The sequence below is a fragment of the Lysinibacillus fusiformis genome (assembly GCF_003049525.1).
GTDB lineage: Bacteria > Bacillota > Bacilli > Bacillales_A > Planococcaceae > Lysinibacillus > Lysinibacillus fusiformis.
Genome location: NZ_PYWL01000002.1, coordinates 632,394 through 747,736, shown reverse-complemented (window position 1 = coordinate 747,736; position 115,343 = coordinate 632,394). Strand labels below are relative to the sequence as shown.

Below are 115,343 nucleotides of genomic sequence, written 5' to 3'. Positions count from 1 at the left end.
AATATTGAATTTATTAATTAAAACGATTGAATTAGGGTAACAATATTTAGATTGATTGAACTTTTCCATTGTCCAATATCTCCATTGCCATTTCATGCATCTGAGGAGTTGTAATCTCTCCTTTAGCCTCCATTAGAATTAATTGTTCAAACTCTGGCGTTAATTCTAAACCTTCGAACGCTAGAACAGCTTTTACTTCTTCCATATTTTCTTCATGCGTTTTTTTTCTCATAATTTTGGCTACTTAGACTTGTGAGTTCAGTCACAAGAGGACACAGCCTGCCTCCCTTCAAAATGTATTCTTCATTTTTTCTGTAGACTATTTTCCACTACTTCTTTAAACCACTTATCAATAGTTTCCCTTTTCCAACCTTTTGTACTACCGATACGAACATCATGTGGGGGAAATTGATTTCTTTTGATTAGAACAGCGATTTTACGTTGATCGCCCCATCCAACTTTTTCAGTCATTCTTCCAATATCAGTTTGACTCAAATATACCTTCTCCAAATAACATCCCTTCCTTAACTTTCTAAATCTGAATACCAAGTTAACAAGAAGGACTATTGAAGCTATTGTTACATGCCTTTAAATGCTTCTATAACCTCTTTACGTGTAATTTGGGAATTACCATACTTAGAATTATGATTTTCCCACTTGCTAGTATAATTATAACACATTTTGTTGTTAATCACAACAATTTAGAGATGGTTATTCCTGACATCCTTCCTTTCTGTAATTACATTGCTCTACAAATTTAACGATCTGATGACATTGAAAAATAACCAAACTTAACAAAAACAAAAAGCCAATAACAGCTGCAACTATTGTTCCCTTCTGATAATAAGTCAAACTTAGATACAACAAAGCTGCATGTGCTAAATTTATGATCACATTAAATAGTACTAAGGATGTTTTTTCTGGAACGCTCATTTTGTCACCTCATATAGGAGCTACTATTAGTAGCCCTTCTTTTTACAAAAAGGACTCACCATTTTTGGCGAATCCTCTAATATGATGAACACTCTAATAACGAATCGATATATCCATGCTTCTTTTTTGTAAAAAGTAGAGGTTCAAGTAAGCAAACAATTGTGTTAGTAGTAACACACCTATACCAGCAAAGCCAACGTTTAAAAACGTGTCCCATAGTTCCCCAACGATAAAACGCAGCATTAATGAAATACCCATCACCATGCCCAATAACATGTATACAGCCATCGCAAAACCTTTACGTTTACGGTATAATTCGTCACGTTTCTTTAGCTCAAATATCATGTTTTTATGTATTTGGCTAAATAAGTCATCCGGATTACCACCATGTTCATATTTAATTTTTAAATTTTGATGAAACTGATCTAAGGTTGGAAAATCATATTTTTCAAACTGATTTGTATTCAACTTGGCCTCTTTTTCTAGTTGCTGAATACTGACTTCAATAGCTTTTTGTATGTCCGGATGAACTGTTGCTTTTGTTTCTTTAAATGCATGGGGCACATTTTCACCTGTTTGAAGAAAGAAGATCATGTTCGTTACATACTTTAGGAGCTCGCTTAAATGCATTTGATATTTCTTTAATTGACGATTTTGTAAGGTAAAGGCAAAAAAGAAAAAGAGAGCACCTATACAACCAACAATAATACTAACGGTGCGATCTTTTGAAATGAGATAGAAAAACTGATAATTTGCCAAGAACCATATAAGTAAATAAAGCACGATTTCCCAACCAAAGAATAGGGCACGTGCTTCTTTTAAAACTTGTCTCATTTATTTCCCTCCTTTTTCTTCATAAACATGATTACCTACCGCACCCTCCTGAGTAAACATGGGAATAAGGCGAGGAAGGATATTCATGGCTCCTTTCCCGTGAACTGTTGTAATAATCACATGATTTGTTTTGGCACTATCTAAAACATCAGCTGATACCTCTCCACGTGTCTCTGCAATAATTGGCCAATCCGGATTATTACACAAAGCTGCTTTAGCCTCATCAGCGCCATGGAATAGGGCCTGAGCTTCTTTTAAACCTTGTCTCATTCATTTTACTCCTTTTCTTTCTTTACCTTGAAAATATCCGGCACTAAATGAATTAATCCTTTATCCTCTAATTCTGCTAATGTTTTATCTGATAAAGGATGGTAACGTTTTTCAATACGATAATTCCCTGTTTCCGCATCTCTTATCTTCACTTCCCTGTAGACATAGTTTCCTACTGCACCCTTCTGAGTAAAATCCGTATACTCAACTAATTCCTTTAGTCGTCTTTCAGTTTTGCCTTGTATACGTTCAGCCTGTAGATAGACACCCCATCTCAAAAACTCGACAAGTTCATTTCCAATTAATTGATCGTCAATAATCGCATAGGCTGGTGATTGACGAATCATGGGAATAAAACGAGAAGGGATATTCATGGCTCCTTTCGCGTGGAGAGTTGTAATAATCGCATGATCTGTTTTCGCACTATCTAAAACATCAGCTGATACTTCTCCGCGTGTCTCTGCAATGATTGTCCAATCTGGATTGTTACGTAAAGCTGCTTTAACCCCATCAGCCATTTCAAATAAACCAGGTACAGTTTTCCAACTAGTAATATCTTTCTCTGGATAGAGTGTTTTAATATGACTATCACGCGTATCTTCAATAAGCGTAATGTTGGCATCATCTGCTGTATAGCCTACCAATAATTTTTGAAATTCTGTTTTACCAGACCCTGTTCGTCCTGCAATGACAATATTGCTTTCGGCTAACATAAGCACCTTAAATAATTGCTCGATGTCTTCATGATCACCTGTAATGACATTAGCTATTGATTCAATCGCTAGACGTGGACGAGAAATACGAACAGCTAATGTCGTTCCTTCTGGACTAATTCTTCGATGTGTTGCACTAATACGCAAAATGCCAATCTCTGTATCAAGTTGTGGCTCTGTATGAGTAAATGTGTATTTTTGAACATCTGCGATCTGCTTAACTAACGTTTTCACTTCATCTTCAGATGGCTGATCTTCTGCTAAATAACGTCCCTCCTCGTTGTCCTGGATGCGTAATTGTGTACCATTAAATTTAATATCTGTAATACTGCTGATTTGTAGATATGGCCCTAGAAAACTATTCTCTAATATTTCATTTATCCTTTTTTCTTGAAGTTCAAGATCATTCATGCTAATTTACCTCCTCTTTTTCAATACCTGCTAAATAATTGTGACTTTCTGTTATGCATGATTCATTTTCAAGACATTTTTGTAAACCTTTAAGCAATAATTGCGCTTCTTCTATTGAGAGTGAAACACCTTTACCTGCTTTTTCTTTAAAAGGGGACCACCAACGAATATCGATAGTCGTTGGTTTGTGAAACCAACTTACTTTTGTTAATTCCCTGGTCCAACCTGTATCAGCAGTCCGTAAAAGTGCTACATCTTCAATAATTTCAAATGTTTCTTTAGCCAATTCACCATCCTCCTTTGCCGTATATTTTTATAATTTTTTATTTAGGCATGGTATTTAATGCATCTGTCACATTCGTCATGTAATGCATGAAAATGACACCAGCAAATCCAATCACTAAAAAAAGCGATATAAGGATCGGAAGTAAACCAAACTTATCGCTTGCATTCATCTTATGTTGAATCAATTCATCGACCTTATTTTCCTGAAGGTTTTGGATATATCGCTCTAATTCCTGTATGGACTCCTTTTCTACGCCTTGTTCACTAAATTGGTAAATCATGTTCATAACCATGTAAGCCTCACTAGAACCTATATAATTTGCAAATGCTAAATAAGCATTTCGATCATTACCTTTCTCGATTTTTTGTATAAGTTTGATCAATTCTTTATCTAATGGATCAGGCGTATAATTTAATGTTGTTTTCAATGTTTGATAGACATTTCCTGAACTAGGCAATAATGCTATGAAACTTTGCAGGAACTGCGGAAACAAAAAGGAATTCTTTACATCAATATTGTTTTTGGTTGATAGCAATTTTAAATAGGCAAATTTCCACCCTAGATAAAAGGCAGCAGGCAAACCAATTAACCATATTGGCATTTTAATGATCATTATGACCATTGCATAAAGCATGGTTACAACCACAGCATATAAAATCCGATGGATTAGAAATTTCTTCTTGTCTTTTCTAAAGAACTCCAAATGAGCGTCAAGTAACCGTTCTTTTAACAACTCGTTGAACATCTTCTAATACCTCCTATAAAAGATTTTTCTATTTTAATGCTAAGATAGACTTGTTTTTATCAAAGTCCTTTGCTAAATACTCATGACGAAATTTGGCTGCAGTAATACCTCTATTAAAAATCGGTTTAAGCCCTTTGTTGGTCCGAACAACCACTGACTCACCATCTTTTAAGTACATTAAATCTTCAGGTATTAATAAGGATTGTTCTTTTTTACCACTTTGACTTCCTATAATTGTTTTCATCCCAATGAAAGCTGAAAGTTGATCTGCTGTCGTTTTATCCTTAATTCCTATATAAATTTGGTTGGAACAGTTACCAATAATCGTATCTGCAGCATCTCTATACAAACCCTTTAATTGAGAAATTATTTGAAAGATCAAATGGAATCTGAATCCTTTACTTGCACTCACCGCGATCATCTCAGCCATACCTTCAATTGGTGGCATATTACCTAAATCATCTAATAAAAAATGGACTAGGCGTTTCGTTTTACCACCAGGGCTCATTATTGCTTTCTCCACATTGACACGATATAGATGACTCAAAAACTTACTCGCTAACATACGACTTGACCAATCAGATGAAACCACAAAAATAGCAATTGGTTTATCTCCAAATCCTATATCAGTTAAATCTAAAGCCATTTCTGTACATTGTTGACTCACATTAAAAACATAAACATCATAACCCCGAGCAACTAAAGTTTCATAACTGGCAGCCGCAAGTTCTCCTCTCGCATCATTGATGACTAAGGATGGCTTATTTTTAGCACGACTTTGTACATCAATCATTGGAAATAAAAAGGTTTCCCCTTTGCCTGAGCGTTCCGATCCAATAACTAACGTATGAACTGGCCTAGTATCAATCAGTAGTCGGTAAGAACGAAATTTTTCTTGCAAGGCAGAAATAATTACACCACCATCGCCATCAAATTCTTTGGAGGTAGCCGGAATGATTTGATATTGTTTTTTTAATTCTTGTACCTGTTCAAACATGCTTTTATTCGCTTCCTTCCATAATCAATTTTTGCATTGTAGTTAACTTTTCATCCTGAGTTCCTACCTTTTCAATCTGCATAGTTTTTTCACGTTGTTCTTGAAGAATATCTGTCCATTCTCTCAAAATTTTATTAGGTAAATATTTTTTTAAATCTGGAAAAATTCTCCGTTCAACAACAACCGAATCAATACTTGATCCATAGGTAAGGTAACTAAAGAACTGTAAAAATGACCATGTTGGAATTTCATCTACATAATCATCATTTGTTCGTAAAACTTGATACAAGGTACTTGTCAATTTAGAAAATTCAGCTGCACTCATTGCTAAAGACATGCATACATAAAGATCCCTTTCACTTTTAGAAGTAAAGACCATATCTGACATTTTTAAATTGTGGTACTGATTAGACATGATTGGCAGTGATAATATGGATTTACTATTATCAAAATCCTCTGCTAGATACTCCCAACGGAACTTAGCAGCTGTAACTCCCGTATTAAAAATTGGCTTAGGCACAATTTTCTTTCGCTCATTATCTTGACGTTTATTGGCGCGAACAACTACTGATTCTCCCTCTTTTAACTGCATTAATTCATCAGGCATGAGTAAGGCGCGTTCTTTCACAGATTCGCTATGCGATTTATCTGTAGACAATAGTTTCCCACTACGACTTACATCTGTAATAGTTTTTGTCCCAATGAGTGCGGAGAACTGTTCTGCTGTCGCTTTATCTTTCGTTAAAATATATATTTGGTTAGAGCAGTTACCAATGATTGTATCTGCGTCATCACCATATAAGGATTTCATTTGAGAATAGGCTTGTATAATTAAATGGAACCTAAACCCTCGGCCAGCTCCTACAGTAACCATGCCGTCCATACCATCCACGACTGGCATATTCCCGAATTCATCCAGTAAAGCATGGACATGGCGTTTCATTTTTCCACTAGGGCTCATCGTAGCCTTTTCAGCATTTACTCGATACAATTGGCTCACAAAAATACTGGCTAAAACGTGGTTTGATTTATCATAGTCAGGCGTTACCATAAAGACAGCAATAGGTTTGTCACCAAATCCGATTTCTGTTAAATCTAAACTGTTGTAACTTGTTAATTTCGCATTAGGCTCTAATGTGAAAATTTGCAATTTATCCATCGCTGAAGAGAAAATTCCTGCACGTGTATTTCCAGCAGCAAAGTTACTTGTGGCATACATCATTCGAGCCGGATTGATTTCATCTCTTGCTTGGAAAAATTGGTCTAATGCGTTATCCCCTTCCTCACTGTTATCACTTCCAAGTGTCGAAAGGAAATTGGCCACAGAATATAAATTAATGGTATCCTCTTTACCTGTAAGGAGGGCATCTTCGGTCAAGGCTAAAATGATTGCAGTAACCAAAGATTGAGCTGAGTTGGACCAAAACTTATCTTTTGCTGATGGATCATTGTACAACATGAACCCTACGCTATTTGCATACTGTTGGGCCAAACTCGTATTTCCTGATTTCCACGCATCGATAACAACTTGCAATGGATTAAATCCCATTCCCATATATTGTTGAATTAAGTTAAATACATGTACTTCATAACCACGAGCTATTAGCGTGTCATAACTAGCTGCAGCAAGCTCCCCCTTTGGATCGTTGACAACTAATGAAGGCTTATTTTTGGCTCTGCTTAGTACATCTATTTCAGGAAAAACAAAAGTTTCCCCTTTACCTGATCTCGTAATCCCAATAACCATCGTATGAATAGGTCCCTCATCGATTAATAGACGGTACGGACGCCCTTTTTCCTGTAACGCTGAAATAATTACGCCACCATCACCGTCATATTCTTTTTCTGCTGCAGGGATAATTTTGTATTGCTTCTTTAATTCGCGTGGTTGTTCGAATTCACTTGTGCCATGCTGGCCTTTATTCAAATCAACAAAATTCAACCGAATTCTATAGATAAATTTCACAAATCCTATAGTGCTTAGAATCGCAAATCCAATATAAAAAGGAATCCAGTTCGATTGAAATTCTAAAAAACTTCGCCAATCGATTGAAAAGGATACACTCTTTGGATCTGCCAGGAATTGCTGAAACGATGCTAGTAATGATTGAAGGAATGCCAGCACAAAATTTGAAACAAAAAACATGATTGACCAAAAAACAATTGAGAAAACAAGAAGCCCTCTAGGTTGCGCTAAGCGTTGTAAATATTTTGTTTCATTCATAGACCTAACTCCTTTCTTTAAATTTCCAACAAAAAACACGTCCTGGATGTAGTAATTACATCTGAACGTGTTTGGTTTCATGTTCCACTCTTTGAGGGACAATATCTTCATAATTCGTATTTGTATAAGCCAGAGCAGCCACACATACAAAAAACAATAACCACAGTACATTTTTGAGATACTTTTTCATAGGCCTCACCTTACTTGTATTAGAAATTCAATTTTTTCCTGTAGAACGCTTCATAATCACGACTTTATCCTGACCCTGTAACGTTTTCTTACCACGCACATTTTGATAATCGTAATTATATTCTATGACAATTTCTTCTCCAAACTTGACAAGCCCTGGCTTGGAGAAAGTCACCGTTAAATCCTTTTTCTTTAAGCGTTTAGTTACTTGTGTAACATGCTCAGACACACCGCCCTCTTCTTTAACAAGCTCTGTGACCTCTTCAGTCATCTTCAAAAAAGCATGTTGTTGGAAAGCATCGATAGACATCATGAGAAGAAAAGGAAAAACCACAGCTGCAAACAACGCTGTGGCCAGAATGGCACCTTTTAAATTTGACATATAATATTTCTCACTCCCTTCTTGTGAATTGCTAACCACTTGGCCAAAGCTTATGGTCCTAGCACTTAAAGGTAGAAATTTTTTGTCCTTAATTACTCATATACTCAAAGTCTAGTTGATATTGATAGTAGTTATTGTAAGTACGTGTGTCTTTTTCTGGTCTTGTTACATTGCCCTGGTAAAGAGATACTTCTGGACGCTGAACAGTACCACTATATAACAATTTTCCAACAACAAAATATTCCGTTCCCGAAGCTTGCAAATACATCCAATCTTCTTCTAGATATATTCCTTCTTCTGGATACATTTCTTTACTACATGGTGATTTAAGATTTACCTTTTGACCTGTGTTGTCTAATAAACCATACTCATCAACATAGTCTGGGTTATTCATAACGGTATTGTAGTCCATTTCTATCTTCTCAAAAGTACCACCATATTTTTCTCCTATATAGCCCTCATACCCTTCTGAATCAGAATACTTTGTATAACGATTTAAGCTAGCTGAATAACCTTCTTTTTCCCACTGCCCATTATGACAAGCGTATCCCATTCTTCCATATAAAGGTTGTTCATAATCAACAATTTTCTTTGATGAAGCTGGTATTTTATCATAAAGTTGTAATGTTCCTCGGTAACCATCTTTATTGTAATCAAGAGCTTTTTGTTCAGTAACAAACTTCGTATCAGCAGGAATATATTCCCCACCTGTTTGAACTTTTTTTGAAACGTTTCCTTTAGAAACCTTCACTGTAACTTCCTCACCGTTAACACGAACAATTTCAGTATCTCCAGTATTTGAAGTAACACGTAGTAAATTATTTAACCCAGGTATCCTAATCGTGTATTCTCCATTAGCATTCAACGATTCAGGTGTTGTCGCAGTGTATGTTTGAGGTAACTTCGGTGGGGTAGTACTTCCACCGCCTGCTACTATACGTTTGGCAATCACTACTTTATTTTGTGTATCTAACTTTTGTTTCCCACGTACATTTTCGTATTCATATTGATAACGAATAACAATCTCTTCCCCAAATTGAACTAAACTAGGTTTTGAAAAGGTCACTATGTAGCCTTTGCCTTTTAGGTTATTCGCTACCTGTTGTACTCGATCAGAAACTCCGCCTTCTTGTCTAAGAAGCTCTGCCATTTTTTCGGTTGTACTCAAATAAGCACGCTGTTGCAAGGAATCGATTCCAAAGCTTAATAAGAAAGGAAACACTACACCAACCCAAAGTGCCATCGCTAAAATTGCACCTTTAAGATTTGACATGCTTGTGTTTCACCACCCTTTCCTTAAAATAAAAGGCACTCACCAAATTTGGCGAGTACCTACTCTAATTCATTCAGTGTTAAGTGTCGTTCAGCAGTTCCCTTTACTTTACCTTTTTGATCAATATATCGAATTCGATACTGGATACCACGAATATCTTTATCAATGGTTGTTGCTTTTCCTCCAGCGTCTACAAATACATAACTCACTTGAAGCTTGTAGGTAAGATTCTTTTGAGTTGCCGCGATTTCAGCAAGTAAATTTTCTACTAATTCCTTTTTGTCCACATACAAAGCATCCTTTTCTGATTGTCCCCGTTCATTTAGGTCCGTACGAATAGCACCTATATGAGCCGTTTCCAATAACACTTCTGTTTCAGCCATTGTACGTGTCGTTATGTTCTGTATTGATGCCCCGTAAGCAATGTAACCTACGAATGCTACAAACGCTAATAGTGGTACAAACCATTTCAAAAAAGTCGTCATTAAAACAAAATCTCCTTTCTTGTGTCTTATCGTTCATATGGAACTTTCCGCATTTGATTTTCTTTTTTGAAAAGTTGCTGATTAACAGATTTCTCAAAAGACTTGTGATCATCCAGAGAAAAACTTATTGGCGATAAGGCATCATCAGGATATTCAAAAACTTTGTACTCTAAATTCATTTTTTCTAAAAATACGATCATTTTATTTGTTTCTTCGTGGCCAGCTAATGTATGTGGCATAGCCAAAACAAATGTTTTGTCTCGGAGTTCCCTGTTTAACATTAATTTCTGAATAGGCTCTTTAAAATCAGCTTTGTCCTCTCCCTGTAAAACCATTACACCACATTCTGAATTAACACTTCGGAACGATAAGGCATCTAATCTGGAATCGCATATTACCACATGTTGCATGGACTTTTTAATATCAATATAATTTCTGCTGTTTGTATCAAATTTTTTATCGAAAAACTGAAAATAACGATGGAATTTCTCTTTCTCCTTTACTAAAAAATCATTACCGTCTTTACATGTTTCAGGGTATATAAAAATTTGATAATCAGCTTGAATTTCTTCGAGACAACCGACTATTTCCTTTGAAGCTTTATAGCCAGCTATATCATCATCCATAGCAACAAGAAATCGTTTATTTTGAAACTTATCCGAATGTTCTTTGATATAGTTGCAAAGAGTCCTGTATTTTCGAGAACCTGTTAAGGCCATAACTCCAACCGTTTCATCGATTTCGCGGAAAGATAAACTATCCAAAATAGCTTCTCCAATAACAATCGTCTTTGCCTCTTCAGGAATGTCCACAAAAAAATCCCTCGCATCATTTGAGGGATTCACAACTAATTGTATTTCTTTTGGTTCGATACTGGTGTTTATGGATGAGCGTAATAAAATACGATCTATACGGCCATCCTCACCAAATAACGGAAGCACTAGGTTTCTTTGACACATCCAATGATTATTTGCATAATCTTTCGGCAATAATCCATTCGCATATTCAAACATAAATTTTACGCCTTCTGGATTGGAAAAATCGGCAATAAACGGGGTAGTAGTTGACCGAGAAAGACCACGATAGCCGTTGTCTAATGTACCACTTTCCATATTGTGAATAACATGATTCATTAGTTTTGTAAATTCGTCCAGCTGTTTAACTTGTTTAACACTAAGTCCCTTACTTTTTTCTTGTTCAGTAGAATAACAGACTTCAGCCTCTTTTTCCTCATAAGTTAAAATAAAACGCTCACCACAACTATTTTCTCGATTGCATTGAATAAAATTCATATTGTTTTTATAAATAAACGCTTCCTGGTGCTCGCACTCAGGACACGTACAAATGAAATATCTGCCTCGATCCTTTGCATTTAACTCGGCCAACATCTCATTTATATCTTGATAAAGTAACTTATTGTGGCTCATCCTCCTTCACCTCATCCCCCTGTAATTGCTTTTCAATATCCAACTTATATTGTTGTAGAATCGGACTTAGAACAAGAAACTCAATCATTTCATCATTAGCAAGTGAGAAACCTTGTGATAAAATAGCATCATATTTATCTTTTAAAGCCTTTACCAGTGTCAAATGGATTTCATAAGCTTCAGCAAAACTATTTTGTTCTACAAAAGTTGAAAAAAGAACCAGCTGTACGGTCTGGTACAGTTTAAAATTGGGACATAAAGCCTCAATACGGTGCTTACCTACAGACTGAAAACTTGCACCAGCATATTGAGTAAATTGTTTGAAGGTTATTTCATCTTGTAATAACAAATTTACTTTTTCCTCTAACAATTTTTGCTGTTGAAGAAAGTCTGTTTGTTCACCTTCCAGAGTATTTTGAGCATCCAGGATTAATTTTTCTAATGCAGTTTTTATAGCTGCCATCATTTGCTCTAATTCAGCATAAAAACCTGTTTTAACAAGTGGCTGCATCGTTCCATATACTTGATTTAGTTGTGAACCATCCAAATAAATAGGGAAAGGTTCAAAAGCAGAAACACCAAATAGTTGGTCGTATCGAATCGCAAATGTCGCATATTCTTTATTGATAAAAAACTGCTTTTCTTCTTCAACATACTCCTTCAGCGTGTTGACATACTTATGACGCATATCTTCTTCCCAACTATCAAACGTTAGAATAGTATGCTCCAGCTGTTTTTGAAGGCTTTCTTTTTTATCGAAATGAACTTGGCTTATGACTAAACATTGGCCATCAATCCAAAACTCAAAAGATTTAGTAGAGTCAGTTCTTTTTTCTTTTGCAAGCCTGTCACGAATCCTATTTATAATTTCTTCTGCTTCAGTAAAAAAATAGTTTCGCTCTTCATCTATTTCTCTAAAGTAATCACCGTCATCCTTGAAACGAATTAATAATTTACGCAACACATTGTTTTCTCCTTTCTCTTCCTTTCCCTATGAAAAAATCCAATTAGAATCCTGCTACTTTTCCTGTCATCCAAGCCACGAAAGATGCAGCAAGATAAACAATGCCGAATCCGATAAATACGTTCATCATCCAGGATTGTGCGCTTTCTTTCTTTTGTGGATCTTTTGCAAACATCCAGACAAGCCCAATGATAATTAAAATCAAACCAGCTACTGCAGGAGCAAACTTTTGTACATCAGTTGCAATCTCATTAATCAGCGTAATGGCATTATCCATACGTTATACCTCCCTTTCTTTAGCTAGAGAAGCTATAATTCCTTTGTTTTCTAAATTAAATTTGATTATTTGAGCTTGATGCTGCTGATGAAGCCAATCAAAATAAGACTGTTCTTGTGCTTCAAATATTTGTTTTACCAGGGCCTCCATATCAGCAAATCCTTCTGGTTTAGCCTTGCTCTGACGCCTTTTTTCTGCTTGTGACAATTTTCCATTCTCCTTTCGGTAAAATAAAAAAGCAGAAGATGATTATCTTCTGCTCTACACGGCTAAAACTAGGGTTCTATTAAACTCCAATTCCTCTAAATACGTTGTCTACCATCTTTGTCCAACCAGCTCCGATTTTCGCCATTAACGGATCGATTACGCCAGTTGCAAATGCGATCATTCCACCGAATAAAACTAGTACAATGATAGCTAGAGTGATCTCTGCTTTGTAGTTATTCAAATACTATACCTCCCTTCATTTAGAACAAAAAAAGAAGAGTCCCAAACGTTCTCTTCATAAAAAGCAATTATTTTTAAACGCCAATTCCGCTAAATACGTTGTCTACCATCTTCGTCCAACCAGCACCGATTTTCGCCATTAACGGATCGATTACGCCAGTTGCAAATGCGATCATTCCACCGAATAAAACTAGAACGATGATAGCTAGTGTGATCTCTGCTTTGTAGTTATTCAAAATTCTTCACCCCCTTTTAAGACAATAAAAAAAGAGTGGCCAACGCCCTCTTATAAATTCATCAATATTTAGTTCCGGCCCCAAGCTGCCTGTCGAACATTATTAAAACAATAAAAGGCTTTATTTTTTAAATGGATTAGAACCGTCTTTAAAGATCCCTTTTTCCATCACATCAGCATGATTATATTTACTGTCAAAAATAAAAAGGACTCACCTAATTTGGCGAATCCTTATCGTTCATGTGCTTGTGCAGCCATAGCTTTGTTTTGCTTCCTATCAAGTTGTACCGGCTCATGCTCATATAATTTCTGATCGATGGCATTTGTAAAGTCCTTTAAGCGTTCATTCATGTAAAGAATGGTCTGTTTCACCGTTGACTTAGCTGTGTCTTTTACTTCTACGATATTATCTCGAACATCATTGCGTAGCCCAGTTACTTTGTCATCCAGTTTTTGTTTGGAGGTTACAGTCCGTTCAATAATGGAGTCTTTAAAATGCTGGCGACATTCCTTTAAAAGATTCTTCATTTCATCACAATAGTCAGCGAATGTCCTTTTCTTTGATTGCTGTTCCATAGATTCGGCCAAATGTCCAAGACCTTTTTCAATTCGATTAAAATGAACGCTTATTAATTGTTCCACTTCTTTCTTAGTTAAGAAAGATTGATCATTTTCATCACCAACTAACTGCGTTTCAATGACTTCCTGTAATTCTGTACTGTGTTGAGTCATTTCAATTTTCAAGTCGTTTGTGAATGTATCCTTCGCCTGTTGTCGTTTTTGATACTGTAGGTACATGTCTTCATTAGTTAAATTAGGGTTAAGTCCTTCATATGAAAAACCGTGTTCTTCAGCAAGATCCTTCACATATTTTTCAGCGCGCCAAAGCTGTTTATATGACTTTAATAAGAAAGGTTGATGCTCGTCCCTTCCTTCACGCCCTTTATAGCTTACAGCTGCATCTACATGCCATTTTCCAGCATCACCGTACATGCTCAAATTAACTTTGGGTTTATTTCCATATACTTCTTGCCTACTTTCCACAAAAGACAACACATCTGAAATGTCCACGGGTTCAAGATCATACCCATAATTTTGTTGTTTGGAACGTTCTGTCATCCCCATTTCCTCCCATCTACTTAAAATATTTCAAAAGTAAAAGGACCCTTCCTATTTAATAGGAAAGATCCCTTATGTATCCTGAGAAAAGTTTTTTTCTCCTGGACATAATCTTCTGATACTAATACTTTACCACGGATTTTCACAAAAAAAGTCTCAAAAAAGTATCGAAAAAGTCTCAAAAAAGTATCGAAAAAGTATCGCTTGCTGTAGGCATCTGTAGCTTTTGAATAAAGTTCGATTAAAAGTAAGTTGCAAACGCTGATTTTATACAGAAAGAATCCAACTGTTTTGAAACAAAGTTTAATCAAAACAGTTGGTTCTTTATTTATCTAGTTTGGTTTTTATAATAAAGATTGATTATTTCTGGTTGCGAATCTTCAATTACAGCAACCGATTGTGGAAGATAATAAGCACATGTCACACGAATCCCTTTTGGGGCATATTCTAAAGCTAATGTTTCAGTCATTAACTTAATGCCCCCTTTACATGAACACTGGACATATTGATCACGGTCCCTTTAATATCATGTTCGACGAAGTATTTAATCGCTTCTCTACTCCCTAAAAATGCACCTGTTATATTGGTATTGATTACTTTATTATATCATCGATCGGCATTTCATGTGAGGGTACTGAATTTTCAATACCAGCGTTATTAATCATCACATCAAGGGTTCCAAATTTTTCACAGCAGTCTGTATTAGGTTGATGACATCCTCTTCAACTCACACATCTCCTTTTACAGCTATGTCCCCCACCCGCTTTGGATCATTTCTCATATCACTGTTGCATGATTTCAGCGAATGAGGTAGCATAATTTAGACATTCTTCGCTCTTGCACAACCGAAGAATTATTCTTTTTTAGGAGAGTGGAAACGATGCCTACGATATTGGTTGCTGACGACGATGCGAACATTCGCAAACTCGTTGGTTTATTTTTGCGTAACAACGGATTTACTACCATCAACGCTGCAGACGGAAAGGAAGCCCTGGCTATCTATACCTCCACGTCAGTCGATTTGGTCATTCTTGATATTATGATGCCAGTCATGGACGGTTGGACATTATGCGAGGAACTTCGAAGAGCCAATCCGGATCTTCCGTTACTAATCCTGACGGCAAGAAGCGAAACCTGGGAGAAAGTACGAGCTTTTCAGCTCGGAACAGATGACTATATGACGAAGCCATTCGATCCGCTTGAGTTGATGGCTCGCGTCAAGGCACTGTTGAAACGATACCGTATAGGTTTAACGCAGACCATCCAGTTAGGAAACGTTATTCTGAACCGGCAGACTTATAAGGTCCAGTGGGGTAAAGAGTCGTTCACCTTGCCGCTTAAGGAGTTCGAATTATTGTATAAACTTGCTGGATTACCGGGACAAGTCTATACGCGGGAGCAATTAATCGATCAAGTCTGGGGAATTAATTATACTGGCGATGATCGAACGATAGACGTGCATATTAAACGTCTACGCGAACGTTTCGCCGACTTCTCCGATTTTCGAATCGAAACGGTGCGGGGACTGGGCTACCGGCTAGAGGTGCAGGAGTGACCGGCTCCCTATATGCACGTGTAGTCCTGACCTTTCTGCTCTCCGTGATCGGGGGCACAATCCTTTCTTTTCTTGCTACAACCTGGATATTTCAAGATAAATTAAACGAAAACTTGCAAAGCAACTTGCTTGACTTTGGCCAAGATATCGTCCGTATCTACGAGACCTTGCCGTTACGCGAAGCAGAAATATTTATAAGTGAAATGGAACAACTCAACTCCTACTACATTCGAATCTATGAAGCAACGGATCAGTTTCAATCCTATGGAGAACTTAAAGGACAACATCCTTTCCTAGTGACTACAGAACAAGTGAAGAAAGTGCTGGATGGAGGAAGGGTCCAAGTTAATGGAATCGATACGATCTTCTTGGGATTGCCAATAAAAACTGAAATGGGGAGCAAGGCAATGTTTGTAGAGCCCCTCACTTCCTCTTCCACCTCATTTCTCATCAAGTTTGTTGTAACCTTTTTGATTTGTTCGTTGTTAGCAGGAAGCCTATTGATACTAATTGCGGCTATTTTTCTGGTGAGACCGATCAAAAAGTTGACAGAAGCGACCCGCCTTATAGCTGCTGGAGATTTCAACGTAAAGCTTAATATTAAACAAAAGGGTGAGATAGGTACTTTGGCTCGCAGCTTCGAAGAAATGATGCACGATCTACAGCAGCTTGAGCAGATGCGCAGGGAATTCGTAGCAAACGTGTCCCATGAAGTTCAGTCTCCACTTACTTCCATTTCAGGTTTTGCTATAGCGCTCAAGCAGGTAGACATATCGGATGACGAACGAAGCTCATATCTCGACATTATCATCACTGAAACTGCACGAATGTCCAAAATAAGTGATAGTCTGCTAAAGCTGAGTTTGCTTGAATCTCAGTCATTGCAAATGCGACTTGCCACGCTAAGTCTGGATGAACAGATTAGACGAGTAATCGTCGCTATTCAACCCCAATGGTCAGCCCGCAACATTCAGTTCCATCTAGATTTGCAACCCACCAAAATAATGGCCGATCATGACCAGTTAAATCAGGTGTGGATCAATATCCTCGGCAATGCCATCAAATTTTCCAAAGATGGTGCCCGAATTAACGTCAAGATTAAACAGAATATAAAGAACGTGACGATCCGTATATCGGATTCGGGTATCGGTATCCTGCCGGAAGACCAAAAGCGTATATTTGACCGATTCTTTAAAGCTGATCGTTCCCACAGCCAGATATATGAAGGCAGCGGTATGGGACTGGCTATTGTAAAGCAGATTGTCTCACTTCATCAAGGGGACATCTTGGTTGAGAGCGAATACGGGCGAGGAACGACCTTCATCGTCATCTTGCCAATCACAACACGAACAGGGTGATTGGAGTCCATGCCTTCTCTAGGCTATGCAACCATGTATAAACCTTCTTGAGCGTGATAATGTAAACTTTTTTGGCCTGTTCATCCTCCGTTCATACTCTAGTAATTAGGGGGACATCTTGGTTGTTTATACTGTCTTTAGTGCCCCTGTTAAGGTGGCCAAGCACAATAATGAAGACAGGAGTAGATGCAACAGTGAAACCAAGAGAGGTAACAAAAATGAAGATGAGTGTGAGGACAGCAATAAAAAAAAATACTATAGCTGCTGTGACTGTCATGCTGACGATACTTGCTCCAATGTCTGCAATGGCTGCACCGGCTGCCATAGATAACAACAGTAGCCTTACGTATGAGACAACAAAGAAAACCGTAATCGAAAAAGCCAAATTACTGACCGAGACGTATGATACGACGAGTCTGCAATATGCGCTCATTGATGGTGGCGAGATTGTGGTGTCCGGTCAAACGGGGAAGAACGATCTAAACGACAAGGTACCTCTTACTACGAACACGATCTATGGCATTGGTTCAACCAGTAAAATGATGCTTACAGCCTCTGTAATGAAGCTGGTTGACGAAGGTAAGATCGATTTGGATGTGCCTATAGTGAACTATATGCCAGATTTTACAATGAAAGATAACCGATACAAACAGATTACACCCCGTATGTTGCTGAATCATTCGGCCGGGCTTCTCGGAACCTCTGTTGGTAGTGCTATCCTGTATAGGGATAATGATACCTATGCACATGATACCTTTTTGGATCAATTGGCGACCCAGAATCTGATGGCAGAGCCAGGTGCGTATTCGGTGTACTCTAATGATGGATTTACATTAGCTGAAATTCTGGTTGAGAGAGTCACTGATATGAGCTTTACAGCATTTATACACAAATATTTTACAGAGCCTTTGGATATGAACCATACCAAAACACCACAGGATCTTGTTAATCCGGCAGAAATGGCGGGAATCTATTCCCCTTTTTATGAGGGACAACTTCCAAAAGAGAATTATAATATCATTGCATCAGGAGGCATCTATTCCACGGCTCAAGATCTGGTGAAATTTTCGCAAATTTTCACAGGAGAGGTCAAAGGGATTCTTTCCAACAAGTCGGTAGAAGCCATGGAGCAAAAAGAATACCGAAGAGGCATGTGGCCAGAGGATAGTGATTCTTCTATGTCTTACGGATTAGGGTGGGATAGTGTGGACTTGTTCCCATTCAGTGACTACGGCATCAAGGCTGTTACGAAAGGTGGAGATACGTTATCTTATCATTCTTCACTCGTCGTACTTCCGGAATACAACATGGCTGCAGCTGTGATCTCTTCAGGCGGAGCAAGCATAACCAATCAATTCATTGCGTGTGAGTTATTACTTAGTGCACTTGAAGAAAAGGGCATGATTAAAGAACGGAAACCGGAAAAATCATTTGGTGTTCCTATGAAGGCTGATATGCCTAAAGAAATCTCCAAGTTTGCAGGGAATTATGGTGGCAATAATTCAGTTACGAAGATCAAAATAAATAAAACAGGACAAATGACGCTCTCCTCTCTCACGGCTCCAAGTAATCCGGTTCAAGAATTCACCTATACATCAGATGGTACTTTTGTGAGTGATGATGGTACAGAAAAGTTGAAATTCGTTGTGGAGAAAAATGGGAATACCTACCTGTGGTCTCGATCTTATATCTCCGTTCCAGGACTCGGACAGGTGGCTCTCTCAGAATATAATGCGGAGAAGCTCAAAGCCAATACATTACCCAAGGAGATTAACGCTGCATGGGCAAAGCGTGATGGTGAAAAATATTATCTGGTGAATGTGAAATACACATCAATGTTTTATCTTAATGCTACATCGATCCTACCTATTCAGTTGAATAAAGAGAATCCAGGGTATATGTTCAATAATAAAATTATTGGAGCAGGCGAAGCAGCCAATCAATTGCAGATTCCGGGCACTGCCGGACGAGAACCGATGGACATTCATTTCTCCAAAAAGAACGGAGGAGAGTATCTTACATTTTCAGGTTATGTATTCGCCAGTGAGGAATTGGTAAAACCAATCTATTCCGGTAAACAATCCGCAACAACCATTCAAGCAGATGGACATGCCAAATGGTTTTCGGTACCCGCTACTGCGAAAGGAAAAGTCATGACAGTGAAGTTACCTGCAAATGGAGCCTTTGCTGTCTATGACCAGACCGGAATTTGTATTAATCACAGCGTGGTCAGCGGTAAGAATGATGTTGTTTTACCAGAAAACGGCCGTATTGTATTTGCAGGTGAGGCTGGTTCCTCATTTGAAATTTCATTAAAAAAGTAAAATGAATAGAGTTTCAAACGGCTGTACAACAAACGAACTCAACAGGAGAGAACCATCATGATGAAAAAAATATTAATCATTTTGCTCAAAATATTCGGAGCCATAGTTGTCGCTTTTGCATTATTTATTGCTACTGTCTTTATTGTAAATGTATTTAGCAGCAAATCGGAGGAAGGGAAAATAAAACCTTATGGTCAGTTTGTAGCGGTTGACGGGAAAAACATGAATGTGTTAATTCAAGGAAAAGGCGAAGAAACGGTCGTATTACTTCCCGGATATGGAACACCAGCTCCAGCCCTTGATTTTAAACCGCTAATCGATGAGCTATCACCATTTTACAAAGTCGTCGTCATTGAGCCTTTCGGTTATGGACTAAGTGACGTAACTGAAAAAGAGCGTACCACTGAAAATATGGTTAGTGAAGTTCATGAAGCGTTACAGCAGCTTAATATTCATCGTTACACGCTCATGGGTCACTCCATTTCAGGAATTTACGGACTGGACTATGTGAACAAATATCCAAACGAAGTAAGTGCCTTTGTCGGGATTGATAGCAGCGTTCCAACGCAGGGAGGTAATGATGATCCATTTCCAACTGAAACGTACAAATTGCTTAATAAATCAGGATTCTACCGATTGTTAATGAAACTGGCCCCTGATCAACTGATTGCACCCGACGTTGATGATGAAACCAGAGAACAAATTAGAATACTTTCACTCAAAAATACGTTTAATCCGAACAACCTGAATGAAGGCGAAAACTTCGGTCCTAATTTCAAAGCAGCTGAAAACTTGTCCTTCCCCAAAGATCTTCCTGTGATTTTCTTCTTACAAGCGAATGATACCGAAACGAAAGACTGGATACCCTTGCATGAAGAGCAAGTTAAAGATTCAGTGCATGGAAAAGTGATGACTTTAGAGGGAGAACATTATTTGCACCATACCCGATCCAAAGAAATCGCTGAAAATTTCAGGAGATTTATGAAAGAAGTAAAATAAAAGTTATCAATCACTATCAAAAGAGACACGTCGTCCATAGATTTGGATGAGGTGTTCTTTTTTTATTTAGATTACAGGACACTAGGTAAGACAGCACCAGTAACAAAGCAGCCAGTAAAGATATTGCGTTAAAGTCGATTTTCGCTCAACTAACTTGTATAATAAAGTATTTAGTTCATTGTTCGTGTTATTCCTCCTATTTTGCAAAATGGAAAATGCATTCTCAGCTTGCTGAACAACAGGATAGTCAATCGTTGTCAAATCAAGCAAGTGAGCGACTTCCGTATTATCAAAACCAATAATCCCCAAATCTCCCGGAATGGAAAAACCTAACCGACGCAAACTATCATGAATAAAATTTAGTAACATACTATATTTTCACCCGTAAATTGTATAATTAATGATAATAAAGTTATTGAATTTTGATTAATAAAAGCTAAGAGATTACTACATCCCCTACGCAGCAAGGCTCTTTATAGTTGTTTCAAATTACATCCATCTGTTTATGTAATACTAAAAAATGAATAATAAAGTTGTTTACTTCTTATTTAACTAACGCATCTGTTAGTGTTCTACTTTTATTCAGGGTATGCAGACCGTGAAAAGGGATTGTCTGCAAGTGAAAATACACTCTATGAGTTAGCCTCGGTCAGTAAAGCGTCGTAAATCCCCTTGTTTCATACCGAGCCAAAAGCTCTAGTTTACGAAAAACCAAAACAGATGCCATAGATGCTTATCATTTAGGTGAACTATATTATAATGAGGATTTAGAACCTCAGAAAAAGCGCGGTATTCAGCTGTTAAATCTTCGACATCTCACAAGACAACATGAAAATATGACAGGAATTATGGTTCAAACAAAGCTACAGTTTCAAGCTGTATTAGATCAAGTTTTCCCTGAGTATAGAGGAGTTTTTGGTGATTTGTACGCTGAGATTTCATTAAGGACTTTACAGTCCTTCCCTACATCTGAATCAGTACTAGAGGCAGGTTTTGAAGAAATCGCACAATTCATTGATACACATTGCAAAGCACGTTCGTTTAATTGGGCGCTCGAAAGATTGGAAAAATTAATCGGAGCTGCAGAACTCAATCCATTTCAATCAACTCTTTATCAAAGTCTTTTAGTCAGTTTGAATATGTATAATGATTTACTTCAAGTGTACCACCAACAACTTTCTACGTTGGAGCGTGAGATTGATCAATTGGCAGCACTACTCGAAGAAGAATATGAATTAATCCAATCACTTCCCGGTGTAGGTGAAAAAATCGCGGCCACGATACTTTCAGAAATTGGAGAAATTGAGCGGTTTAATTATCCCACAAAGTTAGTAGCCTTTGCGGGTCTAGAGCCCAGTGTGTTTGAATCAGGTCGCTTCAAAGGAACGAAAAATCACATTACCAAACGCGGTTCAGCTAGGCTTCTCCATATGCTTTATACAGCCGTTCGCTGTTCCATTCGAGATAGCCGTAAAAAGAAAACAACAGATGAAACTATTGCCCGAAATAAACGATTACGAGCTTTCTACGATTTAAAACGTGAGGAAGGAAAGCCGTATAAAGTAGCCATTATTGCTTGTGCTAATAAGCTTTTACACTGGATTTATGCGATTTTAAAAACGAAAACACCATTCCAAGAAACTATGATCAACCTTTGTAGCGATGTAGTAAAACAATTAGAAAAAATACTAAAAACTAATGGTATTGGTTTACCTCTTGCTTCACTTGAAAGACCTGTACCAGATATCCCTCCATGAGCAACGTTTAAGGATCCAAAAATCAGCGCTGCGCTTAACCGCCAACCTAGTTACTGGATTAGTTGCATGTAGTCAAGCAAGAGGGACTTCTACTCGATAAGATATCGCATTAATGTATGGTCAATTTCATGTAGCAAAAACTCAAATCGGCGCTAAACTACTACGTTTGAACAAAAATAAAGATTGGTTAGTTTCCGAATTAATTTACATTATTAAACCTGACAAACCGGATCCAGAAGCAGCCCGAACTCAACCAGTAAGCACATCCCTTGTTTTGCGTAGCTTTTTCCTTGCCCTTGCATTATAGTAAGTAATGACTATCGTTCCTTCTGCGATTGCTAGAATGACAGAAGTACAGTTAATAGCTGAAACTCCCCCTCCTATACTTGATCCCAGAAACAAACAAAAGGTATATCCCGCCATAGCGTATGCTTGATTTTCTTGATTTCGATAACCAATTTCTTGAATGAGAAACGGTAAAAGATATGAAATAGCAAAAGAGATTAAAAAAATCGATATATATAATGCTGTAGAGCTAGAAAACAAGATAAGTAAAAATCCAAATTGAATTAAAGCTGTAACGAAATAGATTTTATTTTTAAATACCTTCGGGCAAAGAGATGACCATACAAATGGTAGTAACATTCCCACTAAGCTAATAACTTGAAGGCTTAAACGTGAAACTTGCAGTTCCCTTTCCATCAACAACTCATTCGTTACATGCGTACCCACCACAAAGTAGAAAAAAGGCAGAAAGGTTATGCCAAATAACATTCGGTTATCGGTTTTTAACAAAATATTCAATAGAAACTTAGCCTCAAAGGTCACTTTCACATGAACATTTTCCCCCTCATCAGAAGGCAGCATACCCATAAAACATACGACTAAACCTCCCATCACTACACCAAAAACGATGAATAATTGAGAGAGTGTAACATATTGAATCGCTATGTGAGCTATTAGTTGCCCAAGAATCGCACTTGATGTAAAGATCGCACTCAAAAAAGTGAGCTTTTTTACACGAAACAGCTTTAGACTATAATTCAGTGCAATGGGCGTAAAGGTTGCACAGACAAGTCCTTGTAAACCTCTTAAAAGACAAAACCAAGAGTAACTTTCGACCCATCCAATTCCTAAAGTAAGTACAGACGCTAAAGATAGGCCAATGAGTAATATTTTCCGTTTACCGAATTTCTTAATCATCATTGCCCATATGAGAAAGCCTAGTGCATAAAATAACGAAAAGATACTACTTCCTAAAAACAAGATTCTACTCTGTATATGAAACGTTTGCTGGATCGGACTTGATAAAGGAATGAGCAAAAAATTTTGCGAGATGATGATGATTCCTGTGACTGAAAATAATAAAAGCAAAATAGAAAGTCGCCCTTTATTTAGCTCCTTTGGATTTTCTCTTTCTCGTATAAATGCTCTTATCATTCAGATAGAAATCCTTCTTGCCAAGATGGATAGACTAAAGTCCACCCTCCTTCTAGCTTTGCCTTCCTATTTGAAGCCCCCCTTTCCCATCCTGCTTTTCCACTTTGATAGATTGGTATTGGCGCTTGTAAGTGATGAGCGTATTTCGTTCCCCAATCTCTACCTGTTGCTGGAGTATCATCGACAATATTGTAAATACCCTCTTTCCAATCCAATGCTTGGACGGTTGCATGAACAGCATCTTCAATATGAATAAAAGAGGTCACCCCGTCATTTACAATGGCTTTCCCACTAATAAATTGCTGTGCCATCATTCCATCTGGTGCATACCAAGTACCTGGCCCATATAAGACACCATATCTTAATATAATGGCATTAGACATTTCTTGAACCGCATTCTCTAGAGCAACAATTCCATCAATGGTCATTTTCCTCTTCCCTATTGCTTGGACATCTAGAGAATCCTTTTCCGTTGCGATTGTTGTACCTGGTTCATAAGCCCATGCAATGCTTTGAGCAATGAACCTTCTCACATTTACTTCTTTTGCTGCCTCTGCCACATGACGTGTTCCAATCGTTCGTGCCATTGCATTTTCTTCTACACTTAAATTACTAAGTGCCGTTACTTGATGAATGATTGCATCCGGCTGAAATTGTTGAAACACTTTTTGAACCTGTTCTTTTTCAAAAATATTTGCCACAAATGGGATTGCCCCCAGTTGTTGTAATAGACTAGCTTTTTCCTGACTTTTCGTCATACCTCCAACCTCATATCCTTTAGCAACTAGCACTGGAATAAGGATTCTCCCAATGACACCTGATGCACCTGTAATTAAGATTCTCATCTTGATTTCTCCTTTTTTCATAGACATTGACTTCCCACTATTTCCCGCAGGAGTCAAGTGTCCTCAGCTCCAATCAACTCAGATGTTAAAGTGAAATTACACTAAAAAAACAACAATATGCTTTAACAGAGCCTTTTCATAATTAAATGCAACTTAATTGTATGGAAAACTGTTTCCATGTACAATATCTATAATTCCTATCTGTACCGGTAAAGGAGAATATCTATGCAAAAATATCAACAAATTATGTCAGATTTAATTTCTCAAATGGAAAATGAGTTCATAACAGTTGGGACAAAATTACCCTCCATTCGAGAATTGAAAAATCAATATGGATGTAGTACAGAAACGGTCTTGAAAGCACTTCATGAACTGAAATACCAACACCGTATTTTTTCTGTTCCAAAAAAAGGTTTCTATGTACTTTCCGCACCCAATCATCTCTCATCAACGGGAACAACGATGATTGATTTAGCTACTGCCACCCCCGAACACTCTATGTTCCCATACACAGAATTTCAGCATTGTTTAAATCAAGCAATCGAAATCCAACAAAGTGGGCTTTTCTCATACGGAATGACAGTAAATGGGCTTCCCTCATTAGTCCAAGAAATCAAAAAAAAACTTGAGGATTATCAAATTTTCGCAAATGAAAGTGAAATTGTTATCACTACAGGAACTCAACAAGCACTCTATATTTTGGCTCAAATCTCGTTTCCCAATCAAAGTGATACCATACTAATTGAACAACCAACCTACCATTTATTTAATCAATTAGTTGAAACAACAGGATTGAAGTGCATGGGTATTAGACGTGACAAAAATGGAATCGATTTAAACGATTTAGAGCAGATTTTTGCAAAATACCAAATTAAATTTTTCTACACCATCCCTAGATTCCATAACCCTCTAGGGACTTCCTATACGAAAAAGGAGAAGCTAGCCATTTTGGACTTAGCCCAAAAATACAATGTATATATTGTAGAAGATGATTATTTAGCAGATTTCGAGGTGGATAAAAAAGTGGATCCCATGTTTGCTTATGATATTAATGAGAGGGTCATATATGTCAAAAGCTTTTCAAAAATTATTTTTCCTGGCTTACGTATAGGGGTTATTGTGCTTCCTTCGAAAATTCTCCATCCTTTTAAATCGTTAAAAAGGGTGATTGATTACGATACAAACCTTGTCACACAAGGGGCTTTAGAACTTTATTTAAAGAGTGGGATGTTTGATAGTCATAGCGCAAAACTGTCATTGAGATATGCTGAAAAATCAAATATCCTTCATCAAGAAATCGACCTTCAACTTAAAATTTGTCCAGTATCGATTGACTATGTGAAACCCACTTCGCTCGATACAAAAACACATCTTTCTTTACCACGAAGGATAAATGCAATGGAATTAATCAGACATATGAAAATTGAAAAGGTTTTATTAAGGGAAATCGGTGAGAATTATTTATCGAATTTTCCAAAAGAAAATATTCTAAAAATTGATGTAAGAAATACAAATAAACAAGATATTCAAACAGGAATTCAAAAATTATTTCAAATGATTGGTCGAATGGGGTAATACTACCCCTGTTCTTTTCTATATACAATGATGGTTTTTTCATAAAAAATCTTTAATAATTAAAAATAACCCTAAAAGTAGTATTAAGAAATACCAGAAACCCATTTTCCCAGGCCTTTTTATAACAAGACATAAACGTTTATTGGAAGATTCTTACTGACTTTTATCTTACCTAAGGCAGCTTATTAATTTTTGTTATGAAAAGGTTGATCAAAATGGGTTTTATTTCTTAACGAATGCTCTCTCCTCTACTTTGTTACTTTTCTCATGATTATCTCGATGGGACCTCTATTATATTTTCGTCTCCATAACACAGAGAATAGCATACTGCCGACAAAAAAAAGACACGAGAATAGTAGGGAAAAAGCTATCGTTTGATGCTCAAGCCGGTTTAACACAATTAAAATACCAATTCCAATAAAGACGTGGCTTACATAATGAGTCAATGTCAATTGACCTGTATGTATCATGGCGCGGATTAGTCCATTTTCAGCAAATCTTTCCGTAATATAAATGGAACCAACAATAACAATAAGTGCCGTTGCTGTATTGGAAACGATGTAAAAGACATTCGGAGGGATTGGTCCTGTTTCAAAGAGAAACCACGCGCTATCTGCATCCAGAACGGACTTGGTTGTTACATTCATCAATATTTCAGACATGATTTCTGTTAAAACCGTTATAGAAAAGCCAGCAATTAGCAATTTTTTTCTTACGGTATCATTTGTTAAATCTAATCTACCTAAAATTAGCCCTATGAAAAAGAAACCAACCCAAGGAAGTACAGGATGATAACCATTGAAAAACAAGTTTCTCAGAAACCCTTCAACTGTCCAAAAATCAAGATATGTCAATAAGAATTGTTCAGGGTCCCATCCTGCCATATAATTAAAGATTATTTGAAACGTTTGTGCTGTAACTAACACAACACTTGTTAATAGGATGATTGTTTTGTTTGATGACACGAAAAAAAATGAGGCGATGAGCATATATACACCATAATAATGTAATATGTCTCCTGACCAGCCTACAGCATACAAAATCATGCCTAACACAAACAGAAAAAGGGATCGTTTCCGTAAATTCCTATTATTTTGTTTTATCAGTATTTGGGATTCCGTGGTTCTTGCCTTGGCTGTCATTAAAGAGATTCCTATCCCAGCCAATATTACAAATATGGCGGAAGCGCGTCCTTGAAAGAGGCTTTGAACCCATATCAACCATGTAGGGCCATTCCCATCTGCGCCCGTAATGACGCCAAAATTTACGACTAACATACCAAACATGGCTACAGCTCGAGCAAAATCAAGTCCTTCTATACGTTTACTAACATGCCTCTTCGTCATAGCGGTTGTTCTCTCAATACACTTTCTACAGCTTCTTTCCATATTCCTTTGTAATCTAATTTGCTGCCAGTTAACATGAAATTCCCTATATTATCGATGACCATTGTAAGCATATGGGCTTTTAATTCAATATCCGTATCACTTATCGCTTCAATTTCTACAGCATAGATAAATAAATCGTGATAGCTCTTTAAATAACCTGCTTGAACATCCAGAAGCCTCGTCATATATTTCTCATCCCGTGAAGCTAACAACATGTATTGATTAAAAATTTTATTGAAATGCGTATCCGATTTTTGCTCGTCAATCGATTGGTAACCAATTTCCAAAAGCTTTTGTTTGAGATTTATTTTTGTAATATCACTGTAATCAAAAGTGTTTCCTAACTCAATCTCCTTGCAAATTTCATCAAATAAATACTCAATTAATTCATCCTTGGATTTAAAGTAATAGTAGATAGCAGGTTTAGATATTCCAACCTCCGTCGCAATCATTGACAAACTCGTTTTATCAAAGCCTGTTTCAGAAAACATAACATATGCTGTTTCTAAAATTTTTTTAAATGTTTCTTCGCGATTACGCATAGTATACCTCCAGAAATTTTTATTTACCTACCGGTAAGTAGATAATATCGTAAATTATTTTTTAAATCAAGTACTATTTAGGTTATTCCTAAAAACCTGTGTGAACGCAAAAAAACTGTACAGACTCACCTTCAGTTTGCACTGGTTTTTTGGAGAAAATGACATCGTCGACGGAAACTTCTAATAATTGGAATTATTCTTCTTGTTGAACTAAACTGCATCGTTAGCTCAATAAGAAAAAAGAGCTGCCTATGCAACTCAATGATCTTCAAGCAAAGGACCCATTAGTTGAACAAGCACCTTCACTTCTATTACAAATTATGTTCGAAATGCGCAACTAACTTTAATAAATTATTTCCATAATCTATTTAATAATATATAGTTAGGTTGTATTAATATAAGGTTTAGGTTTTTTAAAATATCGCTAAACCCAACAATTAAATACCTCACTATTACAATTTGGAGGGAGATTACCAAATGGAAAAGATAAAGAACGAACAAATTGAAATTGAAATAGCGCCCCTCAAAGCTGAAGATCGCAGTCGATGGAATGTCTTGGCACGGAGCTATAAAGCATTTTACGAAACGGAGCTCCCAGACAAGAGTTACGATGAAGTCTGGGAGTGCTTGCTAAACGACCAAAAAATTTTCGGTTTAGGAGCATACCTTCAAGGAAACTTGGTCGGCTTCACTCACTTCCTATTCCATCGCACAATCTGGATGGAAAAAGCATGTTACTTACAAGACCTCTTCGTAGATGAAACTGCTCGCGGGCATGGTGTTGCTCGCGCACTCATTGAGCAGGTAGCTCAAATTGCTCGTGAACATGACTCTACTAAACTTTACTGGCAAACTCGTTATGACAATACTACCGCTCGAGCTCTTTACGATAAGATTGCGCATCACAAAGGTTTCATACGTTACGATTATCCGCTAAATTAGAACAAGCTTGGTATCCGGCTTCCATAGGTAAGCGGATACCTTTAACAATGCTTCGCTTTTCGTGTCAAATTCGACATAAAACCACCCCGTAAATGTTAGTTTGGTGTCTAACATTTACGGGGCAGTTCATTTATTAAGATAAGGTATTTAGGTTTATCTTTTTATTAAACTGGGCATTTTGGAAATTTTACATATAGCGCGATTCAATCTCCTATTTCTTCTATTTTCATATCCTCTACATTCTTATATCTTGGTATATTCATGTTAAAATTCATTTGCACAGTACACCTTTCTATTACTTGTTTCTCGACAATTCAAGTAATATATTAAACGGTGATACTGTGCTTTTTTATGCATGAAATTGTGTGAATACCACAACAAAAAAATAGAACCTCTCTAAAAATGTCACAAATGATGTGGCTATTTCGTTTTAAGGTAAAGGAGGAATAAAAGATGAAACATATTGTCGTATTGGGTGGAGGATTCGCAGGAATCAATTTGGTAAATGGACTAATAAAAGAGTTTGGTCATTCAATTGGAAAAGATGTGAAAATAACGTTAGTAGATAAAAACTCGTTTCATTTTCGAAAAGTGTTATTGTTTAAAATGATTATTGAGGACGCCAATTTAAAAGTTCCTTTAACAAGGTATTGTACAAATGGTGTGGAATATTTAAAGGGAGAAGTTACTGCATTTCATCACACCAAGAAAACAATTACGCTTAAAATGGAGAATGAACAAAACAACACCCTACAATATGACTATCTTGTGGTAGCACTGGGTAGTGTTGTTCAGGAGGTCTCTAGTAAACTAGGCGGGATCACATTAAGTAGTATAAAGGCCTCTCTAGATATCAGACAAAAATTACAATCACTCATACTACAAGCTAAAGCTGAAGAAAATAAAGAAGTGAGGAAAGGTTTATTGTGCGTTGCTATTATCGGTGGAGGCATTACAGGTATTGAAACAGCTGCAGAACTAACTGCTTGGTTAAAAAAAGAAGTGCAAGAAGCAGGGCTCCATTCTAATGAGGTAGAGGTCACCTTGTTTGATTCAAAGGAGCATTTATTGAGAGGGGTTCCAGTAAAGGTAAGTGAAAAACTAGTAAAAGAACTGAATAGACTAGGGATTACTATTCGTGCTAAAACGAAAGTGAAGCAGTTTGAAGATGGTCAAATCCTGTGCGCTGATGGCACTAATAAAGTAGGAGAGTGTATTTGGACGCCAGGTGTTAAAGTAAATCCATTCATTCAAACACTCCAATTTCCTTTGACTAAAGAGCATCAAATACTCTTCTCAATTTCTTCAGGGTCTGAATTCGGTTTAGGTATCTCAAATATTATTTCTGTACAAATGAATTTATTTCTTCTTCCAAAGACATCATTGCGTTTTTGTGGTGAAGAAGGTTCTAATAGTACTTTCTTTCCTGAATTCTTTTAACGAAAAATGTTTTAACAATTATTTCTTCAATTTCTTTATTCATTTAACCCCCCACAATTTTTATTTAACGTTAAATACCCACCCATTGTGAGTACAACCTCTTCAACTAAACTGCACCGTTAGCTTAAGTACATTGTTTCACAAACTCACATCTAGATTAACATAAAATCCTATTTTTAATTTAGAAGTGTTATTCAACTAAATGACGCTTTAATGAAAACGAGCGCTGATCCTTATTACAGAATCGCACCCGATTGTTGAAGAACTTTACACCTTAATCCCTCGTTACTTGATAAGGTTTTACTATTAAAGCAACTTCTCTCGGTTTAACATCAATAGACGATAACCTTTTTATATCTATCCACAACTTTTATTTATTTTCCATTTCCCTGAAATGGCAGATAACATTAACCATGGCTCTATTACCATATTGATTAAAACATGAGCTATAATTGGTGCAAGGGTGCTCCTTCCAGTATAAATATAGAGCATAGCAAGAAGACAACCTAAGATCGTAGTTGAAAGAATTGCTGGAAGTGCAATTTTTATATCGCCTCGCAATAATACCCATGCACCATGAACAATCCCAAACGTAATTCCTGAGATTAACACTTGTGAAAGATATGGAAATCTAATAGATAATAGATAATCCATGAGCAAATGTCTAAATACAATCTCTTCTACTATTCCACTTACAATAGCAGCCCATATACCAATTAATTTAAGCCAAGAAAATGTTAATAAATTTCTTTTCACATAAGGTATTGCAATCATTGTATAGGAAATATACCCTATAACAATTAATAAAGTGAAAACCCACATAGGTAAATTCAGTAACATTTCCGGTGAAAATCCCAATCCATTCTCAATAAACCTCTTAGGATTATTTATATACCAATAAATAACACTTATTGTAAGCATACTTGATATGCTTACTAATATCCCTCCCGTCTTAATTCGGTCTTTTAGCGTTGTAATCTCGTTCATACTAGCTGCCTCCTTGAGTTATATTTTTAAATTACTTTTGTTAAAGCCAAATATAACGACATCAAAGTTTAGCAACAATACTTTACGAGTAACATGTCTTTATTGTTAGGTGAAATGCTTTTTATTACATATAACCTGCATTATTCGAATCGTAATTTATGCTATATTTTAGGGAGAGGTGATAGAGATGAAGATAGAAATAAAAATTGATACACAAATCGATGAACCATATATAACAATCTGCGTGTCCAAATTAACACCAGCTATTCAGGCTGCAATCTCACTCTTACAACAAGAAAATAAACAAATTTTAACAGGGACTGCAAACAATAAAGTACATATTATCGAACCTCATACTGTAATTGTTATTAGAACAGAAGGAAAAGAATTAGTACTATATAGCGACGATGGTAATCGTGTTATTATGAGTAAACCTTTATATGAGTTAGAACAGCAGCTAGGTGATGATTTTATCCGGATTTCTAAATCAGCAATAATTAATCCTAGAAAAATCAGAAATATTGAAGCATCCTTTAATGGAACAATGGAAATTGAGCTTATTTTAGGAATAAAAGAAGTGATTTCTCGTAATTATAAAAAAACTTTTAAAGAGCGTTTGGGGGTATAGTTACATGAACATTTACAAGAGTTTAGGATACGGTATAAGTATTGGATGTACAGTGTTTGTTATTGTTAATCTTATTGGATATTGGTTTAAAGGAGATTTATTTTTAGATGCTGTTATGGCTACTTTTCCTCAACAAGTATTAGGATCAATTATTGTTGGAATTGCATGTATACTCCCTTCTTACATCTATAGAATAGATCGTTTAACATTCTTACAACAAAGTGCTTGTCATTTTTTTATAGCTATAGGTACCTTTATAGTTGTTGCCTTTTCTTTAAAATGGATTCCTACATTTTCGATAACACTAACTATCCTGTTGTTGCTATTCAATGTATTAATTTTTGCATTTGTTTGGCTGTTATTTTATTTTTATAGTCAAACAGAAGTAAAAAAAATGAAGAAAAAAATTATAGAGCATACAGACAGTAGTAATAATCAATAGATTCTTTGATAGAATTTCAATAATTCAAGAGGCTAGTCAACCAAAATAAGCCTCTTTTACAATTATCACTGCCGTATGAACAAAGATTCTTCAACTAAATTGCTCCGTTAATTTAAGTACTTCTCTTCACAATCGCCATGTCCAATTTAATTATCGTATTTTATTCAATTAATTGGCATTTTCCACGAATAAAGACGCTTTCCTTATTACAGAAAAGCGTCCGATTGTGGAACAAAAAGTAATTCTGCCTTTTGCTTATTAAACTAAAGCCCCCTTTAATTTCAAACTGACTTAATTTATCATGAAATTTTTAAGAATTTACCTATCACCATTATCATCAGGTGGTGATGGGGGCAATACTAATGGAGGATGCCATCTTTCAGCTGCCTCTTCAAACGGATTTCTAAGCCTATTTGAATACTCTGTTCCATTCGCTCTAGTCAGTATTTCTAATAATTCTCTTGAAATAGTGAAACTATAATTGCTTCGGCTTATTGGCACGTTGATCAGCTGCCTTCCTTTAATTAAAATTTAGATAAAAAGAAATTTATTCCAATTCAGCAATTACAGTATACTCAATATCCCCATAGAATTTTTCATCATCATTTGCACCGTTAGCAATTATTTGAACTTCCACCCAAGATTTATCTTGTTGCATTGGTCCTCCTAATGCTCTAATATTTAATTCTTTCATAGGTGAATCACTTCTAAACGAAAACCCGCACAAAGATACATATGCAGCTTTTACATTTCCAGAAAACTGTATTGTATCTTTGTATAAATATCTCCCAGGCTGCTGTGCATGATTAATTTTATTCCTTTGAAGCGCACCTATAAACCTAAACTCTATAGCCATTTATATACCAACTCCTTCTTTGTACATATTGAATTTAGGTTGTGAATATTCCAAGATTTAATGCAATATTATTGGGACTTTAAAGAATTCTAAATTTCAGATTGCATATGTTCTTTCTTAATTAATCTCTATAAAAATTTCAATTTGAGTAAGTATTCAATTTTCCATGATATTCTTATTCAATTAAATGGCCCGATTGCTGAATAAGGAAAAGTCCTGCATATAAAAGGATTTTTGATCAAACTTTTATAAATTATCATTCTAAGATCTAAAAAACAGTTCATCTTTTTTATAAACGGTATAACTTTTTTATAAATGGTACAACTTTCTTACAAACGGTATAACTTTTTTATAAATGGTACAACTTTCTTACAAACGGTTAAACTTTGTTTTAAAGATACACCCGTCCTACCCTATATACTTCCGGGACCGTTTATCGTTGCACAAAAAAAACACACTCCTGGCATTAGCCTGACTTGGTTCAGCTGATGCTCGGGGCGTGATTGATTTAAAAGACTTCACAAAAAAGTGAAAAAGTTTGTTGTAACTCTTCAGCTTTCTTACTTCTATTTTGCTCATAATAAGGATTCACATAGAAAATACAATTTTCTATATTTGATGATTCATATTCATCCATGACCAAAATACCTTTATCTTCCTTTTTCTTTAAAGCCAATAATACATCAATATAAATAAACCGTCCTTTGCATTGTAGCTTCGGACAGACGTTTATCAAACCCAAAATCATTGGCAATAATAAGACTGATGGCTATGGCACTATGTTGTCAGTTTAATACAAGTGAATATGCTACTTCATCGAAGGTCGGATCATAGCCGAGCTGCGCTTTTACTGACTCAATTTGGCATCAATTGTTCTATTGTCTCAAAATATACTTGATTTTAGTGTTATGTTTAATTAATTTATATTACTTATAAGAAAAGATATGCATTGATTATAACTTAATTTTTTCATTCTTTCTTTGATAGAAAGAAAAACATAACCAATCCATGCATCATCATAATGATGAGGAAAATATAATAGAAAAAAAACCTAGAGAAAAAACAATACATAGTAATCAATATAGTACTCATATATTAATAGAGAGCAACTAATAAGCCGACGAAGCGAGTGTTTGCAAGGTTTTCACGACTTATTAGATTCCGCAAATGGTTTATCCGCTAAAAATGACGAAAAGAAATGGTTCATACACACAACCATTTCAACTATCCTCAATATAGGTAACCCACGAAAAAAGTCATCCACATAATTAAATGGATTTAGTTTTCAAAATCCCACTATTCCACAGCTTGAATTAGATTAAAAATCCATAAATAAGGCAGCACCCAAACTTTTTCCTGGTGCTACCAACAAATTATTCTATTTTTTTAATTATTTAAGCTGGACATTGTACATGTGCATGTATTTCCTCATGACAAATAGCCCTTTCTGAATGATTTTTTCAGAAAAGGCACTTATTGAAACTGCTCAGGAACATCCCAATTTGCGTCTTTGTATGAACTAGCAATGAGATAGCGTAATGGCTGCTCTTCTTGCAAAATACGTTTTGTCTGAAGCCTTAAAGTTTTACGGAAAAATGCCCCAAGCACTTTAACATTGCTAGTTTGGCGTTCAAGCTCTCGTACACTAACGCTTAAAATATCGGCCATGACAGCTTTCACCGTTGACATAGCTTTTTCATTCGCCTCAACAGCATAATACATTGGTGTAATGACTTCTTGCTTGCAAGCAAACTGGATGTCTTGCAATTCATCTTTTGTATAGCGAACACTACTCGATCTCAATAGTGAAGACAATGTATTGTGAGCTGATGCCTGGAATTGGTCAAACTCCGGATCTTGTTTTCTTTCTCTGAAAGCTGTTTCTGTAAATTTCAATTCATACAAATCATCTAGTTCCTGTTTAACTTGAATCAAACTATTCTGGTCATAGAATACACGTTGCAACCATTTGTTAAATATCTTCTTAGACTGCTGGAATTTTTTAAACAACGTGGTTTTCTTGCGTTTTAACCATGTACTACGCTTACGCGAATACTCCCTATAAAGACCATTTATAAGGTCGAGTAACCCTAATAAACCGCGTACATCGCGCGCTTTAATGAAACCTCTTAAAAAGTTACTACTAAAAATAACTTTTGGTACATAGAAGTAACCAGGTATCTTAGGATCTTTTGCAGTAGGCACATAAGCAGCCACTATTGGAAGTTGAATATATGTACGACCATTTATTCGGTCAATGTTTATTAAACCAATGTCAAAAAGACGATGATAACCATTATGTATCGAACTATAGGGAAGATTACGTTTTTCGCATTCTTCCTTTAAATTTAAATCTTGCTCCAGAATAAGGCCCACTTCATCACAAAGTGAGCGTAATAATAAGTATGTAACTAAAGAAGAAGCAGTCATTTTTTTCTTCGGATCATGCACATATTCAAACTCGTACTTGTTTAAACACTCTAATTCTTTGTCAAAAAATTGAATACCATCAACTACTTTTACATTCATCTTCCTGCTCCTCCTTTCGTTGTTCTTAGTCATTAAGCATGGTTATTTTGTTTTTGCATAATTATTAATCTCACGTAGTTTAGTCCATTCATCCATAAACAGAACTTCCTTAAAATTTCCATTCCCTTTAGTTTGCAATTTTATTTTTTCATTGCTATTTAAGTTAACATGGTCATAATCCCAACCACTTACCTTAATGCCGTAGTATTTCTCGTCCACAATACTTTCGAACATTAAGTACAGGCGTCCATGTTGGCTATATTTCTCTATATATACTAAGTCTTTCTCGATAAAAGGCTCATTTTTTAAGTAATCATACTCGAATAGCAAGAAAGCCATATACACTACTAAAGGTATAAAAATTATTAAAATTATATATTTAGAAAGTCTATCTCTATGATTTACAGGGCATTATATACAAATCCTCCTACTGTATAAAATCTCAAAAATGATGCTTTTCACGCATTAATTAACTTAGCTTAGATACCACAAATGTTTCTATTGAATCAAAGTAGTATATTGTAATTACTCCACCTATAAATACTATCCAAGTCATAATTGAAAAAGTAATTATCTCTGATTATCTTTTTTGAGGCATTGGCAATCTAAATATAAAAAATATTATCGTTACAATTAGCATAATAAAAATCACGATAGGAAAGAAAATTGCATACAATTCAGCTTGGCACCTTTCATCGTATTAACTGAAAATTATCCTCAAATTGTTCAGTAATTATTTGAATCGTCAATTAATAAAATCCTTGTTGTAAAAAGACCTTTCAGTTCCATCACTTATACGAAAAATTCGTTTTCCTCCGTTAGTGGTTGATTCAATATCGATTTCTAATACATTTTCTATTACTTCTTGCTTTTGCATTGAGCGTCTACCGTTCCCTACTAAGTTCGTTACTATTACACCTACTAATTCCATTCAGTCTACTTCCCTTCTGCACATTTTTTATCTATAATTTTAAAAAACCCTTTTTTAAATATACATATTAAAGAAAGAGAGGATGTTTCTTCTTGCAGTTTCCATATCGTAATGATCTTAGAAAAATTTTAATACCCTACCTAAACAATCTTGATGAGGAATTTTGGTTTAAGAAATCAGCTTACTATCCAAATAATCTAGCTTGGATTATTTCTCATATATCAAGTAGCGAAGACTATTGGGTTAATGAAATCGGACTAAAAAAGAGTTGTATTTTAAATCTAAATAATGATAGTTCACCTAAAGAAATATTAGATAGCTATATTCAAATCAGAAATTATTCAGATGACATCCTACACACATTAGAAGATTCACAACTTAATAAATTAGTTGAAGTTCCTAAATTTTCTGATGGATGGACGCCTCCTTCAATACCTACACTTAATTGGTTGTTTAATCATGTTTACACGCATGAAGCATACCATGTTGGACAAATCTCCGTTATAGCAAGTATTAATGGATTTCAAAAGCCATTATTTTAGTTAAGCCACCAGGGGGAAATTCTCCCCCTCTTTACTGCACACTTTCTTTCTATTGTGCTGTTATTCTTCTTTATGTTCCGCCTCATACACCTCTATCGAGATAGGTTGTATATGACATTCAGATGTCATTGCTTGTTCAGCTACAAAAGGTACTAGTCTAAGTTGTGCTTCATTATATTTTGTCGTTGCATATTCTTCAGTAACGCCTATCTTGATTTTCACAAATGCAGGTGCAGCATTCCCTTCTGCATCATGAGCTAATTTGGCTGCTGGTGATACTTTATAAGCAAATTCTGTATTCATCAGTATTCCTCCTTTTGAACCTTCTAAAGGGTTATAATAGGATGTAGTGGCAGAGGAAAGATCAATAGTGGCCACTTTGTTAAAAGAATTGATAAAAATTTGTTTGTATGTTTCTATTTTTTTGTCGTTTTCTTCTTTAAATTCTTGCCACTCAGAATATTCCCCAACAGCATCTGTGACAGATTCAGCCACCATATATTCATCTGTACCAAATAAAAACTCATATGCTGCTATGAACCCTATTTTTTTAATGTTTCTTCACTTAACATCATTAGAACCTCCTTTAAATTCATTAGTTAAAAACTCAATGAGGAACACTAAATAATCTAATGTTCCCTGTTCAGCTTTTAATCTTTTAAATAAACTTCAGTCCATTCCTGAGCAATTTCTGCTTCTCTTGTTTTAATGGCATGGATACGGGCATCTTCATCCCTTTCTATGCTCTCAGCTATTTCCTTCGCTATTTCTTTTGCTCTTAAAGCTGCATGTTCAACCATTGCTAATTCAACTTTTTTTTGATTTTTGATGATTTCACAGATATGCTCAATTTCTATTTCGTAATGCTTAACGGTCTTTTCCGTAATTGGATAATTATGTTCCTCTAGAAAAGAACCCTCTATTTTATCTAGATCTTGTTCTCTCAAAATGAAATCTCTGTTTTCTAAAAACTCTTTAATTGTATTTAATTTTTTAAGTACCGGTATTTTTTTAAAAGAATGATGTTTAGCTATAAGTTCTAACCTATAAGGAAATACAACACCTATAAATAAAAGTGATACATCAAGAATAAATAAACCCATTACATAATTACGGATACTGATAGGTGCTTCACCTTTTATCACTTCTATTAAGGTTATAAATAAGGTACCCACCCCACCTATAAGTAAGAATAAGTGAAAACAAACTGGTATTAATATAGTTGAAACTATCTCTCCCAAACGACTATTGTATTGGTATAGCCACCTTTTAGTACCCCATTTCAACGTTTTCCCCTCCTTGATGAAATAATTTTTTTGATTTTTTTATTCAATCATTTCTCGTCCACTTTCAAACTTTTTCCCATCGTTGTAGCCATTCCGCCAAGCTACATCATCACCAGCTTTCTTTGGTGAAGGTATATTAAGAGAAGTTAAAGAAAGCAAATTATAATATTGAATTACTAATGGATCTTGGACAACTATAAGCTCCAATGATTCTGATTTGTTTTGTTCTAAGAATTTTCGATTTAATCCTGCAAGATAGCCCTCAATATAATCATTTTTGAATTGATGTTTTCTTTTCCATTTTCTTTTGATTTCTGGCCTTAGTAAAAAAGCTTTAGAATGGTAATGAATAGATGCCCTAGCAAAGTTGTAAATCATTACAGCAATCTGTACATCTTCTTCTAAACCAACAAAACGAATTTCTGCTTGATAAGAATCTATTGTATTTCTGTAGTAGCTGCATCTAAAATGCCGGCCAATAATTTGGGCCAATCTTCTATGCCACCAAATTAATTTATTTCTGTAAACTCTTTCATTAACTACAGTTTTATTATTTACATGACTAGAAATAAGTTCTGATTCCTGAATATTGTGTTTCAACATAAGCTTTCTTGCCTGTAACATAGCCGTTTGTGACTCTTCATCCGTAGCATCTTTTGCTAAAGTGAGTAGTTTTTGAATTTTGATTTTAATAGATTCGCTCAACTTCATTAGAACCTCCTTTTATATTTAAAAACCTAATGAGGAACACTAAATAATTTAATGTCCCCTGTTCAGCTTTTAATCTTTCAAATTGTTAATTCATGCGCTCGCATAATTTGCACCTGTCCAGCAAAGTTGACCCTATATTGATTTTTAGGTAAAATCTCCTCAATCTCCCCTGGCTTCTTTAAAACAATTGGGCAGTAAGCTTCTAAATACGTATATGCCTCATAATCACTTTCTGGTGTAATGGCAACATGTACCTTGTCACCGACAATAAATGTTGGTTGATCTTTTTCATCTTTTTCTAATACATCGTATATTGTGACTTGTCCTAATGCTTCCATTGCTTCAAAATGTGTCATTACGTCACCTCACCTCATTAATCCAAAGATATTTCGATAAAGTTCTCTTTGTGCTAAATAGTGATTGTGTCGTAATTTTTTTTGATGATTTTGTAGTATCGATACCATTTCTTCTTGGAAGGTTAATACTCTAGGAAACAGGTTATTTTGATTCTTTGGAGCAGGGAGAAATAGTTGTAATTCTCTACAGCCTGTCCCCATTTCTCCACTGACACAAAGATTGAATGGAATTGGCACAATATTTAAAGAGTCAAAAAACGTTTTTCTCAAATGAAAGGCTGCACCTTTCCCCACTTTTCCAATGACAAGGGCATTGGAAGTTCTATCAAAAGCATCCACAAAAAGTATCTGTCCGTTTTCATCTACTGAGTTCATTTGTTTTCCCCCTTTGCTTTTATGTCATAAAGTGTTATTTAAAATGCAGTTCACAAAAATATAAAGTATATGAATTTCCATAAAGTCCAAAGGATCTTCTTCTTTCTTATGAAGAAGTAGGTAGTCTGATAAATAAGCAAGTGACTGATAGTAATTACGGTCTGTCATAGCACTTAGAGATCGTTGCAAATCGTCAGACCGTTCAAAGTCTTTGAATACATTAAGAGATGGCAAAACAGCCGACTCAAATTGAATAATCGATATTTCAATTTATTGCGTCATAATAGAAAAAATATGGGTAAAGACCTCCTGATTGGTAGAAACCCCTGTCAAATTTCCCATTAATAAATCGCTGTACTCGCTACGAGTAATAAGATAAATTTTTTGTGACCTTTCTAAGTACGATTTTATGTACGTTACATCAGCTATTGAGGGGTGGTAGATTCTCTCATCACCTAAACACTGATACGTCATAATAGGATTTTCTGGTATTGGACTACGAAAAAATCGTTGAAACATTGCTACTCTCCTTTTGATACTGCATTACTGAAGTATTTGAGGTACCTCACTTCTACATATTTTCTTCCTCAAAATAATCAAATTCATCAATTGTATACCATTTATTATCGATTTTTATTTTTTAAAATGGTATTTTAGATAAAGGAAAAGATATGGTTGAATCTTCTTTTACAGCAAGATCTTCTAACAGCGTATTTTCTTCTATGTTCCAATGGTTATACTCATAGGAGTTAATCATCATTTTGTAATAAACCTTATTGGTATCGTCTGCAAGAATTGATGCTTCATCATCCTGTTTTGCTACTTGAAGAAAAGTTACTGATATTTTTTCTTCTTTATCTTCTTTCTCTTCACATCCACTAAGGAAAAATAGAGATGATAACCCCAAAATTATTAGGCTTGCTTTTATTTTCATATACTCCACCCTTTATAAATGTGTACTTGTCATCAATACTCACTTCGGATAATCGAATCATCAGCAAGTTGAAGTCCTAACCAATAAAGTGCATCTTTTTTTAAACGATAATAGACAGAGCGACTTAAGCTCAGTTCTGCGTAGACAAAGTCATCATTTAGATATTTACCATCAGAGCTTTTTGATAAATATTTAATCTGAATAAGCTTACGATGTAATTCTGGCAGACACTCTAAGTTCGAATGAAAAGCTTCAATCCATTCAGTTGCTGAAGCTCTTTTGATTGCTGCCGATTCGGTAGAGCTATGAAAACCTCCAGAATCACCCGGTGTATCGCTCCAGCGACTAGTCATGCTAGGTAAATGGCTAGCATTAGCTTGTAACGCCATTTCAAAATACTTCTGAAAACATTTATCAAGTACCCATTTAATTAACTCTTCTTTATCTTCTCGATTAGCCATTTCAGCAGTTACAACCCTCCTTAAAAATTAGTAGTAAGTGGAATACTTAAAACTAAGCTTTATAGTTCCTCACTCGTTTATGATGTGTCTAGCACACTACCAATCTTTAAAACATGCATCAAATAAGGATTGTCCATACCTTGATAAACTACTATGCTTAATAGCTGCTGTTTGCTGTATGACTTTTGTCAAATCCCCATGTCTTCTACGTTTGGAAACGACAAAACCCACCTTATGGACCATTCCATCTGAAAATGTCATTGTCACTAATGAAACGAGCGTACCTTTTTTTGATTCGGGCATATATTTAACTCTCCCAACTTTTTACTTTTTATATTAAATATAAATAAAAACAACAGATTAAAATTATGAGAAAACACAATACATCTAACAATTCCTCACACCTTCCCATTGTTAAGGCGCAGTAATAACCTGTGCTCTACCAGAACTACGTTCGACTATTACCCATTCAACATTCGTTTTTTTGCTGAGTAGCCAATCATTCGGATCTAACCCCAATGATTGAAGATGCTGACGTTGCGAGACTGTTAATTTTTTACCATTCTTCATTGGACACCCCCCTTTTATTCGGTATATTCAATATCCTGAATCTCTTTAATTTTTTGGGGACTCCCCAATTTTGGTGGTTCCCAATTATGAATAATTGCCAATGCTTCAGCAAATGAGCTCCTTGGAATATCTTTATAGGACAACACTTGAAATTGTTCCCTCAGAGTCTTATATAAAGTAGAAAAATATTTTCTCTTAGCAAGTGGTGATAGATTTGGATAAAGAATAGATATTCTCTCTTTTACAGCACTACTTATAGCTTGCTGTTCAATAAAGAGCAAAGTATTTTGTCGATTAGCTAGTAATTGATGTGTGTGATTAAATGCGGCTATGTAAAGTTCTTTGAATTGCATTGCCTTTTCACCTGTATAACCCATAGCCAAAATAACAAATCCATCAAATGTTAAGACATACATAGGCATTTTTCGCCCTTGACCATTTAGATAATCCGCCTCACCAATATTGGTGAGGCGAAAGGCTTCTGAACACTTTAAGTTACGAATATCGCGTAAAACCTTGTCATGCCCTTTTTGAAAAACATCTGCAATGATCCGACTATCTGTAAAAGCTTTATTATCACTCACATAAACAATCCCTTGTTGCCCTTCCAGCAATTGTTGTAAAGTCAAAATCAACGCTCCTTTCTATGGACAAGTTTGTTCTATTTGTCTGCAATCTACATTCCACATTTCGATTCCATCGATTGTGACTTTATAATGTTCAGTAACCCAATTTTTAGTATCTACAAACCACGGCTGTTGCTGGTCCTTTGTTGTAATGGCATTAAAAGCCTCTTTTGTGAGCAAAACATTGCCAATTGTATTATGTTGATCTTTAGAAATACTGATAATGCCTACTTTTAGTGCTTCCGTCTGTAGATCCTGTTGCAACCTCACAAAACGTGGATTGAGATTGAAATAATAGACGTCTTGATTGGTCCTAAAATGATCCTCGAAATCCTGCTGTACATGTAAAACTCCTTGGATGAAGGCTTTAATTTCTACTAACCTCGTATTCATTTCTTCACCTACTTTCAAAATTTTTGTTATGTGAGACTCGCATCATTGAACTCACAAGAACACTCCTTATGAGTTCTGAGATGGGAATGATACAAAAAAACAGTAAGGCACTTTTATTTGTTACAGAAATCAGTTTCATAAATGCTAATAATTACTTCAAACAATTCCTCTTCCAAGTTTCTGTACGCCACCAAGCTGTATATTTGAATTTTTATTACCAACCATTTGTAATTTCTCGAACAACTTCAAATGCCTCTTGATACGGCCACCAACGTTTGCGATGCTTTTTAATCTCAATGGCTCGCATACGCGCATCACGTACAATCTCATTTTCTAAAAATCTTGGTGACATATTCGTTAGCTCTGACATCTTTTGCAAATCTATTAACCATAATACTTCTCGTATCTCTTCATCAAGCCATTTCTCTATATATTTTCGAATGGCTTGTTTGTCAAGTGATACTTCAATACTTGTTGGTATCATATTCTCCCCCCTAATCACACAGTTAATTGTCTTCATCCCGCTAATCTTCCATGCCTTCCTGTTCTATGTATCCCACCATTGATTCCTTATTTATACTTGAAACTCTTGTGTTTCAACAGCTTTGCCTACTTGAATACCAGCCTGAATGCCTGCTTCATAACCCTTAATATAATTTTCAATTGAACGCTGTTGTTCTTCTGTTAAATTGCCTAATAAACGCACCATACGTTCAAAAGAAGGTTTAGCTTCAACATTTAAAATCAAATCGACCATCAATCTCACCACCCATTTTTATGACTTTGTATTTTTATATTATTACAAAGTGTTTATTTAATCAATATATTAACTTATAAATTATTGCATTGTCATAAAATAAAAGTTATTCTTTATTTTAAAGGAGGGTGTATACCGTGAATGAAAGGTTAAAATTTTTAAGAAAAACACTAAAATTAAATCAACAAGAATTTAGTGACAAAATTGGTGTTTCTCAATCTGCTCTAACATTGATGGAAAATGGTAAACGAACAATTAGAGATATTTATGTTACACAAATGTGTCATATATTTAATGTGAACGAAACCTGGTTACGAACTGGTCAAGGTGAAATGTTCATGGCATCAAATACATTTTCATTAGATGAACAGGCAAAAAAAAGTAATCTCACTGACTTAGAAATCAGAATTATGCAAAGTTATATGAATTTAGATCGTAATATACGTGAAAAATTAATGGCAGAACTTGAAGCTATTTTTAAACCTAATCATGATGAAACTGTAGCTACTATTGAAGATAATATTGATCCTGAAATTGAAACTGAAGTGGCAGCCTTTCGTAAAGAACTAGAGGCTGAGAAAAGGGGGGAAACATTATTAGCATCACAAAAGCCAGAAAGAAGAGAATCCAGTTAGAAATCAATAAAAAATAAAGGGACTCGCCATTTTTGGCGAATCCCTACATTTTTAACATATCTGAGGTATTTTGACTTACTGACAGAAAAGAAACAAGAAGAAGTTCGTAATGAATTAAATTTGTAAAACAAATTGATTATTTATTACGTTTATTTTTATAACGACACCTTTGTATTGTTAATAATTATTAACTAAATACATGGCCCCCAAAATAAACGAAAAAAATTGACGACATTCAAAATATTATAGACAAAGCAAACGAAATAGTAGATGATTTTGAATACCAAGATTGATTAACTTACCTATTCCTGTACACACGCCGCCAAGCCATGAAAGGAATGGTTAAAGTGAAGTTATATAAATCTGCAAAAGAACCAGAAATATATCACTACATCAATGCAAAAGAAGAAAAGCTGTGGATGTTTCGGCATAAGTATTATGATTCTAATGGGAAACGAAAAGAGAAGAAAAAAAGTGGTTTTACATCAGAAAAAGCAGCATTGAAAGCCCTATTGGAAGTAAAGGCTTCAACCCTGCGTGGTGAAACAAAACTTATAGAAAATGATAACCTAACTGTAACTCAATGGCTAGATATTTGGTTTGAATCCAATAAACAAAAATGGAAACTTGCAACGATAACACAACGTGAAATCATTTTAAGGCTTAATATAAAACCGTTAATTGGTCATTATAAATTACAAAAGCTAGACAGATTAACATACCAAAAAAGTTTAATTAATGCCTTAGAAGAGAAATATGAACCTAGCTCAATTCGACTAATTCACTCAATCTTTTTAATCGCTATTAATGCTGCAGTTGATGAAGAGATAGTTCTTCGAAACAAATTTAGAGGGGTAAGCTTGCCCTCTACTCGAAACAAAGAGAAAGAGATAACAGTTCTAACATCTGATCAACTAAGTACAATGCTAGCATACACAAAAGAGCATGAAGATGAAACTTACTATTCAATTTTACTGTTACTTTCATTTACAGGAATGCGAAAAGGTGAAGCATTAGGCCTCCAATGGGGAGATATTGACTTTGAAGCGCAAACAATTAGTATTAACCGAAATCGAACTAAATTCGGAACAGGGACCACTAAAACAAAAAATAGTGAACGCAAAATCAAAGTTGGTAAAAATGTAATTGAACAGTTAAATAGTTATCAAAAAGTAATCAAAGAAAAATTACTAACTTTCGGAAAAAAACTAGAAGACAAAATTTTTGTATTTCACTCTTTGGAAAGTATGATACCAATGCCATTAACAACGTTACACAAAGGATTTAAGAGAATTGTTCAACGTGCTGGGTTAAAAGAATGTACAATACATTCTCTTAGACACTCACATGCAACTATATTAATGAATGACGGTGTGCCCGTCAAAGCTATTGCTGAACGATTAGGTAACACACCAGAAATGATTCATACAACTTACGGTCATGTATTGAGAGAAATGGAAGATAAAATTATAGACACTTTTGACCGTGCTATAGAAATTGGGGCTAAAAATGGGGCTAATCTCTAAGAGACAGCCCCAAAACCCTTATATATCATGACAACCACTTCGGTGGTGTGTTTTTTTCCCAGTAAATATCGCCTAGATTATAGTGTGCCATGAAGTCGTCCTCGACGCTGTGATAGTGGAAGTTGTAATAATAGCCTTCCTGAGGTCTTTTTTCAGTACGTACATGGAAGCGGATGACATCTGATCCTGTATCGTTATTGATTACATTGAAAATTTTCTCACCATAATTACCACTTGGCTTTTCAGAGATGGTTAAAGATGCTAAGGATTGCTCGTCCAAACTAGCGACAGTCATGGCAATCGCCTCCTCCATTTTTGGGAAGATGATGTTGTCAAATTCATGGCTAATTTTAGGACCAATTTTAGTACCAAACTTTATGTATGATTGCTCTCTCGCTGCATCCATAAGCAAGGCATTATAATCAATTTCTTCCTCTTGGATATGAACCTGCTCGTCACTACTATAATCAGGCTCAGCAGCTAGAGCTGTGCTTGTCCCCGATGCAGGACCGATAGATGCACGATTCGAAGGATTTTGATCGAATGCTTCCCATATTTCATGCGTTGGCGTAATTAAACCAAATGTTAAAAACGCAACCATTATGACAATACTTTTTTTAACCCACGTTTTCATTTAGTATCACCTACTCTTTATGTACAAATTGGTAATTCTCCTATTATTATATACGTTCTCGCCATTAAAAGGTTTCATATTTCTATAATTCATTGTACAATATTTATGAATAATGTGTCGGTTTTTTAAAGGAGGTACAAAGCATGAGCATCGTAATGGGTATTGGACTTTTATTAATGTTAGGTTACTTATCATCTTTATGTTTCACGGACTAATTTTTTTATTTTGTAATAAGCACTTTATTAAGCCCTCAGAAGCCTGTTATATGCAGTCTTTTGGGGTTTTTCATTTTTCTTTACAATGCATATTAACGCAAAATAATGTACAAAGTTGGGGCTAATATTATTAATAATTCTTGGCGGCGTGTAAGCAAAATTTTTAATTTAGTAATACGTATTAACTCAAAGTGGATATAGAAAACATGAAAGCATTTGTTATGGTGGCGGAGTTAAGAAGCATTTCAGGAGCTGCAATTGAACTAAATCACCTTCAACCCAATATGACTGCAAAAATAAAAAAGATTGAATCACATTATCACCAAGAACTGTTTATCAGAAATTCAAAGGGAGTAAAATTAACAAGATATGGAGAAAAATTATAGCATCAATATAAAAAAACACTTTTTCTTTGGGATGAAACAGAGAATTAGATGAAAAAGAATGAGGAAAAACTTTGCTCTTTTTAACTGAAGTAATCTTACTTATAACTTAGGGTAGTAAGCTAAACTGTTTCTAAACATAAACAAACACCCCATACATGAGGTGTTTGCGTCTATCTTTTATTATTTTGAAAGCTGTTCTTTCCCATCTTCATCGATCATATAAGAGTGAGCATTCGCTGCTTCTTCAATTTCCTTGAATGCCCAATGTGTTGCTTTGACATCTGGGAAGCTTGGTTTTGTGACGCCGTGTAATGGACCTCGTTCAAACATGCGGTTCATCATCACGACAGCTTGTGCACGTGTTAAAGCTGCATTTGGTACGAAGCTTCCGTTCTCAAGACCGTTGATGATACCTGCAGCGCGGTTTGCTTCAATAATCCACTGCGCCCAGTGGCCTTTAGTATCCTTGAACGTAATCGCTACTCCTTCTTCTACAAAAAGTTTCTTATAGTTGGCTACGACTGCTGCCATTTCTGCACGTGTAATGTTCGCATTTGCATGGAAGTTACCGTGTTGATCACCATGCATAATGCCTTGTTCTTTGACAAAGGCAATCGCTCCTGCAGCACTATGATCTTTGGCTACATCTTTAAATGGTGCCTTGCTCACTGTTTGTCCTTCTTTATAGCCTAAAATACGAGCCATCATGATGGCTACTTGTGCACGTGTTACATTCTTATCAGGACCAAATGTGCCATTTGGGAATCCTTTAATATATGCCTCGTGCTTATTTACCTCTGGCTTTTCAAATTGAATAATTGTAAACGTACTGAACTTATCTACAGTGAAACGTAGGCCAAGTTCACCTTTTGCCATTGTCACGACTTCAGGGAAGACCACTTTTTTCTCGCCATCCGAGTGTTCAATAAACACTACTAGTTGCTCTAAGAATGTTTGACGTGCTGCTGCCTCTGTTGGCACCTTTACATCTCTTAGTGGTAGTGTTACTTGTACTGGACGATTTGGCATATTCGTTTCAATGGTCATTGGACGAGCTACCACACGCACATCGTTGCTTTGTAGTGTCTCACGGACAACTTTCTCCACTCTAGCGCGTTCTTCAATCGCTTGACGCTCGCTTTCCTTCTTCACTGGTACTAAACGGAAGTAGAAGTTGTCGTCAATGCCTTCCATAGAGCTATGTGGAATCGCAATTTGACCATTTTCTGTTGAAATTTCTAGTGATAAACCATTGTCACGTAACGTTTGTAGAGATTGTTTTGATACTTCTATCGTCACTTTATCCACTTCATCATTCACATCAGGAATGACGATACGTGCAATGTTATTGCCAGTTTGTTTTGCTTTTTCTACAGCTTCTAATGCTTGCATAGGTATTAAGTTCACAAAGTCTGTTACTTCACCATTCGCATGCTTAGTGCGTTCAATTTCCACTGTTGTTTTTTCAAGTGGATTGTCACCAACAATTTCTAATGCCACTTGGATTTTCGTTGTTGTCGTGCTTAGATTAGTTGTTGGAGGGCTTGTATTTGGCGTCCATGTACCACCGCCACTACTTGATTTTTCAACTGTAAAATTAATTGTATATGTTTTTGTTGTAATCCTATCTTCTGCTGTGACAACAATTGTTGTTGTACCTGGTAAACTTGTTGCATTCGTCACAACAGCACTCGCTTTATCCTTATCTGTAACAGTCGCAATTACTTTCGGAACCGTAGTAGTGTGTACCGGTAATTCTACGTTGTATATTTCCCTTTCTGATGCAAACTCTGATACAGTTGTGGCGTTAACAGTTAGATCACTTAATGTTGCATTATTACTTACAGTTGGTTTTATATTTTTAACCGTAAAATTAATTGTATATGTTTTTGTTGTAATCCCATCTTCTGCTGTGACAACAATTGTTGTTGTACCTGGTAAACTTGTTGCATTCGTCACAACAGCACTCGCTTTATCTTTATCTGTAACAGTCGCAATTACTTTCGGAACCGTAGTAGTATGTGCTGGTAATTCTACGTTGTATATTTCCCTTTCTGATGCAAACTCTGATACAGTTGTGTCGTTAACTGTTAAGTCACTTAATGTTGCATTATTGCTTACAGTTGGTGTTGAATTATTTTCAACATCCTCTAAAGTCTGTTCAATATTGCTATCTAAACTATAAAAATACTCAACTGTTTTAGATTCACCAGGTATCATCTTACCAACAGCAAAAGTTAAACCAACCCATGAATCATTTGTTGTTTCGGCTACTTTACCGCCATCATTAAATGCTGTTGGATCAAATGGGTTGGAACTATTAATAGATGCGCGTGATTTTGAATCTGTAGACATTAATATCAATGCATTCCCAGTAATAGGACCTTTCGATAATACAACAGATTTACCATCATACGGATAGTTAAATGGAACCGAATTGATAGTATCAAATATATCATTTTTATCCGCGTCAATATCAGGATCTACAGAACGCATATAACGTACATCTAAAAGTTCTCTATCTGTCATATTCGTCATTTTAACTGTGGCTTTAAAGAATTTATCATTTGCTTTAAATGAAACAGTTTGTTCTATTTTTAATGCACCATCAGACGTTACCCCACTCGTTTTTGCTACTAAATTATCTTCTGTCGATAAATCTTCATTAGTGCTCATTAGAATCTCCTTAGATCCTAAAGCATTTGCATTTAAAAATACTTTTGTGCTATCATCACTTTCTTTATAACCTACATAAAATCCTTCGTATGGACTTCCAGGTAAGAAATAATCGCCACTGCTCATTGCTTCCCCACTATCAAAGCCATCAGAATCCACTGTAAATCCTAAATTTGGACGTCCAGTAGGATGGAAGCCTATTGGGGCTGCACTTTCCGTTCCAAACGAACCACCTTTTGAAATCCCCATCTCAATATATTTTCCTCCAAGGAAGATCTCATCACCAATTTTTTCATGTCTTGCATAGGAAACATTTTGTGATGCTTTTGTTTCTTCTGGTTGTGATTCTTCTGGTGCTAAAGTCTCTTCGGTTTGTGATTCTTCCGGCGTTATCGTCTCTTCAGTTTGTGATTCTTCTGCTCCTACAGAATATACAGGAAACAAGCTAAGTAAAAGCATACAAATTGTCATTATCAATAATTCTTTTCTTTTTTTCATTTCTTTCTCTCCTTTTCGAATATAGAATAAAAATTAATAGGATAATGTCCGGTTTTGCATTTTATATAATGAGCTAACCAAAAGTATTTACATACTTTTTAAACTCTTCTAGTCCAACTACTAAACGCAGATTCATTACATAGTTATTATAAAAAAACACACTCTCAAATAACTCTCAAATAAAAATAAAAACTCTTCTTATTTAGATAGAAGAGTTTTAATAATCTTTAATAGTCAGTTGTTTTTTGAATAAGCCCATAAATAGCCCTTTGTTTCTAAAAGAACCACTTTTTCATTGGTAGCTGGCAGTCGTAAAATTGCATCATTGGCTTTCAGCTCATAGCCATTATTTATGCGTTCAATTTGGATTGATAAATTATGCTCCGTAAATAGCTGGCGCATTCGGTAGATGGTATTATATAAATTCGCGAGAGCTCTCTTTTCTACATGATTTGTCCAAATATCATCTATTATTTGATATTTTGAAACGATTTTTCCTTCATGGACTAACAAATAATAAAACAGTTCCTCTGTTACTTTTGTTGGCCATTTTAGAGATTGACCATTGATCCGAACCTCTGAGTCTCCATACAGTCGTACCTCTAGTCTTGAGAGATTTCGTTGTTTTTTTATCCCATAGTATTTAGAAAGACGTTCATCTAATCCATGTACCATATTTGGCGACATCGGTTTTAACACATAGTCTAACGCTTGAACTCTAAAAGCCTCTGCAGCATATTGGGAATATGCTGTGGAAAAAATTATTGGCACATCAATTCCCTCTTCAACCAGTTTTTTTGCAAGATCTAATCCAGTCATTTTTGGCATTTCAATATCTAGTAAAAATGCATCTGCTTGAATTTTTGTTAGCTCTAATGCCGCCTCAACTGGCGATGTAAAACTAGCAATCACATGAAAAAGATTGTCTTTTTCTAAAATCCGCTTATGCAAGTCTAAAATTGGTTGTTCGTCCTCAACCATCACAATTTTCCACATAGCTACTCTCCCTTATTCGGTAAATTTAATAGTATAGTTGTTCCTTCATTCACTTCTGAAGTCATTGTTAAGGTTGCTTGCTGTATCTCCCGAACACGGCGAAGAACATTACTAAAGCCAATCCCGCTACTGCTTACAATTTTCCCTTCCATTAGCATCTCGATCTGCACTTTCGTCATGCCAACTCCATTATCGATTACTTTAATCTGCAGCATTTGGGGTAACTTTTGAATGACAATTCCCACACGCCCCTCGCCCTGCTTTTCAAAAATGCCATGACGTATTGCATTTTCGACTAATGGCTGAATCAGTAAGCTTGGCAATTCTACTTTAGACATATCTAATTCTTCATCGATATCAATTTGGACAGTTAGTCTTTCGCCAAATCGTGCTTGTTCTATCTCAACATATGCCTTAATAATTTCTAATTCTTTTTCTAAAGTAGCCTGTACATTTTCCTTACTCGAACCAAAAATAGAACGTAGATAAGTAGAAAGCATCGTCAAGAGGTGACCTGCCTTTTCACCATCTGTATAACAAAAAGAAATAATACTGCTAAGTGCGTTATATAAAAAATGTGGTTTTATTTGAGCTTGTAAAAAGGCCATTTCGTTCGCCACTGCTTTGTTCATTGCCTCCTTTGTTAAGGCAATAGCAGATAGTCGCGCTAAAATCGTTTCCCTAGTTGCTGGTTTTCGAACATAATCATTTGCTCCTGCGTCTAAAACATGTGTAATATTTGTAGGATATTCATCTGCGACAAGCATAATAATCGGCAATTCAAAATAGCTATATTTCTCTCTAATAATTCTTGTTAATGCTAGCCCATCTGTGTGTGGCATTACTTCATCCATTAATAAGAAATCAGGCTTATAATCTTCTAATTTTGCCAGAGTTTTTTTTGCATTATGTGCCAGTTGAATCGAATAATGACTACTTAGCAAAGTTTGTAGCACCTCAGCATGAATCAAATCATCCTCTACAATGAGCAATTTCGGTAAATGCTTATCATCTATAGGACTGCTCATATGAAGAGTTGCGGCAATCTGCATCTCATGTTGCTCTTCATATTTTGAAAATGGGATTGTTATCGTGTAACGAATACCACTATTAAAAATTCCCACTTCATAAGTACCCCCCATTTGTTCAATAATGGTTTGCCCTATGGATTGTCCTGTTTCATCAGCTGCTATTAAAGTTGTCACTTCTGTCCCGTGCCCTTCTATAGTAATGCGAACATCTTTTTCAAGGTGGATTACAGAAATAATCACTTTTCCATCTATTGCTCGATCAATCACTGTCTCAAAAACTCGGTACATAATTTGGGATAATTTTTGCTCATTTGCTTTTACCTCTATTGCTCGATCAATTTGCATGAAAAGCTTAATGTTTTTCTTTTCAATTATTAAAGAATGCATTGTAATTACATGCTGAAGAATCATTTGCAAATTTACAGATGCTACAGCAATTTGAAATTCTTCAAAGCGTATTCTGGTAAAGTCCTTTAAATCACTTACTAAATAAAGTAAGCGTTCCAGCTGCTGTTCAAGTAATTGCTTTTCTGCTGATGACTGGTTCTTTGCTAATGTTCTCGTTACATTTAGTGCATGATATAGTGGCTGCTCAAGCTCATTTGTCGTCACTTCTAAGAAAGAGTCCTTTCCAATTATCGCCTTTTCAAGTCGTTCGCTAAACATTTCTGCCTCCGTCGTTCTATTCATTAAACGCATAGCAAGGAACACATTCATACCTATAATAAATAGAACAATACCCATGCGATTAAAAACATTACGTCCAGAAAAAAATAGTTGATCAAAAGTACCACTGAGACTAAACATAAAGATTGAAGATAAAATTAGAATTAACGTAGCCAACTCATTTTTCGGTGCCCTTGTTTTTTTCGAAATATAGAGAAAGAAAAAGCGAACGATTAAAATAAATGCAAGGAAATTCATATAGCTGAAGAAATAATATTGTAAACTAGATAATGCTCTTGCTGGAAATAATAAAATAGCTACACTGTAGACAATCAGTGGTAAAGACAACATAAAAACAGTCCGATGCTTAAGCACGGCATCTACTGTATAATACACAAAATAAATAAGCATAAGGCCATTAAAAAATGTTATAAAATCTTGTAATCTAAAATAAAATTCAAATGATAAATGAGGAAAATGGCGCAATAATATGCGCTCACCACGAGTCAGCACAAGAAATACTAATGATAAAAAGTAAAGCGCACTAAAAAAAAATGCCTTATCTTTTGTTCTAAGTAAAAATAAACTAAAATGAAAATTAGAAAAAATAAGTAGGATAATAATGACAGACCATTCTAAATTTATATCTTTTATAACGTCACTTTTCATAGATTCTGCTATTCCCATATCAATCGGAAAAATAATACCCTGTCTAGCATTATAAAAATCTGATACTTGAATCGTTAGAATTAACGTTTTTGTTTCAGGTGTAAAATATATTTCATAAGTAGGATTACTCGGTTTTACCTGTTCTTTCTTTGTTCCTAATGTACCATTAGCAGCTAGCTCCTCACCATTAACGTACAAACGATGAGCAGACCAAATATTTCTAACCCTTAGTCCAATCTCTTCAAAATGGGCAGGCAATTCAATCTTAAGCTGATATGTTCCAAATTGTACTTCCTCTTTCCAAGGTCCTGGTACAAATTGTATCGCTGAATCTTCTTGATAAGCTTCGGCTGGACTGAATTCACCAGGGATAAATTTCCACTCCCCAGAAAGTGCCACAATTTGCTCATCTAATGTAATCGATGTTAAATCTAGTACACCGTTCTCAGCTTTAAGCTTTGTTTTTCTTGTATCTTGATCATTAAATAACATATAGAATAAAATCGAAATTGATAGTACTATACAGATCCAACTCGTTAGCTTCTTCCACATGTGTACTCACCTCTTCACCATCATACAGTACAAAACTCTCGTAATTCTATCAAATTTGAGATGTTATAGACATTAGAAAGACAAATATCGCACCATATTAGGGCGATATGATAAAGCATATATTGCAAATTTGTCAAAGTCTGATGTAAATACAATTTCTACGCCTGGTAATAGTACTCGGTGTAAATTTGGAATAATCATTTTTCAGCTATGTTGTTCAACAAACGCGCCCGATTGTTGAATAACTATTTTTGATTATTAATAGCGTTTTCTCATGTATTTCTATATCAATTTTAGGTAGTATAAATACTAACAATTTTCTCGTTTAATAAATTTTTTTTGCTTTTTTAAACCAATTTTTATTGTGAACGGACTACATTCACGTTTAAAACATTGGATAAATCGTTTTAAAGGTGTTGATTCTAAATACTGTTTCATTGAACTCTTATACAATCCTTCACTTATTAAATAGATATGATTTGTCATTTGGACTATAGGGGTATCTACATTATATTTTGAAAAGACATGATAAAAGAGACATTTCCAAAATCGAAAATGTCTCTTTTCTAAATGTTTGATATTTATATATCACAGACGTTCTTTAGCTACACTTTTATTTTGTTTTGGTAGCTTCAATAATCCATTTAGCTAAGTTGTCTATTTGCCCTTCTACAGCAATCGGGTCTCGAAACCATGACTGACTTTCGTTCCACAAGTATACTTTTCCATCTCGAATTGCAGGTAAGTTACCCCAAATCGGATCAGCCTGCAGTTCCTCTAACGTCGATTTAGTTGTTAAAACCAAATAATCACCTGTATACTCAGGAAGCATTTCTAACGAAAACTCATAAAATGATTCTGCTAGCATGTGTTCTGGCACAGTTGAAGGTGGAGTTGCACCTAATATTTCATACATAATTCGACCGCCACGCCCAGATTTCGGTCCAAATAAGAATACTTTTCCATCGTATTCCTGCATGACAGACACTGTTTCTCCCTCATTAAGTACATGTTGAACTTCTTCACGTAATTTATTTGTGTGACGTTCAAAATTGGTAATCCATTTTTCAGCGACATCCTTTTTATCTAATAAATCACCGAAATAACGTATTTCCTCCTGAATCGTTTCAAAGCTATTGTAAGGCATAGCAACAGTTGGCGCAATCAGCGAATATTTTTCTACTGCTTCTTCTTGGTTCAGTTGGGTAATGATTAAATCTGGTTTCAATTGAACCAGTGCTTCTAGCGAATCTCCCACATCTGTCACACCGTCAAGCATCCCTTCTATGTATGGACTATCCATTAAAAAGGAAACAGAGGCAACTGGTTGGACGTCAAGTGCCAACACGGTTCCTAAATAGGCAGGTGCCGCTACACGTTGTGGTTGGGCAGGCACTTTCACATCTCCGAGTGCCGTTGTCATTGTTCGCATTTGGATGCTGGCAGGTGCTTCAGACTTACTTTGATTCGATTCAGTTGAGTCACTATTTTCGTTTGCCCCTTCTGATGATGTCCCACATCCCGATGTGACCATAGTTAGACACAATAGTGCCATTGCTAACAGATTTTTCTTTCTAATTGCCATATCATTTCCTCCATCCAGCATTAATTGATAATGAATATCACTATCAATTAAATGATACATTGCTGGATGTGGAGCAACAATGGACAATTTTGTCCAATTCATTGTATCTTTTGAACCTATATCCTGATATTGCTTGCGGTATTCCCCTGGTGTTATACCTGTTTGCTTCTTAAACATACGGTTAAAATAGATAGTGTCAGGATAACCAACATAAGCAGCAACTTCCTGTAGTGTCGCTTCGGTATCACACAGTAACCTTCGCGCTAAGTCTATACGTAAGCGTATCGTATAATCAAGTGGACTGCATCCCATCTGTTCTTTGAATTTCCTCGAAATGTATTGCGGAGTGTAATTCATTTGCTGGGCCAGCTGCTCCATGGAAATCATGCCACAATAATTTTTTGCGATATAGCGGACAACTTGTTCGGTTAGCGATGGGGCATGTACATGCTCCATCCGCTCCTGTAACGCTGCATGTACGAAACGGATGAAATCCCCTTTGGCCTTCAGTCTCATCAATTCGTGGTCATTCTTTAGATTATTCTCTTTGTCTACCTGTTTATTGTTAATTTGTTGCCAGTCTGCAAACATAGATTCTAGCATCTCCAACATAAAAAGTGGTTCGGAGGGGGACACTGCCCAGCTTTTCATAAATGGATTGTCTGTTTGCATCATCATATGAAACTCTCGCAATGCGGAAGCAGGTAAAGAAGCATTATATAAAATCATATAGAGATCAAGAAAATCAGTAGTTTGAACCGTTAGCCGCTGCCCCTTACCAATATGTAGTAAATGAAACCTTTCGGATAGCCACACTTCATCATTTACCCACAGTTCAGCATGTCCATTTGCAACAAACATAAACATGCTTGCTGGTGTTACATAATCATAAATCACATCGCCTCGCCCTATTCGTTTAATTCGAACGTCCAGTACACGAATGACAACTTGATTCCACAATTGAATTTGTTCACCTATATTCATAATAAAACCATGTAACGAATACTATCTACCCAGTCCATTAGATTGCTCCTTCCTATGCTATTACAATTTAATCAGTTATGATAATCATTTTGATTTTCGTTTCAAGATATGTCAAGAACAGTACATTAAAGTGTTGGATGTAATTTATTATGGTTTCAAAAAAACTTCTACGCCCCTTTATATTTATTTTACCGCAGCAGTAAAATACTGCTCCACCAAGTGTGCTGTCTCTATTTTTCAAAAAACGCACTTACTTATGGTACGGTTCACCACTATTAATGCGAGATTACCTCCTCCACAATCTGGCCCTTTAATTAAAACGAGCGCTAATTCTTGTTACAGAAACGCGCCCGATTGTTGAAGATCGTTATTGAACTAAGCACCCGTTAGTTGAATAAGGCTTTTATTATAGAAATATTTTGGATAAAATACTATATTTCAGGATTTTTTCTTTTGTAATTTCTTTTTTCCTTATAAAGATAACCTCTGCAAAGAAATAATTTTAATGACATCGTGAATATCCTTGATACATTTTCTGTTCAAGGGCTATTTGATATACGTATTGCTTTCAAGATCATCTTTAATGACCTCAGTAGGAATTATGAACTCCAAAGCGCCCATTGCCCCTGGTGCTACTTCGTATTTGTCAAAGCAAATGACCAACTTGCCCTCGTTATTGATGTAGAAACTTTGATTTCTATCAATTTTTACAAATGATACCTCTTCAGGCTTTTCAATAATTCCCGCTACCCAGTAGTAATTACTGCTATCTTTCTTATAATTTGCGATCATTTGATCAATGATATTGTTGCTGATGTTATAAATGTAGTTTTCATCTTTGAAAAGACTTGGTAATGAAATTAATAGTTCGTTCTTTTTATCTATCGTATCGAATTGTCTTGCGGAATAACCATTTGATGTGCTGATTTCATAACGCTCGATAGCAAGGATTTGATCGTTGTCGGTTTTCACTTCATAACCTCCTTCGACTCCAATATGCCCTCCGCCCACGCTCTCAACATATTTCATATCTTCCTTGAAGGCTTCAAATTGTGCTTGGGCTTCAACCATATATTTTTTATTCAAGCTTGCTTCAAATTCAGTGTTCTCCAATCCTTGTAAAGCCGGTACTTTGATATCTGCTTTATATGTTTTATCTTCTTCTTTAAATTCGTGGAAGGAAACAACTTTTGCTAGACTGCCAATGACAGGCACGTCTTTTAAGGAAGCCGCAAAAGGTTCACTCGTGTTCACACCTATTACAAAAAATAGTGCAGCTGCCGCTACGCCTGCAGTAAGTTTTTTAGGCATTTTTTTATGATTTTTCTTGTTCTTCATTTGCTGATTCATTCCTTGTTTTATTGCTTGCCTAACAACAAAATCTAATTCTTCTGGAATAGGAATATTGTCATATTCTTTTTTCATTTCCATTAAATTATCATCCATTATTTATTTACCTCCTCAATTATATCGATGCGCAATATTTGTAACGCTTTGTACAACCTTGTTTTAACTGTACTAACTTTTTCGTTTAAGATCTCAGCAATATCATCTAGTTTTAAGTCTTCAAAGTATCGAAGTATAACCACGCTACGGTACTGCTCGGGTAGTGCATTGATTGCTGTATTTAAATCAACATTTTCATATTTATCTACCACTCCTGTATCTAAGTTAGATAGTATCTCGTCATCTATAACAATAAGTTTTTTCCGTTTCCGAAGCAGGTCAAGGGCTGTATTCACGACAATTCTATAGAACCAGGTTCTTATATACTCAGGATTTTTTAAAGAATTCATATTAGAGAACGCTTTATTAATGGCATCATGCACCACATCAAGTGCATCGTCCCTATTTTGCACATACTGGTAAGCCAGTCTGTAGTACTTCTCTTTATTCTGCATCAGAAAATCTGCGATGTTTGTTCCTAAATCTGTTTTATTCATCTTTTACAACCTCTCCTTAAGGTAAAAAATTCATTATAAGCGCACTCTATTGATTTTGACGTACAACTAACTTAAAAAGTTTTTCTAACACAAATTAAAATATAACCATTCAAATATTCTTCTTTTACTACGTTACAGATTATTATTTATGAATCTCCAAAGAATAAAAAAGGTAGCAACATTTACTGCTGCTACCTAGATACTTAAGTATATATCAATAACAAAAAGTCGTTCTTCTTCAACTATTCTGCGCCGTTAGTTTAAGTGAGAAACTTCACAATCTTACTCTATAAATCAACAATAAAATCCAATTTTATTGAAAACGTTCCTCAACAATCTGGCCCTTACTTTATATTATTTGAATTCAAATGCCTGAACGTCCTTTTAATGATTTTTTCCAACTTCTTAATTCAGCAATTGCAATTGTTTTTTATATAACGACAGATAGAATGGCTCTCACAAATATCAATCCCAGTAGATAAATGTGGTCCCAGTTGTTCAAGTTCTCGTCTTTACATTATTTATTAACCACACAGATTGTAAGTTTTTATTTTACTGTTATTACACCTTCTTTGCTAATTAATTCTAATTTGTTTGAGGCTTCTCCAATCTTTCCTTTTTTTAATTTATCTGTATGTTTTTCTTTCTGATAACCTTCTAAATTTACGCTTATGTCGGAAGATTCACTGTTCGCTGTAAGCTCTAATGATTTGGGTGTTTCTTTGTATGCTATTGTAATATCTCCCTTAACCGAATATATTCAGTTACTGTCATGCCAATAGTGGATTGGAATATTCGATGAAAGTGATACTTTGAAAAATTTGATTGTGCTGCAATATTTTCCAAGGGTAGTGGTTCATGTAGGTTTTCTTCCACATACAAAATAATTTTCTTAATTATAATTTCATGGTTATACAACGAAGGCACCTCCTTTAAATATAGGATATCAAAGTTCTTCATTCGCTTTTTGATATATCTTGCGAAGTAATCGCTGCATCCTAAAAATCATTAAAAAGAGGTTGATGTAATGTCAGCCTCTTTTTATATCTGCAACAATAGGGTCCTTTAAAAGAAAAAGACGCGTTCTTAAATAAACGCGCCCTATTACGGAAGATTAGCTAATTATATAAATGTCCTTTCAGTAAAGTTACACAGTCCCCAATTAACTCAACTTTTTCTCCTTTTTTCTTTAGTTTTATTTCACCCCCGCGCTCTGAATCCTGATATGCTGTAAATTCTTTCTTATTTAAGAGACCACTCCAATATGAAGCTAATGCGCAGTGTGCAGAGCCTGTAACGTAATCTTCGTTAATTCCTATCTTTGGAGCAAAATACCTTGATACAAAGTCATACTTATCTGATCCACGACTAGTAATAATTATACCTGGACCCTCTAGTTCTCGAATTGCATCCAAATTAGGCATTACGTTATGAACCATATCATGGTTTTCCAGTTCTAAAATGTACCGATCTTCTGCCCAAGCAGCATTTTTTATGTGGAAATCAATAACACGTTTTAATTTCTCAGTCACTTCTGTTTGAGTTGATTCTTTTAAATTAAACTTCAGAATTATTTGTTGTTCAGATAGCTCAGTTTGAAGAAGTCCTGATTGAGTATAAAAGTTAATTGTTGACTCTGATGAAGAAAAACCCTCACTCCATAAAATATGAGCAGCTCCTAATGTACCATGCCCACATAAATCAATCTCTTTAGTCGGTGTGAACCATCTAAGTTGATAGTTATTTCCATTTTCCTTTGAAATAAAAGCTGTAATAGGTTGATTGAGTTCTTTTGCTAAGTATTTCATCCACTCTTCTGATCTTTTCTCTCTTAAGAAAACTATTGCTGCAGGATTTCCCTTAAATTTTTCTTTTGTAAAAGCATTGATAAAATAAAATTGGCTATTCATATGCCGCCCCATCCCTAAATTTAATAGCTTCATATTCTTATCTATATTTTAACATAAATATCCATTTTTCTTTAAAGGTATTGTTAAATTAAATGGCCAGTTTGTGGAACAATAAAAAATCCTGCATACCAACACAGGATTTTACTTAAAACTATTTATTAACGTCATGACTTTTTTTCAAATCTACATCCAATTCTAATTGCCTTTTAATTGAGTAAATAGTGTTTCTAGAAAGAAGCAGACTCTCATAAAAGAGCCTGCCTTCCCTGTTTTGTAAAATTAAGCAGCTGTACGTACGTTTGAAGCTTGAGGTCCACGTTGACCTTCCTCCACATCAAAAGTCACTGCTTGACCTTCTTTTAAGGTTTTGTAACCTTCGCCTTGAATCGCTGAGAAATGAACGAATACGTCGTCTCCACCTTCACGTTCGATGAATCCGAAGCCTTTTTCGCCATTAAACCATTTTACATTACCTTTTTCCATTTGTTTTGCCTCCTAGTATGTAAACACACACAATGTAATACTATCCATGCTCTCAGTGATCATCAAGATGAAAAGTTACAAATCCTTTACATCGAACAAAAATAATTCTTTTTAAGAAGAATATTTTTTAAATAAAATGTAAATACATAGAAAAATCCACTGATATGTAGATGTAAAAAATTCTTAAAGTATAGAGGTGAGATTGATTGTTTTTTCTTCTAGAAAAAATGACTTAAATAATATATTGTATACCTAAAATAATGAAACCCCTACCTCTCTTTCATCCTTATGGCTCCTTGTCCGTGCCAGTGTGAATCAGGATTGCAAAAATCAGGTGACTATTTTATAAAGTTATTTTTTAAAACTTCAAACCTTCGTAAAAGAAATTTAAATAATAAAAATTGATGAAATTGTAGAACAAAAGAGGTTAATGCTCTAAAGGTGAGTGGGAGAAGTTGAATGTCTTTAAAATGATTTACTTTTAATAATAAACATATTCCCTAAAAATTCAGAATATTTAAGCAAAACGTAATACATTATCTTAAATTAACCTTAACAGAAACTTTTTATTTGATTTACAGTAATCCCTTTAATTAATACTAGTTCACTAATCAAAAATTCATGTGCGTTATCTAACATTTTTTTTTCGCTTGAATTAAGTCCTTGTTCTTTCTTCATACGAATTAAATCACGTACAACTTCAGTACATTCTTGTATTTTACCCGTATTTATTTTGTCCGTGTTCACTTTATACCTTTGTTTCCAAGGCAGTAATCTATCTGATTCTCCATGTTGAAAAATGTTTATGATGTGTTTTAATGCAATTATGTCAGTAACAGGGCGTATACTAGAACTCAATATTTTACCTGTAGGAATCATGATTTGCATATTACCGATTAACATTTTTATGACATAATACTGTTGCTTTTCCCCTGAGATTTCCTTTTCTTCTATAGCTTTAATTATACCTACTCCGTGCATTGGATAAACAATGTTATCGCCAATTTCGAACAAATAATCCACCTCCAATATGGTAATCTTCTTAACCTTAACATATAAATTGTTTATTATCAAATTTTTTAATAATATCATAAATATATTTTATTTGTCAAATACTTTTTATTTAAAAATCAGAAAGAGGACTCTGTATCCCTTTAACTGTTAGTTCAAGAAGAATATTATTAAATTCATTTTTCAAACCAAACTACAGTACTTTTTAGCGGAAAATTATCGTATGAGAGGATAGACGACACTCAATTATACGAGGTTAAATAATATAATTACAATAGAACGTACACGTGATGATATTGGTACGCGTACCCCGAAAACTAAAAATAGTTATCGAAGAATTTTGGTGGATGATCTTGTAATTGATCAATTAAAAAAATACCAAGTATGGTGTAAACAAATTTTATTGAAACATGGCAAACAATTTGACATTCAGTTATTTGTATTTATAAATAAATTCAATAACCTATTGCATGGCCATTCATAAAATATTTAGAGATACGATTTTAAAAGCTGGTTTCCATGTAATGAAAGAGTTAGAAGAACAAGCAGTGGAAGTTTTCAGTAGAAGTTTGGAATGCGGAACTGGGGCTAGCAGTGGGGCTAATTAATGTAAAAGTCCGTGTAAACGTTGATAAATCAATATTTTTGCCATTTATTTAATGTTTCACGGACTAATTTTTTTTATTTTGTAATATGTACCCTACAATGCCCTCAAAAGCCTGTTATACGCAGTCTTTTGTTGGGGTTTTTCATTTTTCTTTACAATGTATATTAACGCAAAATACATTGGCTCGATATCTGAATGTACTCTTTCTACAAAAGCATCATCTTCAAATATTTTTTTAGAATATTAATAATTTGGAGAGCAAAGCGACAACTAATATAGCTGCATATTTTTCTAGGCTAAATATTTGTAAAGTTCGTAGAAATCACCTACCAAATCAAAAACAAAGTTTTTTGGGAGTGTGAGTACACTCCCGTTGTTTGCGCTTCTCTTTCTTTTACCTTTATCTTTTCATTGTTTTATTTACAATTCTTAAAGCCTTCATTGTAAACCATTTTTAGGAATTGTAAACGTTCTTTACTCTCCAACCTATTTAACAGTCTACGCCATTCTTTAAAGGCATCCCCAGCTGTTGTTAATGTATCAAGAAAGTCTTCATCCAATCCTTCGTTTTTCAAATTTTCTTTGATTATAATAGTCATATCTGAAAATATAAGTGTATCGCCTTCTTCAGCAAATGCAACGTAATTAGGTGTTACACGCATAGCTTGCTTGAACGTTGGTCGTTCCATTGTTGGATGGGGCTTATCAAAACTACATATTAACTGTTCACCTGTTGAGTAGACGTGCACATATATAACGTTATAATCAATTTGATGTTTTTTAGCCTCTTTCTTCTCTTCAGTCATAACTTATACCAACCTATCTTTTACGCATCTTCTAAAGATTTTTAAATAACATTAGCAAGTTCGGCGCCAATCTTTTTTGGGGATTTCTCCAGATTCTAGAGCTTTTTTCTCCAAATCCGTTTTCGGTAGAAGATTCTTTTTTTACACATTTTGTCTCACTTCTAAAGTAGTTGTTGAGATATTTACACGTTGTTTTTATATGCCACTTCAAATATTTTACATTAACTCATCTGAAATCTCTAACCTTGTATCATCATTTACAATGTAGTACCAAATACCATCTATTGTCTTTCCCTCACCCTTGATCTCTATTTGCTTTATTATTTGAGCAGCAGATTTATATGCTTTTTGAATATCAATTAGTTGTTCTAGTTTTAAGTTTGTTTGTACATTTTTTTCTAATATTTTTAATATTATCGGATATTTTACCAATGAAGAAAATTCAGTACCCTTTTCAATAATTTTACTTATCACTTCTCTTTGCCTTGTTTGCCTACCGAAATCTCCAAGAGGATCTTCTTTCCGCATTCGAACATATTTAAGAGCAACATGACCATTTATTTGTTGTTTTCCCTCAGGTATAAACACATCTTCAAGAGTGAAAGCAAATTTATTATTTACTGTCACTCCACCAACCGCATCAACAATATCCCTAAAACCTTCCATATTAACCTTAATGTAATAGTCAATAGGAATATTTAAAAATTGTTCAACAGCCTGGACTGTTCCTTCCACTCCACCATAAGCATAAGCCGCATTTATTTTACTATAAGAATTTTTCATAGGATTATAAACTCTCGTATCACGTGGAATGCTTACCATTGTTGATATTTCTGATTTAGGATTAACAGTAACTACTATCATAGAATCAGAACGACCAACATCATTTGGTCGCTCATCCACCCCTAGTAGTAAAAATGAGAGGGGTTTTAAATTTTCTATATTAGTTTTATTTTGCTGTTGTTTATCATTATCCTTGTCTTTATTCAAAGGTTTATAAATATGGTCAACTGATTGTGCTACAGTTCTATAGATCCCATAACTAACAAAACCAGCAAAAATAATAAATAGAGTTAGCACAAGTATTATTATCTTTCTGATATTCAATTTTTTCTTCTCTTTTAATTTATACATATACTTCACTGTCCTTACTATTTACTTAGTGTAAGTAATCTTTGAAAACATACATCATTAATTATTTTCATTTATTGTTTCTAGAATCAAAGAAGCATAGAATTCAGCACCTTCTGGTTTCAAATGTACTCCATCCTGATAAAAGTAATTTTCTTTTCCTTCACTAGCTGCATACCAATCAATAATAGTTGCGTTTTTAAACTCAGGAGCAACCTCTGAAATCGTATTGTTTACAGTTTCCTCCCATTCTTTAGGGACACGTGTATTTATAAGGTAAATTTGCTTATCGCTAAGTAAGGAAAGTAAATTACGTAATTGGTTTGAAGTAAAGGGGCCATTTGTCCCAAGCTCTATAACAATTTTCCCACCTAATTTCCCTTCTGTTTGTAGCTGTTTAATAGTTTCTTCCCCCTGTATCATTTGACGACCAACTTTTCCATCAACTAAGATTCCTGGAAGTAACTCTTCTAAATAAGGAGCGACACCAACAATGACCGAATCCCCAATAACAGTAACCCCTGTCACATCTTGAGTATTAACATTTTTTGAAACTTCCGTCTTCCCCTCCACTTCCACCTTGTCATGAATCTCCTCAATGTGAGTTGCTTTTACTTCTTCTATGGATTTATTTGTCGGAACGGTTTTATTCATACCATAACTAACAATGCCAATGGAAATGAGCAATAGTGCTAGTACAAGGATTAGTTTCTTTTTACCTTTTGTTTGTTTCTTCTCTTTTAATTTATACATAATACTTTCCTCTCTTAATGTGAATATAATTTAAAAACTCTCCTAAATATTTTCCTTAACTGCTTCTAGTATTATAGAAGCATAGTATTCTGCACCTTTTGGTTTCAAATGCACTCCATCCTCATAAAAATAATTTTCTTTTCCTTCACTAGCTGCATACCAATCGATAATAGTCGTGTTTTGGAACTCAATAGCAACCTCTGAAATCACTTTGTTCACATTATCCTGCCAATCTTTAGGGACACGTGTATTTACAATAAAAACTTGCTTATCATGAAGTGATGAAAGTAAATTACGTAATTGATTTGAATTAAAGGGACCATTTGTTCCCAGCTCAATAATAATCTTTTCGCCTAATCTCCCTTCTGTTTGTAGCTGTTTGATAATTTCTTCCACTTGACTCATTTGACGACTAACTTTTCCATCAATCAAGATTCCCGGAAGTAACTCTTCCAGATAAGGAGCAACACCAACAATAACCGAATCCCCTATGACTGTAATCCCAGCCCCATCCTGATAAACAAAATTTTTTGAAACATTCTTTTCTTCCTTAGTGTCAATTTTTTCCTCTACATAAAGTATTTCCTCTTCATTAGCCGTGGCTTTAGATTCAATTTGGGTGATATACACTCTAAATATAATAAGAAAAAATAAGCTATAAAGAATGCTTGCCAAGTATATCGCACGCATATAATATCTTCTTAAGCGCCATTTGCTACGTGGATTTTCTTTAGAATTTCTTCGCCTAAAGGGTTCCTCTATATACTTGTAAGATAAAGATGCCAAAATAAAGCTAAAAACTAGTTGAATTGTGATGTGTGTAATACTAAATTCTTTGTTGGTTGTATTTGATAAAATAATGATTGGAAAATGCCATAAGTATAAGCTATATGACCTAACCCCTATCCAGCGTAAAGGTTTACATCCCAACATTGTTCCAATAATGCTTGCAGGATGTGCAAGGACCGCAACTAAAATTGCAGTAATAAAACTTAAAAATACAAATCCCCATGGATAAAGTGATTCATTAAATTTGTTGGTACAAACCATTAATATGAGAGTTATTAATAAACTTACTACTCCTATTACGTCTAAAATTAGTCGTGCTTGATATGGAACTTGATCTCTTTGTTTTAATTGTTTACTTGGCCAAATAAAAGCCAGAGTTGCACCAATAAGTAAGCCAAATGCTCTAGTATCAGTACCATAGTAAACTCTACTTGGATCAGTGCCAGGTTCATAAATCCATCCCATTGATATAGCTGATAAAGCTGCAGCTATTAAAATCCATTTGATAAGATCGCTTCTTCGTTTAACTATTGTTAATCCGATAACTAGAAAAAGTGGCCAAATAAAGTAAAATTGTTCTTCTATGGAGAGAGACCACAAATGTCCAATAGGTGAAGGAGGACCGAAACTTTCAAAATAAGAAACTTTGTTAAAAATTAACCACCAATTATTCACATAAAATAAAGCTGATACAAAATGACCCTTTAATGAAAGTAATCTATCTAAATCAAATATTAAAAGCCATGTTCCTACACAGAATAGCATCCATAGCATAGCTGGAAGGAGCCTCCTAAATCTTCGTATCCAGAAATTTAGCAGATTAAATCTTTGTTTCCCTTTCCACTCGTTGATAATTTGATCAGTAATGAGATAACCAGAGATAACAAAAAAAATCCCTACCCCAAGGAGACCTCCTTGTGCCCACTTAAGGTTTAAATGATATGCTATGACTGCAAGAACTGATATAGCTCTAAGACCATCAAGACCTGGCATATAGTGTTTATTTTTTTGATTTTGGATTTTATTCATGTTGTTACTTCAGTCCTTACTCTATTTATTGAAGGTTGAACAGTGGCATCAAAATCCTTTTTGCTCTCATTCAAACGCCACATCTTTAATATAAGGTTTGAATATCGCAGAAGTTTAACATACTTGTAAACAAATTGTCACAACAATAAAAAAGCTAAATTTGATATATGTGAAACTAAAATGGAAGTTTAAAATTTTGTGTTATCATACGAACACACTAAAATTTGTCGTACAAAGAATTTTGTGATGAAATGTATTACATAGATTTAGTTTGCTTTTTATTTATCGAGTTTTTATATTAAAAGCGATGGGACAGTCTTGTTTAAAAAGACTGTCCCATCGCTTTATTTTAAATGTATGATTTTTTTTGAGGTGTATTTTTAATTTCTATTTCATGTATATTGCTATACCTTTTAATAAACCTTTATTTGTGGCAATAAATACTATATTTTTTCTTTCAAGTGATTGCTAATGCACCTTTCGGTTTGATTGCGTAGGGTAAAAAAACTATCAAAATGTCGCAAGGATGCCTCTAGTGGACCTTTAGGAAGGCAAGATAATAACCACCCTACCACCAATGCTATTATAACGATTAACATGTCTCCAAATGGTATTTCACCTAGACTAAAATTACCGCCAGCTAGTTGAATACCCCATACCACAACAAACTGAATTGCATACATCGTCAACGCCATACGTCCAACTAAGGCGAAAGGAATCACTAATTTAGAAATTTTTTTGGATATGATACAAACTATTCCAAGAGCAAAAAATGCTGCCCCAAGACCCATCAACGTCTGGAAAGAGGATGCACTATGTGAACTTGTTAAAAGTAGACTGTGCCACATTGGTGGTTCCACATTATATGGCCAGATTGCGTACGGGTCTAGTTCAATACTGTTTACCCCTTGAACACTTATAAGCCAATTTTCAAAGGTTTGACTTAAATCAGGAAGTACAAATTTAGACAACATAATACTAATTATAAGCATAATTGAACCACTACCTGCCAATGAAAGAGCAGTATGTGTACTAGTAAGATCAAGACGACCAATAGCCATTCCTGCCACAAAAACAGAGGAAAGTGCTAAAGCTGACATTGGACCCCCGGCAATATCATACAGAAGAAAAGCTTCAGAAAACAAACTTCCTCCAAGTACCATTACTGGTGGTCCTAACAAGATTAAACAAATTGCTGTTGTAACAAGCACACGAGTCGAACGATACACCAGGGGTAAAGCAAGTACAAAAAGCGCTGCATAAGCGGGTAATATCACCCCAAACGGTGTATTTAACATAATGAGAGTATACCCAATAAGATCGATAAAAACCGCCCGTGCTAGCATGCGTGACCTAAAAGCAGTTTTTTCTATACCTTTATCCCTCATTCCCTGTGCCATGAGAGAATAAGAAATACCACCACAAAGTACAAATAGTAAAGTTGTATTTCCTGAAACGATTGCTGCATTCTTTTCATTCAAAGCAAAGTGTTGCACATACATTCCTAAGACTGCCAATCCACGCGCAACATCAAGAGCGACCAAACGACCGAGACCACCTGAGCTCCTTTTAGAACCATCAGGAGTTTCATTTTCGATTAACAATAAACATTCCTCCTTTTCCATATTGGGGCTATAACCATAGCCAAATATAACTCTCAATTGTCTCTAAAGATTAATCAATATGTAAACAAAATGTCACAAAACAACTTTGTATTGGCTTTCTTTGAAAGCTTCTTGTATCATCTAGACACTGGATAATACTAAATTTGATATGGGACTATACTTAAATAGATATAAAAAAAGGTGGACATTTACATGGACAAAACTAAAATTCTCATAATAGAAGATGACGAACCAATTGCTGATTTGCTGTCATATGGTTTAATGATGGAAGGTTTTCATACACGCATTGAAACAACAGGATCTTCTGGATTAAGTGCAATAGCAATATACAAGCCTAATCTACTTTTACTTGACTGGATGCTTCCCGATTGTAGCGGGTTGGATATTTGTAAACAAGTAACAACCACTTACAATATTCCCATTTTGATGATAACTGCTAAATCTGATATTACCGATAAAGTAATTGGGCTAGAATATGGAGCAGATGACTATATCACAAAGCCGTTTGATTTGCGTGAGGTAGTTGCTAGGATTAGAACAATTTTTAGAAGATTAGATCAAACGAATAGCTTGGAAAAGCAAGAAAAAAGTCAAGATATTAGATTTAAAAATATTTTAATTCTACCAGAAGAAAGGCTGGTAATAAAAGATGATATAAATATAGAGCTTACTCCCAAGGAATATGATTTATTAATGACTCTAATAGGACAAAAGGGTAAAATCTTTACTCGATCAGAGTTGCTCGATTTGGTATGGGGGTATGATTTTGTTGGTGATACACGTACTGTTGATACTCATATTCAGCGTCTTAGAAAAAAACTTGATGCAGGAGACATTATTACCACAGTATTTGGAATTGGCTATAAATTTGAAAAGCAGGTGAAGTAAAGGATGCTAAGAACTATTAAAGCAAAATTTATTTTTGGTTTTTTCGCCATCTTTTTTTTATCTTTTCTAGTACTTAATTACACTGTAAAAGAAGTAACTTGGACTAATAACGAGAAGATTATAACTTCTGATTTAGTTGAGTTAAAAAAAAACAGTAATGTGTATGTTCGCCAATCTTTTTTAATTAATCATTATAAAAATAACAAGCTTTATTTTGGTGAAATGGCAGAAGAAATGGTACACGACTTAAACTTTTCTACAGGTAGTAATGTAAGTGTTTATAGTTTAGATGGTTCGTTATTATATTCTTCTGATAAAAAATCCTTTTTAGAAAAAATAGATACTGATCTTCAACAAGCTATTAAGGGAAAAACTGCTTATCATATCTCCTACTATCAAAATAAAGCCAAGGTTCTTTTCTCTTACCCTGTTGTAATTGATGGATCAGAGGTTGGAATTTTACGTTTTTCGAAAGATTTTAGCCTTCTTTATAATCAAAGTAAAAGGATTTTAGATATTATTTTTTATATAGCCGTGGTTATTTTTACTGTAGCATTTCTTTTTTCATATATTCTTTCAAGACATATCACTATTCCCCTCGTTGAATTAACACATGCATCTAATCAGGTTAAAAAAGGAAATCTTAATGTTAATATTCATTTTAAAAGAAAAGATGAAATAGGTGAATTGGCAATGAATTTCAATGATATGATCAAACGAATTAATAGTCAAATATCTACAATAGAAAGTGACCGTGATCGTTTAAAAGAGTTAAACAAGAAGGAAAAGCTATTTTTTGACAATATTACTCATGAGCTTAAAACTCCTCTTACTTCCATTCTCGGATATGCAGAAATTATAGAGCAAAAAGGAGAATCTGATAGAAGTTTTTTTAAAAAAGGTATGAAACACATTATTGAGGAAAGTCGGAGACTCCACAATATGGTAGTTAAACTTCTTGAAATATCTAAAGGCACAACGAGAGAATATCCATTCGAAAAAGTAGATACTAGTGAAATTTTAAAAGATGTTTGTGATTCTATGTCGTTTCGAGCTGAACGTTACAAAAAAAGTATAAATAGCGACATTCAAGAGGATTTGTATGTTTATGGTGATGACAATCGAATTCGCCAACTTTTTATTAACCTATTAGATAATGCTATAAAATACAGTTCACCTTTTTCACAAATAAATATTAGTGCAGAACTTGTAAAAGAAAAAATAATTTTAAAATTCATGAATCCTAGTAATCACATTGAACAGGAACAATTCACCAACCTATTTCAACCCTTTTTTTCAATAAATCAAGAAAAAGCAGAGGAAGGAAGTGTAGGATTAGGTCTAAGTATTGCAAAATCTATTGTAGAGGATCATAAAGGGATTATACGTATCTTTAATGAAAATCAAAATACCATAGTATATGTAGAAATGATATACATGAAGGATGAAAATTTATTATGAAGAAAAAACATTGGTTACATTGGTCAGCCGTACTATTTTCCCTTACCTTAATTATGACAGGTTGTAATATAGGAAAGCGTACAGAAACCATTATAATTTCAGACAATTCGGAGCAGCCTCCCATGGATCAGATGAATAAATCTTTTAAAGTTAAATCCATTTATCGTCTTCCACCGGCTAGTAAATTACTGGGTTGGTCTGATAATAAATCAGTCATTGGAATCTTTAAAGAAGAAGGATTATCTCATCTACAACGATTATCTTCCCCATATGAAAAACCTGAAGTTTTGCAGAAAATGAATAACAACATTTTTAACTTATATATGTCACCAGATGGTAAAATGATTGCTCAAACTAGATTGTCATCATATGGTCCTTCATTAAAGCTTATCTCTGTAAAAGATGGAAAAGAAAAAATTGAGATTCCACTTAAGTCTAACCAGAATATCTACCTCCAAGATATAGCATGGTCTAACAACAGCAGATTTCTATGTTTTCTTAGCTCTAGCTCAATGATTGATGAACCAACAACTATTGGTGTATTTGATATAGTTTTAAACAGCCTTCAAACATACGAATTAGTTGAACTCAAAGATAAGGGAACTTTCGTAGGGGTAAATATCTCAGATGATGGAAAAAATTTGTTATTTACTATAATTCCGCCATCTAAACCTTCTAATGATAGTAGTCTTATTTTCGTGACGATAAACAGTAATAAAATAGAAACTAAGTACACACATCAAACAAATGGAAGTAAAACTACTTGGTTAAATAATTATCAATTTGTATTCCTTGGTAAAGATGAAACATTATACGAATATGATAGCCGTAATGGTGATCTTGCCATCTTATTAGAAAAAGTAAGTATATATGAATTTTCAAATGATCAAAAGAAAATCGCCTATTCTCTAAGTGATGAAGATAATGTTTATATAGGAAGATTTCAAGGTAAAAATATACTCAATGTAGAAACCATTTATCAAGGGTTAACACCCTATGAACTCTATTGGAGCCTTGATAATCAAAGCTTACTTTTACAAGGTAGAAAAATTTCTCAAATTCTTCAAACAGAAGAACAAGTATTTATTATTGATTTTTAGTTAAATGTATTAAAAATACTAAACCTTTAACTGTAGAAGAATTTAAAGGGTTAATGAATTATTAATACCGAATATACATTTTCAATGATCATCGTATACTCATCAAACTTTTTGCATAACCTATTTTTTGTACAATTAAGGTAAGAAATATGTATGGGAGACTTATTCACACTCAGTATTGTGAAATGATTGGCTATTCTTTATAGTTGAACTTCCACAAAATTTGAAGAAACATTTCTTACATGGTAGTAGGAACAAAACGAGGACAATCAAATAAACAGATTAGAACAATCAATCTTGTTTTGAATTAAAAATTGAAGATGAAAAATTAATTAATTATAAATGTTAAAAAAGGTTCATTTGATTCATGCCAGAGAGAACTAAATGATATCAAATGAACCAAAAAAACAATCAATGTTGGAATCTCGTACTAAGTATTGATATTGCAACATTGTTTTTGGTTTTTCTCATACAATATGATTGTATTTTTCCACTTGCTTATTATCCTTCCTTTGCCCGTTCTGCAAACAACTTTCTTCCTAATCCTGTAATGACACAAATCATTTCCAAAATCTCCTTCCCCTTAGGCATTTTCGGTAATTTCTAACTGCTATCTTGCAATACACGTCATATAAAATGATATTTTAATTTAAAAATAAAGCCTTTGAAACGGAAGTCCCCTCTTTAGGTTTTATAGTAACTTGTTGTAAAGGATAGCTGTTGCTATCCCTGCTTCTTCTGCGACTGTTTTAAAGCTATGAACGAAGAAATTAAAAAGTTAAAAGAAGAAAAAAGAATCTCATTATTCCATTAGTTGAGATGCAAGAATTGACGGCTATGATCGTCAATTCTTTCATAAGTTTCCGTTCCTAGTAAATAACATTCGATAACATTAATTTTTATCTTCTAGTGTAAATTTAACGATATAAAATCTGCCCCCTAAATGTTAGTTACTGTCTAACAATTGGAGGTCGGTTCATCCTTTCCAATGATTCTACAGAAAGAATAGCGTATTATTTCATTTTAGGGAGTATTTTGTTTTGATAGCTTGATAGCAATGTGGCGGTACCCTAACCTTATAATTGACTTTACTCATCAAAAGTTTCAACTAAATTTTGCATCTCATCAATTAACAACTTTACGGAAATAGAAGCCTTTTTAATTGAGGGTACTGCTAGAGCAATTTCTCTGCTATATTTAGGTTCTAAATTTTTTATGCAAAGGTCATCTGGTAAATGCACTATGGTAAGCTTATGAACGATTGCTATTCCTAGTCCTTCTTGGATCATCTCCAACATTGTATTTATATGGGAAACAGTAAATTCCGCCTTTAACTTGACTTTACTCTTTTTAAATATACTGATAATTGGTAGTTCAAATCCTCCTCTGCATAATATGATTGGTTTATTATCCAAATCATTAATATGAATAAACTCTTTATCGGACAACGGGTGAGTCTTTGATAAAACGACAACCATCTTGTCCGTGGCAATTGGTATAACATCCATCTCTTTTCTGGGAAGGGTGATGAATCCTACATCGATGACTCTAGTAGATAGCCATGTTTCGATTTCATCTAAAGTGCCTTCGTAAATGACAATCTTTAAAGAAGGATATTTTTGTTGAAAAATCTTTATGATTTTAGTCAAAAACTTAGAAGCACTCGAAAAGCTTCCAATTCGTATAGTTCCAACCTCAAATCCCTTTTCCGCAGCTACTTCCTGCTCAATTTTGTCTACATGATTCAACACTTCCTTAATATGGAATAATATACGTTCTCCTACATCTGTTAGAATTAATCCCTTTTTTCGATCCCTCAACAGTATGGTAACTCCTAATTCTGCTTCTAAACTCAATATGGCATGACTAACAGCTGGCTGAGTCATATGTAAAGTATGCGCTGCTTTTGTAAAACTCCCCGTGTCTATTGCTGTAGCTAACACCTGTAATTGTGATATCGTCATCATAAGTAAATACTTATACCTCCTATTAAAATAATTGATTTTATTTATACTATATAAGTATAGTATCATAAATGATGTAATCATACCAAGGAGGCGTTATGTTAAATGAACAACCATATAAAAGTGAAAAACTTTTTTCTTCTTACTTTTCTAGTCATCATATGGGGGATACATTGGCCACTGGCTAAATTTTCCTTAAATTATTCATCTCCCCTATTATTTTCTGGACTGCGATTATTTATAGGGGGACTTATCTTACTTATAATTGCTATTCCAAGATATAAAATGCTTCGTTTTAAAGAAACATGGCCTATTTACTTTGTATCAGCATTCTTCAATATTATTTTATTTTACGGTCTACAAACAGTTGGTTTAAATTACTTACCTGCAGGACTTTTTACATCAATTGTTTATCTCCAACCAGTTTTAATGGGTATATTCTCATGGATTTGGCTTGGGGAATCCATGCATTTTCTTAAATTTGCTGGGTTAATTTTAGGTTTTGCAGGTGTGGGTGTCATTTGTTTAGGAGGATTAGCAGGACATATTTCGATTATCGGCGTTCTTCTTGCTTTATGTACTGCTGTTAGTTGGGCGTTCGGTACAGTGTTTATGAAAAGAACAGCTCAAAAAGTTGATGGAACTTGGCTAACTACACTTCATATTATAATTGGGGGACTGTTCCTACTTGCGTTAGGAACGGGAACGGAAAGTTGGTCTTCTATATCATGGAACATACAGTTTACTCTATCCTTATTATTTATTTCTATATTTGTAATTGCATTTGGTTGGCTTGCTTTCTTTACATTAGTTAGTTCCGGGGAGGCAAGCAAAGTATCAACATATACTTTTTTAATCCCTGTTATCTCTATTTTAGTGAGTTCTTTCTTTCTACATGAAGCAGTTACAATTAATCTTTTCGTAGGAATGATCATAGTCGTACTTAGTATTGTGCTTGTTAATATAAAGCCTAAAGAGAAGACTTCTGTTTCATCAGCATAAATATCATTTTAAGAATATAAAGAGGTATTGCTTTGAAATAAAGTTAACAAAAACAACTTGCACAATCCCTTATTTAATAATAAAAAAGAAGAATCCCTTTTGAAAAAAGTTTGATCAAAAGAGATTTTTCTTTAGCAGTTTTAAGTTAGGCTTTTATAAAAAAGTTTGATTATTTTCTACCTGTGTTGCTCCACAATCCGCCCCATTATTGTAGATCCTAATGCCCCTGAAAGTTTAGGAACGATTAAAAATGCAAATTTACGTAAATAGATTGACTATTGATACACGTTTTATTCAGATAGCATATAGTTTTTTCAGCAAAATCTTGAAAAGTATTATTGTAGCTATGTTTATATACCTTTGTATAAAAAACTGTTTAAACAATGTCCATTAGAAAAATCACGAAACGTTGATATACCAGCGTCCGTGACTTTTTAGTGTCGGCCCAAGCTTTGATTTAGGAAACAATTTTAAATTTGCTTTGTAAAAACTACTTAATCTTTTTCCACATGCACTCGCTTCACAAAGAATGATAAAATAAGTCCGATGATTGAAAGGCCAACGATAAAGATGTACGCATGCTTTGTTCCTTCCGCCATTAATTCACCTGGTGTAGCGTTTGGAAATTTCTCCATATGCAATGTTTGGCCATTTACCAATAATGTAATTGCCAACGCTGTTCCGATACCACCAGCAATTTGTTGTAATGTACTCATGACTGCGGCTCCATCACCATATAATTTGCGTGGTAATTGGTTTAATCCATTTGTTTGCGCAGGCATAATAATCATTGAAACACCGATGAAAAAGATGGTATGTGCCAAAATTACTTGCCAAATTGGTGTATCTACAGAAATCGTAAAGACAAAAAGTAAGCTTGAAATAACCGCTAAAAGATACCCAAGTGGCAAAAATTTCTTTGCGCCATATTTATCAAATAACTTTCCTACAAAAGGAGAACAAAAAGCATTCATTGCACTACCAGGTAAAAGAATCATCCCAGCTACTGTGGCACTAAATAGTAAAGATGCTTTAAGATACATTGGTAATAGAATGGCTGATGATAATATGAGGAGCATGCCGCTGAATAATAACAGCGTTCCTAATGTAAACATAGGAAATTTAAACACTCTCAAGTTAATCATTGGTTGTTTCATTTTCATTTGACGAATACTAAATAATATAATGGATACCGCACCTACAATAAAAGGCATATATACCGAAACAGAGTTAAATGATTTCTCCGCAATATTACTTAAACTATACATTAAACCGCCAAATCCAAGCGTGGATAACAGGACAGAAAACAAATCAATCGCAGGTTTTGTAATAGTTGATACGTTATCAATCTGTTTAAGCCCGATAATTACTAAAGCTACATAAAAGATAAGACTAATCCAGAAAATATAAGCCCAATTCAACGAATCAACAATAAGACCAGCTAAAACAGGACCAACTGCAGGTGCTGTTGTAATGACAAGTCCCATTAATCCCATCACAGCTCCACGTTTATAGATCGGAAAAATTAGTAAAATTACATTCATCATTAATGGTAAAATAATTCCCGTTCCAAGAGCTTGAACGATACGACCAACTAGTAAAACTGCAAAACTAGGTGCTGCTGCAGCTAAAATGGTTCCTACAATAGAGAAGATTAACGAACCGACTACTAGTTGTTTTGTTGTAAACCATTGAATGAGTAGTGATGAAACAGGTACGAGAATACCAATTGTTAATAGATAGCCCGTCGTAAGCCACTGGGCAGTCGCTGCTGACACACTAAAATCTGACATAATGTTAGTCAGTGCCATATTCAAGGCCGTCTCACTAAATAGCCCGATAAATGCAGCAAACATTAGTACAAAAGCCATACCTTTAGGGCTACGTACTGGTACAACTTGATTGGATGAAGACATAAATTACTTCCTTTCTTCCCTAGCAATAATTAGACCGGTCTATATAAATTTACGATGAATAAGTCCCTTTTTACTGGGACAGTAGTAAAGGGATCATCTTGTTAACATGATGTAATGGCTCACACGATTTTTTTGTAAAACATAACGTAACGCCCCCTTCAATTAAGGCACTAATTGTTTCACTAATTAAATACGCGCGATCTTCGTTATAGCCACTTATTCTTAATTTATCGTAATAAAGATTTTCCCACATTGTAAAGGTTTCTTCACAAGCCTGTCGTAGATTCTCATTGACAAATACGGTTTCCATCGCGAGCAATCCGAGTGGGACGTTTTTAAATTGTGTTTTGCGTTCTATGTCTCTAAAATGTTCAGCAATATTTCCGATATGATATTGAAATGCTTCGACTGGGTCATCGTAAACGGCTAAATTTTCTTTGATAGCTGTTGAAATCGTCTTTGCAGATAAATTAATCGCTTCAATTGCTAATTGCTCCTTACCATTAGGGAAATGATAATATAACGAACCTTTAGGCGCTCCGCTCTCTTTAAGTATTTCACTTAACCCCGTAGCGTGATAACCTTTCAAATGAAAAAGCAAGGTTGCTGCTTCTAAGATTTTCTCTCGGGATGTTTCTTTACTAGACATATATCTTGCCTCCTTCAAAATTATAACGAACGGTCTAGATAATTGTAAATACATTTTTTTATGTTGTCAATCTAAAATCTTTACTTTTTCACTACGTAAACGATTATCAAAATTTAGAACGCTTAGTTTAAAATGGTTGTCTGTAAATATGGTTCAAAATAGCTTCTTTGTCGTTATGTTCGTATTTTAGATTCTTCCTAAAAAACAGCGCCCCCAACTATTAGCATATAACTAACAATTGGGGGCGCTGATTGATTCCCATATTCTCTTTCCTATTTACTTTGCACTTTATAAACTTTACTATCAGGCTGTCTGTTCATTGCCTGTTGTAAAAATTGAGTTGCGGTAAATAATTTGTCTTCATCAATAGTTGTTTGAATGCCTAAGCGATGTAGGAAATTCACTAAATCATTCGTTGAGACATTGCCGCTTGCACCTGGGGCATAAGGGCACCCACCCAAGCCACCAATAGCACTGTCGTATTTAGTGATTCCGAGTTCAAGAGCAGTAAATATATTGGCTAAAGCGCGGCCATACGTATCATGAAAATGAAGGGCAAACAGATTACTGTCGTATTGCGTGAGCAGCTCTGTTAAAATAGCCTTCACCTGTACAGGGTCTGCTACACCGATTGTATCGCCCAGCGAAATCTCAGAAACGCCCATTTCTATATAGGCATCAATTATTCTCTTGACGGTTTGAATTTTTACCTCGTCCCCAAACGGACTGCCAAATACAGTTGAAATATAGCCTCTTAACGCTATACCTTCACGATTTGCTGCTTCAGCTACAGCCTTTAGGTTATGCAAAGATTGGTCTATGGAAGCATTCAAATTACTTTGATTATGCTCCTCAGAGGCAGAAATAAATAATGCAATTTCATCAACTTTTTGTTGAATGGCCCCTTCTATCCCTTTTAAGTTAGGGACAAGCGCTGCATACGTTATTTTTTCATTACGTGTGATTTTCTCGAACACTTCATGATGATCGGCCAAGGCTGGTATCCATTTTGGACTAACGAACGAGGATACTTCGATATGGCGGACACCTGTTTCACTGATTAAGTTAATCCATTGTACTTTCAAATCAGTAGGAATAAATAAATTCTCATTTTGTAAGCCGTCACGCGGGCCGACCTCTCTTATTTCCACTTTTTTTGGTAAAGTCATAAAGATACACCTCCTTTAACTAAATGCCGAATAGCTGCAGCATAATCCAGCTTGATGCGTAGAATACCATGAATTGCACGCCGGCACCTACACCTAAAATACGATTTAATAAACCACCAACCGTTGCGACTGTAAATGTTAGAACTACCCCTAACAATTGTGCCTCGTTATAGGCAAGCAAGAATGCTAATCCTATGAACATGGCTACGATTGCTTCCTGGCTAATATATTTTAATACTAATACAGACGCTTTACGTGCATAATTCATCGCAAACGGATAAGCAATTAAAGCCGCCACACTAATACCAATTAACCCGAAAATGAAAAAGTCCCATGAAGACATTAATGTGTGTAGGTTGTTTACCGGATCCACAGTAAAAATCGGTGGTGCATTAAATAAAGGTGATGCTGGTCCAAGTGCTACTGGGCTTAACGGAATACCGAATGCAATTAATGGAATAATAGCTTCAGCGATATATGTCGATTCCGTTACTCCATTCATGACAGTAAGACTCGTTGTTGATTTTTTATAGGCACCTTTTGTGCGAGAGCCTACAATTTCTCCCATTAAAGACGTCATCCCTACAGGACTAAAGACAAATGTTAAGGAAGAAAGAAACGTTGTAATGCTCGTGAAAATCGTCTGTCTTTTCGATAAAATTTTAAATGGATTCGGAAAATATCCTTTCCATGATTTCGTTTCAGGTGCAAGATTATATTGATTTTGCTTACTGCGCGTTAAATCATTTTTAGCAACAGGAGATGCTGCCATTAGAATATTACTAAACATTGGCCCAATGGCGATCCCTAAAAAGAATGTAATACTTAAATGTTTATCAAGCATTGCAAAGCTAACGCTATCTAGAGCCTTAATGAAAAACGCAAATGGAATAATGATTAAAAGACTTGCCCATTTCCCTTTTGAAAAGAACGCGATTAAAATAGCGGCAAGTGTAAAAATAATGCCTGACGAAGATTTAAAGAAGTCGGCAAATTGACCTAAAAACTGACCTAATAGGACGGCAGTTGGTAAGGCGATAAATGCACCGATGACACCGCCTGAAATCATTTTACGTAGTGCAACATGCGGCATGCCTAAACGGCGTAATGTATTTGCATGGTCGATTAACGGTACAGCCGTTGTGTCACCAGGAATACCTAATAACGCAGTTGGTACAGCATGTGTTAAATGCTTAGCTAACACCCCCGCCATGAAGAATGCGAACACACCTTCAGGAGGCGCTCCCAGTAAAATAACTAGCAATGTAATGGGTACCATAATTGCAGTTTCATCTGTACCTGAGATAAGACCAATGACAGTGAAGATAGCTGCACCTAGAAGAGCAAATAGCAGAGCAATTAAATATATACTCATTTTTTATCCGCTCCCTTCAAGCCTTGTAAGCTAGAAAGAATACCAAATTCCTCGAGCTCTTTTTTTGTCACAGGGTCTTCCTCAATTAAGCGTATTTCCTCATCGATATCAATTTGTAAATCTTCAAACGCTTCCTTTAAAGAATGACTAGATGTTTCATCCTCTACTAAAATACGCTTTGGTTTAAATAGAATGGTATTGATAACGACAACTATTAGAATACCTGCAATTCCTGTTAATAGTGAGTAGGAGTTAATCATTTGAGGGTCTGCAAACTTCGGAAATACCCACTGGCCTAATTGATAGCCCAAAAAGCTGGCTGCAACGCTTAAAATAATTGAAATGATTAACTGATTACCAGAAACCGTGTCACCTAGAATTTCGATAAACTTTTTTTCATCTACATTTTTTTGCTCATTATATGGAGTATTCGCCAAGTTACTCACCTCGCAGAGAATTTGTAATCTCTAAAACACGATCATAACGGAAATCTTTCTCTTCAACTGCCTGCTGCACAACACGGTCAATAATATCGCCTGTTGCTCCAGCCATTACAGCCAAGTTTTTGGCATGCAGACGCATATGACCTGATTGAATACCTTCTGCGGAAAGTGCTCGTAAGCTCGCTAGGTTTTCTACTAATCCTACCGCGGCAATATAGCTGGCTAGTTCCTCTGCAGATTGCACATCCATAATTTTTAGCGCGGCTTTTGCAACAGGATGAGTCTTTGTAGCCCCTCCCACAATACCAACAGCTAACGGTAATTCCAATGTACCAACAAGATTGCCTGCTTTATTCAGCTCCCAAGTCGTTAAAGAACGATATCTGCCAGAACGGGCAGCATAGGCATGAGCGCCTGCCTCAACAGCACGTGTATCGTTACCCGATGCTAATACTGCAGCAGTAATACCATTCATAACTCCTTTATTATGGGTAGCAGCACGGTACGGATCAGAATCTGCAAATTCGTAAGCACTTACAATATTTTTCGCGATCGCTATCCCCCCGAGCATTTCTGTCGAGAATTCACCACGAGCACGAACAATACGCTTATCTGCTAAATTTGAAATTATTCTGAGCACAACTCGTCCATTTGTAATCCGTTCGATTAATGGTGACACAGATTCTGCCATCGTATTTACAGCATTTGCCCCCATCGCATCCTTCGTATCTACGATTAAATGCACAACAACCATTGTTTCTTTTGCTGTGTCGATTAAGTGCACCTCTACATCCTTTACTCCGCCGCCCAGCTTTACTAACGTCGGATCTTTTGCATTACAGTGTTCGATGATTTCATCTTTATGTTCAAAAATTTTCGCCCTTGCTGCATGAGGGTCATCAATATTTAATACTTGAATCTGTCCGCGCATAACTGTTCCTGAGCTGGAAGTAAAAATTCCGCCTAACTCATATGCTGCACGTGCAGCATTACTAGCTGCAGCAATCACAGACGGTTCTTCCGTAGCCATTGGAATAAATACCTCTTTACCATTTACTTTAAAATTGGCTGCTACCCCTAAAGGAATTGAAATGTGTCCAATAACATTTTCAACCATTGCATCTGCAAGCTCTAATGAAATTCCACTGTTTAAAGCTTCAACTTCCTCGTTTGTTAACTTTGATTTTTCAGCGATTAACTTAACTCGCTCTTCCACTGAAAGTAAATAAAATCCTTTAATTCGTGAAGTCATCCCCATACCCCCAAAAATATAAAAAGTGTAATACAATTCAACTAAGTTGAATAGCATTACACCAATTGTAAATTGTCTGAATAGTATTGTAAACAAGAAAATTGTATTTTCGATCATATTTACGTTTAAAAGATAGATTTAATCCTCCACATAAATTGTTAATACTTTTGAGTTTTCCGAAGAGTTGTTAATAAAGATATGTTCTTTTTTTCCTGAAAAATACGCCGAGTCACCTTCTTCTAAATGGTAAAACTTATTATCGTATTTCAAGATGATACTACCTGAAATGATGTAAATGAATTCATCATTTTCATGTGTATAAAGGGCTAAATTTTCTGCCCCATTATGTACAGTGACAATTGAAGGATTGATATTGCTCATATAGCTCTTATTCGCTAACAGCTCGTATTGATAACCGAGCTGATTCGTTTCAACCGTCTCATTGCGCTCTTTTTTCGAAACAATAGAAATGCCATCAAATTGATCCTGGATAACAAACCAAGCCATAGGCACATCAAATATTTCCGCAATTTTGGACAATGTCACCAGGCTTGGTGTCGCTTTGCCATTTTCTATTTTTGAAATATGACTTTTCGTTAAATTGATCTGCGAAGCTAAATCATCCTGAGACATTTTATTTTTCTTTCGCATCTGCTTTATTTTTACTCCAACTTCTAGTAAGTTCATTCATTCCAGTCCCTTCGATCAGTTAGGCTTTTTACATAACTATACTATATTTTTAAATGTAGGATAGAAAATACGGAAAGTAGCTATTTGAGGTCTTGAAATGATGAGGGTGTGTAATGTTGTTCACTACACACCCTTTACTATGTTTTATGAGATAGATTTATTAGCAGTCTGTCCATGCATTGCGCCCTGTTTTGTGAATCAGCTAAACAACGTAAAAGTTTGTAAAAAGAACCCAAAAAGAACGGAGTCATAGCCATGATGAAATATCGGCAATTTTCCTATCTATTAGGCATCTTTACCAAGTACCTCTGCCAAAAGCGGGATAGAGGAAGAGGAACCTTTTCTAGATACTGCAAGGGAAGCAGCCTTTGAGGCTATATTTAGTGCGGATGTAATGTCTGCTTTTTGAGAAATCATACTAAGGAAATAGCCTAAAAAAGTATCCCCTGCTGCCGTCGTATCCTTCACTTTGACTTTATAGATTTCTTGCTTGTGTTCTTGAATTTTGTCTCTATACACGACGCCATTTGTACCTAAGGTCAACACAATTTTTAAATTACTATTGTTTGATAGTAAATGATCGAGTATTTTGTTAGGTGATGTTTCTCCACTAATGGCTTGTCCCTCGATCTCATTTAGTAGTAAAAAATCAATTTTCGAAAGGTCTAAATCCTTCATCGTATCACTTATTGGAGAAGGATTTAACGCAATGGTTAAACCCTTCCTATATGCCGCATTGATTAGATAATCTAGACTGATTATTTCGTTTTGAAGAACGAGGAAATCATCCGCATTGAAGTCCTCTAGCACTTGATCAATTTGTTCGACCGTTATTTCTTTATTCGCTCCACCATAAAGGAAGATACAATTCTCACCTGTCGGCGTCACTTGAATAATGGCATGCCCTGTAATCAAACCATCCTCAACTATTCCCTCAACATTAATTCCTTCTGCGGTTAATTTTTGTTTGAGAAATAGACCATCTTTGCCAATTTTACCTGCATGAAACACTTGAGCGCCCGATTTTGAAAGAGCTATGGATTGGTTTAATCCTTTTCCACCGGGATATTGTTCAAAGCTGTCCGAAGATAATGTTTCACCTTCTTTCACAAAGTGAGGTAATGTATAAACCTTATCAATATTTAATGATCCGAAATTCAAAAATTTCATCTACCCACCCCATTCAATTAACTTATCAATAATTCTATTAGACGTTTCTTGAATAATGCATTGTCAATAGTCTTACAAACTGTGGCATTAGGCGTGTGCCCGGCAAATCCATCCGAAATGGCAAGTTTACTACCGTCATTTAAGATTACTTGACCATAGGCAGCAGCTTCTGTTGTACACACATAGCAATAGCATAATTTGTCCTCCACAACGATTTCATTCCATAATACAACACCCATTGCAACGGCATCTGGTAAATCAACAATATGTTCATTACTTCTTTCTAAATTATACGCAAGCAAGGAACGGTTACATTGAACAGAGAACATAGCCTCTTCTTTACCGCTTGCTAGTAATACATCCATATCTTCCTTATTCCATGCTGCTTCGCCTAAACATACATCAAATCCAATGATGGTAGTAGGTATACCCGAATTAAGCATAATACTATAGGCCTCTGCATCTACATACACATTAAATTCAGCAACAGGTGTTGTATTTCCAGGACCAAAGCCAGAAGTACCCATTGTGTAAATATGCTTGACCTTTTTCATTGTCTCTGGTGCTTTTAATAGAGCAAGTGCAATATTTGTAACGGGACCAATCGTTACAATTTCGATTTCATCAGGGTTATTTTCAATCAATTCAAGAATCGCATCTACGGCATGCTTGCTTTCTGGCAAAAGTGTAGGATGTATTAACTGACAATCGCCCATTCCATCTTCACCATGAACATTCACAGCTGTAACTAAATCCCGCATAAGTGGCTTGGCTGCTCCAACATAAAGCGGTGGCTTTTGACCATTCGCGACCTCAATGGTCATTAGTGCATTTTTTGTCGCTAATTCAATCGGGACATTGCCACAAACAGTGGTGATCGCCTCTACTTTTAGATTAGTTGATTTTAATGCCATCATTAAGGCTACTGCATCATCACTTCCAGTATCTGTATCAATAATTAATTTCCTCATAACAAGACCTCCCATTCATATTTGCTCTGATTATATAATTCAATCTACAATGAAAATAGGTCAAATGACCAAAACTAAAAAGATGGTGAACATATGGATTTTCAAGCTATTGTGAATGATGCACCAGCGCCTATTAAGAAAGAATTTATTTATAGAAAACATACAAAAGGCAGCCCTATCATTCACCCGCATGAACAAAATAATTATCTTTATATCCTAACTACAGGAACGGCAGAAGTGTATAGACAATCCTATGAGGGAGCGATGCTGTCGCTTTATATTTATGATGCATATAGTTGTTTTGGGGAAATAGAAATTTTTAATGAAAAGATGAAAACACTCGGTGTAATCGCGAAACAAAATTGTGAAACGATAGCTATCCATAAAACAAAGGTGTATGAATGGATGAAAATCGATTTTAATTTTAATGTTTATATCGTGAAACAACTTGCCTCCAAGTTAACATTAAGCTCAGATACTACAGCAAAATTATCATTGCTAACTGTTAAAGACCGTATTTTATTAAGCATACATAATCACTATAAAATCGGTGATTTAGACCATCTTACAAAGCAAATTTTATCAAGCGAGGTCTGTGCCCCTATTAGAAGCCTAAATCGTTCAATCAGTCAGTGCATCAATGAGGGCCTTATACATTATAAAAATAAAAAATTCTCTATTCATTCATTAGAAGAACTAGAAAAACACCTTAATCATTTTTTATAAAGTTTTCGATTTGTTTTCATTTGGCAACAGTAGATTATTCCAGCACATAAAAAAGTCAGTTTCCTGTGCGCTCAGGATACCGACTTTTTTTTGCTTCATCTAATTTGGTCCATTACCTAAGGAAACATGTATTAACCGTCCTTACTACATTCTTAGAGCCTCTTCACCCCTACTAATTCCTGTCGGTTAAATTCCATTTTGTATATATCGGGCTTGGTTGTTTGTAGCAAAAAATCTAAATTGTACGCTTCATGATAGTATCCCATCATCAAGGTCATGACTAATGCGTGAGTTCCTATTACTACTTTTTGCCCCTCATAGGTATTTAATAGCTCTTTTAAAACTTTAACAGCTCTTTTTTGACACTCGTTATTCGATTCTCCACCCTCTAATGCTAAATTGGGGTCCAAGAAGGATTTCTCTAATAGCGGAAATAACTCATTATCAGGTAATCGCTTTTCTTCTGATGAAAAAATTCGCTCTTTTAATTCTTCACAAACGATAACTTCTTGACTCAGTTGTTTAGCTAATGGCTCAACAGTTAAAATGGACCGAGTATATGGACTGGATATTATAGTATCAATTCCCTCACCCCTTAACACATCAGCTATACTTTGAGCACTTAATTGGCCGTTCACAGTTAACCCTCTTGTTCGGTCAATTCCCTCATACGGAGATTCACCGTGCCTCACCATATAAATAAACGTCGTTTTCCCCTTAACAAATGCCACTAATCACTCACCTCATGTATTATTTAGCAGGAACAATCTATTAGAGTAGGTATTTCAATGAAATTCCCAAAAATATATGGTTTATCCTTTTTTATGATCCATTTTATAGAACGAATCTGGATGAAATGAGTTTCAAGAAATGTAATTTAACACCAAATCAATCACCCTGCACTGATAATTCGATAAAGAAAAAAGAGTTGCCTATAAGACTCAAATATTCTCATTCAAAATTAAAGAGCATCATTCTTTTTCAGGAATGATGCTCTTTTAAACCAAATCTACTTATGTTCAAATGTCTTACTAAGTATAATTGACAACTGTTAAATGACGCTCCAACGGCGTGTTTACATATATCCTAGCTTGTTAAGAAGACGGTTCATTATTATTGCCATTTCAGCACGGGTTGCAGTTTGATGTGGTTTAAAATCACCTTCATTATCACCTATCATAATACCGTTGGAAATGATTTTTTGCACTGCCTCAGTAGCCCAATTGGATACTTCTTTTGAATCATTGAGAGATATCGAATAGTTTACAGAAGCATTTGAAGAAGTGCTGCTACCGTATTCAAGTACTCTCGAAAGGATGACCGCAAGTTCTTCCCTTGAAACATATTCATTCGGTCGGAAACTACCGTCCTCATACCCATTCACAAATCCGGCTTCTATTGCAGAGGAAACCTCCTCTTCATACCATTGACCAGAAATATCAGATAATGCTGCAGGATGCGCCGGCTCTGGGATGCCTATTGCCCTGACCAATAGTGCTGCTGTCTCCGCACGCGTTAAGTGGGCATTCGGGTCAAAGATTCCCTGTCCTTTTCCCTCAAAGATAAGCATTGAAGCCAACTTTTCCGCTTCTTTTTTGGCCCAATGTCTTTTCATATCAGCAAAAGTTTGTTGGTTACCAATATTTAAGTACAAGCCATCACTGCTGACGGGAAGCAACGCATAGACTTGGCCTCCGATATTTTCATAACGGACCGGAACATATTTCTGTTGCTTAAGCTGCTCGTTCCATACCGTTACAATCGTATCTGGAGGGTTCTCGGAAACGACAATGCGTCTTTCAACCTTACTACCTAATTGTTTGATAGCAATACCGGCTTCGTCTCCAATACTCATAATAATTTCAAATTGAATAGGGCCAGACAATAATTTTGCATCTCGAGATTTTAGATCATTTAATAAATTAACTGGAGCTTCCGTCTCTCCAACGTAAATTGAAAAGTTGATTTTATCGCTATTTTTCCCTACAAATTGGTTCTTTGCAGAAGCAATCAATTCAGAGACAGGCAGTTTCATTATCCCACCGGCCGCTGTTATTTGAAACGCAAACGAAGGATTCAACTTGAGTAATTTGTGTGCCGTTTCTCCGCTCACCTCGAAATATCCCTTTGCTGTCTTCTTATCGAGCTCAATAAAGCCAGATTTCACTTGAGACTGGGTAAGGTTCATTCTTTCCTTTTGATTATTTTGGTCAATGAAATCAATGTGAAATTCCGATTGTAGCTGTTCAGATTCCTTAGTAGGTTCCTTAATTGGTTCTTTAATAGGTTCTTTCGGCTCCTCAACATTTGTATTATTCCTTAAAACAATCAAATGAAACTGTCGACTCTCTGATTCCAGCCCTTTTGTTACCGTAGCTGTGAGGGTAACTGTTTGGTTTCCAGATGATGGCTGAGAAACTGAACCGTCAGCAGGATTAATCAGTTCTGCCCGACTAGAAGTCCATGTAATGGAAGAACCATTCTTCCCTGTAGCTGGAAGACTCAACCGATTTCGTACGTGCTTTTCGTCATCACCAGCTGTGTAACCAATCGCAAGTAGCTTTATGTCTCGAGCCACTGCCTCTTTATCCATCATATCGGTAGCTAAAATCGTTAGGTTATATCGGATTTTATAAGTCGTCTGATTCGCATCAACCTCTGCCTCTAGCGTTATGGCTGAGTCGCCAGCTGGGTAAGCCGGCCGCTGCACGGCTCCGGTTGTTGCATTAAGTAAGCTGTTGTCCGAAGACGTCCAGCGAATCGGACGCCCTGCATCATCTGCACTTGGTAACCCAACATTTGACTTCACTGCATTGGACGTTTCTCCTATGGCGAACACTGGCTTTGGAGCAGCATAAACGGTTAGCTGGCCTAAGTCTTTTATAACCTCGTAATTGGATAAACGGTTCAATGGATCAAGAAGCTGTGCAGTAATATCATAAACACCTTCAGCGCTATCTTCCCTCGCTAGTGAATCATACTTTGCCGTAATGGAGTCATCGGCAACTGCGCCTGTAAGATTGCCAGTGAATGGAGGATTTGCTTTACCTGCCCAGCGTGATATCGAATCCGATGCAACATGAAGCTCAGCTTTCTTAACTGTTAGCACTCCCTCCTCAATAACAACTTGGTAATTATTCAGCTTGCCTTCGGGATCAGCTAAGGACGGAATGATTGTATACGATCCCACTGGGCTTGATTCGGTTGCTGCTGTCGAATAGGACGCTAGAATTTCATCTCCATTCACAATTCCAGTAATTGAACCACTCAAAGACGGATTGCTTTGTCCATATGCCCGGGATTGATTGGCAACCATGACGGTTAAAGACGCTGGTATTACAGTTAAAGTTCCTGGCGAATAAGTGATTGTGTACTTCGTTGATGCCAAACCACTGGCTGTTATATTATAAATGCCGATTGGGCTTGAAGTAACAGCTGCTGTCGAATACACTGGTTGCCCGATCGAAGCAGCTGTGTCCCATGCCATCAGGCCGTTATAGTTCAGTGTGAAATTGTTATTAGTTGTTCCATATTGTCTCGTCACATTGTTAGGCGTTACAGTAAGCGGGGCTTTGTTGACCGTAAGTGTTGTTGTCTGTTCTGCCGCAGGGTAAGGATACGAAGCTTCTGTCGATACTTTCAATTCATAGCTTCCCGCAGCTTGTCTAAGTGAATAGGAGCCGGAACCAATACCTGCTGAATTGGTTGTAATAAAACCTATGGAACTTCCATTAATGGAGACATTAATTCTCTTTCCTACGATAGGCCCATCAGGTGTTGTCAGCATTGCCGAAATAACTACCGTTTGGCCGTATGTACCATTCAAAGGAGACACTGCGAGCGTAGTTGTATAATCCCTTGGTGATTGTCCGACATAGGTGTTAAAGCCGAAGTCATAATTTGTCCAATTGTTTTCCGTATAGGCTTGTCCCCCTCCATATACGTTGGAAGTATAAACCTTCCAAGCCGTTTGCGGCGTATCGCCGATTGAGGAAGTTAACAGCATCGTATATTGCTGTCCCGCTTGTACCTGCGTAGGCTGATCGAAAAATACGCTCACCCAGCCCCCTGGATTGTAAGGGATATCAATGCTCCTAAATGTCGCAGTTGCCAAAGCAGCTCCGGAAACACTTTCACCATCATAAATACTAAGTGTAAAAACAATACCTGAGCTTCCGTAATCTACCATATACAGATCAATTTTATTCAAATAACCGGACAAGCCTGCCGTAAAGCTTTGACCTTTTCCGTGCGCTCGAAAGATTCCACCCGGGTCCCCCGCTCCGGATGTTTGGTCAAGCGTATCAGCAGCCGATGCAGATCGAAGACCATTAATTGTTTCTGGAATGACTATATCTTCCGCTTGTCCTGTATAGTCAGTTATCATGACATCCGAATCAATAGGTGTCACAACAAAATCATCATCGTTTGTATCATTTGCATTGGCAGATATATCCACCCAAGATAAACTAAATAATAATAAAATCATGAAGATGTTACTTATTTTTTTCAAATATAAACGCCCTCCTTTACGTGATTTGCCGCTTTTCTCTATGTATCATTATAGAAATACATACATTTTCACTATACTATAGAAAAAAAAAGAGTAATACTGAATAATGTTAATGATTAGCAAATTAACATTCAAAATTAATAGATTTTTGTATAGCATCTAATGTAAAGCGGACTGTCAGTAATAATCCGTAACTTAAAACCCTAAAATGCTTCATTCACACGACCACTTCAACTACTCTCAAAACAAGAAACCTACGAGAATAGTCATCCGCGAACCTATAAAAAAGGTAGCACCTGAAATTTTTCCTGATGCTACCGACAAATTATCATATTTCTATAGTAGTTTTTCAAGCGGGACTTAGTACAGATTCATATATTTTCTCATGGCAAAAAGCTCTTTTTAATGATTTTTACACATAATTTGTTGAAAGTGCTCTATGCACGTCTTTTGTACAACTAGCGATAAGATAGCGCAACGACTGCTCCCCAGCAAAATGCGTTTTGATCATCTCCCTTTTCCAGTTATACGAAATCAAATTATGAAAAACCCCGCGAACTTTTTATTGTTCGCAGGGTTTCTATCGTTATTGCCAAGCTTGCTCCGTACCATTCCACTGTTTAAAAAACTCTTCATCTGCCAATAGGACTTCATATATTGGGTTGAAAAATTGTTTAACAATTCCTTTTTCTAGTATAGGCGTTGACTCCCATGTCAGGTGACGTTGGTCAGACAATTCCTCAAGATAAGCCTGTAATTTACGACCCTCTATGTTTTGTGTTTGTAATACCCTCTCAATATCTTCTACTATTTTTGAAGTCATAGAGGGATATTGGAAAATGTCAAGCAAGGCTTGGGCAACTACAAATTCGACTGAAGAGGTAGAGAGCTCCGCTGGCTTCAAGTCTAGCATCGACGGGAAAGTATAGGTCGTTGGTGCTATTCGATTTTCTATAAAGGTTATTTTAACTTCTATGTATGTAGTGATTGTGTCCAATGTTGCTGGTATTTTTAATTGAATACTCGTATCCGTTATTATACTTTCGATGTCATTTTCTAAAAATTGAACGCCGTCCTCCTGTATTTCGAACGAACAAATTTCTGTAAATGCCTGTTGGACTATGTCGTGTTGATACGCGCTTTTTCGTGCTGTGAGTGTTAGTTCATTCGGTGGCATCCCTACTCCTTCAGCTAATGTAAAGAAGAAAAGATCCCCTTCTATGTAAAATTGATCATAATGGGATGATGTTGATAAACGGTAGAGAAGTCTTTCCTGACAATAAAATGCTACTAGTTGCTCAATGCTTACTTTCTTCATTTCTGCTATTTTTGTTAATTGCGTAATTACATCTGCTGTTATTGTATTGATTTTCTCCATAAACTTCCCTCACCTTTTTGATTTTTCAGATTTTTAACTATAGAATTTAGACTTTTACTAAAATTCTTGCTTTTATTATTACTTATTTTACTAGCATAGTAAACGGTAATGTATACCAGCATAATTTTGGCAACAAAAAAACTGCCAGCAACTCATGCGACAGCGTCCAACAATTAGACAAGGGGCAGCCTCGCTCATGCGAAACTACCCCTTTAGTATTTATAGGTAACATTTTCGTAAATTGTAAAAGTCTCAACCCAATCATCTGGGGAATATTATCTTGAAACAATAGTTGTTTCATCACCGCGGTAAAATTCCACTGTGTGCTCTCTAACTTAAGCAACGCAAACCCTACCATCTTTTGCGTCCTTGCAGCCCCAAAGCATGCGCCAGTGTGAATAAGTATCTACAAAAACAAAAAGCAGAATGCCAGATTACTGAAATATGCCACCTAAAATAGCACATCTTCAATTATAGCACTCTACATTAAAAATGTAAAGAACTAATTATAAAATCTCTCAAACACCAACCAAATTATCGTTCAAAAATAAATAGAGTTACCAAATGGAATGTCATTCTTTTCTCGAATAGATTAAGGCACCACCTGATCCCATCATCATTAAATGTTTACCAGAAGGAGAAAATCCACATTTTATAGCACCATCCAAACGCTGTATATCAATAGCTGTAGCATTACTTAAATAGCTATAACGGGGTGTAAATAGATAATCGAGGACTACTGTTGCCCGTGGCCACCATGGGTAAATGACTTCAACCTGCCAGCCATCTAATGTCACATGTATCCCATCCCCCGCTTCCAAGCCAAAAATGGAGGTAGGTTTCTTTGATAACGGATAGTGAAAGGTTAAGCGGTCCTCACTGACACAGTCCTCCGTCCATTCCGCATCTCGTTCACGATGAAGACAAAGACCCGTTATCGGTTCAGTGATACTATAGCCCGACCCACTTATGAGAATGATATTTTCATCTTGATCCCAACCACAGGCTAGTACACCATTGGCAGAAATTATCGTTTCATGCTCCCACGGACTCGGAGGTTTTGTAGCTTTCAATGATTGTGCTTTGGCTAATAAATCTAGTTCAAAAGGGGTTCTAATTTCGCTATTCGTCATATGGATTTGGAGCCTCCTTATTATTTCCCTATAATTAAATAGAGGCCTGTCTTAAAACAAGCCCCTATACTTCGAGAACACCATAATGAAACTTAGCTGTCACTCGCTCATATTGCTGAAAATGATACTTCGTAAACCATTCTGATCTAAAATGAGCCTTCAGCACTACACGCTTTTTCGCGACCCTCTTCGCTTCTTGCACCCATTCATCGGTTAAAGTAACATGCTCACCCGCTAAGCGCAATGCCTCGAAATTATTGGACTCTTCAATAGTTTCCTCGAACATTGGATCCATATAAACGACATCAAACGCATTCGCTGGCAATGTTTTTAAATAACGAACTGCCTCGGACTGAACGACCTTAATTTGTCGCATACAAGCCGTTAACGGTAGCTCTGTTGTATCATAATTTTGCATTCCCTGCCCGACAATAAGGGCGACATTTGGATTTGCTTCTAGGCCTACAATACGCCCCTTTTCCCCAACAGTATAAGCGGCTAACATCGCATCGGCCGCTAGTCCAAGCGTACAATCTAGCACTGTATCTCCTAGCTGTAGCTGTGCGGCTTCTAAAAATGGCTCTGCCTCACCTCGAGCAATCCGTTTTAAGCGAAATGCTGCAGAATTAGGATGGAAGAAAAACGGCTCCTCTGCCCCAAAAGCATAATAATCATAGCGATTTTTCCCCGCCACTATAATATTTGCCTGAAACGCCTGTGACATCTTCCGAACAGAGCGCTTTTTCCTCGGCTCAAATGCAGCCCCTAATGTTTGACACGCAAAAGCAGCGAGCGCCATCGATTCATCGTCTGGTCTGCCCGCTGTTGTTACAATCGTATTTATTGCTCGCATGTTTGTTCTAACACGCCAGTTAAATGGGAAACAATTTGCTCCACAGGGAAGCCTTCAATTTGTTCACGTGGAATAAAGTAAGCCAATTCTCCATCCTTTAAAATCGCCATGGAAGGTGAGCTTGGTGGTACTTCATCAAAATAACCGCGCATCGCTGCAGTCGCCTCTGGGTCCTGCCCCGCAAACACTGTCACAAGATGATCCGGCTTCACTGCCGCAATCGCCTCACGCGCTGCTGGACGAGCAAGCCCTGCCGCACAGCCACACACCGAGTTAATGACTACTAACGAAGTCCCCTTCGTCTCTGCCATAAATTCATTTACCGCATCAGCCGTCGTCAGCTCCGTAAACCCAGCTCCCACTAGCTCCTCACGCATTGGTTTCACAACCTGCTTCATATATTCATCATAAGCGTTCATGCTTTTACCCTCTTTCATATGTATTCGCAAACCTTATTATAGCAAGGTTTTGTGTGAATGTACAAAGACATGCTTTTTCGATTTTGGTGTAACGAGAGGAGCATATTTAATTATATTAGCCCACCCTCAAACTTTCAGTAAACATCGCAAGGCACAGGGTCAATTTTTTCACTAGTATGTAAGGTTTTCTATTAAGCACCTGAACATTGTATGTTTTTAGTTAATTTTGTAGAATGAATGAAAGGGAGGCGAACTAACTTGGAATTCACAACAGAAAGATTAATGATTAGACCTTTTAAGAATACCGATTTACAGGATGTATTTGCTATTTATAATAATGAAGATACTTGTAAGTTCCTATTACATAATCAATGGACTCATGAAAATATGGAGGAAAAATTCAATAAGAAACTAGCGAATGATTTACTCTCTCAAGAGTCAATGTTAAGTCTGGCAGTTGTCTATAAGAATAAAGTCATTGGTGATTTGTCTGTATGGTATACAGATATGAAAGACACTGTTGAAATTGGATATAGCTTTTCTAATGAAGTGGCTGGGAAAGGTTTGGCAACCGAAGCAGTAAGTAGTTTAGTAGTTCAATTATTTGATGTTTTTAACGTACATCGTCTACAAGCTAAGCTGGATGCACGGAATATTGCTTCACAAAAATTATGTGAACGAATAGGCATGAGAAAAGAAGCCCATTTCACACAAGATTTTTGGAATAAAAATGAATGGACCGATAGCATTGTGTACGGCATGTTAGCCTCTGATTTGAAGAAATAGAATTAGTTATTTACTGTGCTAACGGAGGGCTCATACTTTACCCTTTACTATTGTTTAGCCCTCCAGTTAGATACATATTAACAAGCATCCAAATTATCATAAGAGGATGCTTACTAAAAAAGTTTATTCAGCTTTGAGCTTCGAAGTCTTCATCCAATTAACGCTTTACTGAATAGTATAGTGTCATCCCCTAAGCAAATACATTGACCCTCCTCCCTTAACTTTTACTATTTATTTTGTAATCTGAAATAAAGAAAAAGAGTGAAAGCCCTAGTAAAATAATGGGGAGGAAAAAGAGTCCTGCATCATATTTGACGGAATGCTCCATTTTTATGCCAAACAAATAGATGAATAACGTAAATGAAAAACATAATGATAGTGTCCCTGCTAAACTTTTCATTTAAATCCTCCTTATGTCAATCAGATATAATAAAACATGAATAAATCCATGACCCACTTCTAGTTATTTTCGTTTCACAGCCCCTTCGATTTCAGCTATCCACTCTTTTCCACCATAATGACAAAGGTGGTTTCCGTACCTTTCCTATCAAACATCTTCATTTTTTAAGAGATAAATAAAGTTTAAACTAAGCACGGCTCAATCTACGTCAGCTAGATGTATTTCTCACTATAAATTTGGATACAGATTCCACGTATGAGTGGAAAAATCAGACATTGAGTTGTTCATAACAAACGTCCGACATCCGATTTAAGCATGCTATAAAAATTTTTCGCCATACCTGATCGTACCGAAAATTCATTATGCCCCATTTCAATTTCGTGAAAAATATATCTTTAATAGGTGGGCTTGAATTCTTTTAAATGATGCTGACTTGTCTGGCTTCTGGCGTAATTATGTAACTGCCACCTTACGCACATATAGAATCTTGGAGATAAAACGTTGTATCCCAGTTTAGACACCGTTTCATCGCCCCCATTGATTATTTACGGCACATTCTATAGTATACTTATAATCACTTAATATTCCATTATTAGGTTAAATAAAAGCCATATGCTTCCTTTTGGCATTCTTCATCAGCTTGTATTTTAGTGGTTCCCCAAATAGAATATAGTCCCATAAAAAATGAAAGAGGTGGTTAATCATTAGTGAGCATGACTATAAAAAGTATAAAATTTATCCAAAATCAGAAAGATATACGGCTGTGTTTTTATTGGCTACTGTAATGGTTTGGGGAATTTATGATCGGATTACGACAGGGGAGATTGGGGCTCCGTGGTATATAATCATTTCCACTTCTGTATTTAATGCCATCCTTAGAACCTATTATGCAAGAAAAGAAAAAAGGCGAAAAATGAATATGTAATGATGGTCCAAATGGATGTAGTCCCTATCCAAAGCAGGTGCTCGTGCGCTTGCATTTTTTGATCGTCGATTTTTCATACAGCTTACAAATGTATGTTAATCACTTAGTCTCCGTTAAAAATACCCACACCCTTCCTCTTCATAATTCAAAAAATCATCTGTTTCCCTTTGGATCCATTGCAATTTCTCCTTCATGAATTAAACTTTTAATTTTTTTCTGATGTGTCCTATGACATTTATCGCTAATCATCTGGTTAGGCATACATATTATAAATTATCGAAAGGAGGTTTATCATTATGTCTGGATACTATGGTGGTAACGGTGGAGGCTACGGGAATGGTACAGGGTTTGCACTTCTCGTTGTTCTATTCATACTTCTCATAATCGTTGGAGCTGCTTTCCTGTATAATTCATATTAATATCTTTAATAGGGATCAGCCTATTAATCCGTCCCGTGAAAACAATAAATCCTCCAATACTGGTAATAACAATAATCCATACACCTATCTATTTTATGAGTCACTTTCCGGTGACTCTTTTATTTTTTTCTGCCCCACTACTAAACTAAACGCCATGAAAAAGGCCACTCCGACATGGGATGTGGCCTTCGACATAAAATTAATCAAATTGTATAGTCTGTTGCACGATGGATACCTTATAAACGTCTTTCGTATTTATTAATATCGATTTAAAATGTTCTGTTTCCGTAAAGGTATACCATGGTTTCTCGTTGAACCCATTAAAAACTTCTTCTGTAAAAGTTTCTTGTCCAATATTAGTTTTAATTTTATATTCTTCTTCGCGATTTTCGTTAAAGTGGAACTTCACTGTATATTCATAATCCATGAACCAACACCCCCCATCTATCTTTATCATGGGATAAATAGTGTGGAAGTAATCAAAAAAAATATAAATGTAATAAAACCCCATGCCATTGAAGGGCTCTTATGTAATCCATAGAAAAAAAACCAGGTACTCATTATAAATGAGCGCCTGGTTTTATTATTACCCGATAATGGGTATTGAAAGCATGCAAATATTAAAGTTTTACGATGTTTGCAGCTTGTGGTCCACGTTGACCATCTTCGATTGTGAATTCTACTTTTTGGCCTTCTTCAAGTGATTTGAAACCTTCACCTTGGATAGCTGAGAAGTGTGCGAAAACGTCTTGTCCGCCTTCTACTTCGATGAATCCAAAACCTTTTTCTGAGTTAAACCATTTTACTGTACCTTGTGTCATTTAAATGACCTCCATTAATTGTATTAAATAAAATCTTACATCGTTAAAGAAAAAATTCACATATTGCAAAAAGTATCAAAAAAACACGATTACTCTTTGTAATATGTGAATTCATTGTTTCTTTAGCACCGATTTTATTAATATCATTGTATAATAAAAAATCACATTTGTCTAGTACTAAGTAAAAAAATCCAAAAACAATTATTTGCTCGTTATATGTTTGCGTGTATTTCTAAAAAAACTCAGGTAATCAAGTCAATTGATTACCTAGAGAAAATTGTTTTTTCATGATTATTTTCCACTTAAACCTTTAGTGACCCTCGAAAACCTCTAGCTGCATAATAAGAATCTGCCCCATTATGATAGAGGAAGATTGTGTCGTAGCGACGATCACAGAAGATAGCCCCGCCCAGTTTACGGATTTTTTCAGGGGTTTGAATCCAGCTTGACGTTTTTAAATCGAATTTACCTAGTTGCTGTAACTCTCGATATTGTTCTTCCGTTAAAAGCTCAATCCCCATTTCTGCTGCCATATCCATTGCGGTCGTTTCGGGTTTATGATTTTTTCTTGCTTCCCATGCCTCTCGGTCATAACAAACACTTCTGCGACCTTTTGGACTTTCTGCCGAACAATCATAAAACATATATTCATCCGAATTTGGATGATAGTGAACGACATCTGGTTCTCCGCCAGTTGCTTCCATTTCATGGAGCGACCACAGTTTGTCTACATTCGCTTCCAGCTTAGCCTGTATATTTGTCCACTGAAGGCCTTCGTGGCGATTCATATTTTTCTCAAATCGAGCTTGCAATGTTTGCAATAGTTCCTCGCGTTGTTCAACTGATAGTTCTTTATTTGTCATTTTAGTTTTCTCCCTCACGCTTAAATGATAGTCCCTCTTCTTCCAATAAAGCTCTCATCATAGGGATTGACGCTGGTCCAATTCCATGAATTTTTAATACATCTTTTTCGGTGTATTTGGATAGTTCATGCAAGGTATCAATCCCCTCGTGAATTAAAGCATTTCTTGCAGGAGAACTCAGTTTTGAAAGGAAACCACTCGTAGGCTTATTTTCTTTATCGCAGGTCGGGCAGCTTGGACAATCTGTGCTTTTGTAAAAACGATGTCCTTTTTCGCAAAACCTTAAACGTTTTTCTGCTTTCACTATCATCCCTCCAACATACATGCTATTAGTTTATAGTATCATAATTCACTTGTCGGAATGATAAGAAGAACTGTATCAAAACTTGTTCGATTTAAAACGTTTGTAATTGATTATCTGTTAAATTTTGTACGCCCATATATTGAACTTTTGGTTCTCCATCCACATATTTAACCACCGCATATCTTTGTATATCTGGCTTTAGCCATACCCGAGCATCCATTGGCCAACTTGCAATGTCCTTCTTAAACATTTCCTCAGAAGTGACCGTCACATCTTTTGTTAAGGAATAATCTAAGCTATTAAATTCAGAGTCAAGAAATGTTACATAATATACATCATTTGATACTTTATAGACATCCTGATAATTACGATGAATGGAATCGAAATAAAAGCCAGTTGGATAGATATAAAACTTACCTAACTCATAGGTTACAATGTCTTGGCTATCTCTCGATGGAAAATTCATACTATCTATAGCAAGTTCAACACCGAATGCTTCTTTATATTTCGCTTGAACGATAGCTCCATCGAAAACCATTTCGCCATTTTCCGAATACTCATGATCAATATTGTACTTCTGGACAACGTCTAACACTAAAGACATAACGATTTGCGGATCATGATGATTAATGCGTCTCATACTACTAAATTCATCTAATGCATCAACAATTTCTTTCTTTTTATCCTTCTCAAGTAATTCATCTTTGCCCACAATATTATTTACACTCGGCGAAAGAGTTGCAAGGGTTTTTCCAACAATAGTGGCTGGACTTGAAGCATCAAAACCGTAATTTTTCTCAGCAAAATTACTAATCAGTATGGGACGTTCTTCTCCATCATATCGTGCAAACTCTTCTTCGAACGTCATTCGATCTGTTTCCTCATCATTTAATGTATAAAATAGATCGCCTTCATTATTATGACCGAAATTACCGGACGCTACTAATTCCATCTCTGATTTTTTGGGGTCCTTTGCGTAAACCCATATGTTGTTATTAGCAATACCTTGACTCATTTGATAGGAAAACATTTTAAGGAAGGTACGACCATCCTTCCCCTTTACTAAAGAAACATTCATGTCACAAGCGGAACATACTAATTTATCAATTTCACTTGAAAAAGATAGCAACGCATCTTCTCCATTAGCATTTCCCGTCCAAATTTCTTGTATGTAATTATCTTTATTACGATGAGGATAGGCGGATAATGGGTAGTCAATTCCTTTCATGAATGTATAAACCTCGTTAACACCATCATTATCAAAATCGACTAATTCCGCATATAAAACTCCTCTATCATGCTCATTTTCTGCAAAAGTATGCATGTCATATGTATAACCTAATGTTTCAACTGCTTCAGATAGTTTTTCGTATAATTGACGATTGACCACTTGCCTCTCTTGATCGTTTGTTACTATTTTTTCAGCATCCTCAGCTTTAGCAGTAGGTGTCTCCTTTACTCCGTTAGAACATCCATACATCAGTACAACTAAAAATAATAATAATAAATAACTTTTTTTCATTTAAAGCTACAACCTTTCAATACCTTAATAATATCTATGTCAATTTCCTATATTTACAACTTTATACCAATATTGCTAAGCTGTATCTAATAAAATTTTGATTTTACTTAAACACTTTAAGAAAAAAAGGATGTTTATAAAAAAGAAATTATTATGGTACACAATGTATATCCGTTCCTAGTAGCAAAATAAATTGATGACAATTAAATTCCTTCTGATTCTTCTATATATGTACCGGTTATTTTCGAAAAGTAATGCCCCCTTGTCATTCAAAAAAATTTGGCGCCATTTGCAAGTTGGTAGTCAGTGTTTGCTAGTTACATGGCGTGATGAAAAAGATACTATATATACTGTTCCGTTTAAACGCACCTTCTTAAAGACAATAAATGAATAAAGGAGCCTAATACATTGACGTTACATACCTCTACTCGTATTAAAATGCCGTTAGGATTTTGGGAGGGGCTCCGTCAATTAGGGATAGCCCCCCACGATGTCATCCGAAAAGCACAATTACCTATCACTTTGATGACTGAACCAACTGTTTCGCTAGCACAATATTACGCGATTTGGCAGGCATATGCCGATCACATTGACGATATGGCTAAAGGAATCATCCAACTGGCAACTAGCTTTGATAGCAAGCATTACCCACCAACAGTCTTGGCAGCTTACCATGCTCGTGATTTCCGTGATGCTCTCAAGAGAATGGCACGCTACAAACAATTGTGCCCGCCTGAGAGCCTCCGTATTACTGAAGAGGGAGAGAATTGTACAATCGAGCTGCAATGGTCAGATAGGGAGCAGTCGGGTCCGCCGATGCTTGTTGGCATCACACTGGCATTTCTTCTTGAGCTTGGACGGCGAGGAACGGATAGTCCCTTGACAGCAAAATGCGTTGAATTTTCACATTCAATGGGTGATATACAAACGCTTGAAGCCTATTTCGGTTGTTGTATCCAGATAGGTACAAAATGGAACCGGTTGACGTTACATCGAGAGGATTTAGACCACCCCTTCTCTTCATATAATTTGGAGCTATTAGAGATGCTGACTCCGCTTCTAGATCAATCGTTGAGCGAGCACCAACAAAGCCATTCGCTTACCGAGACGGTCAAGTGGATGATGAAACGTAGCTTAATGGGAGGACGCCCAGACATTCAGACGGTTGCTAGCGAATTAGGGATGAGCGACCGTACTTTACAGCGTCGGCTTTCAGACGAATGTACGAGCTTTAAGCATCTGTTAACTAAAGTAAGACATGAGCAGGCACAGGTATATTTAGCAGACCCCACTCTTGATATTAAAGAGGTTGCCTTCTTAATTGGCTATGAAGATCAAAACTCGTTCTACCGCGCCTTCCGCCTTTGGGAAGGTGATACACCAGCAAATTGGCGTACTAAACATATAGAAAGAAATGTTTAAATTACTATAATAATAAAGGAGAAATAGCGTATGGATATGGGATTGAACAATAAAACAGCTTTAGTTACTGGATCAACGAGAGGTATAGGGAAAGCCATTGCTTTTGAGCTAGCCAAGGAAGGTGTTCATGTACTCATTAATGGGCGAAATTATAATGAGGTAGAACGCATTGTAAATGAAATAAAGTCAGCTTACCCATCTACGTCTCCTCAAAATGCCACAGCCGATCTTGCAGATACCCAGCAAAGAGAAGCTTTATTCGAAAAGTATCCCCATATAGATATACTCGTGAACAATATGGGTATTTATGAAATGATGTCCTATGAAGAAGTTGACGATGAGATATGGGAAAAATACTTCCGTACGAATGTTCTGGCGGCTAATGGTTTATGTAAATTTTACTTACCTACAATGCTAGAAAATGAGTTCGGCCGCATTATTTTTATCGCGAGTGAAGAGGCCATTATGCCTTCTGGGCAAATGCCTCAATATTGTATGACAAAAACGATGCTCCTCTCTTTGTCGAAAAGCCTATCTCAATTAACAAAAGGAACAGAGGTTACCGTCAATACAATTATGCCTGGCCCAACACTTTCTGAGAATGTGTATGCAATCATTGATAGTATGTATACTAATCAAGAGATGAGCTTTACCGAGAAAGAGCACAAATTTATGACTACAAACCTCCCTCAATCGGAAATACAAAGGTTTATCAAACCCATTGAAATCGGGAGAATCACTACCTTTATTTGTAGTCCCTATGCTTCCGCCTTTAAAGGCTCTCCGATTCGTATGGATGGAGGTATGGTACCGACTATCTTTTAATATGTAGAGCTCAAAAACGTATAGCCGATGTCACCACTACGGCGAGTCGAGCTGCCTACCTTATGTGTCGCCGCCCTTTAACTTATGCTATAAAAGCCATCAAGAGTGTGAACTCTCGATGGCTTTGTCAACCGTTTGGCCAGCATATTTCTATACTGTTATTTGCCTTCTATCAATTCATTACTGTACATGAACGGTATATGTTCCGTTCTCATTTTCAAATTTATAAACATATAAATAATACTTTCCAGGCTTTGCATTCAATTTACCGTTTATCATGTTTCCGTCTTCCTGTCCAAAAGACGCATAATTTTGGCTATCTGATTCATGATAAAGCACCCATGTCATGCCAATTTGGTTTTCATTTAAAACAGATATATCTATTTCTTTAGGAGATGTAACATTGAATTCGTATACATCCGTATGATCATCCTCCATTAAACTACCGCTTAGTGGTGTATGAAATGGAAGCATAGTGGCTTCTTCTGGACGATTGTTTGGTTCTATCTCCGTTTTTGTACTATTTTGTACTTGAACGGTATATGTTCCATTTTCATCATCAAACTTATAAACGTATAAATAGTACTTTCCTGGTTTCGCATTGTACTTACCTTTTATTGTCTGTCCATCTTCCTGTCCATACGCTACATAGTTTTCCTTATCAGATTCATGATAAAGCACCCATGTCATGCCAATTTGATTTTCATTTACGACAGAAATATCTATTTCTTCTAGCGATGTAATGTCAAATTGATAGACATTTGTATCGTTTTCTATCAAACTACCTTTTATTGGTTTATTAAATGGAATGGTCATCGCATGTTCTTGCCCTGTTTGTCCTCCTTTCTGTACAGTGGCAGTTGTTTGCCCTTTACTTTCTTGTCCCTTATTATTTTTCACGGTTAACGTCACTTTGTAAGTTCCTTCATTTTCGTATACATGAGTAGGATTTGCTGCTTCACTTGTTGCACCATCACCAAAATCCCAAAGATAAGAAACTATTTCTCCATCCGTATCCTTTGACCCATCACTGTTAAATTGAATTTTTTCATTGATCATGCCAGTATATGGACCATTTACCTGTACAATTGGTGCTTGCGTTTCTCCGTCATCAGTGGAAACACCGTGGAAGACTACATCATACTCGAACTGGTTTGCCGCATTTACACGATAGTTGACAAAGTACGCAGTCATTGTTTTATAGCCGCTCCACTCTTTTTGAGACAGTTGCTCCAGCATTTGGTTTACTTGCTTACTCATCGTTTTCCAATCTTGAGATTCACCCTGTGTTGCACTACCTACATATGTTCCCTCGAGTGTAAACGTATTAAAAAATTGAGACTGGTGTTTCGTCATATTTGCATCTTTCACATGTGCAATATCGACAATTTCTTGCTGTACTTCGTTTAACGCTTTTGGTTCATGCGGCATTAAATAATCCTCTGCTACTTGTGGTACTTCGTATGTTTCTTGGTTATCGATCAATTGCTGCATATACGCTTGATATTCCATATTCAGCTGTGAATCTTTACTTAAAGTGTCACGATAGGCATCATAATTTTTCACATCGTTCGCGCGAATTAAATCTTGAATTCTATCAAACATATCGAATTGATGAGTATACATATAAGACTGTAAAGCAAATGAATAATTGTAAAAATCCCAGGAACCATATGTCGCAAACATTGTTTGTTCAGCTGTATAGCGTTGTGATGGATCATGTGACAATCCACTAATAATGCTCTTACGAGGCACAACGTCATTTGTACGTGTTGACCCTGCAAAAAATTCTGCATTCCCTTCCTGGAACCATGTTAGTCGCTCATTTTGATACATATCACCCGTCCCGAATAGACCAGGCACCTCAAATCTACCTTGTAAAAAGTGCGTATATTCATGACGGAACAGCTCTTCTAAGCTATAAATACTTTGCTCAGGTGTACGTTCATATGTAAAGAATGTTCCAGTCTCTTCAATATAAATACCACCATTATTTGTTTCATATCCGTACAATTGTCGGTTTAATCGGTACTGATCGGGAGAGTTATAAATGACAACGGTTAAGATATCGTCAGCATTACCAGGCTCTAGTGCTTGATCATTCCCGATTACACGATGATATTGTGCCTTTACCTCTTTTGCAGCCCAGTATAATCTTTGAATTTTATCTTCCGTTACTTGATCTCCCGTTTTGAATACAATTGATCCATCATCAAATGTATATGTTTTCGGTAGATACTGTTTTTTTCCTTCTTCACGTACTTTTTGTAAATCAACCGTATTTCCGTTTAAGTCACGTCCACCATAATTTGTCGTAATTTGCTCTACTGCCACAAAATAAGCTTCACTTAAATAGGGATACATATGCATCGCTTGTGAAACGACTTCTAAACCCTTATTCGGATTGCTATGGAACTGCCCTAAACGCCCTGCATAATAAATGCCATTATTAATTAACCAACTATTGCTATCCGTCACATTATGTATTAGGGCAATGTTATTAACTTCCTCTATGAAGCTATCAATCTTCCCATACCACATCGTTGTATTGGCCTCTTTACGAGTGTCATATAAATAAGACTGCAAATCATAATCAATGCCGTGTATTATATCGTAAATAGCTTGTCCTTTTGAATTCTCACTTTCATAGGTAGAAAGATTTTCATTATATTGTTTTAAAATGTTCGTAGCATGTTGAACGGTTTCCACATCACTAGAAGCATTACCTATTAATTTTCCATAGGCAGATACAACTTTATCTTGCTCATCTGTACCAAGTTTAAAGTTTGGATTTTTGGCTATTTCATTTAATGCTGGTAAACACTTATCTTGGAAACTTCTCTCATTTAAATAACCTAGTTCATTATTATAAAACGCTACATAAAAAGCAGAACGCAGTACCTCAACAAATGTTTCGATCCCCTTTGAATCATCCTTCGTAAACGAACTTCCTCTATTACCTAATTCATTGATGATTACTTGCATGCGCTCTTCATTTTGATAAAAAGCTTTTGTGTCATCATTGAATTGGAATAAGTCTGTAATTTGGTACCAACGGATACTGCCAAGCGTATGGATGAGCTCACGATTGCTCATATTATTAAGCTCTGCCATCGAGTACTGCTCCTGCAATTGCTGTGTATCCATCTGTTCCATAATTGGTGCTGGACGTTGTGAAAAATCTCCCATTTCTAAACGTTCTTCATAGGATAATGTTTCTTCAGCCATTGTCGAATGCACCATTTCATCTTTCGACATTTCTATGCCAATGGGTTTCATTTGTAATACATTATACGGCGTTTTTTCTGCTGCCGATGCTTCCGCCTGTAATCCACCTAACGAAATGGCCATTGTACTAACCCCAATTAACAACTGATTGAATGTAAATTTTTTCTTCATTCTATATCCTCCTATAGTCCTATGTAGATTTTTTGGCAATATAGTTATTATTTGGTACTATATTACCTATATTAAAATAACATATTATGTAAAAATATCAACATTAAATGTTATATTTAGGAATATTTTCTTCCATATTTTGAACACTAAGACACATTTAGATCGTTCCCTTATTAAAAAAAGAACCCGAGATGCGGATTCTTTTTAGAAAGGAGCGACCATACAAGGAGTGAGAATACCCCTCTTTTCCTTTTGTCTCACTAGACAAACAAAGAAATTTCCCTCTATTTATGATATTCTTGAAAATAAATAAGCTAGTATAGGGTAAATACCATTTCTCTTCCCTCCCCTCCGCATATTATAGGTTGTAGAAAGGAGGGATTTTCAATGGGATACGGATACGGCGGAAATGTAGGTAATATGAACAACGGCGGTTGTTATTATGGCGGCGACAATGGCGGCAGCTACAACGGTTCAGCTTTTGTATTAATCGTTGTTCTTTTCATTCTTTTAATTATCGTTGGCGCTAGTTTTATGAGTGGTGGATACTAATACATCCCTTTAGCACCTAAAAAAATCCCTTCAATATAATGAAAGGGTCACTTAAACCAGCCTAGTGATCCTTTTGCTTTTCAGAAAGGAGCGATTCGTTTTTTTGCAGCATGATAAACCGAACATCTTTATGAGAATAATAAAAGGGGGCATTGGCTCTGCATTACTAACGATGGGTCTCTTGTTCATCGTAATCACGGTAGACGACAAGCAATTTCTCCAAAATGTAGTAGTAAGAATTATCGGTGTCAGCAGTGTTTTTATAGGCACCCACTTATTACATAAACAGTTTCACCCTTATTCATACAAAAAACCAGGCACGCCTAAATAATCGGTGCCTGGTTTAATTTTTTTCATTTATCTAAATCTGTTTTTTATGGTGGGATCGTTACGAAGGTCTATAAAACCAAGTTATCTTATCATATAAATAGTAATGTTAAGCGAAAAGCGTTTAACAAGGCATCTCCTGATTTGTTACTATGGGGTACTCTCCATGAGTGCCCCTCCCACTTTTCGGTCATTGAATAGGCAATTCCATTCCATTCGTTTAACAGTTTTCCATATGATTGGTTGTGAAGCCATGTTAGCTTTTTTAGCAAATGCATTGAATGGTTCTACCACTTTACATACAACAAAAATCGATCGCAAAATGGAAAGACTACGACAGAATGATTGGTTTGAGGAAATAGACCAAGGTGATCGGTACCACAGATTATTTTTTGCCAATCGTCACGTCAGAAAATATCTTCAACATAATAGACGAGTCAATCAGATGATGAAGAAAAAAGAGCGCAAGCCAAATTTATAGATTTTTTACATAAACAATTGAAAAATCGGCCTCTAGGTGGTAGAAATAACTTCCAACAGAACGTATATTCGTGTATAATTTTATTATACTTGCGAATGGAGGAAGAATATGAACGCAATTGATCTACTTGTATTAAATTTCGAGGAGGTGCGTAGACGTAGTATTAAGCTATGGACATCTATCCCTCAAGAAAAGTTACTTTGGAAGCCCGATCCTGAGGCAATGTCTTGCATCGAGATGATACGACATGTGCTTGAAAGTGAACATTATTACTACCAGGCAATAAAAAATAAAGGTAGTCTAGCTAATTATGAATCCCCATTTGAAAACCAGCCTTACACCACTGTTGAAGCAGAACTATTATTAGCAGAGCCTTATCGACTTGAATTTATGGAAACGGTTCAATCATTCGCGAATGAGGATTTAACAAGTATTCAAATTGACCGCTCAGATGTAGGATACATAAGAGATTTGGGAGATATGTTGCTGAGGGTTGCCTACCATGAGTCAGTTCATACGGGGCAATTATTGGATTATTTACGATCAGCGAACGTAATGATTCCGAAAATTTGGGATTAATGATGAAAGGTGTATCACTAGTAGATACACCTTTTTTCTAAATGATGGTTAAAATATCCGTTGGTTCCTGTAAAACATAATCTGCCTCTTCATACCCCTTAGTCGTTTTGGCCCCCCACAGGGCAAGGGCAAATTTCACTCCTGCTTGTTTTGCACATTGCAGATCATATATCGAATCCCCAATATAAATAGCGTCTTCAGGGGCTACTTGCAATAATTCCAGACAGGTTATAAGAGGCTCTGGGTGAGGTTTATGTTGCACCGTATCACTGGCACTAATAATTTGCGTGAAATAATTACTTAACTTAAAAGGATCAAACTCATCTGTTACTTCTTGTCTTGTTTTCGATGTAACAATGCCGAGCTGTAATGGTTTACTTGCTAAAGATTGGATGACTGCTTCCATATTGGAAAAGACCGAAACCTCCTGTGAAAAATCAAGTACAGCTGCAGACCATTTTTGATGAACCGTCTCTAGATCATCAACGTTTAGCTGTCGTAATGTGTCCTTCCCTGGAATACCTAAGGCAAACCGTAATTCATCCAAAGCATACTCTTTTTCTGTTTCCTCACGCAATGTCCTTTGCAGCGACTGTAAAATCGCTTGTTCTGTATCCAAAATTGTCCCATCTACATCAAAAATAATCGCCTGTAGCATGACCATTCCGCCTTCCCTATACATGATTGCTGTTTACAAACATACATAATTGATGGTACTTGTCCTCATCATAATCTTTCTGACCACGTATATACTTCTCTTTTAAATTATAAAAACAAATGTCAAGATATTCCCTATTATGATGCTGCTTGAAAGGTGTTTTTGCCTCGACTGCCCCCAACGCCTCAAAGTATTTATTCATCTTTTCAAATGTTCTAATTTGATATCCACGCTTCTTCATTTCAGCAATGACCATTTCCGTATAAATAAACAAGTCGTCTTTAGGATATTCGTATATATAATTAATGAGTATATGCTTATCTTCCTTGGCAAATATACTGTTTAATTCTCGCCATTGAGAAAGTAGCTGCCCTTTTGGTAGGAAGGCTATTAAATCTACATGCCATAATCTCATACTCTCTCCCCTTTCTATTATTCATCCAATCATGTAAAATATTCCATATTAGTAAAACACAAACGGAGGTATATTACTATGGAAATAAAAATTGCCACACTTGATGCCATTCCACAAATAGAGGTGTTATACCAAGAGCTCTTTTTAGAAATGTCCATTCTACAACCTAAATATATCAGACCTACTAAACAAGATGTTAATTTTATTCGTTTTACAATTATCGAGGATGATTCCGATATTTTAATCGCTGAAAAAGATCAAGAAATCGTAGGGTTTTTATTACTAAAGGAAATGACGACCCCTCGTTATACATGCATGGTTGAATACAAATACGCTTTTATTATTGATGTCATTGTTGGAAAGCGATATCAAAGTAAAGGAATCGGAACGGCCCTACTGCTAGAAGCGAAAAAATGGGCTGATACTCGCAAATTGGATTATTTGGAGTTGAACGTTCTGTCTGGAAATAAAGGAGCTATCGCTTTATATGAAAAACTTGGGTTTCAGGATATGAACCATACGATGCGCTTTGAGTTGTAGAGAACTCTCTCTCAAGCAATGAAAAACTTGCACACAGCCCTTCTGATGCATATAATCAAAAAGTCGCCTATACGAAAGGGCGACTTTTTTGATGTTTATTTCGTTTTATGGCATCGGCTCATACATATTTTCGCTCAAAGAACCTATTACCCATTGATTATTTCTCTTCGTGATTAAAATCTGCTGAGAAACGTACTTAGATTGATTAGGTAAACTCTCGCTACGATAGATATACATATTTGTTTCTTTTGGATAATAATAATTATAACTTGTTGTATATGGAGACAAATCTGTATAGGTTACATTTCTCATAATAATTAAATTAATCATTTCATCAGTAAAGTACGGCTGTAAGTATTGTCTTTTTTGAGCAACATTCGACAAATTTTTCACTTTGTTAATCGCTTCATCTAGAAGCTTATAGCCATCTCGATAAAACAGTGGTTGTGCATAAACAACGAACCTATTTTCCTCTGAATAGGAACTAGCCATCCGAGCTTTTTATCCCAATACGTATTTTCGGAGCTGACTTCAGCCAATATCACTTGTCTATATTAATTCACTTTCTTTCAGTAAGTCATAAATAATTGTATCTTTTGTTTTGTGAATTCCTAATTTACCAATTTGTTTTAAAATAAATGGCGCATCAATATCTGTTAATTTTTTGCCATCTAATAAGCGAGCAGTTGAAGCTAATAATGTGCGAACATCAAAAGAAGATGCGAATACTTCTGGAACTCCACGATCAATATTTAATAATTGATAGACTGCCTCCATCGCAGTTCTTACTGAATATTCAGTAGTAAAAACGGTATCTCTTACAGTTTCACTAAAGTTGCCAATGAAGGCTAAATTAGCAGACCCTTCTGGCACAACTAATGGACGATCCCCCATGGCTCTTGGCATGAAATAAGAGGTGATGTAAGGCATATAGCATGGAATCGTGTTACAAGAATTTTGTGCGATGTCTGGAATTTCATCAACCGGTACACCCATATGGTACAACCACTCTTGTGCTATCTCAATACCTGAACATTCGGTAATGCTTTTTTTAATAAAATCACCTGGTTTATTTGATAGTAAACCATAAATCCAAACGACTAATTGGTCTTTTGGTTGATGTTTAAAATGAGGTTGTCGGTTTAACGTATAGCTTAGCATCCAATTAGAATCTGTAGCTGTGACAATACCTCCTGTTACTACTTTGCCTGCATACGGGTCCCTTTTACTAATTTTTTCAATATAAGGAGCCACACGATCGTCTAAAGTCGTTAGAGTGGCGGAAACAAACCAGCTTTCTTTTGGAAGATTATCACAGAACTTTTCTGGTCGTCCAAAGTCAGTATCTTGGGCAGCGATGTTTTTCCACAGTGACCAGCTTCCACCTAATTCTTTATTGACAGGGGCTGGGGTATAATTATCCCCGTATGTTGTACTCTCCGTAATACTACCATTTGTCACAAATACCAATTCATTTTCTGTTAGCTCAATATTCTCTTTCACACCATTTTTTCTTAAAACTAATGTATGAGCTACTTTTTTGTCGCCCACTTTATCGACCAAAACATTCTCTACTACCGTATTATATTGAAAATCAACATCATGACCTTCTAAATATTTTATCATCGGTAGCACTAACGATTCATATTGGTTATATTTTGTAAATTTCAATGCTGATAGATCTGGTAATCCACCAATATGGTGAATGAAACGCATAATATAACGGCGCATTTCCATTGCAGAATGCCATTTTTCAAACGCAAACATAGTGGACCAATACAGCCAAAAGTTCGATTCAAAAAATTCCTCTGAGAAAACATCTGTAATTTTTTTATCCTCTAACTTTTCCTCAGGTGTAAAGAATAATTTAATCATTTCCTCAGATGACTGATCCGATAAAGTAAACTTGCCATCATCTTCAAGTCTTTGACCTCTATCTTTTATTAAACGACATTTTGAATAATTGGGGTCCTCTTTGTTTAACCAATAAAATTCATCTAACACAGAAGCATTGTCTACCTCTAAGGAAGGAATGGAACGGAATAAATCCCATAAGCATTCAAAATGATCTTCCATTTCTCGACCACCGCGAATAATAAATCCTCTCGTCGGATTAAGTATGCCATCAAGACTGCCTCCTGAAATATCTAGCTCTTCCAGAATATGAATGTTCTCACCTTTCATTTGGCCATCACGAATTAAAAAACATGCTGCTGACAGCGAGGCTAGGCCCGAACCAATGAGATAAGCAGATTTTCCATCTACTCCCTCCGGTTTTTTAGGACGTGCGAAAGCTTCATAGTTACCATTGCTGTAATACATATTACCGCCTCCATATTTATTATTCTAATATAGAATAACATGAATTACCACAGAAATGGTAAAACGAGCGAATGATTAACAAAATATTCAAATTCAGAAGAAAGCACTCCATTCGAAGTCCCCTATAATTGGACATAACAATCGTTTGTATTTTTATAAGTGGATGATGAAGTATAAAAAATCACGATCAGCGCCTAGATCAATGCCTTGAAAAGGAAAATAAAATACAATAATTGGATGTAAAAATTGCATAAATATTATATCGAAAAATTATTTGTCACATAAATTTTGATTCTCCATAGCTAAAACTTCCTTTTACGTTTACCAAATTTTTCATTACCTCTTTTAAAATTACCTGTCATTTTCGCTAATAATAATTGAACTTCTATTGTCTGTTGTTCCGCTTCATGGATTTTTGCTAAAAGATGCTCTGCCTCTTTTTCCTTAACCACTTTAATTTGTTTCCCCTCGTAATAAATAGCGACAGTCCCTTTTTTGGTAATTTGATACGTAAATGGCTCCTCGCTTAATCGATTTCGTTTATCAATTCCACTCACTTTGTTCAACTCCCGCCCTCTTTATTGTCCACATCAATAAAATATTTTTCACGTCTTGTTATATACCACATCACCAACATCTGTATGTTTCTACGGTTCTGCAGTAATACTAATAAATATTAGATTAGGTAGTAATGAAAGGGTAAAAGATGATTTTACATTTATTTTTAGTTTTTCTAATTCCTTGGACGATTTGTCTCATGCATCTATACAAAAAAGATAAAATATTGCTTTTTTTAGTGGCTCCATTTTTTAGCGTCGTGGCTTATCTCATGAATGCTCTCGGCTTTTATTTCGATTTTTGGGAGGTGCTACCTTTTCCCCAACAAAAAAGTTTCGCTGCACTACCTTTTGATGTAGGCATATATCCTGTCTTATCCTGCTACTGTATCTATTTCATAAAAAAAGTGAACAAACCTTTTTTGGTTCTTCTATTAATGACTTTGCTCACCACTTTTTTAGAAGGGATATTTGTTTTCTTTGATAGGGTCATCTACCAAAACGGATGGAATATTTATTTTACCTTTTTCTCCTATTTGCTCCCTTATTTATTTTTGTATGGATATTATAGATTTTTACTGAAAATACGCGTTCTCCAATAACTATTTTTATGCTTAAAAAAATAATTTTTCTTCAATATAGTTTTAATTTCTACTGAAGAGGCAATCAACTAGATATACTAAGTGAACTCATCATATATATAGTAGTAGTTAAGCTAAACTAGTTTAACAACCTCCTGATTTGTTACTTAGGGTCACTTCTAACCAAAGTGACCCTTCATATGTTTAATAGGGCTTACATAAGTTATTAGGAAGATTTAGTAAACATAAAATTTACCATATATTGAAACATTACCCTCCCTATTTTCGTTTTCAAATTATAAAGGAGGAACTGTTCCATGATGAGTATGCTAAATGTGGGAAGCCTAGTCCTTGGATTAATAGCCATATTGTTACCCATTGCTAGTCTTTCAGCTACTTCGAAACAAATCCAACATTATAGATTAACGATAAGCATATTAAGTCTAAGTGCTTGTGCTATTTCGATTAGTTTCCAATTATTTTACAATTTCTATCTTGTGAAGATTGAGGATTGGAGTGCCCTTATGGATATTACAAGAAGTTCCGTACTGGCTGTCCTATTCTTATTAGTAAGTACGATTCTATTAAATATCCTCATTCTTATTTTTAAACGAAATAAAGTATAAAACCGAAACATGTAGTAACTCTGTTATGGGCTACTACGTATTTAGTATGATTTTCCCTCTCGACTTTTCTAACATTCAAATAGTTTTTATAAAAGGAGGTGGGTGCATGTCAAAAATACCCGTTTATATAAAGCTGCTCATTGGGATTGGGATGATTATTATCCTTACCTCACTGTTTCTGTTAAAGGATCATCCCTATTATTTATGGTTAAGATGGATAGGCAATATTTTATTGATCGTCGGGATTGTACGGATTCCTTTTACAAAGGAAACTGATAAAAAACAAGTCAATATTTGATAAATCCGTTAGACTTTCAGGTAAATTTTCACATCAATAAATCCTTTTATTTTTAAGTCATTTCCTTTATTATCAATAAGGGCACCCTAAAATAGAGAGAAAGAGGTGCTGACATGTTTGGTATTATTAATTATGAAATGTTTTTATTAACAGGGATTTTATTAAATCTAGTTCCTGGTGCAGACACAATGTATATTATTGGGCGAAGTATTGCCCAAGGGAAAAGAGCGGGTGTATATTCTGTTTTTGGAATTATTACTGGCTCCCTAATTCATACGTTATTGGTTTCTTTTGGTCTATCACTCATCCTGACAAAATCAATTGTATTATTTACAATCATTAAGGTAATGGGTGTTATATACCTTGCTTATTTAGGGATAAAGATGATACGCGATCAGTCAACGATCGATTTTGAGGCATCTACAGGGACACTAAACTTAAGAAAAATTTATATACAGGGCCTATTTACAAGTTTGACGAATCCAAAGGTTTCCTTATTTTTCATTGCGTTTCTCCCGCAATTTATTGATGTTCACGCATCTGGGCCCATTCCATTCCTCCTTTTAGGCCTTACTTTTACAGCAACTGGACTTGTCTGGTGTTTAGTTGTTGCGTACTTCACCTCGTATATGACGACAAAATTACGAGGCAATCAAAAGTTTGGACGCCTTCTAAATAAGGCGACAGGAATACTATTTATTTATATGGGCTTCCAATTACTGCAAACATAAGCTCCACACTAATACAGAATTTCACAACTATGCCCCCCACGAACAGCTCCTTTCATTTTGAAGGGGCTGTTCGACTATAATTTAGACAAATATCAAAAGAAATGATGCACATGAGACAAGAAAATTGAAATTTATAAAGTTTACTTAAAAATTCTGTGTTGATAGGCAGAATCTTTTCTTCTACAATCAGGCTAGATTGTTGAAGAACATTCTTTTAAGAAAAATTTTCAAAGGGAGTGTAAAATTGGACCTATTACTTTGGATAACTATTGGTTTCATAATAATTGGATTTGTAGTTCTCACTTCTATGAAAAAAGGGATGGAAAGTAAGGTCACTTTTATAAAAGCAAATAGGGAAAACGAGGAAAATTCGTTAAAAGCTAATTCCGTCATTTGGTGGATATGGAGTTCCACTGCTTGGGGGATAGTGAGTATGTTTCTTGTTGTTTGGTGTCTTCATAATCATTTTAGATGAACCGCAGCGTAAGATAAGAAAAAGCCATTCTCTCTACAAGCGGAGAGAATGACTTTCCTTCATAAATCGCAATACTACAGATTACAGTTTTGCCCAACGTTCCTCTAACCAGTTCATAAATTGTTCACCTTTGTCGCCTTCATACGCATCAAAGACATCTAAACGCATACGTTTTAGTTTATCCGCAAAGTCTGCCACTGTATGGTCCTTCGGCAAGCTCTTTTTAACACGCAGGAAAATTTTATCTGTTCCTTTGATAATATCAAAACGTGCAGGAGATGGCTTCTCTACGTCCTCGCCAAGCGCCGCAAGTGCTTCATATGCTGCTACCTGCACCTTGTAGACAGTATCATGCTGCATACGATTTATTAATAAATCTATGATATTGTCATGTTGATAAGCCGATAACTTTTCGACTGCATCTAAACGCTCTCGCCAGCTAGATGTATAATTGGCCTGTTTTTTTAATGTTTCATACTGCTCAGGTAATGCTGTTTCAAACTGTTTCAAATAATTGCACCTCTTTTTTTAACTAGAGGAAAA

Annotated in this window: 119 protein-coding genes and 3 pseudogenes (1 of these 122 only partly in view); 32 read left to right on the top strand and 90 right to left on the bottom strand. The window is 35.7% G+C overall.

From position 1 onward, the window contains the following. The 21 genes and pseudogenes from C9J29_RS08705 to C9J29_RS08610 form a co-directional block, all read right to left on the bottom strand. Nucleotides 1-69, bottom strand: partial view of a Fic/DOC family protein gene (locus C9J29_RS08705; protein ID WP_107921974.1) — the beginning only. 612 nt of this gene lie to the left of the window's left edge; only the first 69 of its 681 coding nucleotides appear in the window; the start codon lies at nucleotides 67-69; its stop codon lies off the left edge, out of view. After that, the gene (locus tag C9J29_RS08700) at nucleotides 47-232 is read right to left on the bottom strand and encodes a hypothetical protein (protein WP_031417592.1); all 186 of its coding nucleotides are present in this window, start codon (nucleotides 230-232) and stop codon (nucleotides 47-49) included. Before C9J29_RS08700 ends, C9J29_RS08705 begins: the two co-directional genes overlap by 23 nt. Before the next feature lie 71 nt (nucleotides 233-303). Continuing rightward, nucleotides 304-495 (bottom strand): hypothetical protein, encoded by a 192-nt coding sequence (locus tag C9J29_RS08695; protein ID WP_128472285.1) that lies wholly within the window; start codon nucleotides 493-495, stop codon nucleotides 304-306. A gap of 531 nt (nucleotides 496-1,026) precedes the next feature. Next, nucleotides 1,027-1,767: a hypothetical protein gene (locus C9J29_RS08685; protein ID WP_107921971.1), complete on the bottom strand. Its 741-nt coding sequence runs from the start codon at nucleotides 1,765-1,767 to the stop codon at nucleotides 1,027-1,029. Next, complete coding sequence (locus tag C9J29_RS08680) at nucleotides 1,768-2,037, bottom strand: ATPase, T2SS/T4P/T4SS family (protein ID WP_107921970.1); 270 nt, start codon at nucleotides 2,035-2,037, stop codon at nucleotides 1,768-1,770. It lies immediately after the preceding gene. A gap of 5 nt (nucleotides 2,038-2,042) precedes the next feature. Then, the gene (locus C9J29_RS08675; RefSeq protein ID WP_107921969.1) at nucleotides 2,043-3,161 is read right to left on the bottom strand and encodes an ATPase, T2SS/T4P/T4SS family; all 1,119 of its coding nucleotides are present in this window, start codon (nucleotides 3,159-3,161) and stop codon (nucleotides 2,043-2,045) included. 1 nt (nucleotide 3,162) lies between these two features. Next, nucleotides 3,163-3,447, bottom strand: a complete 285-nt coding sequence (locus C9J29_RS08670; RefSeq protein WP_107921968.1) for a YdbC family protein — start codon at nucleotides 3,445-3,447, stop codon at nucleotides 3,163-3,165. 37 nt (nucleotides 3,448-3,484) lie between these two features. Further along, entirely contained in the window at nucleotides 3,485-4,192 is a 708-nt protein-coding gene (locus tag C9J29_RS08665; RefSeq protein ID WP_107921967.1) for a flagellar assembly protein FlaJ, read from the bottom strand. A 28-nt stretch (nucleotides 4,193-4,220) separates the two neighbouring features. Further along, entirely contained in the window at nucleotides 4,221-5,189 is a 969-nt protein-coding gene (locus C9J29_RS08660; protein WP_107921966.1) for a type IV secretory system conjugative DNA transfer family protein, read from the bottom strand. A gap of 4 nt (nucleotides 5,190-5,193) precedes the next feature. Further along, nucleotides 5,194-7,413: a VirD4-like conjugal transfer protein, CD1115 family gene (locus tag C9J29_RS08655; protein ID WP_107921965.1), complete on the bottom strand. Its 2,220-nt coding sequence runs from the start codon at nucleotides 7,411-7,413 to the stop codon at nucleotides 5,194-5,196. 217 nt (nucleotides 7,414-7,630) lie between these two features. After that, nucleotides 7,631-7,984, bottom strand: coding sequence for a hypothetical protein (locus C9J29_RS08650; RefSeq protein WP_237068781.1), 354 nt, complete (start codon nucleotides 7,982-7,984; stop codon nucleotides 7,631-7,633). 88 nt (nucleotides 7,985-8,072) lie between these two features. Next, the gene (locus tag C9J29_RS08645; protein ID WP_107921964.1) at nucleotides 8,073-9,257 is read right to left on the bottom strand and encodes a hypothetical protein; all 1,185 of its coding nucleotides are present in this window, start codon (nucleotides 9,255-9,257) and stop codon (nucleotides 8,073-8,075) included. A gap of 59 nt (nucleotides 9,258-9,316) precedes the next feature. Next, nucleotides 9,317-9,742 carry a hypothetical protein gene (locus C9J29_RS08640; protein WP_107921963.1) on the bottom strand — a complete coding sequence of 142 codons (426 nt, stop codon included), beginning with the start codon at nucleotides 9,740-9,742 and terminating at the stop codon, nucleotides 9,317-9,319. Nucleotides 9,743-9,768: 26 nt separating this feature from the next. Further along, nucleotides 9,769-11,169, bottom strand: a complete 1,401-nt coding sequence (locus C9J29_RS08635) for a toprim domain-containing protein (protein WP_107921962.1) — start codon at nucleotides 11,167-11,169, stop codon at nucleotides 9,769-9,771. Next, nucleotides 11,156-12,130 carry a hypothetical protein gene (locus tag C9J29_RS08630; protein WP_128472284.1) on the bottom strand — a complete coding sequence of 325 codons (975 nt, stop codon included), beginning with the start codon at nucleotides 12,128-12,130 and terminating at the stop codon, nucleotides 11,156-11,158. The genes C9J29_RS08635 and C9J29_RS08630 overlap by 14 nt, the downstream gene beginning before the upstream one ends. A gap of 46 nt (nucleotides 12,131-12,176) precedes the next feature. Continuing rightward, nucleotides 12,177-12,410: a pilin gene (locus C9J29_RS08625; RefSeq protein WP_107921960.1), complete on the bottom strand. Its 234-nt coding sequence runs from the start codon at nucleotides 12,408-12,410 to the stop codon at nucleotides 12,177-12,179. 3 nt (nucleotides 12,411-12,413) lie between these two features. After that, entirely contained in the window at nucleotides 12,414-12,617 is a 204-nt protein-coding gene (locus tag C9J29_RS08620; RefSeq protein WP_107921959.1) for a hypothetical protein, read from the bottom strand. Between the two features lie 79 nt (nucleotides 12,618-12,696). Further along, nucleotides 12,697-12,858, bottom strand: coding sequence for a hypothetical protein (locus C9J29_RS24285; RefSeq protein ID WP_164908704.1), 162 nt, complete (start codon nucleotides 12,856-12,858; stop codon nucleotides 12,697-12,699). A 73-nt stretch (nucleotides 12,859-12,931) separates the two neighbouring features. Beyond that, on the bottom strand, nucleotides 12,932-13,093 hold the full coding sequence (locus C9J29_RS24280; RefSeq protein ID WP_164908703.1) for a hypothetical protein: 162 nt from the start codon (nucleotides 13,091-13,093) through the stop codon (nucleotides 12,932-12,934). Between the two features lie 230 nt (nucleotides 13,094-13,323). After that, nucleotides 13,324-14,211: a hypothetical protein gene (locus C9J29_RS08615; protein WP_107921958.1), complete on the bottom strand. Its 888-nt coding sequence runs from the start codon at nucleotides 14,209-14,211 to the stop codon at nucleotides 13,324-13,326. Nucleotides 14,212-14,632: 421 nt separating this feature from the next. Then, nucleotides 14,633-14,935, bottom strand: a pseudogene (locus tag C9J29_RS08610) (SDR family NAD(P)-dependent oxidoreductase); the annotation flags it as partial. A 156-nt stretch (nucleotides 14,936-15,091) separates the two neighbouring features. Here C9J29_RS08610 and C9J29_RS08605 point away from each other — a divergent pair. The 4 genes from C9J29_RS08605 (at nucleotide 15,092) to C9J29_RS08590 (ending at nucleotide 20,447) form a co-directional block, all read left to right on the top strand. Then, nucleotides 15,092-15,766, top strand: coding sequence for a response regulator transcription factor (locus tag C9J29_RS08605; RefSeq protein WP_107921957.1), 675 nt, complete (start codon nucleotides 15,092-15,094; stop codon nucleotides 15,764-15,766). Beyond that, nucleotides 15,763-17,124 (top strand): sensor histidine kinase, encoded by a 1,362-nt coding sequence (locus C9J29_RS08600; protein ID WP_107921956.1) that lies wholly within the window; start codon nucleotides 15,763-15,765, stop codon nucleotides 17,122-17,124. Before C9J29_RS08605 ends, C9J29_RS08600 begins: the two co-directional genes overlap by 4 nt. 224 nt (nucleotides 17,125-17,348) lie before the next feature. After that, nucleotides 17,349-19,448: a serine hydrolase domain-containing protein gene (locus C9J29_RS08595; protein ID WP_371861923.1), complete on the top strand. Its 2,100-nt coding sequence runs from the start codon at nucleotides 17,349-17,351 to the stop codon at nucleotides 19,446-19,448. Nucleotides 19,449-19,505: 57 nt separating this feature from the next. After that, nucleotides 19,506-20,447: an alpha/beta hydrolase gene (locus C9J29_RS08590; RefSeq protein ID WP_107921955.1), complete on the top strand. Its 942-nt coding sequence runs from the start codon at nucleotides 19,506-19,508 to the stop codon at nucleotides 20,445-20,447. Nucleotides 20,448-20,528: 81 nt separating this feature from the next. Here the strand turns inward: C9J29_RS08590 and C9J29_RS08585 are convergent, their stop codons facing one another. Continuing rightward, entirely contained in the window at nucleotides 20,529-20,816 is a 288-nt protein-coding gene (locus C9J29_RS08585; RefSeq protein ID WP_107921954.1) for a substrate-binding domain-containing protein, read from the bottom strand. Between the two features lie 290 nt (nucleotides 20,817-21,106). Between C9J29_RS08585 and C9J29_RS08575 the strand changes: the two are divergent. Next, nucleotides 21,107-22,087: pseudogene (locus tag C9J29_RS08575) on the top strand (IS110 family RNA-guided transposase); the annotation flags it as partial. A 366-nt stretch (nucleotides 22,088-22,453) separates the two neighbouring features. Here C9J29_RS08575 and C9J29_RS08570 read toward each other — a convergent pair. Both C9J29_RS08570 and C9J29_RS08565 read right to left on the bottom strand, forming a co-directional pair. Beyond that, nucleotides 22,454-23,578 (bottom strand): MFS transporter, encoded by a 1,125-nt coding sequence (locus C9J29_RS08570; RefSeq protein ID WP_164908701.1) that lies wholly within the window; start codon nucleotides 23,576-23,578, stop codon nucleotides 22,454-22,456. 62 nt (nucleotides 23,579-23,640) lie between these two features. Then, nucleotides 23,641-24,489, bottom strand: coding sequence for an NAD-dependent epimerase/dehydratase family protein (locus C9J29_RS08565; protein ID WP_107921952.1), 849 nt, complete (start codon nucleotides 24,487-24,489; stop codon nucleotides 23,641-23,643). Nucleotides 24,490-24,714: 225 nt separating this feature from the next. Here C9J29_RS08565 and C9J29_RS08560 point away from each other — a divergent pair, with 225 nt between their 5' ends. Then, complete coding sequence (locus C9J29_RS08560) at nucleotides 24,715-26,064, top strand: aminotransferase-like domain-containing protein (protein ID WP_107921951.1); 1,350 nt, start codon at nucleotides 24,715-24,717, stop codon at nucleotides 26,062-26,064. A 248-nt stretch (nucleotides 26,065-26,312) separates the two neighbouring features. On the opposite strand, the gene C9J29_RS08555 is transcribed toward C9J29_RS08560, so the two are convergent. Together C9J29_RS08555 and C9J29_RS08550 are read right to left on the bottom strand one after the other, a co-directional pair. Continuing rightward, nucleotides 26,313-27,410, bottom strand: coding sequence for a DUF418 domain-containing protein (locus tag C9J29_RS08555; RefSeq protein ID WP_107921950.1), 1,098 nt, complete (start codon nucleotides 27,408-27,410; stop codon nucleotides 26,313-26,315). Then, nucleotides 27,407-27,994 carry a TetR/AcrR family transcriptional regulator gene (locus C9J29_RS08550; protein WP_107921949.1) on the bottom strand — a complete coding sequence of 196 codons (588 nt, stop codon included), beginning with the start codon at nucleotides 27,992-27,994 and terminating at the stop codon, nucleotides 27,407-27,409. The genes C9J29_RS08555 and C9J29_RS08550 overlap by 4 nt, the downstream gene beginning before the upstream one ends. A 477-nt stretch (nucleotides 27,995-28,471) precedes the next feature. On the opposite strand from C9J29_RS08550, the gene C9J29_RS08545 reads away from it, so the two are divergent. Next, on the top strand, nucleotides 28,472-28,936 hold the full coding sequence (locus tag C9J29_RS08545) for a GNAT family N-acetyltransferase (RefSeq protein ID WP_107921948.1): 465 nt from the start codon (nucleotides 28,472-28,474) through the stop codon (nucleotides 28,934-28,936). 453 nt (nucleotides 28,937-29,389) lie between these two features. Further along, a complete protein-coding gene (locus C9J29_RS08540; RefSeq protein WP_107921947.1) occupies nucleotides 29,390-30,376 on the top strand; it encodes an NAD(P)/FAD-dependent oxidoreductase in 987 nt (328 codons plus the stop codon). A 357-nt stretch (nucleotides 30,377-30,733) separates the two neighbouring features. On the opposite strand, the gene C9J29_RS08535 is transcribed toward C9J29_RS08540, so the two are convergent. Next, a complete protein-coding gene (locus tag C9J29_RS08535; protein ID WP_107921946.1) occupies nucleotides 30,734-31,363 on the bottom strand; it encodes a CPBP family intramembrane glutamic endopeptidase in 630 nt (209 codons plus the stop codon). A 187-nt stretch (nucleotides 31,364-31,550) separates the two neighbouring features. Between C9J29_RS08535 and C9J29_RS08530 the strand changes: the two genes are divergently transcribed. Then, the gene (locus C9J29_RS08530) at nucleotides 31,551-31,991 is read left to right on the top strand and encodes a LytTR family DNA-binding domain-containing protein (RefSeq protein ID WP_107921945.1); all 441 of its coding nucleotides are present in this window, start codon (nucleotides 31,551-31,553) and stop codon (nucleotides 31,989-31,991) included. Nucleotides 31,992-31,995: 4 nt separating this feature from the next. Then, nucleotides 31,996-32,433, top strand: a complete 438-nt coding sequence (locus C9J29_RS08525; protein WP_237068780.1) for a DUF3021 domain-containing protein — start codon at nucleotides 31,996-31,998, stop codon at nucleotides 32,431-32,433. A 547-nt stretch (nucleotides 32,434-32,980) separates the two neighbouring features. On the opposite strand, the gene C9J29_RS08520 is transcribed toward C9J29_RS08525, so the two are convergent. From C9J29_RS08520 to C9J29_RS08505, 4 genes are all read right to left on the bottom strand, one after another. Continuing rightward, nucleotides 32,981-33,289, bottom strand: coding sequence for a hypothetical protein (locus C9J29_RS08520; protein WP_107921944.1), 309 nt, complete (start codon nucleotides 33,287-33,289; stop codon nucleotides 32,981-32,983). 1,473 nt (nucleotides 33,290-34,762) lie between these two features. Beyond that, on the bottom strand, nucleotides 34,763-35,818 hold the full coding sequence (locus C9J29_RS08515) for a hypothetical protein (RefSeq protein WP_107921943.1): 1,056 nt from the start codon (nucleotides 35,816-35,818) through the stop codon (nucleotides 34,763-34,765). A gap of 42 nt (nucleotides 35,819-35,860) precedes the next feature. Beyond that, nucleotides 35,861-36,052, bottom strand: a complete 192-nt coding sequence (locus C9J29_RS24100; protein ID WP_128472283.1) for a hypothetical protein — start codon at nucleotides 36,050-36,052, stop codon at nucleotides 35,861-35,863. Nucleotides 36,053-36,563: 511 nt separating this feature from the next. Next, nucleotides 36,564-36,749 carry a hypothetical protein gene (locus C9J29_RS08505; protein ID WP_107921941.1) on the bottom strand — a complete coding sequence of 62 codons (186 nt, stop codon included), beginning with the start codon at nucleotides 36,747-36,749 and terminating at the stop codon, nucleotides 36,564-36,566. Between the two features lie 92 nt (nucleotides 36,750-36,841). Here C9J29_RS08505 and C9J29_RS08500 point away from each other — a divergent pair, with 92 nt between their 5' ends. Continuing rightward, the gene (locus C9J29_RS08500) at nucleotides 36,842-37,291 is read left to right on the top strand and encodes a DinB family protein (RefSeq protein ID WP_107921940.1); all 450 of its coding nucleotides are present in this window, start codon (nucleotides 36,842-36,844) and stop codon (nucleotides 37,289-37,291) included. A gap of 60 nt (nucleotides 37,292-37,351) precedes the next feature. On the opposite strand, the gene C9J29_RS08495 is transcribed toward C9J29_RS08500, so the two are convergent. The 13 genes from C9J29_RS08495 to C9J29_RS08435 form a co-directional block, all read right to left on the bottom strand. Then, nucleotides 37,352-37,786 carry a hypothetical protein gene (locus C9J29_RS08495; RefSeq protein WP_107921939.1) on the bottom strand — a complete coding sequence of 145 codons (435 nt, stop codon included), beginning with the start codon at nucleotides 37,784-37,786 and terminating at the stop codon, nucleotides 37,352-37,354. Nucleotides 37,787-37,941: 155 nt separating this feature from the next. Beyond that, nucleotides 37,942-38,577, bottom strand: a complete 636-nt coding sequence (locus C9J29_RS08490) for a hypothetical protein (RefSeq protein ID WP_107921938.1) — start codon at nucleotides 38,575-38,577, stop codon at nucleotides 37,942-37,944. A 39-nt stretch (nucleotides 38,578-38,616) separates the two neighbouring features. Further along, nucleotides 38,617-39,288 (bottom strand): DUF2786 domain-containing protein, encoded by a 672-nt coding sequence (locus C9J29_RS08485; protein ID WP_107921937.1) that lies wholly within the window; start codon nucleotides 39,286-39,288, stop codon nucleotides 38,617-38,619. A 77-nt stretch (nucleotides 39,289-39,365) separates the two neighbouring features. Continuing rightward, a complete protein-coding gene (locus C9J29_RS08480) occupies nucleotides 39,366-39,644 on the bottom strand; it encodes a hypothetical protein (protein WP_107921936.1) in 279 nt (92 codons plus the stop codon). A gap of 9 nt (nucleotides 39,645-39,653) precedes the next feature. Beyond that, a complete protein-coding gene (locus C9J29_RS08475) occupies nucleotides 39,654-40,019 on the bottom strand; it encodes a hypothetical protein (protein WP_107921935.1) in 366 nt (121 codons plus the stop codon). Nucleotides 40,020-40,659: 640 nt separating this feature from the next. Then, nucleotides 40,660-40,953 (bottom strand): hypothetical protein, encoded by a 294-nt coding sequence (locus C9J29_RS08465; RefSeq protein ID WP_107921933.1) that lies wholly within the window; start codon nucleotides 40,951-40,953, stop codon nucleotides 40,660-40,662. Between the two features lie 32 nt (nucleotides 40,954-40,985). Next, on the bottom strand, nucleotides 40,986-41,414 hold the full coding sequence (locus tag C9J29_RS08460) for an ArpU family phage packaging/lysis transcriptional regulator (RefSeq protein WP_107921932.1): 429 nt from the start codon (nucleotides 41,412-41,414) through the stop codon (nucleotides 40,986-40,988). A gap of 96 nt (nucleotides 41,415-41,510) precedes the next feature. After that, a complete protein-coding gene (locus tag C9J29_RS08455; protein WP_107921931.1) occupies nucleotides 41,511-41,717 on the bottom strand; it encodes a hypothetical protein in 207 nt (68 codons plus the stop codon). A 111-nt stretch (nucleotides 41,718-41,828) separates the two neighbouring features. Beyond that, nucleotides 41,829-41,984, bottom strand: a complete 156-nt coding sequence (locus tag C9J29_RS24275) for a DUF6906 family protein (RefSeq protein ID WP_164908699.1) — start codon at nucleotides 41,982-41,984, stop codon at nucleotides 41,829-41,831. 14 nt (nucleotides 41,985-41,998) lie between these two features. Continuing rightward, nucleotides 41,999-42,613: a Rha family transcriptional regulator gene (locus C9J29_RS08450; RefSeq protein WP_164908698.1), complete on the bottom strand. Its 615-nt coding sequence runs from the start codon at nucleotides 42,611-42,613 to the stop codon at nucleotides 41,999-42,001. Between the two features lie 15 nt (nucleotides 42,614-42,628). Continuing rightward, nucleotides 42,629-43,003, bottom strand: coding sequence for a hypothetical protein (locus C9J29_RS08445; protein WP_107921929.1), 375 nt, complete (start codon nucleotides 43,001-43,003; stop codon nucleotides 42,629-42,631). Between the two features lie 214 nt (nucleotides 43,004-43,217). Next, nucleotides 43,218-43,487 carry a hypothetical protein gene (locus tag C9J29_RS08440; RefSeq protein ID WP_107921928.1) on the bottom strand — a complete coding sequence of 90 codons (270 nt, stop codon included), beginning with the start codon at nucleotides 43,485-43,487 and terminating at the stop codon, nucleotides 43,218-43,220. A gap of 90 nt (nucleotides 43,488-43,577) precedes the next feature. Next, nucleotides 43,578-43,760 (bottom strand): hypothetical protein, encoded by a 183-nt coding sequence (locus C9J29_RS08435; protein ID WP_107921927.1) that lies wholly within the window; start codon nucleotides 43,758-43,760, stop codon nucleotides 43,578-43,580. Between the two features lie 137 nt (nucleotides 43,761-43,897). Here C9J29_RS08435 and C9J29_RS08430 point away from each other — a divergent pair, with 137 nt between their 5' ends. Together C9J29_RS08430 and C9J29_RS08425 are read left to right on the top strand one after the other, a co-directional pair. Further along, on the top strand, nucleotides 43,898-44,395 hold the full coding sequence (locus C9J29_RS08430; protein WP_164908697.1) for a helix-turn-helix domain-containing protein: 498 nt from the start codon (nucleotides 43,898-43,900) through the stop codon (nucleotides 44,393-44,395). A 347-nt stretch (nucleotides 44,396-44,742) separates the two neighbouring features. Further along, the gene (locus C9J29_RS08425; RefSeq protein WP_473808332.1) at nucleotides 44,743-45,921 is read left to right on the top strand and encodes a site-specific integrase; all 1,179 of its coding nucleotides are present in this window, start codon (nucleotides 44,743-44,745) and stop codon (nucleotides 45,919-45,921) included. Nucleotides 45,922-45,946: 25 nt separating this feature from the next. Here the strand turns inward: C9J29_RS08425 and C9J29_RS08420 are convergent, their stop codons facing one another. Further along, complete coding sequence (locus tag C9J29_RS08420) at nucleotides 45,947-46,555, bottom strand: YpjP family protein (protein ID WP_008175017.1); 609 nt, start codon at nucleotides 46,553-46,555, stop codon at nucleotides 45,947-45,949. Nucleotides 46,556-46,961: 406 nt separating this feature from the next. Here C9J29_RS08420 and C9J29_RS08415 point away from each other — a divergent pair. Beyond that, nucleotides 46,962-47,153: pseudogene (locus C9J29_RS08415) on the top strand (LysR family transcriptional regulator); the annotation flags it as partial. A 183-nt stretch (nucleotides 47,154-47,336) separates the two neighbouring features. Here C9J29_RS08415 and C9J29_RS08410 read toward each other — a convergent pair. The 16 genes from C9J29_RS08410 to C9J29_RS08335 all read right to left on the bottom strand — a co-directional run bounded on the left by C9J29_RS08410 (nucleotide 47,337) and on the right by C9J29_RS08335 (nucleotide 68,900). Continuing rightward, nucleotides 47,337-50,330: an S-layer homology domain-containing protein gene (locus C9J29_RS08410; RefSeq protein ID WP_107921924.1), complete on the bottom strand. Its 2,994-nt coding sequence runs from the start codon at nucleotides 50,328-50,330 to the stop codon at nucleotides 47,337-47,339. 234 nt (nucleotides 50,331-50,564) lie between these two features. Beyond that, complete coding sequence (locus tag C9J29_RS08405) at nucleotides 50,565-51,326, bottom strand: response regulator (RefSeq protein WP_107921923.1); 762 nt, start codon at nucleotides 51,324-51,326, stop codon at nucleotides 50,565-50,567. Nucleotides 51,327-51,328: 2 nt separating this feature from the next. Next, entirely contained in the window at nucleotides 51,329-54,244 is a 2,916-nt protein-coding gene (locus tag C9J29_RS08400) for a histidine kinase (RefSeq protein WP_107921922.1), read from the bottom strand. Nucleotides 54,245-54,857: 613 nt separating this feature from the next. Then, nucleotides 54,858-56,789, bottom strand: a complete 1,932-nt coding sequence (locus C9J29_RS08395) for an AraC family transcriptional regulator (RefSeq protein WP_237068778.1) — start codon at nucleotides 56,787-56,789, stop codon at nucleotides 54,858-54,860. A gap of 570 nt (nucleotides 56,790-57,359) precedes the next feature. After that, entirely contained in the window at nucleotides 57,360-58,259 is a 900-nt protein-coding gene (rsiV, locus tag C9J29_RS08390; RefSeq protein WP_008175020.1) for an anti-sigma-V factor RsiV, read from the bottom strand. Further along, nucleotides 58,259-58,756, bottom strand: a complete 498-nt coding sequence (locus C9J29_RS08385) for a sigma-70 family RNA polymerase sigma factor (protein WP_008175021.1) — start codon at nucleotides 58,754-58,756, stop codon at nucleotides 58,259-58,261. Before C9J29_RS08385 ends, rsiV begins: the two co-directional genes overlap by 1 nt. 547 nt (nucleotides 58,757-59,303) lie before the next feature. After that, nucleotides 59,304-59,489, bottom strand: a complete 186-nt coding sequence (locus tag C9J29_RS08380; RefSeq protein WP_237068789.1) for a DUF4097 family beta strand repeat-containing protein — start codon at nucleotides 59,487-59,489, stop codon at nucleotides 59,304-59,306. Beyond that, the gene (locus C9J29_RS08375; protein ID WP_237068777.1) at nucleotides 59,486-59,716 is read right to left on the bottom strand and encodes an AraC family transcriptional regulator; all 231 of its coding nucleotides are present in this window, start codon (nucleotides 59,714-59,716) and stop codon (nucleotides 59,486-59,488) included. Before C9J29_RS08375 ends, C9J29_RS08380 begins: the two co-directional genes overlap by 4 nt. Nucleotides 59,717-59,874: 158 nt before the next feature. Next, nucleotides 59,875-60,666, bottom strand: coding sequence for a PhzF family phenazine biosynthesis protein (locus tag C9J29_RS08370; protein WP_164908696.1), 792 nt, complete (start codon nucleotides 60,664-60,666; stop codon nucleotides 59,875-59,877). 279 nt (nucleotides 60,667-60,945) lie between these two features. Then, a complete protein-coding gene (locus C9J29_RS08365; RefSeq protein ID WP_008175035.1) occupies nucleotides 60,946-61,149 on the bottom strand; it encodes a cold-shock protein in 204 nt (67 codons plus the stop codon). Between the two features lie 552 nt (nucleotides 61,150-61,701). Then, nucleotides 61,702-62,178: a CarD family transcriptional regulator gene (locus tag C9J29_RS08360; RefSeq protein WP_008175037.1), complete on the bottom strand. Its 477-nt coding sequence runs from the start codon at nucleotides 62,176-62,178 to the stop codon at nucleotides 61,702-61,704. 1,005 nt (nucleotides 62,179-63,183) lie between these two features. Beyond that, entirely contained in the window at nucleotides 63,184-63,573 is a 390-nt protein-coding gene (locus C9J29_RS08355; RefSeq protein ID WP_089984643.1) for a hypothetical protein, read from the bottom strand. Between the two features lie 216 nt (nucleotides 63,574-63,789). Further along, nucleotides 63,790-64,707: an LCP family glycopolymer transferase gene (locus tag C9J29_RS08350; RefSeq protein ID WP_107921919.1), complete on the bottom strand. Its 918-nt coding sequence runs from the start codon at nucleotides 64,705-64,707 to the stop codon at nucleotides 63,790-63,792. Between the two features lie 57 nt (nucleotides 64,708-64,764). Next, entirely contained in the window at nucleotides 64,765-65,457 is a 693-nt protein-coding gene (locus C9J29_RS08345) for an SGNH/GDSL hydrolase family protein (protein ID WP_174804736.1), read from the bottom strand. Between the two features lie 42 nt (nucleotides 65,458-65,499). Beyond that, nucleotides 65,500-67,275, bottom strand: coding sequence for an acyltransferase family protein (locus C9J29_RS08340; RefSeq protein WP_008175042.1), 1,776 nt, complete (start codon nucleotides 67,273-67,275; stop codon nucleotides 65,500-65,502). Between the two features lie 443 nt (nucleotides 67,276-67,718). Next, nucleotides 67,719-68,900 carry a DUF418 domain-containing protein gene (locus C9J29_RS08335; protein WP_090001659.1) on the bottom strand — a complete coding sequence of 394 codons (1,182 nt, stop codon included), beginning with the start codon at nucleotides 68,898-68,900 and terminating at the stop codon, nucleotides 67,719-67,721. A 192-nt stretch (nucleotides 68,901-69,092) separates the two neighbouring features. Between C9J29_RS08335 and C9J29_RS08330 the strand changes: the two genes are divergently transcribed. Genes C9J29_RS08330 through C9J29_RS08320 form a run of 3 tightly spaced genes read left to right on the top strand, consistent with a single transcriptional unit; the run spans nucleotide 69,093 to nucleotide 72,349 of the window. Then, entirely contained in the window at nucleotides 69,093-69,788 is a 696-nt protein-coding gene (locus C9J29_RS08330; RefSeq protein WP_008175050.1) for a response regulator transcription factor, read from the top strand. 3 nt (nucleotides 69,789-69,791) lie between these two features. Then, entirely contained in the window at nucleotides 69,792-71,249 is a 1,458-nt protein-coding gene (locus C9J29_RS08325) for a HAMP domain-containing sensor histidine kinase (RefSeq protein WP_008175053.1), read from the top strand. Then, on the top strand, nucleotides 71,246-72,349 hold the full coding sequence (locus C9J29_RS08320) for a hypothetical protein (protein ID WP_089984649.1): 1,104 nt from the start codon (nucleotides 71,246-71,248) through the stop codon (nucleotides 72,347-72,349). Before C9J29_RS08325 ends, C9J29_RS08320 begins: the two co-directional genes overlap by 4 nt. A 1,088-nt stretch (nucleotides 72,350-73,437) precedes the next feature. On the opposite strand, the gene C9J29_RS08315 is transcribed toward C9J29_RS08320, so the two are convergent. Beyond that, nucleotides 73,438-74,313, bottom strand: a complete 876-nt coding sequence (locus tag C9J29_RS08315) for a LysR family transcriptional regulator (protein WP_043989897.1) — start codon at nucleotides 74,311-74,313, stop codon at nucleotides 73,438-73,440. A 105-nt stretch (nucleotides 74,314-74,418) separates the two neighbouring features. Here C9J29_RS08315 and C9J29_RS08310 point away from each other — a divergent pair, with 105 nt between their 5' ends. Continuing rightward, nucleotides 74,419-75,315, top strand: coding sequence for a DMT family transporter (locus C9J29_RS08310; protein ID WP_089984654.1), 897 nt, complete (start codon nucleotides 74,419-74,421; stop codon nucleotides 75,313-75,315). Nucleotides 75,316-75,809: 494 nt separating this feature from the next. Here the strand turns inward: C9J29_RS08310 and C9J29_RS08305 are convergent, their stop codons facing one another. From C9J29_RS08305 to C9J29_RS08265, 9 genes are all read right to left on the bottom strand, one after another. Further along, nucleotides 75,810-77,231 carry an MDR family MFS transporter gene (locus C9J29_RS08305; RefSeq protein WP_090001661.1) on the bottom strand — a complete coding sequence of 474 codons (1,422 nt, stop codon included), beginning with the start codon at nucleotides 77,229-77,231 and terminating at the stop codon, nucleotides 75,810-75,812. Between the two features lie 70 nt (nucleotides 77,232-77,301). Further along, a complete protein-coding gene (locus tag C9J29_RS08300) occupies nucleotides 77,302-77,880 on the bottom strand; it encodes a TetR/AcrR family transcriptional regulator (protein WP_008175062.1) in 579 nt (192 codons plus the stop codon). Nucleotides 77,881-78,152: 272 nt separating this feature from the next. After that, complete coding sequence (locus C9J29_RS08295) at nucleotides 78,153-79,049, bottom strand: hydroxymethylglutaryl-CoA lyase (RefSeq protein WP_089984658.1); 897 nt, start codon at nucleotides 79,047-79,049, stop codon at nucleotides 78,153-78,155. Nucleotides 79,050-79,068: 19 nt separating this feature from the next. After that, complete coding sequence (locus tag C9J29_RS08290) at nucleotides 79,069-80,424, bottom strand: tripartite tricarboxylate transporter permease (protein ID WP_008175065.1); 1,356 nt, start codon at nucleotides 80,422-80,424, stop codon at nucleotides 79,069-79,071. After that, on the bottom strand, nucleotides 80,421-80,870 hold the full coding sequence (locus C9J29_RS08285; RefSeq protein WP_237068776.1) for a hypothetical protein: 450 nt from the start codon (nucleotides 80,868-80,870) through the stop codon (nucleotides 80,421-80,423). Before C9J29_RS08285 ends, C9J29_RS08290 begins: the two co-directional genes overlap by 4 nt. After that, nucleotides 80,863-82,119, bottom strand: a complete 1,257-nt coding sequence (locus C9J29_RS08280; RefSeq protein ID WP_090001719.1) for a hydroxymethylglutaryl-CoA reductase, degradative — start codon at nucleotides 82,117-82,119, stop codon at nucleotides 80,863-80,865. Before C9J29_RS08280 ends, C9J29_RS08285 begins: the two co-directional genes overlap by 8 nt. A 138-nt stretch (nucleotides 82,120-82,257) precedes the next feature. Beyond that, nucleotides 82,258-82,806, bottom strand: a complete 549-nt coding sequence (locus tag C9J29_RS08275) for a helix-turn-helix domain-containing protein (RefSeq protein WP_008175072.1) — start codon at nucleotides 82,804-82,806, stop codon at nucleotides 82,258-82,260. A 288-nt stretch (nucleotides 82,807-83,094) separates the two neighbouring features. Beyond that, the gene (locus C9J29_RS08270; protein WP_107921918.1) at nucleotides 83,095-83,979 is read right to left on the bottom strand and encodes a ribokinase; all 885 of its coding nucleotides are present in this window, start codon (nucleotides 83,977-83,979) and stop codon (nucleotides 83,095-83,097) included. Between the two features lie 17 nt (nucleotides 83,980-83,996). Beyond that, nucleotides 83,997-84,950: a nucleoside hydrolase gene (locus tag C9J29_RS08265; RefSeq protein WP_164908695.1), complete on the bottom strand. Its 954-nt coding sequence runs from the start codon at nucleotides 84,948-84,950 to the stop codon at nucleotides 83,997-83,999. A gap of 93 nt (nucleotides 84,951-85,043) precedes the next feature. Here C9J29_RS08265 and C9J29_RS08260 point away from each other — a divergent pair, with 93 nt between their 5' ends. Next, entirely contained in the window at nucleotides 85,044-85,676 is a 633-nt protein-coding gene (locus C9J29_RS08260; protein WP_107921916.1) for a Crp/Fnr family transcriptional regulator, read from the top strand. 152 nt (nucleotides 85,677-85,828) lie between these two features. On the opposite strand, the gene C9J29_RS08255 is transcribed toward C9J29_RS08260, so the two are convergent. The 6 genes from C9J29_RS08255 to C9J29_RS08225 form a co-directional block, all read right to left on the bottom strand. Next, nucleotides 85,829-86,371 carry a histidine phosphatase family protein gene (locus C9J29_RS08255; RefSeq protein WP_090001721.1) on the bottom strand — a complete coding sequence of 181 codons (543 nt, stop codon included), beginning with the start codon at nucleotides 86,369-86,371 and terminating at the stop codon, nucleotides 85,829-85,831. A 380-nt stretch (nucleotides 86,372-86,751) separates the two neighbouring features. Continuing rightward, nucleotides 86,752-90,189 carry an immunoglobulin-like domain-containing protein gene (locus C9J29_RS08250; RefSeq protein ID WP_107921915.1) on the bottom strand — a complete coding sequence of 1,146 codons (3,438 nt, stop codon included), beginning with the start codon at nucleotides 90,187-90,189 and terminating at the stop codon, nucleotides 86,752-86,754. A gap of 586 nt (nucleotides 90,190-90,775) precedes the next feature. Further along, nucleotides 90,776-91,567 carry a nucleotidyl transferase AbiEii/AbiGii toxin family protein gene (locus C9J29_RS08245; protein WP_089984666.1) on the bottom strand — a complete coding sequence of 264 codons (792 nt, stop codon included), beginning with the start codon at nucleotides 91,565-91,567 and terminating at the stop codon, nucleotides 90,776-90,778. A gap of 572 nt (nucleotides 91,568-92,139) precedes the next feature. Continuing rightward, nucleotides 92,140-92,700, bottom strand: a complete 561-nt coding sequence (locus C9J29_RS08235) for a hypothetical protein (protein ID WP_089984668.1) — start codon at nucleotides 92,698-92,700, stop codon at nucleotides 92,140-92,142. Nucleotides 92,701-92,764: 64 nt separating this feature from the next. Beyond that, entirely contained in the window at nucleotides 92,765-93,553 is a 789-nt protein-coding gene (locus C9J29_RS08230) for a class I SAM-dependent methyltransferase (protein ID WP_107921914.1), read from the bottom strand. Then, a complete protein-coding gene (locus C9J29_RS08225; RefSeq protein WP_036125483.1) occupies nucleotides 93,541-93,972 on the bottom strand; it encodes a BrxA/BrxB family bacilliredoxin in 432 nt (143 codons plus the stop codon). Before C9J29_RS08225 ends, C9J29_RS08230 begins: the two co-directional genes overlap by 13 nt. Nucleotides 93,973-94,230: 258 nt before the next feature. Here C9J29_RS08225 and C9J29_RS08220 point away from each other — a divergent pair, with 258 nt between their 5' ends. Then, nucleotides 94,231-94,758 (top strand): GNAT family N-acetyltransferase, encoded by a 528-nt coding sequence (locus C9J29_RS08220; protein ID WP_090001672.1) that lies wholly within the window; start codon nucleotides 94,231-94,233, stop codon nucleotides 94,756-94,758. 217 nt (nucleotides 94,759-94,975) lie between these two features. On the opposite strand, the gene C9J29_RS08215 is transcribed toward C9J29_RS08220, so the two are convergent. Further along, nucleotides 94,976-95,158: a hypothetical protein gene (locus tag C9J29_RS08215; protein ID WP_043989873.1), complete on the bottom strand. Its 183-nt coding sequence runs from the start codon at nucleotides 95,156-95,158 to the stop codon at nucleotides 94,976-94,978. A gap of 1,221 nt (nucleotides 95,159-96,379) precedes the next feature. On the opposite strand from C9J29_RS08215, the gene C9J29_RS08210 reads away from it, so the two are divergent. Continuing rightward, a complete protein-coding gene (locus tag C9J29_RS08210) occupies nucleotides 96,380-96,502 on the top strand; it encodes a YjcZ family sporulation protein (protein WP_080709324.1) in 123 nt (40 codons plus the stop codon). A gap of 199 nt (nucleotides 96,503-96,701) precedes the next feature. Here C9J29_RS08210 and C9J29_RS08205 read toward each other — a convergent pair whose 3' ends face one another. From C9J29_RS08205 to C9J29_RS08185, 5 genes are all read right to left on the bottom strand, one after another. Further along, a complete protein-coding gene (locus C9J29_RS08205; protein WP_043989875.1) occupies nucleotides 96,702-96,929 on the bottom strand; it encodes a hypothetical protein in 228 nt (75 codons plus the stop codon). Between the two features lie 193 nt (nucleotides 96,930-97,122). Further along, nucleotides 97,123-97,323, bottom strand: coding sequence for a cold-shock protein (locus tag C9J29_RS08200; RefSeq protein WP_008175097.1), 201 nt, complete (start codon nucleotides 97,321-97,323; stop codon nucleotides 97,123-97,125). Between the two features lie 302 nt (nucleotides 97,324-97,625). Beyond that, nucleotides 97,626-98,186, bottom strand: a complete 561-nt coding sequence (locus C9J29_RS08195) for a DUF4256 domain-containing protein (protein WP_089984672.1) — start codon at nucleotides 98,184-98,186, stop codon at nucleotides 97,626-97,628. Nucleotide 98,187: 1 nt separating this feature from the next. Next, nucleotides 98,188-98,490 (bottom strand): RNA polymerase alpha subunit C-terminal domain-containing protein, encoded by a 303-nt coding sequence (locus C9J29_RS08190; protein WP_043989877.1) that lies wholly within the window; start codon nucleotides 98,488-98,490, stop codon nucleotides 98,188-98,190. Between the two features lie 91 nt (nucleotides 98,491-98,581). Then, nucleotides 98,582-100,012, bottom strand: coding sequence for a hypothetical protein (locus C9J29_RS08185; RefSeq protein ID WP_089984674.1), 1,431 nt, complete (start codon nucleotides 100,010-100,012; stop codon nucleotides 98,582-98,584). 438 nt (nucleotides 100,013-100,450) lie between these two features. On the opposite strand from C9J29_RS08185, the gene C9J29_RS08180 reads away from it, so the two are divergent. Both C9J29_RS08180 and C9J29_RS08175 read left to right on the top strand, forming a co-directional pair. Beyond that, nucleotides 100,451-101,434, top strand: a complete 984-nt coding sequence (locus tag C9J29_RS08180) for an AraC family transcriptional regulator (RefSeq protein ID WP_107922014.1) — start codon at nucleotides 100,451-100,453, stop codon at nucleotides 101,432-101,434. A 30-nt stretch (nucleotides 101,435-101,464) separates the two neighbouring features. After that, nucleotides 101,465-102,259, top strand: coding sequence for an SDR family NAD(P)-dependent oxidoreductase (locus C9J29_RS08175; protein ID WP_090001675.1), 795 nt, complete (start codon nucleotides 101,465-101,467; stop codon nucleotides 102,257-102,259). A gap of 180 nt (nucleotides 102,260-102,439) precedes the next feature. Here the strand turns inward: C9J29_RS08175 and C9J29_RS08170 are convergent, their stop codons facing one another. After that, complete coding sequence (locus C9J29_RS08170; protein ID WP_107921913.1) at nucleotides 102,440-105,658, bottom strand: collagenase; 3,219 nt, start codon at nucleotides 105,656-105,658, stop codon at nucleotides 102,440-102,442. Between the two features lie 387 nt (nucleotides 105,659-106,045). On the opposite strand from C9J29_RS08170, the gene C9J29_RS08165 reads away from it, so the two are divergent. From C9J29_RS08165 to C9J29_RS08150, 3 genes are all read left to right on the top strand, one after another. After that, nucleotides 106,046-106,210 carry a YjcZ family sporulation protein gene (locus tag C9J29_RS08165; RefSeq protein WP_008175107.1) on the top strand — a complete coding sequence of 55 codons (165 nt, stop codon included), beginning with the start codon at nucleotides 106,046-106,048 and terminating at the stop codon, nucleotides 106,208-106,210. A 493-nt stretch (nucleotides 106,211-106,703) separates the two neighbouring features. After that, entirely contained in the window at nucleotides 106,704-107,018 is a 315-nt protein-coding gene (locus C9J29_RS08155) for a hypothetical protein (protein ID WP_107921912.1), read from the top strand. Between the two features lie 108 nt (nucleotides 107,019-107,126). Beyond that, entirely contained in the window at nucleotides 107,127-107,597 is a 471-nt protein-coding gene (locus C9J29_RS08150; RefSeq protein WP_090001681.1) for a DinB family protein, read from the top strand. Nucleotides 107,598-107,634: 37 nt separating this feature from the next. On the opposite strand, the gene C9J29_RS08145 is transcribed toward C9J29_RS08150, so the two are convergent. Continuing rightward, nucleotides 107,635-108,255 carry an HAD family hydrolase gene (locus C9J29_RS08145; RefSeq protein WP_107921911.1) on the bottom strand — a complete coding sequence of 207 codons (621 nt, stop codon included), beginning with the start codon at nucleotides 108,253-108,255 and terminating at the stop codon, nucleotides 107,635-107,637. Between the two features lie 16 nt (nucleotides 108,256-108,271). Further along, nucleotides 108,272-108,670: a pyrimidine dimer DNA glycosylase/endonuclease V gene (locus C9J29_RS08140; RefSeq protein WP_008175115.1), complete on the bottom strand. Its 399-nt coding sequence runs from the start codon at nucleotides 108,668-108,670 to the stop codon at nucleotides 108,272-108,274. A gap of 78 nt (nucleotides 108,671-108,748) precedes the next feature. Between C9J29_RS08140 and C9J29_RS08135 the strand changes: the two genes are divergently transcribed. Next, on the top strand, nucleotides 108,749-109,210 hold the full coding sequence (locus C9J29_RS08135) for a GNAT family N-acetyltransferase (RefSeq protein ID WP_008175116.1): 462 nt from the start codon (nucleotides 108,749-108,751) through the stop codon (nucleotides 109,208-109,210). Nucleotides 109,211-109,315: 105 nt separating this feature from the next. Here C9J29_RS08135 and C9J29_RS08130 read toward each other — a convergent pair whose 3' ends face one another. The 3 genes from C9J29_RS08130 to C9J29_RS08120 all read right to left on the bottom strand — a co-directional run bounded on the left by C9J29_RS08130 (nucleotide 109,316) and on the right by C9J29_RS08120 (nucleotide 112,089). Then, entirely contained in the window at nucleotides 109,316-109,702 is a 387-nt protein-coding gene (locus C9J29_RS08130; protein WP_008175117.1) for a hypothetical protein, read from the bottom strand. A 57-nt stretch (nucleotides 109,703-109,759) separates the two neighbouring features. Then, on the bottom strand, nucleotides 109,760-111,532 hold the full coding sequence (locus C9J29_RS08125; RefSeq protein ID WP_008175118.1) for an oleate hydratase: 1,773 nt from the start codon (nucleotides 111,530-111,532) through the stop codon (nucleotides 109,760-109,762). A gap of 302 nt (nucleotides 111,533-111,834) precedes the next feature. Continuing rightward, complete coding sequence (locus C9J29_RS08120; RefSeq protein WP_008175120.1) at nucleotides 111,835-112,089, bottom strand: hypothetical protein; 255 nt, start codon at nucleotides 112,087-112,089, stop codon at nucleotides 111,835-111,837. A gap of 149 nt (nucleotides 112,090-112,238) precedes the next feature. On the opposite strand from C9J29_RS08120, the gene C9J29_RS25055 reads away from it, so the two are divergent. From C9J29_RS25055 to C9J29_RS24595, 5 genes are all read left to right on the top strand, one after another. Then, nucleotides 112,239-112,691 carry a CBO0543 family protein gene (locus C9J29_RS25055; protein ID WP_008175121.1) on the top strand — a complete coding sequence of 151 codons (453 nt, stop codon included), beginning with the start codon at nucleotides 112,239-112,241 and terminating at the stop codon, nucleotides 112,689-112,691. Nucleotides 112,692-112,987: 296 nt separating this feature from the next. Then, nucleotides 112,988-113,296 carry a hypothetical protein gene (locus C9J29_RS08110; protein ID WP_089984686.1) on the top strand — a complete coding sequence of 103 codons (309 nt, stop codon included), beginning with the start codon at nucleotides 112,988-112,990 and terminating at the stop codon, nucleotides 113,294-113,296. A 106-nt stretch (nucleotides 113,297-113,402) separates the two neighbouring features. After that, nucleotides 113,403-113,594, top strand: a complete 192-nt coding sequence (locus C9J29_RS08105) for a hypothetical protein (protein WP_107921910.1) — start codon at nucleotides 113,403-113,405, stop codon at nucleotides 113,592-113,594. A 113-nt stretch (nucleotides 113,595-113,707) separates the two neighbouring features. After that, nucleotides 113,708-114,325, top strand: coding sequence for a LysE family translocator (locus C9J29_RS08100; RefSeq protein WP_107921909.1), 618 nt, complete (start codon nucleotides 113,708-113,710; stop codon nucleotides 114,323-114,325). 244 nt (nucleotides 114,326-114,569) lie between these two features. Further along, nucleotides 114,570-114,800, top strand: coding sequence for a hypothetical protein (locus C9J29_RS24595; protein ID WP_043989880.1), 231 nt, complete (start codon nucleotides 114,570-114,572; stop codon nucleotides 114,798-114,800). An 81-nt stretch (nucleotides 114,801-114,881) separates the two neighbouring features. On the opposite strand, the gene C9J29_RS08090 is transcribed toward C9J29_RS24595, so the two are convergent. Then, nucleotides 114,882-115,310 carry a HEAT repeat domain-containing protein gene (locus tag C9J29_RS08090; protein ID WP_008175129.1) on the bottom strand — a complete coding sequence of 143 codons (429 nt, stop codon included), beginning with the start codon at nucleotides 115,308-115,310 and terminating at the stop codon, nucleotides 114,882-114,884. Between the last annotated feature and the right edge of the window lie 33 nt (nucleotides 115,311-115,343).

Coding starts and splice junctions, on each gene's coding strand:
- C9J29_RS08555 (WP_107921950.1), bottom strand. CDS start 27,410: ATGACGAAGAGGCATGTTAGTAAACGTATAGAAGGACTTGATTTTGCT.
- C9J29_RS08675 (WP_107921969.1), bottom strand. CDS start 3,161: ATGAATGATCTTGAACTTCAAGAAAAAAGGATAAATGAAATATTAGAG.
- C9J29_RS08700 (WP_031417592.1), bottom strand. CDS start 232: ATGAGAAAAAAAACGCATGAAGAAAATATGGAAGAAGTAAAAGCTGTT.
- C9J29_RS08370 (WP_164908696.1), bottom strand. CDS start 60,666: ATGAATAGCCAATTTTATTTTATCAATGCTTTTACAAAAGAAAAATTT.
- C9J29_RS08140 (WP_008175115.1), bottom strand. CDS start 108,670: ATGAGATTATGGCATGTAGATTTAATAGCCTTCCTACCAAAAGGGCAG.
- C9J29_RS08110 (WP_089984686.1), top strand. CDS start 112,988: ATGATGAGTATGCTAAATGTGGGAAGCCTAGTCCTTGGATTAATAGCC.
- C9J29_RS08350 (WP_107921919.1), bottom strand. CDS start 64,707: ATGTATAAATTAAAAGAGAAGAAAAAATTGAATATCAGAAAGATAATA.
- C9J29_RS08435 (WP_107921927.1), bottom strand. CDS start 43,760: ATGGTCGATTTGATTTTAAATGTTGAAGCTAAACCTTCTTTTGAACGT.
- C9J29_RS08280 (WP_090001719.1), bottom strand. CDS start 82,119: ATGACTTCACGAATTAAAGGATTTTATTTACTTTCAGTGGAAGAGCGA.
- C9J29_RS08100 (WP_107921909.1), top strand. CDS start 113,708: ATGTTTGGTATTATTAATTATGAAATGTTTTTATTAACAGGGATTTTA.
- C9J29_RS08345 (WP_174804736.1), bottom strand. CDS start 65,457: ATGTATAAATTAAAAGAGAAGAAACAAACAAAAGGTAAAAAGAAACTA.
- C9J29_RS08480 (WP_107921936.1), bottom strand. CDS start 39,644: ATGACACATTTTGAAGCAATGGAAGCATTAGGACAAGTCACAATATAC.
- C9J29_RS08440 (WP_107921928.1), bottom strand. CDS start 43,487: ATGATACCAACAAGTATTGAAGTATCACTTGACAAACAAGCCATTCGA.
- C9J29_RS24275 (WP_164908699.1), bottom strand. CDS start 41,984: ATGAAGAATGGTAAAAAATTAACAGTCTCGCAACGTCAGCATCTTCAA.
- C9J29_RS08660 (WP_107921966.1), bottom strand. CDS start 5,189: ATGTTTGAACAGGTACAAGAATTAAAAAAACAATATCAAATCATTCCG.
- C9J29_RS08475 (WP_107921935.1), bottom strand. CDS start 40,019: ATGAACTCAGTAGATGAAAACGGACAGATACTTTTTGTGGATGCTTTT.
- C9J29_RS08485 (WP_107921937.1), bottom strand. CDS start 39,288: ATGAAGTTGAGCGAATCTATTAAAATCAAAATTCAAAAACTACTCACT.
- C9J29_RS08590 (WP_107921955.1), top strand. CDS start 19,506: ATGATGAAAAAAATATTAATCATTTTGCTCAAAATATTCGGAGCCATA.
- C9J29_RS08625 (WP_107921960.1), bottom strand. CDS start 12,410: ATGGATAATGCCATTACGCTGATTAATGAGATTGCAACTGATGTACAA.
- C9J29_RS08405 (WP_107921923.1), bottom strand. CDS start 51,326: ATGTGGAAAATTGTGATGGTTGAGGACGAACAACCAATTTTAGACTTG.
- C9J29_RS08170 (WP_107921913.1), bottom strand. CDS start 105,658: ATGAAGAAAAAATTTACATTCAATCAGTTGTTAATTGGGGTTAGTACA.
- C9J29_RS08645 (WP_107921964.1), bottom strand. CDS start 9,257: ATGTCAAATCTTAAAGGTGCAATTTTAGCGATGGCACTTTGGGTTGGT.
- C9J29_RS08655 (WP_107921965.1), bottom strand. CDS start 7,413: ATGAATGAAACAAAATATTTACAACGCTTAGCGCAACCTAGAGGGCTT.
- C9J29_RS08355 (WP_089984643.1), bottom strand. CDS start 63,573: ATGACTGAAGAGAAGAAAGAGGCTAAAAAACATCAAATTGATTATAAC.
- C9J29_RS08375 (WP_237068777.1), bottom strand. CDS start 59,716: ATGAAGAACTTTGATATCCTATATTTAAAGGAGGTGCCTTCGTTGTAT.
- C9J29_RS08340 (WP_008175042.1), bottom strand. CDS start 67,275: ATGAATAAAATCCAAAATCAAAAAAATAAACACTATATGCCAGGTCTT.
- C9J29_RS08180 (WP_107922014.1), top strand. CDS start 100,451: ATGCCGTTAGGATTTTGGGAGGGGCTCCGTCAATTAGGGATAGCCCCC.
- C9J29_RS08215 (WP_043989873.1), bottom strand. CDS start 95,158: ATGAAAAGTTTAGCAGGGACACTATCATTATGTTTTTCATTTACGTTA.
- C9J29_RS08535 (WP_107921946.1), bottom strand. CDS start 31,363: ATGAACGAGATTACAACGCTAAAAGACCGAATTAAGACGGGAGGGATA.
- C9J29_RS08165 (WP_008175107.1), top strand. CDS start 106,046: ATGGGATACGGATACGGCGGAAATGTAGGTAATATGAACAACGGCGGT.
- C9J29_RS08545 (WP_107921948.1), top strand. CDS start 28,472: ATGGAAAAGATAAAGAACGAACAAATTGAAATTGAAATAGCGCCCCTC.
- C9J29_RS08330 (WP_008175050.1), top strand. CDS start 69,093: ATGGACAAAACTAAAATTCTCATAATAGAAGATGACGAACCAATTGCT.
- C9J29_RS08410 (WP_107921924.1), bottom strand. CDS start 50,330: ATGAAAAAAAGAAAAGAATTATTGATAATGACAATTTGTATGCTTTTA.
- C9J29_RS08505 (WP_107921941.1), bottom strand. CDS start 36,749: ATGGAATTAGTAGGTGTAATAGTAACGAACTTAGTAGGGAACGGTAGA.
- rsiV (WP_008175020.1), bottom strand. CDS start 58,259: ATGGATGATAATTTAATGGAAATGAAAAAAGAATATGACAATATTCCT.
- C9J29_RS08400 (WP_107921922.1), bottom strand. CDS start 54,244: ATGTGGAAGAAGCTAACGAGTTGGATCTGTATAGTACTATCAATTTCG.
- C9J29_RS08595 (WP_371861923.1), top strand. CDS start 17,349: ATGAGTGTGAGGACAGCAATAAAAAAAAATACTATAGCTGCTGTGACT.
- C9J29_RS08585 (WP_107921954.1), bottom strand. CDS start 20,816: ATGTTACTAAATTTTATTCATGATAGTTTGCGTCGGTTAGGTTTTTCC.
- C9J29_RS24100 (WP_128472283.1), bottom strand. CDS start 36,052: ATGTTCGAAAGTATTGTGGACGAGAAATACTACGGCATTAAGGTAAGT.
- C9J29_RS08640 (WP_107921963.1), bottom strand. CDS start 9,742: ATGACGACTTTTTTGAAATGGTTTGTACCACTATTAGCGTTTGTAGCA.
- C9J29_RS08195 (WP_089984672.1), bottom strand. CDS start 98,186: ATGACAAATAAAGAACTATCAGTTGAACAACGCGAGGAACTATTGCAA.
- C9J29_RS08445 (WP_107921929.1), bottom strand. CDS start 43,003: ATGAATACGAGGTTAGTAGAAATTAAAGCCTTCATCCAAGGAGTTTTA.
- C9J29_RS08665 (WP_107921967.1), bottom strand. CDS start 4,192: ATGTTCAACGAGTTGTTAAAAGAACGGTTACTTGACGCTCATTTGGAG.
- C9J29_RS08460 (WP_107921932.1), bottom strand. CDS start 41,414: ATGGCTAATCGAGAAGATAAAGAAGAGTTAATTAAATGGGTACTTGAT.
- C9J29_RS08650 (WP_237068781.1), bottom strand. CDS start 7,984: ATGTCAAATTTAAAAGGTGCCATTCTGGCCACAGCGTTGTTTGCAGCT.
- C9J29_RS08200 (WP_008175097.1), bottom strand. CDS start 97,323: ATGACACAAGGTACAGTAAAATGGTTTAACTCAGAAAAAGGTTTTGGA.
- C9J29_RS08680 (WP_107921970.1), bottom strand. CDS start 2,037: ATGAGACAAGGTTTAAAAGAAGCTCAGGCCCTATTCCATGGCGCTGAT.
- C9J29_RS08310 (WP_089984654.1), top strand. CDS start 74,419: ATGAACAACCATATAAAAGTGAAAAACTTTTTTCTTCTTACTTTTCTA.
- C9J29_RS08260 (WP_107921916.1), top strand. CDS start 85,044: ATGGATTTTCAAGCTATTGTGAATGATGCACCAGCGCCTATTAAGAAA.
- C9J29_RS08520 (WP_107921944.1), bottom strand. CDS start 33,289: ATGGCTATAGAGTTTAGGTTTATAGGTGCGCTTCAAAGGAATAAAATT.
- C9J29_RS08615 (WP_107921958.1), bottom strand. CDS start 14,211: ATGACAGAACGTTCCAAACAACAAAATTATGGGTATGATCTTGAACCC.
- C9J29_RS08515 (WP_107921943.1), bottom strand. CDS start 35,818: ATGAATGTAAAAGTAGTTGATGGTATTCAATTTTTTGACAAAGAATTA.
- C9J29_RS08265 (WP_164908695.1), bottom strand. CDS start 84,950: ATGAGGAAATTAATTATTGATACAGATACTGGAAGTGATGATGCAGTA.
- C9J29_RS08530 (WP_107921945.1), top strand. CDS start 31,551: ATGAAGATAGAAATAAAAATTGATACACAAATCGATGAACCATATATA.
- C9J29_RS08255 (WP_090001721.1), bottom strand. CDS start 86,371: ATGGTGAGGCACGGTGAATCTCCGTATGAGGGAATTGACCGAACAAGA.
- C9J29_RS08320 (WP_089984649.1), top strand. CDS start 71,246: ATGAAGAAAAAACATTGGTTACATTGGTCAGCCGTACTATTTTCCCTT.
- C9J29_RS08560 (WP_107921951.1), top strand. CDS start 24,715: ATGCAAAAATATCAACAAATTATGTCAGATTTAATTTCTCAAATGGAA.
- C9J29_RS08565 (WP_107921952.1), bottom strand. CDS start 24,489: ATGAGAATCTTAATTACAGGTGCATCAGGTGTCATTGGGAGAATCCTT.
- C9J29_RS08175 (WP_090001675.1), top strand. CDS start 101,465: ATGGATATGGGATTGAACAATAAAACAGCTTTAGTTACTGGATCAACG.
- C9J29_RS08230 (WP_107921914.1), bottom strand. CDS start 93,553: ATGCGAGCAATAAATACGATTGTAACAACAGCGGGCAGACCAGACGAT.
- C9J29_RS08300 (WP_008175062.1), bottom strand. CDS start 77,880: ATGTCTAGTAAAGAAACATCCCGAGAGAAAATCTTAGAAGCAGCAACC.
- C9J29_RS08275 (WP_008175072.1), bottom strand. CDS start 82,806: ATGAACTTACTAGAAGTTGGAGTAAAAATAAAGCAGATGCGAAAGAAA.
- C9J29_RS08290 (WP_008175065.1), bottom strand. CDS start 80,424: ATGAGTATATATTTAATTGCTCTGCTATTTGCTCTTCTAGGTGCAGCT.
- C9J29_RS08270 (WP_107921918.1), bottom strand. CDS start 83,979: ATGAAATTTTTGAATTTCGGATCATTAAATATTGATAAGGTTTATACA.
- C9J29_RS08130 (WP_008175117.1), bottom strand. CDS start 109,702: ATGGCTAGTTCCTATTCAGAGGAAAATAGGTTCGTTGTTTATGCACAA.
- C9J29_RS08315 (WP_043989897.1), bottom strand. CDS start 74,313: ATGACGATATCACAATTACAGGTGTTAGCTACAGCAATAGACACGGGG.
- C9J29_RS08235 (WP_089984668.1), bottom strand. CDS start 92,700: ATGACGAATAGCGAAATTAGAACCCCTTTTGAACTAGATTTATTAGCC.
- C9J29_RS08145 (WP_107921911.1), bottom strand. CDS start 108,255: ATGCTACAGGCGATTATTTTTGATGTAGATGGGACAATTTTGGATACA.
- C9J29_RS08525 (WP_237068780.1), top strand. CDS start 31,996: ATGAACATTTACAAGAGTTTAGGATACGGTATAAGTATTGGATGTACA.
- C9J29_RS08205 (WP_043989875.1), bottom strand. CDS start 96,929: ATGGATTATGAATATACAGTGAAGTTCCACTTTAACGAAAATCGCGAA.
- C9J29_RS08105 (WP_107921910.1), top strand. CDS start 113,403: ATGTCAAAAATACCCGTTTATATAAAGCTGCTCATTGGGATTGGGATG.
- C9J29_RS08325 (WP_008175053.1), top strand. CDS start 69,792: ATGCTAAGAACTATTAAAGCAAAATTTATTTTTGGTTTTTTCGCCATC.
- C9J29_RS08155 (WP_107921912.1), top strand. CDS start 106,704: ATGAGTGCCCCTCCCACTTTTCGGTCATTGAATAGGCAATTCCATTCC.
- C9J29_RS08465 (WP_107921933.1), bottom strand. CDS start 40,953: ATGAAAATAAAAGCAAGCCTAATAATTTTGGGGTTATCATCTCTATTT.
- C9J29_RS08150 (WP_090001681.1), top strand. CDS start 107,127: ATGAACGCAATTGATCTACTTGTATTAAATTTCGAGGAGGTGCGTAGA.
- C9J29_RS08635 (WP_107921962.1), bottom strand. CDS start 11,169: ATGAGCCACAATAAGTTACTTTATCAAGATATAAATGAGATGTTGGCC.
- C9J29_RS08685 (WP_107921971.1), bottom strand. CDS start 1,767: ATGAGACAAGTTTTAAAAGAAGCACGTGCCCTATTCTTTGGTTGGGAA.
- C9J29_RS08210 (WP_080709324.1), top strand. CDS start 96,380: ATGTCTGGATACTATGGTGGTAACGGTGGAGGCTACGGGAATGGTACA.
- C9J29_RS08550 (WP_107921949.1), bottom strand. CDS start 27,994: ATGCGTAATCGCGAAGAAACATTTAAAAAAATTTTAGAAACAGCATAT.
- C9J29_RS08245 (WP_089984666.1), bottom strand. CDS start 91,567: ATGGAGAAAATCAATACAATAACAGCAGATGTAATTACGCAATTAACA.
- C9J29_RS08125 (WP_008175118.1), bottom strand. CDS start 111,532: ATGTATTACAGCAATGGTAACTATGAAGCTTTCGCACGTCCTAAAAAA.
- C9J29_RS08295 (WP_089984658.1), bottom strand. CDS start 79,049: ATGACTTTACCAAAAAAAGTGGAAATAAGAGAGGTCGGCCCGCGTGAC.
- C9J29_RS08185 (WP_089984674.1), bottom strand. CDS start 100,012: ATGAAAAAAAGTTATTTATTATTATTATTTTTAGTTGTACTGATGTAT.
- C9J29_RS08135 (WP_008175116.1), top strand. CDS start 108,749: ATGGAAATAAAAATTGCCACACTTGATGCCATTCCACAAATAGAGGTG.
- C9J29_RS08305 (WP_090001661.1), bottom strand. CDS start 77,231: ATGTCTTCATCCAATCAAGTTGTACCAGTACGTAGCCCTAAAGGTATG.
- C9J29_RS08605 (WP_107921957.1), top strand. CDS start 15,092: ATGCCTACGATATTGGTTGCTGACGACGATGCGAACATTCGCAAACTC.
- C9J29_RS25055 (WP_008175121.1), top strand. CDS start 112,239: ATGATTTTACATTTATTTTTAGTTTTTCTAATTCCTTGGACGATTTGT.
- C9J29_RS08335 (WP_090001659.1), bottom strand. CDS start 68,900: ATGGAAAAGGAGGAATGTTTATTGTTAATCGAAAATGAAACTCCTGAT.
- C9J29_RS08365 (WP_008175035.1), bottom strand. CDS start 61,149: ATGGAAAAAGGTAATGTAAAATGGTTTAATGGCGAAAAAGGCTTCGGA.
- C9J29_RS08540 (WP_107921947.1), top strand. CDS start 29,390: ATGAAACATATTGTCGTATTGGGTGGAGGATTCGCAGGAATCAATTTG.
- C9J29_RS08455 (WP_107921931.1), bottom strand. CDS start 41,717: ATGCCCGAATCAAAAAAAGGTACGCTCGTTTCATTAGTGACAATGACA.
- C9J29_RS08225 (WP_036125483.1), bottom strand. CDS start 93,972: ATGAACGCTTATGATGAATATATGAAGCAGGTTGTGAAACCAATGCGT.
- C9J29_RS08385 (WP_008175021.1), bottom strand. CDS start 58,756: ATGAATAAAACAGATTTAGGAACAAACATCGCAGATTTTCTGATGCAG.
- C9J29_RS08420 (WP_008175017.1), bottom strand. CDS start 46,555: ATGAAAACGTGGGTTAAAAAAAGTATTGTCATAATGGTTGCGTTTTTA.